The organism is Denitromonas ohlonensis, from assembly GCF_007625205.1.
Classification (GTDB): domain Bacteria; phylum Pseudomonadota; class Gammaproteobacteria; order Burkholderiales; family Rhodocyclaceae; genus Nitrogeniibacter; species Nitrogeniibacter ohlonensis.
On sequence record NZ_VMNI01000001.1, the window covers coordinates 1 to 112264 of the forward strand.

The 112264-nt window shown below is 65.7% G+C and carries 110 protein-coding genes, 1 pseudogene and 1 riboswitch (1 of these 112 cut by a window edge); of the genes and pseudogenes, 72 read left to right on the forward strand and 39 right to left on the reverse strand.

Annotated features, from left to right (window positions below; all coding sequences use genetic code 11):
* The 4 genes from ilvC to FHP89_RS00020 form a co-directional block, all read left to right on the forward strand.
* On the forward strand, window positions 1-700 hold a 700-nt coding region (gene ilvC, locus FHP89_RS00005), incomplete at its 5' end, for a ketol-acid reductoisomerase (RefSeq protein ID WP_144176415.1).
* 74 nt (window positions 701-774) lie between these two features.
* Window positions 775-1422 carry a phosphatidylserine decarboxylase gene (locus FHP89_RS00010; protein ID WP_144176416.1) on the forward strand — a complete coding sequence of 216 codons (648 nt, stop codon included), beginning with the start codon at window positions 775-777 and terminating at the stop codon, window positions 1420-1422.
* A gap of 90 nt (window positions 1423-1512) precedes the next feature.
* Complete coding sequence (pssA, locus tag FHP89_RS00015) at window positions 1513-2286, forward strand: CDP-diacylglycerol--serine O-phosphatidyltransferase (RefSeq protein ID WP_144176417.1); 774 nt, start codon at window positions 1513-1515, stop codon at window positions 2284-2286.
* A 235-nt stretch (window positions 2287-2521) separates the two neighbouring features.
* Window positions 2522-4057, forward strand: a complete 1536-nt coding sequence (locus FHP89_RS00020; protein WP_144176418.1) for a 2-isopropylmalate synthase — start codon at window positions 2522-2524, stop codon at window positions 4055-4057.
* A 37-nt stretch (window positions 4058-4094) separates the two neighbouring features.
* On the opposite strand, the gene FHP89_RS00025 is transcribed toward FHP89_RS00020, so the two are convergent.
* Both FHP89_RS00025 and wrbA read right to left on the reverse strand, forming a co-directional pair.
* On the reverse strand, window positions 4095-4451 hold the full coding sequence (locus FHP89_RS00025; RefSeq protein ID WP_144176419.1) for a DUF2069 domain-containing protein: 357 nt from the start codon (window positions 4449-4451) through the stop codon (window positions 4095-4097).
* Window positions 4448-5047 (reverse strand): NAD(P)H:quinone oxidoreductase, encoded by a 600-nt coding sequence (gene wrbA / locus FHP89_RS00030; RefSeq protein WP_144176420.1) that lies wholly within the window; start codon window positions 5045-5047, stop codon window positions 4448-4450. The genes FHP89_RS00025 and wrbA overlap by 4 nt, the downstream gene beginning before the upstream one ends.
* A gap of 122 nt (window positions 5048-5169) precedes the next feature.
* Here wrbA and FHP89_RS00035 point away from each other — a divergent pair, with 122 nt between their 5' ends.
* Window positions 5170-6393, forward strand: coding sequence for a YihY family inner membrane protein (locus FHP89_RS00035; protein WP_260851425.1), 1224 nt, complete (start codon window positions 5170-5172; stop codon window positions 6391-6393).
* Here the strand turns inward: FHP89_RS00035 and FHP89_RS00040 are convergent.
* Window positions 6381-7892 carry a hypothetical protein gene (locus FHP89_RS00040; protein WP_144176421.1) on the reverse strand — a complete coding sequence of 504 codons (1512 nt, stop codon included), beginning with the start codon at window positions 7890-7892 and terminating at the stop codon, window positions 6381-6383. The genes FHP89_RS00035 and FHP89_RS00040 overlap by 13 nt on opposite strands.
* Window positions 7893-8269: 377 nt before the next feature.
* Here FHP89_RS00040 and pyrF point away from each other — a divergent pair, with 377 nt between their 5' ends.
* The 5 genes from pyrF (at window position 8270) to rplS (ending at window position 11111) form a co-directional block, all read left to right on the forward strand.
* Window positions 8270-9007: an orotidine-5'-phosphate decarboxylase gene (gene pyrF, locus FHP89_RS00045; RefSeq protein WP_144176422.1), complete on the forward strand. Its 738-nt coding sequence runs from the start codon at window positions 8270-8272 to the stop codon at window positions 9005-9007.
* Between the two features lie 81 nt (window positions 9008-9088).
* The gene (gene rpsP, locus FHP89_RS00050) at window positions 9089-9337 is read left to right on the forward strand and encodes a 30S ribosomal protein S16 (RefSeq protein ID WP_144176423.1); all 249 of its coding nucleotides are present in this window, start codon (window positions 9089-9091) and stop codon (window positions 9335-9337) included.
* Window positions 9338-9360: 23 nt separating this feature from the next.
* On the forward strand, window positions 9361-9867 hold the full coding sequence (rimM, locus tag FHP89_RS00055; RefSeq protein ID WP_144176424.1) for a ribosome maturation factor RimM: 507 nt from the start codon (window positions 9361-9363) through the stop codon (window positions 9865-9867).
* A gap of 40 nt (window positions 9868-9907) precedes the next feature.
* Window positions 9908-10660: a tRNA (guanosine(37)-N1)-methyltransferase TrmD gene (gene trmD / locus FHP89_RS00060; RefSeq protein WP_391525189.1), complete on the forward strand. Its 753-nt coding sequence runs from the start codon at window positions 9908-9910 to the stop codon at window positions 10658-10660.
* Between the two features lie 79 nt (window positions 10661-10739).
* On the forward strand, window positions 10740-11111 hold the full coding sequence (gene rplS, locus FHP89_RS00065; protein WP_144176426.1) for a 50S ribosomal protein L19: 372 nt from the start codon (window positions 10740-10742) through the stop codon (window positions 11109-11111).
* A gap of 78 nt (window positions 11112-11189) precedes the next feature.
* On the opposite strand, the gene lptG is transcribed toward rplS, so the two are convergent.
* Together lptG and lptF are read right to left on the reverse strand one after the other, a co-directional pair.
* On the reverse strand, window positions 11190-12266 hold the full coding sequence (gene lptG, locus FHP89_RS00070; RefSeq protein WP_144176427.1) for an LPS export ABC transporter permease LptG: 1077 nt from the start codon (window positions 12264-12266) through the stop codon (window positions 11190-11192).
* Window positions 12263-13345, reverse strand: coding sequence for an LPS export ABC transporter permease LptF (lptF, locus tag FHP89_RS00075; protein ID WP_144176428.1), 1083 nt, complete (start codon window positions 13343-13345; stop codon window positions 12263-12265). Before lptF ends, lptG begins: the two co-directional genes overlap by 4 nt.
* A 104-nt stretch (window positions 13346-13449) precedes the next feature.
* Between lptF and FHP89_RS00080 the strand changes: the two genes are divergently transcribed.
* The 5 genes from FHP89_RS00080 to FHP89_RS00100 all read left to right on the forward strand — a co-directional run bounded on the left by FHP89_RS00080 (window position 13450) and on the right by FHP89_RS00100 (window position 19291).
* Window positions 13450-14943 carry a leucyl aminopeptidase gene (locus FHP89_RS00080; RefSeq protein ID WP_144176429.1) on the forward strand — a complete coding sequence of 498 codons (1494 nt, stop codon included), beginning with the start codon at window positions 13450-13452 and terminating at the stop codon, window positions 14941-14943.
* Window positions 14944-14950: 7 nt separating this feature from the next.
* Complete coding sequence (locus tag FHP89_RS00085) at window positions 14951-15379, forward strand: DNA polymerase III subunit chi (protein WP_144176430.1); 429 nt, start codon at window positions 14951-14953, stop codon at window positions 15377-15379.
* Between the two features lies 1 nt (window position 15380).
* A complete protein-coding gene (locus tag FHP89_RS00090) occupies window positions 15381-15800 on the forward strand; it encodes a hypothetical protein (protein WP_144176431.1) in 420 nt (139 codons plus the stop codon).
* 84 nt (window positions 15801-15884) lie between these two features.
* Window positions 15885-18845 (forward strand): valine--tRNA ligase, encoded by a 2961-nt coding sequence (locus FHP89_RS00095; protein ID WP_144176432.1) that lies wholly within the window; start codon window positions 15885-15887, stop codon window positions 18843-18845.
* 86 nt (window positions 18846-18931) lie between these two features.
* Entirely contained in the window at window positions 18932-19291 is a 360-nt protein-coding gene (locus FHP89_RS00100) for a hypothetical protein (protein ID WP_186300267.1), read from the forward strand.
* Window positions 19292-19297: 6 nt separating this feature from the next.
* On the opposite strand, the gene FHP89_RS00105 is transcribed toward FHP89_RS00100, so the two are convergent.
* The gene (locus FHP89_RS00105; RefSeq protein WP_144176433.1) at window positions 19298-19750 is read right to left on the reverse strand and encodes a MaoC family dehydratase; all 453 of its coding nucleotides are present in this window, start codon (window positions 19748-19750) and stop codon (window positions 19298-19300) included.
* Window positions 19751-19792: 42 nt separating this feature from the next.
* On the reverse strand, window positions 19793-20722 hold the full coding sequence (locus FHP89_RS00110) for a bestrophin family protein (protein WP_246116229.1): 930 nt from the start codon (window positions 20720-20722) through the stop codon (window positions 19793-19795).
* Between the two features lie 129 nt (window positions 20723-20851).
* On the opposite strand from FHP89_RS00110, the gene FHP89_RS00115 reads away from it, so the two are divergent.
* The 3 genes from FHP89_RS00115 to FHP89_RS00125 all read left to right on the forward strand — a co-directional run bounded on the left by FHP89_RS00115 (window position 20852) and on the right by FHP89_RS00125 (window position 23764).
* On the forward strand, window positions 20852-21484 hold the full coding sequence (locus tag FHP89_RS00115) for a MarC family protein (RefSeq protein WP_144176434.1): 633 nt from the start codon (window positions 20852-20854) through the stop codon (window positions 21482-21484).
* 101 nt (window positions 21485-21585) lie between these two features.
* Window positions 21586-22920, forward strand: a complete 1335-nt coding sequence (locus FHP89_RS00120) for a hypothetical protein (protein WP_144176435.1) — start codon at window positions 21586-21588, stop codon at window positions 22918-22920.
* Between the two features lie 172 nt (window positions 22921-23092).
* Window positions 23093-23764: an EF-hand domain-containing protein gene (locus FHP89_RS00125; RefSeq protein ID WP_144176436.1), complete on the forward strand. Its 672-nt coding sequence runs from the start codon at window positions 23093-23095 to the stop codon at window positions 23762-23764.
* Window positions 23765-23816: 52 nt separating this feature from the next.
* On the opposite strand, the gene FHP89_RS00130 is transcribed toward FHP89_RS00125, so the two are convergent.
* The 8 genes from FHP89_RS00130 to FHP89_RS00165 all read right to left on the reverse strand — a co-directional run bounded on the left by FHP89_RS00130 (window position 23817) and on the right by FHP89_RS00165 (window position 33923).
* Entirely contained in the window at window positions 23817-24476 is a 660-nt protein-coding gene (locus tag FHP89_RS00130; RefSeq protein WP_144176437.1) for a CDGSH iron-sulfur domain-containing protein, read from the reverse strand.
* Window positions 24477-24539: 63 nt separating this feature from the next.
* The gene (locus tag FHP89_RS00135; protein ID WP_222105280.1) at window positions 24540-25295 is read right to left on the reverse strand and encodes a sulfite exporter TauE/SafE family protein; all 756 of its coding nucleotides are present in this window, start codon (window positions 25293-25295) and stop codon (window positions 24540-24542) included.
* Window positions 25296-25358: 63 nt separating this feature from the next.
* Window positions 25359-26564 carry an ABC transporter permease gene (locus FHP89_RS00140; RefSeq protein ID WP_144176438.1) on the reverse strand — a complete coding sequence of 402 codons (1206 nt, stop codon included), beginning with the start codon at window positions 26562-26564 and terminating at the stop codon, window positions 25359-25361.
* Window positions 26561-27289 carry an ABC transporter ATP-binding protein gene (locus tag FHP89_RS00145; protein WP_144176439.1) on the reverse strand — a complete coding sequence of 243 codons (729 nt, stop codon included), beginning with the start codon at window positions 27287-27289 and terminating at the stop codon, window positions 26561-26563. The genes FHP89_RS00140 and FHP89_RS00145 overlap by 4 nt, the downstream gene beginning before the upstream one ends.
* Window positions 27286-28575, reverse strand: a complete 1290-nt coding sequence (locus FHP89_RS00150; protein ID WP_144176440.1) for an efflux RND transporter periplasmic adaptor subunit — start codon at window positions 28573-28575, stop codon at window positions 27286-27288. The genes FHP89_RS00145 and FHP89_RS00150 overlap by 4 nt, the downstream gene beginning before the upstream one ends.
* A complete protein-coding gene (locus FHP89_RS00155; RefSeq protein WP_144176441.1) occupies window positions 28572-30014 on the reverse strand; it encodes an efflux transporter outer membrane subunit in 1443 nt (480 codons plus the stop codon). Before FHP89_RS00155 ends, FHP89_RS00150 begins: the two co-directional genes overlap by 4 nt.
* A gap of 23 nt (window positions 30015-30037) precedes the next feature.
* Window positions 30038-32242: a PepSY domain-containing protein gene (locus FHP89_RS00160; RefSeq protein WP_186300268.1), complete on the reverse strand. Its 2205-nt coding sequence runs from the start codon at window positions 32240-32242 to the stop codon at window positions 30038-30040.
* 211 nt (window positions 32243-32453) lie between these two features.
* On the reverse strand, window positions 32454-33923 hold the full coding sequence (locus tag FHP89_RS00165) for an alanine/glycine:cation symporter family protein (RefSeq protein ID WP_144176443.1): 1470 nt from the start codon (window positions 33921-33923) through the stop codon (window positions 32454-32456).
* A gap of 237 nt (window positions 33924-34160) precedes the next feature.
* Between FHP89_RS00165 and FHP89_RS00170 the strand changes: the two genes are divergently transcribed.
* Window positions 34161-35792 (forward strand): nitroreductase family protein, encoded by a 1632-nt coding sequence (locus tag FHP89_RS00170; RefSeq protein ID WP_144176444.1) that lies wholly within the window; start codon window positions 34161-34163, stop codon window positions 35790-35792.
* Between the two features lie 25 nt (window positions 35793-35817).
* Here the strand turns inward: FHP89_RS00170 and FHP89_RS00175 are convergent, their stop codons facing one another.
* Window positions 35818-36750 (reverse strand): DUF6515 family protein, encoded by a 933-nt coding sequence (locus FHP89_RS00175; RefSeq protein WP_144176445.1) that lies wholly within the window; start codon window positions 36748-36750, stop codon window positions 35818-35820.
* A 19-nt stretch (window positions 36751-36769) separates the two neighbouring features.
* Window positions 36770-37336, reverse strand: coding sequence for a glycine zipper 2TM domain-containing protein (locus FHP89_RS00180; protein WP_144176446.1), 567 nt, complete (start codon window positions 37334-37336; stop codon window positions 36770-36772).
* Window positions 37337-37477: 141 nt separating this feature from the next.
* On the opposite strand from FHP89_RS00180, the gene FHP89_RS00185 reads away from it, so the two are divergent.
* Window positions 37478-37987, forward strand: coding sequence for a DNA-deoxyinosine glycosylase (locus tag FHP89_RS00185; RefSeq protein WP_144176447.1), 510 nt, complete (start codon window positions 37478-37480; stop codon window positions 37985-37987).
* A gap of 52 nt (window positions 37988-38039) precedes the next feature.
* Here FHP89_RS00185 and FHP89_RS00190 read toward each other — a convergent pair whose 3' ends face one another.
* Window positions 38040-38954 (reverse strand): EamA family transporter, encoded by a 915-nt coding sequence (locus FHP89_RS00190; RefSeq protein ID WP_144176448.1) that lies wholly within the window; start codon window positions 38952-38954, stop codon window positions 38040-38042.
* A gap of 79 nt (window positions 38955-39033) precedes the next feature.
* Here FHP89_RS00190 and FHP89_RS00195 point away from each other — a divergent pair, with 79 nt between their 5' ends.
* Window positions 39034-39546, forward strand: a complete 513-nt coding sequence (locus tag FHP89_RS00195; RefSeq protein ID WP_144176449.1) for a MarR family winged helix-turn-helix transcriptional regulator — start codon at window positions 39034-39036, stop codon at window positions 39544-39546.
* Window position 39547: 1 nt separating this feature from the next.
* Here FHP89_RS00195 and FHP89_RS00200 read toward each other — a convergent pair whose 3' ends face one another.
* From FHP89_RS00200 to FHP89_RS00220, 5 genes are all read right to left on the reverse strand, one after another.
* The gene (locus FHP89_RS00200) at window positions 39548-40168 is read right to left on the reverse strand and encodes a glutathione S-transferase (RefSeq protein WP_144176450.1); all 621 of its coding nucleotides are present in this window, start codon (window positions 40166-40168) and stop codon (window positions 39548-39550) included.
* Entirely contained in the window at window positions 40165-40926 is a 762-nt protein-coding gene (locus FHP89_RS00205; protein WP_144176451.1) for an ABC transporter permease, read from the reverse strand. The genes FHP89_RS00200 and FHP89_RS00205 overlap by 4 nt, the downstream gene beginning before the upstream one ends.
* The gene (locus FHP89_RS00210) at window positions 40923-41834 is read right to left on the reverse strand and encodes an ABC transporter ATP-binding protein (protein WP_260851427.1); all 912 of its coding nucleotides are present in this window, start codon (window positions 41832-41834) and stop codon (window positions 40923-40925) included. The genes FHP89_RS00205 and FHP89_RS00210 overlap by 4 nt, the downstream gene beginning before the upstream one ends.
* A gap of 217 nt (window positions 41835-42051) precedes the next feature.
* Window positions 42052-42912, reverse strand: a complete 861-nt coding sequence (locus FHP89_RS00215; protein WP_144176453.1) for an NAD(P)H-binding protein — start codon at window positions 42910-42912, stop codon at window positions 42052-42054.
* Between the two features lie 23 nt (window positions 42913-42935).
* Window positions 42936-43730: a siderophore-interacting protein gene (locus tag FHP89_RS00220; RefSeq protein ID WP_144176454.1), complete on the reverse strand. Its 795-nt coding sequence runs from the start codon at window positions 43728-43730 to the stop codon at window positions 42936-42938.
* Window positions 43731-43895: 165 nt separating this feature from the next.
* On the opposite strand from FHP89_RS00220, the gene FHP89_RS00225 reads away from it, so the two are divergent.
* Complete coding sequence (locus FHP89_RS00225; RefSeq protein WP_144176455.1) at window positions 43896-44843, forward strand: LysR family transcriptional regulator; 948 nt, start codon at window positions 43896-43898, stop codon at window positions 44841-44843.
* A 71-nt stretch (window positions 44844-44914) separates the two neighbouring features.
* Here FHP89_RS00225 and FHP89_RS00230 read toward each other — a convergent pair whose 3' ends face one another.
* A complete protein-coding gene (locus FHP89_RS00230; RefSeq protein WP_144176456.1) occupies window positions 44915-45808 on the reverse strand; it encodes a LysR family transcriptional regulator in 894 nt (297 codons plus the stop codon).
* Window positions 45809-45935: 127 nt separating this feature from the next.
* Here FHP89_RS00230 and FHP89_RS00235 point away from each other — a divergent pair, with 127 nt between their 5' ends.
* The 15 genes from FHP89_RS00235 to FHP89_RS00305 all read left to right on the forward strand — a co-directional run bounded on the left by FHP89_RS00235 (window position 45936) and on the right by FHP89_RS00305 (window position 63619).
* Entirely contained in the window at window positions 45936-47030 is a 1095-nt protein-coding gene (locus FHP89_RS00235; RefSeq protein WP_144176457.1) for a 4-oxalomesaconate tautomerase, read from the forward strand.
* Between the two features lie 180 nt (window positions 47031-47210).
* Entirely contained in the window at window positions 47211-48314 is a 1104-nt protein-coding gene (locus FHP89_RS00240; protein ID WP_144176458.1) for a Bug family tripartite tricarboxylate transporter substrate binding protein, read from the forward strand.
* A gap of 70 nt (window positions 48315-48384) precedes the next feature.
* On the forward strand, window positions 48385-50397 hold the full coding sequence (locus FHP89_RS00245; RefSeq protein ID WP_144176459.1) for a tripartite tricarboxylate transporter permease: 2013 nt from the start codon (window positions 48385-48387) through the stop codon (window positions 50395-50397).
* A gap of 112 nt (window positions 50398-50509) precedes the next feature.
* On the forward strand, window positions 50510-51355 hold the full coding sequence (locus tag FHP89_RS00250; RefSeq protein ID WP_144176460.1) for an FAS1-like dehydratase domain-containing protein: 846 nt from the start codon (window positions 50510-50512) through the stop codon (window positions 51353-51355).
* Between the two features lie 10 nt (window positions 51356-51365).
* Window positions 51366-52547 carry a CaiB/BaiF CoA transferase family protein gene (locus FHP89_RS00255; protein ID WP_144176461.1) on the forward strand — a complete coding sequence of 394 codons (1182 nt, stop codon included), beginning with the start codon at window positions 51366-51368 and terminating at the stop codon, window positions 52545-52547.
* Between the two features lie 18 nt (window positions 52548-52565).
* Complete coding sequence (locus tag FHP89_RS00260; protein ID WP_144176462.1) at window positions 52566-53387, forward strand: HpcH/HpaI aldolase/citrate lyase family protein; 822 nt, start codon at window positions 52566-52568, stop codon at window positions 53385-53387.
* A gap of 47 nt (window positions 53388-53434) precedes the next feature.
* A complete protein-coding gene (locus tag FHP89_RS00265; protein ID WP_144176463.1) occupies window positions 53435-54790 on the forward strand; it encodes a class-II fumarase/aspartase family protein in 1356 nt (451 codons plus the stop codon).
* A 2-nt stretch (window positions 54791-54792) separates the two neighbouring features.
* Window positions 54793-54978: a hypothetical protein gene (locus FHP89_RS00270; protein WP_144176464.1), complete on the forward strand. Its 186-nt coding sequence runs from the start codon at window positions 54793-54795 to the stop codon at window positions 54976-54978.
* 69 nt (window positions 54979-55047) lie between these two features.
* On the forward strand, window positions 55048-55983 hold the full coding sequence (locus tag FHP89_RS00275; RefSeq protein ID WP_144176465.1) for a LysR family transcriptional regulator: 936 nt from the start codon (window positions 55048-55050) through the stop codon (window positions 55981-55983).
* A gap of 83 nt (window positions 55984-56066) precedes the next feature.
* Window positions 56067-57491, forward strand: coding sequence for an FAD-dependent tricarballylate dehydrogenase TcuA (tcuA, locus tag FHP89_RS00280; protein WP_313792178.1), 1425 nt, complete (start codon window positions 56067-56069; stop codon window positions 57489-57491).
* A complete protein-coding gene (gene tcuB / locus FHP89_RS00285; RefSeq protein ID WP_144176466.1) occupies window positions 57478-58647 on the forward strand; it encodes a tricarballylate utilization 4Fe-4S protein TcuB in 1170 nt (389 codons plus the stop codon). The genes tcuA and tcuB overlap by 14 nt, the downstream gene beginning before the upstream one ends.
* Window positions 58640-59941 (forward strand): MFS transporter, encoded by a 1302-nt coding sequence (locus FHP89_RS00290; protein ID WP_144176467.1) that lies wholly within the window; start codon window positions 58640-58642, stop codon window positions 59939-59941. The genes tcuB and FHP89_RS00290 overlap by 8 nt, the downstream gene beginning before the upstream one ends.
* 27 nt (window positions 59942-59968) lie before the next feature.
* On the forward strand, window positions 59969-60940 hold the full coding sequence (locus tag FHP89_RS00295; RefSeq protein ID WP_144176468.1) for a D-2-hydroxyacid dehydrogenase family protein: 972 nt from the start codon (window positions 59969-59971) through the stop codon (window positions 60938-60940).
* A gap of 99 nt (window positions 60941-61039) precedes the next feature.
* Entirely contained in the window at window positions 61040-62137 is a 1098-nt protein-coding gene (locus FHP89_RS00300) for a 4-oxalomesaconate tautomerase (protein ID WP_144176469.1), read from the forward strand.
* Window positions 62138-62302: 165 nt separating this feature from the next.
* A complete protein-coding gene (locus tag FHP89_RS00305) occupies window positions 62303-63619 on the forward strand; it encodes an OprD family outer membrane porin (RefSeq protein WP_144176470.1) in 1317 nt (438 codons plus the stop codon).
* A gap of 113 nt (window positions 63620-63732) precedes the next feature.
* Here FHP89_RS00305 and FHP89_RS00310 read toward each other — a convergent pair whose 3' ends face one another.
* From FHP89_RS00310 to FHP89_RS00330, 5 genes are all read right to left on the reverse strand, one after another.
* Window positions 63733-64866 (reverse strand): alanine/ornithine racemase family PLP-dependent enzyme, encoded by a 1134-nt coding sequence (locus FHP89_RS00310; protein WP_144176471.1) that lies wholly within the window; start codon window positions 64864-64866, stop codon window positions 63733-63735.
* The gene (locus FHP89_RS00315) at window positions 64863-66059 is read right to left on the reverse strand and encodes a DUF1611 domain-containing protein (protein ID WP_222105281.1); all 1197 of its coding nucleotides are present in this window, start codon (window positions 66057-66059) and stop codon (window positions 64863-64865) included. The genes FHP89_RS00310 and FHP89_RS00315 overlap by 4 nt, the downstream gene beginning before the upstream one ends.
* Before the next feature lie 362 nt (window positions 66060-66421).
* Window positions 66422-67906 (reverse strand): M81 family metallopeptidase, encoded by a 1485-nt coding sequence (locus FHP89_RS00320; protein WP_144176472.1) that lies wholly within the window; start codon window positions 67904-67906, stop codon window positions 66422-66424.
* Window positions 67907-67969: 63 nt separating this feature from the next.
* A complete protein-coding gene (locus FHP89_RS00325; RefSeq protein ID WP_260851428.1) occupies window positions 67970-68872 on the reverse strand; it encodes a fructosamine kinase family protein in 903 nt (300 codons plus the stop codon).
* Window positions 68873-68957: 85 nt separating this feature from the next.
* Window positions 68958-69878 (reverse strand): LysR family transcriptional regulator, encoded by a 921-nt coding sequence (locus FHP89_RS00330; RefSeq protein WP_144176474.1) that lies wholly within the window; start codon window positions 69876-69878, stop codon window positions 68958-68960.
* Between the two features lie 126 nt (window positions 69879-70004).
* Between FHP89_RS00330 and rnk the strand changes: the two genes are divergently transcribed.
* Together rnk and FHP89_RS00340 are read left to right on the forward strand one after the other, a co-directional pair.
* On the forward strand, window positions 70005-70364 hold the full coding sequence (gene rnk / locus FHP89_RS00335; protein ID WP_144176475.1) for a nucleoside diphosphate kinase regulator: 360 nt from the start codon (window positions 70005-70007) through the stop codon (window positions 70362-70364).
* A 145-nt stretch (window positions 70365-70509) separates the two neighbouring features.
* Entirely contained in the window at window positions 70510-71244 is a 735-nt protein-coding gene (locus FHP89_RS00340) for an SDR family oxidoreductase (protein ID WP_144176476.1), read from the forward strand.
* Here the strand turns inward: FHP89_RS00340 and petA are convergent.
* Both petA and FHP89_RS00350 read right to left on the reverse strand, forming a co-directional pair.
* Window positions 71241-71828, reverse strand: coding sequence for a ubiquinol-cytochrome c reductase iron-sulfur subunit (gene petA, locus FHP89_RS00345; protein WP_144176477.1), 588 nt, complete (start codon window positions 71826-71828; stop codon window positions 71241-71243). The two genes, FHP89_RS00340 and petA, sit on opposite strands and share 4 nt — an antisense overlap.
* Before the next feature lie 283 nt (window positions 71829-72111).
* Window positions 72112-73467, reverse strand: a complete 1356-nt coding sequence (locus tag FHP89_RS00350) for a sigma-54 interaction domain-containing protein (protein ID WP_144176478.1) — start codon at window positions 73465-73467, stop codon at window positions 72112-72114.
* 70 nt (window positions 73468-73537) lie between these two features.
* On the opposite strand from FHP89_RS00350, the gene cydP reads away from it, so the two are divergent.
* The 12 genes and pseudogenes from cydP (at window position 73538) to FHP89_RS00410 (ending at window position 83079) form a co-directional block, all read left to right on the forward strand.
* Window positions 73538-73828, forward strand: coding sequence for a cytochrome oxidase putative small subunit CydP (cydP, locus tag FHP89_RS00355; RefSeq protein WP_144176479.1), 291 nt, complete (start codon window positions 73538-73540; stop codon window positions 73826-73828).
* Window positions 73818-75374: a cytochrome ubiquinol oxidase subunit I gene (locus FHP89_RS00360; protein ID WP_144176480.1), complete on the forward strand. Its 1557-nt coding sequence runs from the start codon at window positions 73818-73820 to the stop codon at window positions 75372-75374. Before cydP ends, FHP89_RS00360 begins: the two co-directional genes overlap by 11 nt.
* Before the next feature lie 13 nt (window positions 75375-75387).
* Window positions 75388-76527: a cytochrome d ubiquinol oxidase subunit II gene (gene cydB, locus FHP89_RS00365; protein ID WP_144176481.1), complete on the forward strand. Its 1140-nt coding sequence runs from the start codon at window positions 75388-75390 to the stop codon at window positions 76525-76527.
* Window positions 76528-76543: 16 nt separating this feature from the next.
* Entirely contained in the window at window positions 76544-76672 is a 129-nt protein-coding gene (cydX, locus tag FHP89_RS00370; protein ID WP_144176482.1) for a cytochrome bd-I oxidase subunit CydX, read from the forward strand.
* Complete coding sequence (locus FHP89_RS00375) at window positions 76665-76937, forward strand: cyd operon YbgE family protein (protein WP_144176483.1); 273 nt, start codon at window positions 76665-76667, stop codon at window positions 76935-76937. The genes cydX and FHP89_RS00375 overlap by 8 nt, the downstream gene beginning before the upstream one ends.
* A 59-nt stretch (window positions 76938-76996) precedes the next feature.
* A pseudogene (locus FHP89_RS00380) lies at window positions 76997-77428 on the forward strand (globin domain-containing protein); the annotation flags it as partial.
* Between the two features lie 175 nt (window positions 77429-77603).
* The gene (locus FHP89_RS00385; protein WP_144176485.1) at window positions 77604-78272 is read left to right on the forward strand and encodes an MBL fold metallo-hydrolase; all 669 of its coding nucleotides are present in this window, start codon (window positions 77604-77606) and stop codon (window positions 78270-78272) included.
* A 70-nt stretch (window positions 78273-78342) separates the two neighbouring features.
* On the forward strand, window positions 78343-79929 hold the full coding sequence (locus FHP89_RS00390; protein WP_144176486.1) for a tetrathionate reductase family octaheme c-type cytochrome: 1587 nt from the start codon (window positions 78343-78345) through the stop codon (window positions 79927-79929).
* Between the two features lie 3 nt (window positions 79930-79932).
* Entirely contained in the window at window positions 79933-80580 is a 648-nt protein-coding gene (locus FHP89_RS00395) for a cytochrome b/b6 domain-containing protein (protein WP_260851429.1), read from the forward strand.
* 26 nt (window positions 80581-80606) lie between these two features.
* The gene (locus FHP89_RS00400; RefSeq protein ID WP_222105283.1) at window positions 80607-81212 is read left to right on the forward strand and encodes a rhodanese-like domain-containing protein; all 606 of its coding nucleotides are present in this window, start codon (window positions 80607-80609) and stop codon (window positions 81210-81212) included.
* Between the two features lie 112 nt (window positions 81213-81324).
* Window positions 81325-81972 carry a peroxiredoxin gene (locus FHP89_RS00405; protein ID WP_144176487.1) on the forward strand — a complete coding sequence of 216 codons (648 nt, stop codon included), beginning with the start codon at window positions 81325-81327 and terminating at the stop codon, window positions 81970-81972.
* A gap of 111 nt (window positions 81973-82083) precedes the next feature.
* Window positions 82084-83079, forward strand: coding sequence for an SLAC1 anion channel family protein (locus FHP89_RS00410; RefSeq protein ID WP_144176488.1), 996 nt, complete (start codon window positions 82084-82086; stop codon window positions 83077-83079).
* 14 nt (window positions 83080-83093) lie between these two features.
* On the opposite strand, the gene FHP89_RS00415 is transcribed toward FHP89_RS00410, so the two are convergent.
* The 5 genes from FHP89_RS00415 to FHP89_RS00435 form a co-directional block, all read right to left on the reverse strand.
* Complete coding sequence (locus FHP89_RS00415; RefSeq protein ID WP_144176489.1) at window positions 83094-86654, reverse strand: bifunctional diguanylate cyclase/phosphodiesterase; 3561 nt, start codon at window positions 86652-86654, stop codon at window positions 83094-83096.
* Window positions 86655-86914: 260 nt separating this feature from the next.
* Window positions 86915-87331 carry a Fur family transcriptional regulator gene (locus FHP89_RS00420; RefSeq protein ID WP_144176490.1) on the reverse strand — a complete coding sequence of 139 codons (417 nt, stop codon included), beginning with the start codon at window positions 87329-87331 and terminating at the stop codon, window positions 86915-86917.
* Between the two features lie 102 nt (window positions 87332-87433).
* Window positions 87434-88429: a cytochrome-c peroxidase gene (locus FHP89_RS00425; protein WP_144176491.1), complete on the reverse strand. Its 996-nt coding sequence runs from the start codon at window positions 88427-88429 to the stop codon at window positions 87434-87436.
* 249 nt (window positions 88430-88678) lie between these two features.
* Complete coding sequence (locus FHP89_RS00430) at window positions 88679-88909, reverse strand: sulfurtransferase TusA family protein (RefSeq protein WP_144176492.1); 231 nt, start codon at window positions 88907-88909, stop codon at window positions 88679-88681.
* Between the two features lie 56 nt (window positions 88910-88965).
* Window positions 88966-90402: a M48 family metalloprotease gene (locus tag FHP89_RS00435; RefSeq protein ID WP_313791151.1), complete on the reverse strand. Its 1437-nt coding sequence runs from the start codon at window positions 90400-90402 to the stop codon at window positions 88966-88968.
* Window positions 90403-90461: 59 nt separating this feature from the next.
* Here FHP89_RS00435 and moaC point away from each other — a divergent pair, with 59 nt between their 5' ends.
* The 8 genes from moaC (at window position 90462) to FHP89_RS00475 (ending at window position 97744) form a co-directional block, all read left to right on the forward strand.
* Window positions 90462-90947: a cyclic pyranopterin monophosphate synthase MoaC gene (moaC, locus tag FHP89_RS00440; protein ID WP_144176494.1), complete on the forward strand. Its 486-nt coding sequence runs from the start codon at window positions 90462-90464 to the stop codon at window positions 90945-90947.
* A 10-nt stretch (window positions 90948-90957) separates the two neighbouring features.
* The gene (locus FHP89_RS00445; protein WP_144176495.1) at window positions 90958-92097 is read left to right on the forward strand and encodes an efflux RND transporter periplasmic adaptor subunit; all 1140 of its coding nucleotides are present in this window, start codon (window positions 90958-90960) and stop codon (window positions 92095-92097) included.
* Window positions 92097-92825: an ABC transporter ATP-binding protein gene (locus tag FHP89_RS00450; protein ID WP_144176496.1), complete on the forward strand. Its 729-nt coding sequence runs from the start codon at window positions 92097-92099 to the stop codon at window positions 92823-92825. The genes FHP89_RS00445 and FHP89_RS00450 overlap by 1 nt, the downstream gene beginning before the upstream one ends.
* Window positions 92826-92846: 21 nt before the next feature.
* Window positions 92847-94358, forward strand: a complete 1512-nt coding sequence (locus FHP89_RS00455) for a CYTH and CHAD domain-containing protein (RefSeq protein WP_144176497.1) — start codon at window positions 92847-92849, stop codon at window positions 94356-94358.
* Between the two features lie 19 nt (window positions 94359-94377).
* A complete protein-coding gene (locus FHP89_RS00460) occupies window positions 94378-94830 on the forward strand; it encodes a SixA phosphatase family protein (RefSeq protein ID WP_144176498.1) in 453 nt (150 codons plus the stop codon).
* A 10-nt stretch (window positions 94831-94840) separates the two neighbouring features.
* Window positions 94841-96058, forward strand: coding sequence for an ABC transporter permease (locus FHP89_RS00465; RefSeq protein WP_144176499.1), 1218 nt, complete (start codon window positions 94841-94843; stop codon window positions 96056-96058).
* Window positions 96059-96176: 118 nt separating this feature from the next.
* Window positions 96177-96710, forward strand: coding sequence for a DUF2062 domain-containing protein (locus FHP89_RS00470; RefSeq protein WP_144176500.1), 534 nt, complete (start codon window positions 96177-96179; stop codon window positions 96708-96710).
* A 104-nt stretch (window positions 96711-96814) separates the two neighbouring features.
* The gene (locus FHP89_RS00475; protein WP_144176501.1) at window positions 96815-97744 is read left to right on the forward strand and encodes a hypothetical protein; all 930 of its coding nucleotides are present in this window, start codon (window positions 96815-96817) and stop codon (window positions 97742-97744) included.
* An 83-nt stretch (window positions 97745-97827) separates the two neighbouring features.
* Here FHP89_RS00475 and mnmA read toward each other — a convergent pair whose 3' ends face one another.
* From mnmA to FHP89_RS00490, 3 genes are read right to left on the reverse strand one after another with little or no spacing between them, the layout of a single operon-like run.
* Window positions 97828-98925, reverse strand: coding sequence for a tRNA 2-thiouridine(34) synthase MnmA (gene mnmA / locus FHP89_RS00480; protein WP_144176553.1), 1098 nt, complete (start codon window positions 98923-98925; stop codon window positions 97828-97830).
* Window positions 98926-98941: 16 nt separating this feature from the next.
* Complete coding sequence (locus FHP89_RS00485) at window positions 98942-99595, reverse strand: hypothetical protein (RefSeq protein WP_144176554.1); 654 nt, start codon at window positions 99593-99595, stop codon at window positions 98942-98944.
* Window positions 99596-99621: 26 nt separating this feature from the next.
* Window positions 99622-100095 (reverse strand): NUDIX hydrolase, encoded by a 474-nt coding sequence (locus tag FHP89_RS00490; RefSeq protein ID WP_391525185.1) that lies wholly within the window; start codon window positions 100093-100095, stop codon window positions 99622-99624.
* 116 nt (window positions 100096-100211) lie between these two features.
* Between FHP89_RS00490 and FHP89_RS00495 the strand changes: the two genes are divergently transcribed.
* From FHP89_RS00495 to cobI, 13 genes are all read left to right on the forward strand, one after another.
* Window positions 100212-101132, forward strand: a complete 921-nt coding sequence (locus FHP89_RS00495) for a branched-chain amino acid transaminase (RefSeq protein ID WP_144176502.1) — start codon at window positions 100212-100214, stop codon at window positions 101130-101132.
* An 18-nt stretch (window positions 101133-101150) separates the two neighbouring features.
* Window positions 101151-101351 carry a zinc-finger domain-containing protein gene (locus FHP89_RS00500; RefSeq protein ID WP_144176503.1) on the forward strand — a complete coding sequence of 67 codons (201 nt, stop codon included), beginning with the start codon at window positions 101151-101153 and terminating at the stop codon, window positions 101349-101351.
* Window positions 101352-101418: 67 nt separating this feature from the next.
* Window positions 101419-101847 (forward strand): YybH family protein, encoded by a 429-nt coding sequence (locus tag FHP89_RS00505; RefSeq protein WP_144176504.1) that lies wholly within the window; start codon window positions 101419-101421, stop codon window positions 101845-101847.
* Between the two features lie 35 nt (window positions 101848-101882).
* On the forward strand, window positions 101883-102854 hold the full coding sequence (locus FHP89_RS00510; RefSeq protein WP_144176505.1) for a YheT family hydrolase: 972 nt from the start codon (window positions 101883-101885) through the stop codon (window positions 102852-102854).
* Window positions 102855-102935: 81 nt separating this feature from the next.
* Window positions 102936-104309, forward strand: a complete 1374-nt coding sequence (locus tag FHP89_RS00515; RefSeq protein ID WP_144176506.1) for a phosphomannomutase/phosphoglucomutase — start codon at window positions 102936-102938, stop codon at window positions 104307-104309.
* A 242-nt stretch (window positions 104310-104551) separates the two neighbouring features.
* Window positions 104552-104774, forward strand: a riboswitch (cobalamin riboswitch).
* A 115-nt stretch (window positions 104775-104889) separates the two neighbouring features.
* Window positions 104890-106209, forward strand: a complete 1320-nt coding sequence (locus tag FHP89_RS00520; protein WP_144176507.1) for a cobyrinate a,c-diamide synthase — start codon at window positions 104890-104892, stop codon at window positions 106207-106209.
* 17 nt (window positions 106210-106226) lie between these two features.
* Complete coding sequence (locus FHP89_RS00525; RefSeq protein ID WP_144176508.1) at window positions 106227-106856, forward strand: energy-coupling factor ABC transporter permease; 630 nt, start codon at window positions 106227-106229, stop codon at window positions 106854-106856.
* Window positions 106853-107647: a precorrin-4 C(11)-methyltransferase gene (gene cobM / locus FHP89_RS00530; RefSeq protein WP_144176509.1), complete on the forward strand. Its 795-nt coding sequence runs from the start codon at window positions 106853-106855 to the stop codon at window positions 107645-107647. The genes FHP89_RS00525 and cobM overlap by 4 nt, the downstream gene beginning before the upstream one ends.
* Window positions 107644-108522 (forward strand): sirohydrochlorin chelatase, encoded by an 879-nt coding sequence (locus tag FHP89_RS00535; RefSeq protein ID WP_144176510.1) that lies wholly within the window; start codon window positions 107644-107646, stop codon window positions 108520-108522. Before cobM ends, FHP89_RS00535 begins: the two co-directional genes overlap by 4 nt.
* A gap of 4 nt (window positions 108523-108526) precedes the next feature.
* Window positions 108527-109201 carry a precorrin-8X methylmutase gene (locus FHP89_RS00540; protein WP_144176511.1) on the forward strand — a complete coding sequence of 225 codons (675 nt, stop codon included), beginning with the start codon at window positions 108527-108529 and terminating at the stop codon, window positions 109199-109201.
* A 7-nt stretch (window positions 109202-109208) separates the two neighbouring features.
* Entirely contained in the window at window positions 109209-110357 is a 1149-nt protein-coding gene (locus FHP89_RS00545) for a cobalt-precorrin-5B (C(1))-methyltransferase (RefSeq protein WP_144176512.1), read from the forward strand.
* The gene (gene cbiE / locus FHP89_RS00550; protein WP_144176513.1) at window positions 110350-111627 is read left to right on the forward strand and encodes a precorrin-6y C5,15-methyltransferase (decarboxylating) subunit CbiE; all 1278 of its coding nucleotides are present in this window, start codon (window positions 110350-110352) and stop codon (window positions 111625-111627) included. Before FHP89_RS00545 ends, cbiE begins: the two co-directional genes overlap by 8 nt.
* A protein-coding gene (gene cobI, locus FHP89_RS00555; protein WP_260851430.1) for a precorrin-2 C(20)-methyltransferase crosses the window boundary here: on the forward strand, window positions 111624-112264 show its 5' portion. Its footprint extends 223 nt past the window's final position; only the first 641 of its 864 coding nucleotides appear in the window; the start codon lies at window positions 111624-111626; its stop codon lies off the right edge, out of view. Before cbiE ends, cobI begins: the two co-directional genes overlap by 4 nt.

Sequence of the window (112264 nt, forward strand, 5' to 3'; positions counted from 1 at the left end):
CCACGGCTTCAACGTGCATTACAACCAGGTCGTGCCGCGCGCCGATCTGGACGTGATCATGGTCGCCCCGAAAGGCCCCGGCCACACCGTGCGCTCCGAGTACCTCAAAGGCGGCGGCGTGCCCTCGCTGATCGCGGTGCACCAGGACGTTTCCGGCAAAGCCCGTGACATCGCCCTGTCCTACGCGGCTGCCAACGGCGGCACCAAGGGCGGCGTGATCGAGACCAACTTCCGCGAAGAGACCGAAACCGACCTGTTCGGCGAGCAAGCCGTGCTGTGCGGCGGCGCGGTCGAACTGGTGAAGATGGGCTTCGAGACCCTGACCGAAGCCGGCTACGCGCCGGAAATGGCCTACTTCGAGTGCTTGCACGAACTCAAGCTGATCGTCGACCTGATGTACGAAGGCGGCATCGCCAACATGAACTACTCCATCTCCAACAACGCGGAGTTTGGCGAGTACGTGACCGGCCACGAAGTGATCAACGAAGAGTCCCGTTACGCCATGCGCGAAGCACTCAAGCGCATCCAGAGCGGTGAATACGCCAAGATGTTCATCCTCGAAGGCAAGACCAACTACCCGTCCATGACGGCACGTCGTCGCCTCAACGCAGCCCACCCGATCGAGCAGGTCGGCGGCCAGCTGCGCGAAATGATGCCGTGGATCATGAAAAACAAGCTGGTCGACCAGTCCAAGAACTAAACCTGTTCGCCGCTTGACCGGGCCGGAATCCTCCACACGGCGGATTCCGGCCCGTTTTCATTGGAGCGCTGCTCATGTCCAATCCGTATCCGCACCCCGTCATCGCGCGCGAAGGCTGGCCCTTCATCGGCATCGCCCTCGCCCTGGCCTTGCTCGTCAACAGCGCGACCGGCTGGTTTCTGGCACTGCCCTTCTGGATTCTGTTCCTGATCGTGCTGCAGTTCTTCCGCGATCCACCGCGTGCCATTCCGGCTGGCGCCCGCCAGGTGCTGTCGCCGGCCGACGGGCGCATCGTCGCCATCGAACGCGCACGCGACCCCTATCTCGACCGCGACAGCCTGAAGATCAGCATTTACATGAACATCTTCAACGCCCATTCCAACCGCAGTCCGGTCAGCGGCGAGGTCAAGCAACTGTGGTATCACCCGGGGCGCTTCTTCAGCGCCGCGCTGGACAAAGCATCAGGCGAAAACGAGCGCAGCGCGATGTGGCTGCACACCGCCGACGGTGACGACATCACCTGCGTGCAGATCGCCGGGCTCGCCGCACGCCGCATTCTTTGCTACACCCGTGAGGGCGACACCCTGCAACGCGGCGAGCGCTATGGCTTCATCCGTTTTGGTTCGCGCGTCGACCTCTATCTGCCGATCGGCAGCAAGGCCAGCGTCACCATTGGCGACAAGGTGCTCGCCTCGGCCAGCATCGTCGCCAAACTGCCCTGACTCCGCACCTCGCGACCCCGCACGGGGTGGCGAGGTGGGGTAGAATCGGGCTCATTGCCCCACTCGGCGGGCGTTTTCAAAGGTTTCACCATGGCCGACGTGCCTCCGCGCAAACCCCTCTTCGACCCCGAAAAGCGTCGCCGCGGCATCTACATTCTTCCCAACCTGTTCACCACCGCGGCCCTGTTCGCGGGTTTCTACGCCATCGTCCAGGCCATGAACGATCGCTTCGAGCACGCCGCCGTAGCGATCTTCATCGCCATGATCCTCGACGGCCTCGATGGCCGCATCGCCCGCCTCACCCATACGCAAAGTGCCTTCGGCGCCGAGTACGACTCGCTGTCCGATATGGTCTCCTTCGGTGCCGCCCCGGCGCTGGTAGCCTACGAATGGGCGCTGCGCGGCATGGGCAAGCTGGGCTGGATCGCCGCCTTCATCTACTGCGCCGGTGCCGCGTTGCGGCTCGCCCGTTTCAATACCAATATCGACGTGGTGGACAAACGCTACTTTCAGGGCCTGCCCAGCCCGGCCGCCGCCGCACTCATCGCCGGCCTCGTGTGGGTCGGCATCGACAACGGCTTTAGCGGGCCGGACCTGCGCTGGGTGGTGTGTTTCTTCACCATCTTTGGCGGCCTGACCATGGTCAGCAACGTGCTGTATTTCAGCGGCAAAGAGTTCAACCTGCGCCGCCGGGTGCCGTTTTTTGCGGTGCTGGCGATCATGCTCGGCTTTGCGCTGATCTCGCTCGATCCCGCCTCGGTGCTGTTTCTGCTGTTCCTGATCTACGCCGCGTCAGGCTATGTATTGTTTGTGATGCACCGCTTCGGGAAGAAAATTCCCGGCCACGAGCCACCCGCCTCATAAGCCGGTTGTCAGATCACGCGCAACTGGCCTATATTCAAGGACATGCCCGCCTTCGAGCCGCCCTTCAGCCCCCCTCTGCGCGACGCCTTCCCGCTCGCGCCGTGGCCGCTCGGCCCGCTGCTGCGCCCCGCGCGCTGATCATTACAAACACCTCCCGCCAACACGCTTTTCGCCTCGCCCTCACCGGCGGGCGACACCCTGAATCCCGAACTTCGGAACCCGACAGGAGCCGACCATGACTGACCAACTGATCATTTTCGACACCACCTTGCGCGACGGTGAGCAAAGCCCCGGCGCCTCAATGACGCGCGACGAGAAGCTGCGCATCGCCCGTCAGCTCGAGCGCATGAAGGTCAACGTGATCGAGGCCGGCTTTGCCGCCGCGTCCAACGGCGACTTCGAATCGGTGCGTGCCATCGCCGAAGTCGTCAAGGACTCCACCATCTGTTCGCTGGCCCGCGCCAACGAGAACGACATCCGTCGCTCCGGCGAGGCCATCAAGCCCGCCGCCAGCGGTCGCATCCACACCTTCATCGCCACCAGCCCGATCCACATGGAGAAGAAGCTGCGCATGAGCCCCGACCAGGTGCTCGAGCAAGCCGTCAAGGCGATCAGTTGGGCGCGCGAATACACCGATGACATCGAGTTCTCGGCCGAAGATGCCGGTCGCTCGGAAATCGACTACCTGTGCCGTATCTTCGAAGCCGTCATCAAGGCCGGCGCCACCACCATCAACGTGCCCGACACCGTCGGCTACAACGTGCCCGAGCAGTACGCCGACACGATCCGCACCCTGATCGAGCGCGTGCCGAATTCCGACAAGGTGGTGTGGTCGGTCCATTGCCACAACGACCTCGGCCTCGCCGTCGCCAACTCGCTGGCCGCGGTGCGCGCCGGTGCCCGTCAGGTCGAATGCACCATCAACGGCCTCGGCGAACGCGCGGGCAACGCCTCGCTCGAAGAAGTGGTCATGGCCGTGCGCACGCGGCGCGATGTCTACGCCTGTGACACGCGCATCGACACCACCCAGATCGTGCCGGTGTCCAAACTGGTGTCGGGCATCACCGGCTTCCCGGTGCAGCCAAACAAGGCCATCGTCGGCGCCAACGCCTTCTCGCACGAGTCCGGCATTCACCAGGACGGCGTGCTCAAGCACCGCGAAACCTACGAGATCATGCGCGCCGAAGATGTGGGCTGGGGCGCCAACAAACTGGTGCTGGGCAAGCACAGCGGCCGCAACGCCTTCCGTAGCCGTCTGATCGAACTCGGCGCAGCGATTGAATCCGAAGAGCACCTCAACCACGCCTTCGCCCGCTTCAAGGAGCTGGCCGACAAGAAGCACGAGATCTTCGACGAAGATCTGCAGGCGCTGATCTCCGACGAGGCCGTCACGCCCGAGCTGGAACACTACCGCCTGGTCGCCTCGCGCTTCCACTCAGAAACCGGCGAAACCCCGGCAGCCAGCCTGACGCTGAACGTCGGCGAGAAGGAAATCAAGGCCGAAGCCGAGGGCTCCGGGCCGGTCGACGCGGCCTTCAAGGCGATTGAAACCGTGGCCAAGAGCGGCACGGAGCTGCTGCTGTATTCGGTCAATGCCATCACCACTGGCACCGACGCCCAAGGTGAAGTGACCGTGCGCCTGTCGCGCGACGGCAAGGTGGTGAACGGCCAGGGCGCCGATACCGACATCATCGTCGCCTCGGCCAAGGCTTACCTCAACGCACTGAACAAGCTGCACGGCAAGTTCGAAAAGCTCAACCCGCAGATCTGAGGCGGGTTCAACCGCCGCCCCGGCGCCGGGGCGGCGCTTACTGCGCCTTGGGCTGGCGCGATGGTGCAGTCATCCGCGCGTACCACACCATCACAAAAAAGGCCGCGAGCGTCAGCGCAATCTCGATGCGCGCCAACAAGGCCACGCCGCCGGGGTCGTTCATCCGCACCACGCCTTCCATGAAGTAGATCAGCACGAACATGCAGCCCCACTGATAGGTGTAGCGGCGCCCGTGCAGCACGCCAAACAGCGGCACCAGCAGCGGCACCGCCTTCACCATCATCCATGAGCCACCCGGCCGCAAAGGCGCCAGCCAGGCCTCCCAGGCGACGCATAACACGATAAGCGCAATCCACAGGGCAGAGGCGATCCACGCCACGGTCCGGGCCTTCATCGTGCCGCCTCCAGCGCCAATGCAGCACGCGCCAGGCGCTCGCCCTGCGCCATCGCCAGCTTGCGCTCTTCGTCGCTCAGCAGCGGGTTGCCATCCGAGCCGGCAACATGCGAGGCGCCATACGGCGTGCCGCCAGTGCGGGTGGAGGACAGCAAATGCTCGGTATAGGGCAGGCCCATCATCAACATGCCGTGGTGCATCAGCGGCAGCATCATGCTCAGCAAGGTGCTCTCCTGACCGCCGTGCTGGCTGCCGGTTGAGGTAAATACGCAGGCGGGTTTGCCGACCAGCGAACCGTTGACCCACGGCGCGATCGTGCCATCCAGAAAATACTTCATCGCCGCCGCCATATTGCCGAAGCGGGTCGGGCTGCCCAGCGCCAGGCCAATGCACTCGTCCAGGTCAGCGGTTTCGACATACGCCGGCCCCGAGGTCGGAATGGCGTCTTCGGCGGCCTCGCACACCGTGCTCACCGCCGGCACCGTGCGAACGCGTGCGCCGACACCCGGCACCCGCTCAATGCCTTCGGCAATCGCCTCGGCCAAGGCACGCACCGAACCCTTGCGGCTGTAATACAGGACAAGCACTTCTTTCATGTTCAACTCATTGGTAAGGCACGGCGGCCATTCGCTCGGGGGGTCGCTTTGTCCCCAAATGATTGGCAACAGACCCTACAATGGCGCGATTATAGCCAAAGCCGCTCCCGGCCCCGAACGCATTGCCCAAGCTCTTCATCCATCTTCGGGATTTTGCCCGCCTGCTCGTTCAGCGCTTTGTCGATACGCGCTGCCCGGAAGTGGCCGGCAGCCTGACGTTCACCACGCTGCTGGCGCTGGTGCCCTTGCTCACGGTCACCATCGCGGTGTTCAGCAACTTCCCCGGCTTTTCGCACCTGGGCGAGACCCTGAGCGATTTTCTGCTGCAAAACCTGTTGCCCGAAAAAGCCGGCCAGATCGTCGCGACCTACGCGCTGCAGTTCTCACAAAAAGCCGCCAACCTGACCCTGATTGGCACCGCCTTCCTGATTGTCACCGCGCTGATGCTGATGCTCACCATCGACGGGGTCCTCAACACCATCTGGGGCGTGCGCAAATCCCGCCCGCTGATGGCGCGCATTTCCATTTACTGGGTGGTACTGACGCTCGGCCCGCTGTTTCTGGGTGCCAGCCTGGCCGCAACGAGTTATCTGATCAGCACCTCGCTCGGTCTGGTCAACGATCCGCAGTGGCTACGCATCATCGTGTTCCGCACGCTGCCCGTCTTGCTGCTTGGCCTGCTGTTCGCCTTTCTCTACTTCAGCATTCCAAACACCCGGGTCAATGCCTGGCACGCGCTCATCGGCGGCATGTCGGCGGCACTGGCCTTTGTGTTGATGCAACGCGCGCTAGGCCTGTATTTCGCGCGCTTTCCGAGCTACACGCTGATCTACGGCACCTTCGCCACACTGCCGATCTTCCTGCTCTGGCTATACGCATCCTGGGTGGTGATCCTGCTCGGCGCTATTCTCGCCGCGACATTCCCGGCCTACGCGTCGAGCGTACGCACGCTGCCTGACTTTCCGGGCGCGCCCGCTTACAGCGCCTTGATGATGCTCGAGCAGCTCACCCACGCCCAGCATCGCGGTGAGACCGTCAGCGCCGACGACTTGTACCGCGCCGCGCGCCAACCCACCGCCGTCGGCGAGAACCTGCTTGAACTGATGCGGGAGTTTGGCTGGGTTGCCCGGTCCGACGACGAAGCCTGGCTACTGGCCAAGCGCGCCGAAGACATTTCCCTGTCGGACGTTGTTCGCCACCTCGCGCTGTGCCCCGGCATTGCCCATCCGCAAGCCGACAGCGAGCTGGCAAAACGCATCGACAGCCGCATCACCCATCTGCTCGCGACGGGCGACGTACCGATTACCGCCGTGTTTTCAGACGGAACACCCGCTCAGAGCGGATAAGGGTCGTATTCGAACTGGAACAGCTCGACGCTGGAGGTCTGCATGTCGAGACTCAGCAAGCGGCCTTGTGCCACATAGATGCGCTCTGACTCATGGACCAGCAGGAAGCGGCGCGAACGATAGGCGCCGGCTGGCGCCAGAATGGCCTGATGACGCCGCACGGCGGCGACGGGCGGCAACACCAGCGCCGGCACCATCTCGCCCGGCCCCTCTCCGCCCCGGAAACCAATCCGCACCGGTGTGGCGGCCGAACTGATGGTTTGCAGGCCCAGTTCGACCTGAGTGGGCGAGTCAGAACGCACCCAACGCACCACGCAAATCGACCAGGCGCTATCCGTGGCCCGGCGTACCGCCATCGCCATGCCAGCTGACAGCGAGCCGGTGTTAGCCTCGACGCTCATGATTGCGTAGCCACCCGGGCTCTCGTTCAACACGCGCCAGCTGACGATGTCCGCCGCGGACTCGCCCGCATGCTTAAGCTTCCAGATCGACCGCAGTCCCACGCAGACTTCAACGTCGTACTGGCAACGCCGCCGCAATTGCTCACGACGCGGCGGCATCGCCCAGCGCTCGCGCAGACAGCGCAACAGCTTGGAAATCTCGCCCGGCGGCAAGCCAGCCGGCAATTCGGGCAGGTCGGCGCCGGGCACCACCTCGCCGCCGCCATCGAGCGCGGCTTCCAGGCGTTCCAGATGCCCCGTGGCGCCCCGCGCCAGTTCGGCCGCCGAAAAATACAGCATGCCATCGACGGGCGGCGGCGCGCGTCGCACCATGGCAATCGGGCCAACATCTTGCGCCGGATCGATCCAGTAATCCCAGGTTTCAATATCGGTGCGCGGATTCGGCGAAAGTTCGGAACGCCAGGCGCACTGCTCAAGGTAGCGCACGGTCCAGTCCAGCTCGCGCGCGGTGAGTGCTTCAGGCTGTGCCGCGGCCAATGCCAGCAAACGCTTGTACGCCGTTTGCACCTGACCGCGCGGAATCTCGGCCGGCAAGGCCGCCGAGCCGGCCGCAATCGCGGCATTGCCAAAAATGCGGTGCGCCTCACTCCACAAACCCGCCCGTGGCGTCGCGCCTTTCATGCCGGCCAGCCACAACACGTCGCCCAGCAAGGTCAAGGCCTGCGTGGCCAGCACCTCAGGGCGGCGACGCTGCGTCACCACACCGGAGCCCAGATCCGCCATCACCCGCTCATAGCCTTTGGCCAGCACCAGGCAAATGGACTCAAGCCGACTCACGGCGTTGAATATTTTGGAGGGCAGCGGCAGCGCGCGCTCGACCAGCCGAGGCACCAGCACCTCGCGCACATCGCGCACACGCATGAAGAACAGCTCGACACCCCGGTGCAGCTGAACGGGGGTCAGCTCGGCGCGCATCAACTCATCGAGCTTGTCCGACAGCTCCTGCAAGCCCTCGACCGGGTCGTCAGCGGGCTCGCCGGCCAACCAGGCGAGGACTGACGCTGCGGGTCCGGCATCCTGCATGAGAGGTTCTGACATGAGTCGCGGGCTCGTCATTGATCCGATTCGTTTGCCATTCTAATGAAGAAACAGCCTGTTCTGGCACAATGCCAGTCTCCCGCCTCGACCGGATTACCAAAGAAACGGGATAATCCTAGAAACCGTAGTTGGACGCGCCTGAGTGTGCGCCGGGCGGGCTGTCTGGCAAGGGACGCACAGCCTGCACGCTGCAAGGAGGAGCAACGCAGCAAGGCGGCCCGCCCGGCGCGCAATCGGGCGCGTAGCGCTATCACCCACAGGGTGATCAGCCTCGAAGCCGAAAAGGTTCGCACGTTCAATACCTTGCTCATGGGCACAAGCGGTCAACTGCGGTTTCTAGGATAATAGGTGCTACTTTCCCATTGACTGCCATCACAATGCAAACATCCACGCCAGATTACCGCTCATCCAAGGCCATCACCCCCGCCGACCGTCTGATCATGGCGCTCGATGTCGCCGACGCCGCCGCTGCCCGCGATCTGGTCGAACGGCTCGAAGACAGTGTCACCTTTTACAAGATCGGTCTCGAACTGTTCATGACCAGCGGCTATTTCGATCTGCTGGACTGGCTGGTCGCGCGCGACAAGAAAGTCTTTGTCGACCTGAAATTCTTCGATGTGCCTGAAACCGTACGCTCCGCCATCCGCGCCCTGTCCGGCAGTGGCGCCACGCTGGCGACCATCCACGGCAACCAGTCGATCATGGAAGCGGCCGTCAAGGACAAGGGCGATCTCAAAGTCCTCGCGGTCACCGCGCTGACCAGTCTCGACCAGGGCGACCTGAACGATCTGGGCTTCCAATGCAATGTTGACGAACTCGTCCTGTCCCGTGCCCGTCGCGCACTCGAAACCGGCATCGACGGCATTGTCTCCTCCGGACTCGAAGCGCCGATGATCCGCCGCGAGCTGGGCGATCGCCTGCTGGTGGTCACGCCCGGCATCCGCCCGGTGGAGAACCGGCCGGCCGATGACCAGAAGCGCACGGTCGATGTCGCCCAAGCCTTCCGCAACGGCGCCGACTACATCGTGGTCGGTCGCCCCATCCGTCAGGCAGCCGATCCGCTGGCCGCCGCCCGGGCCATTCAGCAAACAATTGCGGAAGTCTTTCCTTCGTAAGTCCCAAAGAGATTGTTTTCCTTGGGGAAATCGCTTAAAATTCCGCCCTTTTCTCGAATCATTAGTCAGGACGAACACAACATGGTGGTTATTCGCCTTGCCCGCAGTGGCGCCAAGAAGCGCCCGTTTTACAACATCGTTGCCGCCGATTCGCGTAATCGCCGCGACGGCCGCTTCATCGAGCGCGTTGGTTTCTACAACCCGATGGCGCCGGAAGCCGTTCAGGGTCTGGTGATCGACACCGAGCGCCTGGCGCACTGGCAGCAACACGGCGCCCAGCTGTCCCCGACGGTTGCCCGTCTGGTCAAGCAGGCCGCCAAAGCCGCCTGAACGGCCACATCGGGAAGCATCCGATGATCATACTGGGGCGCATCGTCGCCCCTTTTGGCGTCCAGGGCTGGGTCAAGATTCATCCCTTCGGGGACGATCCCCTGTCCTGGAAAAAGATGCCGCAGTGGTGGCTCTCGCCAGATGACACGGCCGAGGCGCCGGCATGGAAAGCCTACAAGCTGGCCGGTTGCCGGGCGCACGGAAAAGGCTGGATCGCCGCCTTCGAGGGCGTCGCTGATCGCAATGGCGCGGAAGCGCTGACACGGCAATACATTGCCGCGCCGCGCGAAGCGATGCCGGCGACTGACAGCAACGAGTACTACTGGGGCGATCTGATCGGCCTGCAGGTTGAGAACGAAGCGGGCGAGGCCTTGGGCACCGTCTCTTCCCTGCTCTCGGCCGGCGCGCATGATGTGCTCCAGATTGCCGACGGCGAAGACGAGCATCTCGTTCCCTTCGTCGCCGCCTATGTGCTCGATGTCGATCTTGCTGAAAAGCGGATTCGGGTCGTGTGGCAGAAGGATTGGTAGGCGGGTGCGTCGATACGACGTCATTACCCTGTTTCCGGAGATGTTCTCCGCGCTGACAGGCAGTGGCATCAGCCGGCGCGCCCAGGAACGCAGCCTTTACGGGCTGCAATGCTGGAATCCGCGCGACTTTGCGCACGATGTACACCGCACGGTGGACGACCGGCCTTATGGCGGCGGCCCCGGCATGGTGATGCAGGCGCCGGCGCTGGAAGCGGCCATTGCAGCGGCCGGTACGGCGCAGCAAGAAGCGCTCGGCCAGGCCGGACGCGTGATCTATCTGTCCCCCCAGGGGCGACCGCTCGATCACGCCAAGGTGATGGAATTGGTACAGGCGCCGGCACTGACCTTGTTGTGCGGGCGGTATGAAGGGGTCGATCAACGCTTGATCGATCGCTGTGTGGATGAAGAAATTTCGCTGGGCGACTTTGTGTTGTCCGGTGGCGAACTGCCGGCGATGGTGCTGCTCGATGCCATCATCCGTCAGTTGCCCGGGGCGCTGAACGATGCGGACTCGGCAGTCGAAGACTCGTTTGTTGATGGTCTGCTCGATTGCCCGCACTACACCCGCCCCGAGGTGGATGTCCACGGCCAAGCCGTGCCGCCCGTGCTGCTGTCGGGAAACCACGCCGAAATCCGGCGCTGGCGACTCAAGATGGCGCTGGGGCGCACCTGGCTGCGACGACCGGAATTACTGGCTCAGCGCAAGCTGGGCCGTGACGAGATGAAACTGCTTGAAGCTTTCAAGCAGGATCATGAGGCGACCTCCCCGACGCAGTCGGACGAGGTCGAATGAAAAAACGCATGCATCAGGTGGCGACCTGCTCTGCCTGCAAGGCCACAGGCCATCGCGAACTGACCAAGGAGTCACGCACATGAATCTGATCGAACAACTCGAGCAAGAAGAAATTGCTCGCCTGACCGAAAACAAGACCCTCCCCGATTTCGCCCCGGGCGACACCGTGGTGGTTCAGGTGAAGGTCAAGGAAGGTACGCGTGAGCGTCTTCAGGCTTACGAAGGCGTGGTTATCGCCAAACGCAACCGTGGTCTCAACTCCAACTTCATCGTGCGCAAGATTTCGTCCGGTGAAGGCGTTGAGCGCACGTTCCAGACCTACTCGCCGCTGGTCGCCAGCGTTGAAGTGAAGCGTCGTGGCGATGTGCGCCGCGCCAAGCTTTACTACCTGCGCGGTCGTACCGGCAAGTCGGCACGTATCAAGGAAAAGCTCACCCGCAAGAAGGGCTGATCCGGGTAGTCGCTGGAAAAGAGAACGGGACCTTCGCGGTCCCGTTTTTTTATGTCAGGCCCAACGGCGCTACGCCGATCAGCGCCGATCAACACCATGCAGCATGACCGCCGCCGCGATCAGGAAGAGCGTACTCGGCGCCAGTGCCGCCACCGCCGGCGGCCAGGCGTTGATCACGCCCAGATTCGAGAACAAGCCGTTGAGCAGATGGAAGGCGACGCCGAGCATGATGCCGGCGAACACCTTCACACTGACGCCGCCCATGCGGTCATGGGTATAGGCAAATGGCAGCGCCAGCGCCATCATCACCAGCACGGCAAAGGGATAGACAATCTTCTTCCACAAGGCGATCTCATAACGATCGGTCTTCTGATTGTTGTCGGTCAGATGGCGCAAATAGGCATACAAGGTCGTCACCGACATGCGCTCGGGCGTCACCATCAGCACACTGAGCACTTCGGGCGTGAGCTCGGACGCCCACGACAACTCGTCGAGCGTCGCCACCCGCGTGCGATCGGCCTCGAAAATGGTCTGTGCGATGTCGGTCAGACGCCAGCCGACACCCTCGACAAACAGGCCATGCTTGGCGTCGCTGATGGTCCGCAGCGTGAGTTTGTCGTCAAACTCATAGATGCGGATGCCCTGCAACTCGCGCTGCGGGGTCAGTGACTGCACGTTGATGAACCGATGGCCATCCCGCACCCACAGCCCCGAGCGCAACTCGTTCGACACGGTCGATCCGGTGGCGGTCAGCCGCCATTGCTGTGCGGCCTTTTCGGCGGGCGGCGCAACATATTCGCCAAACACAAAGGTCAGCACGACGAAGAGCACACCAATCAATGACAGCTCGCGCAGCAGGCGGGACGTCGACAGTCCGGAGGCCCGCATGACCGTAATCTCGGAGTGTCGCGCCAAGGTGGTCAGGGCAAACAGACTGCCGATCAGCACGGCAATCGGCATCAGCTCGTACACCCGGCCGGGCAGAATCAGCGCCACGTAGATCAGCGCGTGATGCACCTGATAGCCGTCCTTGCCGATCGAATCGAGTTCATTGATGAAATCGAAGAAGGCGAACAGGCCGAGGAAAGCCAGCAACACCATGAAGGTGGCGCCGATGATTTCCCGTGCGAGATAGCGGCGAAGAATACGCATCAGGCCCGCCGCCTCCGCCAGATCGAGTACACCGCCAGACGGCGATAGAACAAGGCGGCCAGCACCGCCACCATCACCAGATGCGGCGCCATGGCGCCGACCACAAAGCTCACCTTGCCCTGGGCAATCCAGGCCTGACTCACACTGATGGCGTTGCTGTAGATGAGATAGGTCAGAATCGCCACGATCAGATTATTGGTCCGCCCGGCCCGCGGGTTCACAAACGACAGCGGAATCGCCAGCAAGGCCAGAATCAAGGAAGCCACCGGCAGACCCACCCGCGAGGCCAGCTCGCCCAGATTGGCCGGATTGGGATCTTCCAGCAGCGTATTCAAGGGCAGCATCCGGTTGCGCACCGGCAAGTCCTTGACGCCTTGCGCGGCCATCTGCAGCGTGTAGCGGTCGAACCGCATCACCCGATAGTCGGGCGAGCCCGGCGTGCCGTCGTAACGCCGGCCACGTTCAAGCACCACGAAGCGCTCACCGTTTTCGCCGGTGCGCAGATAGCCCTCTTCGGCCACCATGACCCCCAGCTTGCCGTCCTGCACCGAGCTGACGAACACGTTGCGCACGCGCCCGTCTTCGCCGGCACCAACTTCGACAAAAAACACCCGCCGCGCGCCCGCCGACTCACGGAACACGCCCGGCGCAACCCGCGCGGCATCGTCCTGATTGTTCAGCCGTTCCTTGTATTCCACGCTCTTGTACTGCGCCCAGGGCGCCAGCACCAGCGTGACGCCGGCGATGACCACCGCCACCGGCACGGCAAAGCGCAGCACCGGCGAGATCCAGCGGGTCAGCGGCACGCCGGCGGCGAACCACACCACCATCTCGGAGTCGCGATAACTGCGGGACAAGCTCATCAAAACGGCGATGAAGACCGTCAGCGACAGCACGATCGGCAATTGCGCCAGGGCGCCAAAGCCGATCAGCGCCAGCACGGCATCGGAAGGCACACGCCCGCCCGCCGCCTGTCCGAGCAGGCGGATCAGCACCGTGGTCACCAAAATGGCAAACAAGGCGACAAACACCGCCATGGCGGTGTTGGCGAATTCTCGCTGAGCGGCGCGCAGAAAGATCATTGCGCTAATGACGGTTGAATGATGGGGTGCATTTTGACGGCGTATTGCGGAGAGGCCATAATCGTTGCCACCCTGACCGAGACGTCGTCTTAAAGGAATAGCCCGTGGAATTTACCATAAAGACCGGATCCCCTGAAAAACTCAAGCGCGCCTGCATCGTCGTCGGCGCCTACGCTGAGGCGCGCCTGACGCCGTCGGCCGAGGTAGTGGATCAAGCCAGCGGCGGCGCGCTCAGCGCGCTTCTTGCGCGTGGCGACCTCGACGACAAGGCCGGCGCCACGCTGATGCTGCCCTTGCTGCCGGGCGTCGACGCCGAGCGCGTGCTGGTGGTCAGCCTCGGCGCGCAGGATGAACTCAACGATAAAGCCTACCGCGACGCGCTGAACGCCGCCGGCAAGGCCTTGGCCGGCCTGCGTGGCAAGGAAGCCAGCGTGAGCCTGGCCGAAGTCGAGGTGCCTAACCGCGATCTGAGCTGGCGGCTGCGTCAGGCCGCGCGCGTCGTTGCGGCGGCGGCCTATCGCTTCGACGCCCCCAAAAAGGGCGCTGACGAGAGCGCCAAGCGCGGCATCAAGAAAATCCAGTTTCTGATCCCCGGCAAGTCCTCCAAAGCGCTGATCACGGCCGTGGCGCAAGGCCTGGCCATTGCCGAAGGCATGGCGCTGGCCCGCGATCTGGGCAATCTGCCGCCCAATGTGTGCTCGCCCACTTACCTGGCCAACACGGCCAAGAAGCTCGGCAAGGATCACAAGCTCAAAGTCACGGTGCTCGACAAGGCGCAAATGAGCAAGCTGGGCATGGGCGCGCTGCTGGCCGTCGCTCAAGGCGCAGAGCAGCCGCCGAAATTCATCATCATGGAACACCGCGGCGGCAAGGCTGACGATGCGCCGATCGTGCTGGTCGGCAAGGGCGTCACCTTCGACACCGGCGGCATCTCGCTCAAGCCGTCTGCCGAAATGGACGAGATGAAGTACGACATGTGCGGCGCGGCCAGCGTGTTCGGCACGCTGCAAGCCGTCGCCCAGCTTGATCTGCCGATCAACGTCATCGGCGTCGTGCCGGCCACCGAAAACATGCCCGGCAGCAACGCCACCCGGCCGGGCGATGTGGTCACCTCCATGTCGGGCCTGACCATCGAAATCCTCAACACCGATGCCGAAGGCCGCCTCATTCTGTGCGACGCGCTGACCTACGCCGAGCGTTTCAAGCCGGCCTGCGTGATCGACATCGCCACCCTCACCGGCGCCTGCGTGGTGGCCCTGGGCAAGATTCCCAGCGGCTTGCTGAGCCCCGACGACGCCCTCGCCCGCGAGTTGACCGATCACGGCCAAAGCACTGGCGACCGCGTGTGGCAACTGCCGCTGTGGGACGACTACCAGGAACTGCTCAAGAGCAATTTCGCCGACATGGCCAACATCGGCGGGCGCTACGGCGGCACCATCACCGCAGCGGCCTTCCTGTCGCGCTTCACCAAGGCCTACACCTGGGCGCATCTGGACATCGCCGGCACTGCCTGGATTTCGGGCGACGCCAAGGGCGCCACGGGCCGTCCGGTGCCGCTGCTGACAGAGTTCCTCATCGCCCGCGCCGGCCAGCTTTGAGACCGGCGTGACGGACATCCACTTCTATCACAACGCCGAAGACCTTCTCGGCGTCACCTGCCACCTTGCGGTGCGGGCCTTCCGCTCGGGCCGCAAGGTGTCGGTGCTGCTGCCCGACGAGTCCATCGCGCACCAGCTCGATCAGTTGCTGTGGACCCGTCCGCCCACCGACTTCCTGCCGCACACGCATTTCAGCTCGCCACTGGCCGCCGAAACCCCGATCACCCTGGGCGACACCCCGCCGGCGGATGGCTGGCCGCACGACGACGTGCTGATCAACCTCGCCGCCGCGCTGCCGCCCGACTACGCGCGCTTCAAGATGGTGGTCGAAGTGGTCGGCACCGACGAAGCCCTCAAGGTGCCCGCCCGCAATCGCTGGCGCCAGTACGCCAGTGAGGGCCACACGCCCATCGCCCACAACACAGCTGCGAGCTGACATGTTCGAATCCAGGGATCCGTTCATCATCCTGCCCGAAACCGAGGAGGCCGACCGCCTGCTCAACAAGGCCGACGCGCTGCTCCAGCGCCACCGTGCGCCCGGCCCGGACACCGACATTCCGGTACTCACCGAGCAGGTAGAGGACGACGACATTCCGGTGCTCACCGGCGCCGTCCGCGAGGCACCCGCCCCGGCCGCCGGCTTTGTCGAACAGCTGATCGACCTCGACGCCACGCTCAACCGGCGCATCGACGAATGGCTGAGCAACGAGCTGCCGCAAGTCCTGGCCGATGAGCTCGAACAGGCGCGCACCCGCATCCTCAATCAAATCCACGCCCGCGCCCGCGCCACCTTGCTGGCCGACATCTCGCAAGAAATCTCCGAACTGCTCGACGCCAACGATCCACGCAATCGCTGATCTCCCCCGCGCCAGCGCCGGTCAGCGCGGCTGCCATCCGCTATAATCGCGGATTCGCCCCCATTGCCACGCTTACGGAACACCATGGAACTGGCCAAGAGTTTTGAGCCTGCGGACATCGAACGCCGCTGGTACCCCGACTGGGAGTCGCGCGGCTATTTTGACGCCGGCCTCGACACCTCCAACAAGAACGCCTTCTGCATCCTGCTGCCGCCGCCCAACGTCACCGGCACGCTGCACATGGGTCATGGTTTCAACCAGACCCTCATGGACGCGCTCACCCGCTATCACCGCATGCGCGGCGACAACACGCTGTGGCAGCCCGGCACCGACCACGCCGGCATCGCCACCCAGATCGTCGTCGAACGTCAGCTTGATGCGCAGGGCGTCAGCCGCCATGAGCTCGGCCGCGAGAAATTCCTCGAAAAAGTGTGGGAGTGGAAGGAATACTCCGGCGGCTCCATCACCGGCCAGATGCGTCGCCTGGGCACCAGCCCGGATTGGAAGCGCGAGCGCTTCACCATGGACGCCGGCCTGTCCACCACCGTCACCGAAACCTTCGTGCGTCTGTTCAACGAAGGCCTCATCTACCGCGGCAAGCGCCTGGTCAACTGGGACCCGAAGCTCGGCACCGCAGTGTCCGACCTCGAAGTGGTGCAGGAAGAAGAAGACGGCAAGCTGTGGCACATCCGCTACCCCTTCACCGACGGCCCCATCGGCGAGCTGACCGGCCTGACGGTCGCCACCACCCGGCCTGAAACCATGCTCGGCGACGTCGCCGTGATGGTGCACCCCGAAGACGAGCGCTACGCCCACCTCATCGGCAAGACCGTGCGTCTGCCGCTGACCGAGCGCGACATCCCGATCATCGCCGACGACTATGTCGACCGCGAGTTCGGCACCGGCTGCGTCAAGGTCACCCCGGCGCATGACTTCAACGACTACGCCGTCGGCCAGCGTCACGGCCTGGACATGATCGTCATTCTCAACCTGGACGGCACCGTGCCGGCCAGCGCCGAGGTGTTCGATACCAAAGGTCAGGCCAAGAGCACGGTCGCCCTGCCGGCCAACGTCGCCGGGCTAGAGCGCTTTGCTGCCCGTACCGCGGTGATCGCCGATCTCGAAACGGCCGGCGTGCTGGTTGAGACGGAAGCGCACAAGCTCAAGGTGCCGCGCGGCGATCGCACCAACGTGGTCATCGAGCCGATGCTTACCGACCAGTGGTTCGTCGCCATGAGCAAGCCGGGCAATGACGGCAAGAGCATCACCCAGAAGGCGCTCGACTGCGTGGCCTCGGGCGAGATCACCTTCTACCCCGAGAACTGGGTCAACACCTACAACCAGTGGCTCAACAACATCCAGGACTGGTGCATCTCGCGCCAGCTGTGGTGGGGCCACCAGATTCCGGCCTGGTACGACGCGCTCGAAAACGTCTATGTGGCGCGCAGCGAAGCCGATGCACTGGCCCAGCTCGACGCCACCATTGCCGGGTTCGAAGACCGCGCCCGCGGCGCCGAACAGCAGCATCAGGCCGACGAAGCCGCCGAGATCCGCGCCCTCATCGCCAAGCTACGCGACCACGGCCTGCGCCGCGACGAAGACGTGCTCGACACCTGGTACTCCTCCGCCCTGTGGCCGTTCTCCACGCTGGACTGGACGGCTGAGTGGCCGGCCAAATCCAACGACGCGCTCGACCTCTACCTGCCCTCGACGGTGCTGGTGACCGGCTTCGACATCATCTTCTTCTGGGTCGCCCGCATGGTGATGATGACCCAGCAGATCACCGGAAAAATCCCCTTCAAGCATGTGTACGTGCACGGCCTGATCCGCGATGCGGAAGGCCAGAAGATGAGCAAATCGAAGGGCAACGTGCTCGACCCGATCGACCTGATCGACGGCATCTCGCTCGACAAGCTGGTCGAAAAGCGCACCTTCGGCCTGATGAACCCCAAGCAGGCTGCCAGCATCGAGAAGAAGACCCGCAAGGAATTCCCCGAAGGCATCCAGGCCTTCGGCACCGACGCCCTGCGCTTCACCTTCGCCTCGCTCGCCAGCCCGGGCCGCGACATCAAGTTCGACCTCGCCCGCTGCGAGGGCTACCGCAACTTCTGCAACAAGCTGTGGAACGCCACCCGTTTCGTGCTGATGAACACCCAGGACCAGGATTGCGGTCTGGGCACTGACATCGCCTGCGACGCCAGCCAGCTCGACTTCTCCTTCGCCGACCGCTGGATCGTCTCCAAGCTGCAGCGCACCGAAGCCGAGATCGCCCAGCATTTTGCCGACTACCGCTTCGACCTGCTCTCCAAAGCCATCTACGAATTCGTCTGGGACGAGTATTGCGACTGGTATCTTGAGCTCGCCAAGGTGCAGATCCAGACTGGCAACGAGGCTCAGCAGCGCGCCACCCGCCGCACCCTGCTGCGCGTGCTCGAGACCGTGCTGCGCCTGGCCCACCCGGTGATGCCCTTCATCACCGAAGAGCTATGGCAGACCGTGGCACCCATGGCCAAGCGCCGCGACACCGAGTCGCTCATGCTCGCCCGCTACCCGCAGGCCAACCTCAGCCGCATCGACGAAGTCGCCGAAGCGAAAGTGGCCGAGCTCAAGGGCATGATCTACGCCTGCCGCAACCTGCGCGGCGAGATGAACATCTCCCCCGCCCAGCGCATGCCGCTGATCGCCGCCGGCAACACCGACACGCTGAGCACTTACGCGCCGTATCTGGCCGGCCTGGCCAAGCTGTCGGAGGTTCAGGTCGTCACCGACATCAGCGCCGACGAGCTGGCCCCGGTCGCCGTGGCCGGCGACTTCCGCCTGATGCTCAAGGTCGAGATCGACATCGCCGCCGAACGCGAGCGCCTCACCAAGGAGATCACCCGCCTCGAAGGCGAGATCACCAAGGCTGAGGGCAAGCTTGCCAACGAGAGCTTTGTCGCCCGCGCCCCGGCTGCCGTGGTCGATCAGGAACGCGCCCGTCTGGCCGGCTTCCGCGACACCGTCGCCAAGCTCAAGCCGCAGCTCGACAAGCTACCGCCCGCCTGAGTCCCATCCCCCGGTTCTGGCACGCTGCCGGAACCGGGGCGGCGCGGTGTGGTCGTACAGACACATCTCACACCGAGCACAGCCCCATGCCCATCCCCTGGCTCGCCGCCGCCAAAATCATCCCCTGGACGGAAGTCATCGCCGCCGCCCCCGGCATTGCCCGTGGCGCGCGCGATCTATGGAAGCGCACCAAGGCGCGTGACGAGGCCCAGGCCGCGCCGGACACCGTCATCGACGACCCGGTCGCCCGACTGGCGGCTCTGGAACGCTGCATGGCCGACCTCACGCAAGAAGCCGAACAGCGCTCTGAACTCATCGCTCAACTCGCCGAGCAGAACGAACGCCTCGTCGCCACGCTCGACCGCCAGAAACGCAACACCCAGTGGGCGCTCGGGCTGGCCATCGCCGCGCTGCTCGGGCTGGCGGTCGTCCTGATGACCGCCTGATCGGGCTCAGGCCACACGCCGCTTTACGAAGTGATTCACCAGATACGTCAGCACCGTATCGCCGTGCTGGTTCACCGCCATGTATTTCAACTTGAGAATGCCGCGATCAGGCTTTGAGCGCGACGGTGTCACCTCAAGCACTTCCACCTCGGTATGCAGTGTGTCGCCCGGGCGCACCGGCGCCAGCCAGCGCAACTCGTCGATCCCCGGCGAGCCCATGCTGCAAGCCGCCAGCAGGCCACTCTGGATGAACAGCCGGAAAGACAGCGACAGGGTCTGGAAGCCGCTGGCGATCAGCCCGCCGTAGAGCGACTCGGCCGCCGCATTCACGTCCAGATGAAAGGCCTGCGGGTCGTACTGGCTGGCGAAATCGATGATCGCCGCCTCGGTTAGCGTGAAACCGGGCGAGCAGAAACGCTCGCCGACAGAGAAGTCATCCAGATAGCGCGCTTCTGTCATCAGAAAACCTCCGGCAAGGCCCTTCCGTCCGGTGGCGGGCCGCTAAAGCAGAATGTGATCGACCGGCGCCAGCGGTTCCGGCACCGGTTCGTCGAGCGCCTCGGCGATCGAGATGTCGACAGTGCGGCAAATCGCGTCGAGCGACAAGGCATTGGCCGTCTCGCCGAACGGTTGCTCGAGCTCCTCGGCCAAGGCGTCGAGACCAAAGAAGGTGTAGGCCACGATCGCGGTAAACAAGGGCGTAAACCAGCCCATCGACCCCACCAGGCCGAAGGGCAACAGATAGCAATACAGATAGGCGGTGCGATGCACCAGCAAGGTATAGGCATACGGCAGCGGCGTGCGGCAAATCCGCTCAGAGGCAGCCTGCACCTCAGCCAGCCCGGTCAGCCGCTCATCGAGAATCCGCAGCCCCTGGCCATCGATGCAACCGGCCTCAAAGCAGCGACCGAGCGAACGCCCCGCTTCCCGCAAACAATAGTCCGCCGGGTTCTGCGCGGCCAGCGCATTGGCCGCGCGCGCTTCACCCAGCACCGCTGCCACCTCATCACGCACATCGCGCTCACGCAGACCGCCCCTCAGGGCATGCCCGAAGGCCGACAGCCACACCAGCAGTTCGCGCCGCTCGGGATGCGTCGCACCCAACAGCGCCTCGCTCACCCGAACCAGGCTGCGCACTTCATAGACCATCCGGCCCCATTGCTTGCGTGCCTCCCACCACCGATCGTAGGCCGCGTTGTTACGAAAGCCGAGAAAAAGCGACAACGCAATGCCGAGCAGGGTAAAGGGGCTGGTGGTGTATTGCGCGACATTGGCAAAGTGGCTGCTGTGCACCGCGGCGACCATGAGGCCGAACATGCCTGCACACAGCACCTGCGGAAAAATGCGCGGCAACACCGAACCTTGCAGGGCAAACAACAACGCCAACGCGTTCTGGCGCTTTCGTACGATCATGGCAAAAACTTGATCCATGGCAATTGTGCGGAGGAACGGCATACTGTCACAACTAGCGAAAAAAATCCCGCCACGGCGCCTGCCGACAGCAGGATAGGGTAACGGCCGCTTGCCCGCACGCCGGTTCAATGCCAACATCCGCCTCTCATGGAGTCGCTTCTCAAACCCCTCATTACGCTGCTCGCCATCGTCAATCCGATCGGCGTGGTGCCCTTCTTCATCCACTTCACGCGCAGCTTTTCGGAACGCCACCGCACCCAAACAGCGCGGGTCGCTGCGTTTTCGGCTTTTGTGGTGATTTCGCTCAGCGCCCTGCTGGGCCTGCAGATCATCGGCTTCTTCGGCATTTCGCTGGCCTCTTTCCAGGTGGGTGGCGGCCTGCTGCTGCTGATGAGCGCCATCCAGATGCTCGGCGCCGAGCCGGCCGAATCCAAGCCGCAAGACATCGATGAAGGCGCCCACCGCGCCGACGCGGGCTCGAGCATCGCCGTCGTGCCGCTCACCATCCCGCTGCTCACCGGCCCGGCCACCATCTCGACCATGGTGATTTACGCCGAAAAAACCGTGAAATGGTGGGAGCTCGGCGTGCTCGTGCTCTACGGCGTCATCGTCGGCCTGGCCACGCTCGCCGTGTTTTCGGCCGCCGAGCGCATCGGCCGCTTCCTCGGCCAGACCGGCATCAACGTCATGACCCGTCTGATGGGCCTGATCCTCGCGGCGATTGCCGTCGAAGTCATGGCCGACGGCCTGACCACCCTCTTCCCCGGCCTGCTCGGCTAAACACCGCCCGGTCGTCTATCCTCCAAAGAACGCGTCCGTCATGACGCGGCTGTCGCATGGCCGGCGCCAGGGCGCAGCCCGCCAACCGTTGGAGGATTCTGTTGAGGAAGTTTCTGGCCGTCTGCCTGATGGGGATCCCGCTGGCGCTGTTCGCGCTGGTCTTGGCCGTTGATCTCACGCAGAACAAGGTCTTGCTGAGCGCCACCGCCGCGCAACTCGCCAGCGAAGATATCGACCAGCATGACTACCTCGCCATCCATGACGGCACGATCGCCCTGGACGGACCGTATCTGCCTCAGCGTGTCGCGGACACCGACTACGTCCCCGTCTTTGCCGTCGCCGCCAACGGCACCGCCTCTGCCCGCCCCAGCTTCATTGCCATTGTGCCCGCCGGCGCCCTGGCCGGGCTGATCCAGCCACCGGCCAGCGCCGACGCCCTGCGGCGGGTCGACATGCTTGGCATGCGCAACGGCAGTTGCGGCGAACTGGCAAAGACCAGCCTCCCCGCCACCGCGCCCCTGCCCTGCATCACCCACGGCAAGCACCCGCATGACACGGTCGGTGTGCTTATCGGCAGCACCATCATGCTCCTGCCCTTCGCCGGCCTCGGCCTGTGGTTGTGGCGGCGCCGTGGCCCTGTCGCCGTACCGCATCCGCCGCCGGGCTGCCTGATCAAGCTGGGCAAGGCGGTGATGGTGGTGCTGATCTTCGGCGCCATCGCCGTCGCCAAGCTGGGCGACGATGTCTTGCCCCCGCTCGCCAAGACCGCCCGGCACCTGGGCAATACGGCGCCTGCCGCCACCAAGGTGCTGGACTCCCTGCGCACCTATCTGGGCAGTGAAGATTTCGCAGCCGACACGGTGAACTACGGCTACAAGCTGGCCTCGTTAAAGAAGAACCTCGACACGCTCGACATCCAGCCCGGCCACACGCTGGAAGTGCAGCTCATCCAGCTCGACGCGGCCAGCATCTACACCCGCGACGCGATGGGCGCGTTTCGCCGGCGCGCCGCCAATGCGCTGATCGAACACCAGATTCGCCTTAACGGCGAGCTCGTCGGCGGGCAGTTCTTTGCCACCGACACGACCGACCACTGGCACGCACTGGCCATGCGCCAGCGCGAGGTGAACGGTCCGGTCGAACTGATCGCCGAACACACAGTGCATACCGACAAGGGCGAGCGCCGCTTGCGCGTGGCCGGCGAAATCGAATTCCTCGAAGGCGACGCCACCGCCTACCAGCGTGGCGACAAGGTGGTGTTTCGCTACACCGAATCCGCCCTGCAGCAAGTGGCCGAAAAGCGCGAGAAAATTTTCCAGGCAGTCGGCCGCAATCCGCGCCTGACGTTCGCCATGTCAAATGTGTTGTTCACCGCCGAAGGCGATGCCCTCGTCGCCCGCGCCACCGGCCCCAATCGGCGCATGTTCACCCCCTGACCGCCCGCCCGTCAGACAATGTCAATCGGTTGATCCAGCGCAACGAGTGCACCGCCCATCGCGCGAAGATAGACATGAAGCCACTGCCTCGGCGCCAGTCGCCCGCGGTAGTGCAACGCACCCTGTCTCGCCCGGCGTATCGGGCATCAGACGCAATCTGTGGAGGTGAATCATGCGACCACGATATTCCCTGCTCTCGACAACACTGCTCGCCGCGGCGATCAGCCTGTCTTTCGCGCTGCCCGCTCATGCGCAAACCCCACCACCGCGTGGCCCCGCGCCGTTCGCAGCCTATGACCAGAATGGCGACGGCGCCGTCACCGAGGCCGAATTCAACGCCTTCCGTGCCAGCCGGCAGGCGGCTGCGGCCACCGATGGCCGGCCGATGCGTGGCGCCGCCAACGCGCCCGCGTTCAACAGCCTCGACACCAACGGCGATGGCAGCCTGAGTCCCGACGAGTTGGCGGCCGGCCAGGCCATGCAATTCCAGAACCGTCCCGGTGGCGGGATGGGACCGGGTGGCGGTCGCGGACCGGGTGGCGGCATGGGACCGGGTGCAGGCATGGGACCGGGTGCAGGCATGGGACGGGGCGGTGGCATGGGCCAGAACCAGCCCGCATTCGCCGATTTCGATCTGAACGGTGACGGCCGGATACTGGCCGACGAGCTCACCCAGGCGCGCAACCAGCGGGTGGGTGAACGCGCCCAGCAGGGTTACCAGATGCGGGGCTTGGCCAATATGCCGTCCTTTTCAGAGATGGATACCGACGGCGACGGTGCGATCAGCCCGGCGGAATTCGCTGCCCACCAGCAAAGCCGCCGACCTGCTCCGCCCACACAGTGACCCGGCATGCTGAGCACACCACGAATGCCAAGGCATCCGTGGTGGGTTCAGCCTAATCCGACGTGAAGCCCGCCTTGACGTGACTGCCGTCGCAGAAGGGCTTGTTCTTCGACGCGCCGCAGCGGCACAGCGCCACGGTTGCCCCCTGCCACGCCAGACGGCCGCTCGCCGCGTGCATACGCAGATTGCCATTGAACAAGAGCGGGCCATCCTTGAGCGGCGTGATCTGTAGCGCCCCGCCCGAGCTGGCGGCCGAATCACCTCGCTCGCCCACCGCGCCGTAGTCCTTGAAGTCCGCCGCTTCATGGCTGTTGTCGCAAAAGGGTTTGTTTTTGGAGGCCCCGCATCGACACAGCGCGGCCCGAAACTGCAGGCCCGGCTGCGCCGCCGGATCGACGCCGTCGATATGCAGGTCGCCATGCACAAACAGCGGCCCGTTGCAGGCCACAAACACCGTATTCACTTCTGGCGCGACCTCCGCCGCACCGCCGCACGTGTCGCGATAGGCCAACGCGCCGCTCGGGCAGCGCTCGACAATCTGTTTCGCCTCGTCGGTGTCCGACAGATCGGGCTGACACCATGGCTTTCGCCCGCCAACAAACAGCTCACCCGCCGCCTGCCCGCACTCGGCCACATGGATACACAGACGGCTGTCCCAGGTCACATCGAGGGTCTTGCCGGAAAATATCAACGGCTTCGCTTTGCTGTTCATTGCGCACGCTCCGAAGGTTCAGGCCCACTACCGCTATAGACCAGCACGCGCGCCGACGCGAATTCAGACGGCGAAGGCCTGCCAGATCAGGCGCAAGGCCAGCATCGTCAGAACGACATCGAAGATCTTGGCGAAGTGTTTGTCCTGCATGCGCTTGAGCAGATGCAAGCCGATCCAGGTGCCGATCGCACCGCAGGCGATCATGGCGCCGATCAGCGGCAGCAGCGCGCTCAGATCGAAGCCGGCCTCCTGAAAAACGACGGCCTTCATCCCGTGCTGGAATGACATCGCCGCCGAAAAGGTCGCCACGGTGGTGAAGCGATCACGATGAATCTGCTTGATGAACGCGCCCACCAGCGCCCCCGTGGCACCCACAAACAGCGACACAAAGGTGGTCACGCCGCCGGCCACGGCAATGCCCGGTCGGCTCAGCACCAGCCTGGGCAGCCGCGGCCCCCAGCACAGATACAGGATGAAGCCGGCGATGCTCAAATACATGGTTTTCGGCGGCAGATTGACCAGCACCGCCGCGCCAACCAGCGCACCGACCAGCGCGCCCGGCAAAAAGACGCCCAGCGTTCGCCAGTCGATATGCCGCCAGCTCATGATCGCGCGGCCGCCGTTCGAGCCCAGCTGCACCACACCATGCACCGGAATGATCACCGCCGGCGGCAAGACCTGCGCCATGATCGCCAGCAGCATGATGCCGCCACCCGCGCCGAGGCTGGCGGTCAGCGTCGAGGTAACACAGGCGCTGACAAGCAACAGCGCCACCACAGCCATCGGCAAATCGCCAAACACGGACAGAGACAGGCTCACAGCGATGACTCGAGGCGGAAAGCCCGCATTCTACGGGGCGCGCCAGCCCCCGACCAGTCAGGCTCACTCGTGGCGCAAGGCGTCGATCGGATCGAGCCGCGCTGCGCGCCGCGCCGGAAAGAAGCCGAACACCACACCGATCAAGGCCGAGATGCCGAAGGACAACAAATTGATGGCCGGATCAAACAGATACGGGATGCTCATCAGCGACGATAGCCCGATCGACGCGCCGGTGGCCAGCGCCACCCCGATCAGCCCGCCGAGGCTGGACAGCACCACCGCCTCGATCAGGAATTGCAGCAACACCTCGTGCTCCAGCGCGCCAATCGCCAGGCGGATGCCGATCTCGCGGGTGCGCTCGGTGACCGACACCAGCATGATGTTCATGATGCCGATACCGCCCACCAGCAGGCTGACCGCCGCCACCGCGCCGAGCAGCGTGGTCATGATGCGGGTGGTGGACGACAGCGTCTGGGCGATCTGCTTGGTGTCGAGCACGTTGAAGTTGTCGTCCTCGTTGGCGCCGATCTTGCGCCGCTCGCGCAGCAGGGTCTCGACACGCGCCTTGACGGCGTCGGTGGCGTTGCTGTCGTTGGCCGACACCAGCAGCGTGCGCACATCCTGGTCGCCGGTCAGACGGCGCTGCACGGTGCGGATCGGCATCACGATGGTGTCGTCCTGGTCCGAGCCAAAGGCCGACTGCCCCTTGGCGGCCAGCACGCCGATCACCTGACACGAGAAGTCCGCCACCCGCATCGACTCGCCCAGCGGATCGCCGCCGCCAAACAGCTCGCGCTGCAAGGTGGCGCCGATCACGCACACCGCCTTGCCGCCGCGCTCCTCGGCCTCGGTGAAGATCCGGCCGCCGGTCAGCGTCCAGCCCGCCGCGGTGAAGTAATCCCGCGTGCTGCCGGTGGCCACGCTCGACCAGTTGCGCGCGCCCACCACCACCGACACCGCCTTGCGCGTCTCCGGTGCCACGGCCTTGACGCCCGACACCTGCGCCGCGATGGCCTGCACATCGGCCACTTTGAACATCGGCGCCCCGGCGCTGCCGCCCGGGCCGATGCGCTGGCCGGGGCGCACCATCAGCAGGTTGCTGCCCAGGCTGGACACCTGATCGGAGATCGAGCGCGTCGCCCCGTTGCCGAGCGTCACCATGGTGATCACCGCCGCCACGCCGATGACGATGCCGAGAATGGTCAGAAAGGAGCGCAGCAGGTTGCGGCGGATCTCGCGCAGGGCGAGCAGAAAGGTATTCCAGATCATGGGGTCGCCTCCGCCACCGGTGTGCGCGAATCGCGATCGACCCGGCCATCGACGAAATGCACCTGCCGGTGCGCATAGGCCGCCATCTCCGGCTCATGGGTGACCATCAGGATGGTGATGCCACGCTGGCGGTTGAGCTCGGTGAGCAGCTCCATGATCTCGCGGCTGCGCTGGCTGTCGAGGTTGCCGGTCGGCTCGTCAGCCAGCAACACCGCCGGATTGGTGACGATGGCGCGGGCAATGGCCACGCGTTGCTGCTGGCCGCCGGAGAGCTCCGCCGGGGTGTGGTCTTCCCAGCCATCGAGGCCGACCTGGGCCAGCGCAGCGCGCGCCGCGGCATGGCGACGGGCCACCGGCTCGCCGCGATAGAGCAGCGGCAGCTCGACATTCTCCAGCGCCGAGGTGCGCCCCAGCAGGTTGAAGCCCTGAAACACAAAGCCGAGAAAATGCCGCCGCAGCAAGGCCCGCTGGTTGCGGTCCATGGTCTCGACGTGCACGCCCTGAAACTGGTAGCTGCCGGCGGTTGGCGTGTCGAGGCAGCCGAGGATATTCATCACCGTCGACTTGCCCGAACCGCTCGGCCCCATCACCGCCACAAACTCGCCGGCCTGGACGCTCAGGTCCACCCCGCGCAGCGCCTGAAACGCCGCCGGCCCGCTGCCATAGACCTTGGTGATGTCAGCCAGCCGGATCAGCGCCTCGGGCGTGTCGACAATCGCGTTCATCGTGCGCCGCTCACCGCTTCGGTAATCACCGCCGCGCCGGCTGCCAGATCACCCGACACGATCTCGGTCACCCGCCCGTTGGTGGCGCCGGTCTTCACCATCAGTGGCGCCGGCTGCCCATCGCGCAGCACCCACAGCTGGCGCTCGCCGGCGGCCGGATCCTTCAGCTTGACCGTTTTGGCCTGTCGCGGCGGGCGCGGCATCAGGCTGGAGATGAGGCTCTGCTTGCGCTCGCCGCGCGCCACCGACGGCGTATAGCGCAGCGCCGCGTTGGGCACCAGCACCACGTCGGTCTTTTCCAGCGTGGTGATCTCGGCGGTGGCGGTCATGCCGGGGCGCAGGCTGAGGTCTTCGTTCGCCACTTCCAGCGTGGTCAGGTAGGTCACCACGTTGTCGGTGGTGGTCGCGCCGTAGCTGACGCGGGTAATGAGCGCCGGATAGCGCCGGTCGGTGTAGGCATCGACGGTAAAGCTCGCACGCTGCCCCTCCTTCACCTGCCCCACGTCGGCCTCGTCAACCTTCACCTGCAACTCCATTTTCGCCAGGTCTTCGGCCAGGGTGAACAGCGTGGCCACCTGCAAGGAGGCCGCCACGGTCTGGCCCGGCTCCACCGCGCGCGACAACACCACACCGTCAATCGGCGAGCGGATCGAGGCTTTGGAGAGATTGGTCTCGTTGGTGCGCAGCGTGGCCTTGGCCTGCAACACGCCCGCCTGCGCGCTGGCGAGGTTGGCCTTGGCGCGCGCCTGCGTTGCCTCGGCGGTCTCGATCTCGGTCTTCGACGGCACCTTGCCGCCCGAGAGCTTGAACACCGCGTTCAGGCGCGACAGACTGGCACCAGCCTCCTGCACCGTGGCCTCGGCCTGGCGCACACCGGCTTCGGCCACTTTAACGGCGGCGCGGGCATTGGCCACCTGGTCTTCAAGCTTCGACACATCCAGCCGGGCCAGCACCTGCCCTTTGCGCACCCGGCTGTTGTCATCGACAAACACCTGTTCGATGGTGCCGGACAACTCACTGCCCACGTTCACCTGATTGGTCGGTTGCAGCGTGCCGGTGGCCGACACGGTGACCACCAGCGCCCCGCGCTCGACCGGGCTGCTCTGGTAGCGCACGGCGGTGGCCGCGCCATTGCCGGCAAACAGCGCATAGCCACCGGCGCCGAGCAGCAGCACCACAAGCGCGCCCAACCACCAGCGGCCGCGGCGGGGTTTCTGGGTGGTCACATCAAGGATGGCGGATGGCGCGAGGGCGGCCGGCGAGCCGAGTTTTTCGGGCGAATTCATGAGGGGTTTCCCTGCGGGGTGTCTGCGGATTCGGTCAGATCGGCGCGCGACCAGCCGCCACCGAGTGCCTTGTAGAGCTGGATCACCGCGTTCAGGCGCTCGCCTTCGGCGCTGGCCAGACTGTCTTCGGTGCTGAGCAGACTGCGCTCGGTTTCGAGCACGGTACGAAAATCGATCAGGCCACTGCGATACCGGTCGGCGGCCAGCAGATTGGCGTTGCGTGCCGCGGTGCTGGCGGCGGCCAAGGCCTCTCGCCGGCGGGCGGTGTTGTCGAGCGCGGTAAGCGCGTTCTCGACGTCTTCGAGCGCAGCCAGCACGGTGCTGCGATAGCTGTGCAGGCGCTGCTCGCGCACCGCGTCTTGCTGGTCGACCCGCGCCGCCAGTGCGCCGCCGTCAAACAACACGCCGCTGATGCCGGCAGCCAACGAGCGAATCACCGAGGCGCCATTGCCCAGCGCACCCAATGTCGCCGCCTCCAGCCCGATCGAGCCACTCAGGCTGAAGCCCGGATAGCGCGCCGCCTCGGCCACGCCGATGCGCGCCGTCTCCGCCGCCAGTTGCCGCTCGGCGGACTGCACGTCGGGGCGCTGGCGCAACACCTCGGCCGGAATGCCGACGGCAATGGCGGTCGGCAGCGCCGGCAGCGTGCCCTCGGCAAGGCTCGCCTGCAAGCGGCCGGGCGCCTCGCCGGTCAGCACGGCAAGATGGTTGGCGGCCTGCGCAATGCTGGTCTGCAGGCTGGGGATCTGTGCGCGCGTCTGCTCGGCGTTGGTGCGCGCCTGCTCCACATCCACCGAACTGGCCAGCCCGGCCTGGGCACGCCAGTCGGTCAGTTGCAAGGTTTCAAGCTGGGTGGCCAGGTTGCGGCGGGCAATTTCCAGCCGCGCCTGGCTGGTGCGCAGCGTCACATAGTTGAGCGCCACCTCGGCGGCCAGCGAAGCCTGCGTGCTGGCCAGCGTCGCGCTGACCGCCTCGCGATCGGCCTGGGCCGCCTCGACGCCGCGGCGCGTGCCGCCAAACACATCGAGTTCCCAGCTGGCATCGACGCCGGCGCGCCAGCTTTCGCTCACCGCCGCATCGCCGGACCGGCTGGCGCTGGTAGCGCCCGAGGCGCCGACGTTCGGCCCCTGCCCGGCCCGCGCCACACGCTCGAGCGCGCGCGCGGCCCGCAGCGCCGCGCGGGACGATTGCAGATCGGGATTGCGACGCAGCGCCTGCTCGACCAGCGCGCTGAGTTCGGCATCGCCCAGCGCTTGCCACCAACGCGCAATCGACGCGCTGTCGGTGGCGGCCGCCGAGACCGGGTTCGCATGCCAGGCCGTCGGCGCCGGCTGGGCCGGGGCCACATAATCAGGGCCCAGCGTGGCGCAACCGCTCAACAGCACGGCCAACAAGCCGGCGCCGAGGGTGCGTGGATGCGAAGGTCGCGAGGATGTCATGGCAGTCGCCGTCAGAGTTGAGTTCAGCCGAACACGTCGACTTGCAGGGTGCCGTTTTGTTTCCACGCCTGCAGTATCGCGTCTGCCTCGGCGGGTGCGGTCCGGCCATGGGTGCGGATGATATCGAGCAGCGCGGCGTCCACCGAGCGGCCAAGTGTCGCAGAACGGCCGCACATGTACAGCACACCGTTTTCTTCGGCCAGCCAACGGTAAAGTTCGGCGCCGTGGGCGATCAGCCGGCGGTCGATATAGGCGCCGTCGTCGGCATCGCGCGAGAAGGCCGTGTCCAGCCGGGTGAGCGTGCCCGTGTCTTGCCAGCGCGTCAGCGCATCGCGGTAGAAGAAATCGCCGGCACGCTGGCGGTTGCCGAAGAACAACCAGGTCGGGCCGGCCGAAGCATGCGCCGCCCGCTCAGCCAGAAAGCCGGGAAAGGGCGCAATGCCGGCGCCGGCGGCCACCAGAATCAAGGGCCGCGCCACATCCTCCGGCGGGTTGAACTGCGGGTGCGCGCGCAGGCTGGCGCTGATTCGCGCGCCTTCGGGCAGCTCATGGCAGAGATAGCCACTGGCCGCACCGACACGCGTCTGGCCGTCCGAATCGCGCCAGTGATGCAGGCTGACGGTCAGGCGGATCAGCGAATCCCCGACACGCGAGGACGAACCGATCGAATAGCAGCGCGGGGCCGCCTCCGGCGTCGGGGCGATCAGCAGCAGATCACCGGGCCGGAATTCAACCGACCAATCTCCGGCCCAGAAACTCAGTTGCCAGGTTTCGGTCAGCCCGGCCACCGCCGGGTTGTCCAGGCGCTGCCGGTCAACCAGGGTGAGCGACAAAGACAGATCCGACGCCGGCGCGTCGACCGCCTCCAAACTGTGGCCAAGCAGCGTCGCAACGCGGTCCAGCCACTGCCGCCATGCGCCAACAGGCTCGCCATCGGCACGCTCGATCGGCGCCAATTCGCGAGCCCCCTGGCCCAACAAGGCGCCGCGCAACTGCTCGCCACCGCGGCAAAAATTCGCATAGCGCCGGTCGCCCAGCGCCAGCATGCTGAACCGGCTGCCCGCCAAGTCAGTCGTCGCTACCCCTTGCATGAAGCGGCGCGCCGGATCGGGCAGCTCGCCCTCGCCGGTGGTCGACACGATCAGCAAGGTCTGTTCGTAGCCCGCCAGTGCGGCGGGTTGCAGGGCTTCAAGTGAGGCGCAGGCGACCTTCTCGCCGGCCTGGCGCAGCGCTTGCGCGGTGGCCTCGGCCAGGCGCGCGGCCGTGCCGGTCTGGCTGCCAAAGGCCACCAGTGTGCGAGCGCCGGCGTCGGCGCTGCCCGCGGTTTGCTGACGACGGCGACGCCACCAGCCCCACGCGCCGGTCCCGGTGAGCCCGGCCAATGCCAGCGCGCCGACAAAGCTAATGCCAGCCGACCACACGCCGCCCCAGGTGCCTTCATGCAGTTCGTGCACCAGGCCCGGGCCCTCGGTCAATCGGTTGATGCTGCCATCGGGCTGAACCATGCGTACGGCCTGGCCTTCCGCACCGGCGGTGAACACCAGCGCGCTGCCACCGCGGAAGCGTCGGGCCGACAGCACCGTCGCACCGTCGACTTGCTCGGCCACACGGGTGAGCGCCGTCGACAGTGCCACCGGCGGCCCGGCCTGCACCGGCGGCAACTCGGCGCCGCCAATGTGCAAGGCCATCAGCGCGCCGGTCAGCGGCGCCAGCAACACCAGCGGCAAGGCCAGCCAGCCGATGCCCAGATGCCAGCCGGCCAGCGTGTTACGTAGCCGTGGCAACCCGAGCAGCAGACCCATGACGATCAAGACCGTCATGGCATAGGCAGCGATCTCCACCACGATGCTGAGGCCGAGCAGCAGGTTTTTGTGCAGGTCGAGCACGACGGCAAAGACGTCGGGGCCGGGCTGCGAGGCGGTCAATTCACCGGTCGACATCGCGTATTGGCCCGAGGGGCCCACGGGATTCTTGGAGGTCACCCGCAAGGTGCTGGCATCGGGCGACACGATCACCCCGGTGGCTCGCCCGCGCGGATCGATCTTCACCAGCGCCTCGGCGACCGTCTCGGCACTCACCGATACCGATGCCGCGGGCGCGGCGGTCAGCACCGGCTTGAGCGCCAGCACCGCGCCGGACAGAATGACCAGCACGAATACCGGCGTGAGCACGAGCGCGATCCAGCGATGCAATTGGCGGAGGACGGAGCGGAAACGGGCGACTGTCATGATTGACACCAGGAGACAGGTTGCGGTGCCGCGCATTGAGCATTGCTGCGCGGCGTCGTGAGGCCTGAAGTATGTCCCGCCCTCGGGTTAACCCAGGTCAACGCTGTGTAAAGGCAGGTAAAGCCGGGCCTGGCGGCGCGCGCAACATGGCGTACGGTCAAAAAAAATGCCACCCCGGAGGGCGGCATCATCGACAAAACAACAGGCGTGATCAGGCCTTGGACGGATCAACTGCCGACCTGGACGCCTTCAGACGCTTCTGCCAGAAACTGGCGTTCTTGATGCCCAGCGCGTCCGGATCGAAGACCGGCTCCTTGCCCGCCTTCTTCTGTGACTCGTAGTCCTTCAGCGCCAGCAAGGCCGGTTTTTGCAGGATCAGGATGGCCACGATGTTCAGCCACGCCATGATGCCCACGCCCACGTCACCCAGATCCCAGGCCGCACCGGCGGTGCGCACCGAGCCGTAGGTCACGGCCGCCAGCAGGCCGAGCTTAAGCACGAAATACAGCCAGCCGCGATGCACCTTGCGGTTGATGTAGGCGATGTTGGTTTCGGCAATGTAGTAGTAAGCCACGATGGACGTGAAGGCAAAGAAGCTCAGCGCAAGCGCCACAAATGTCGAACCAAAGCCCGGCAGCATCGACTCCACCGCCGCCTGCGTATACGCCGGGCCTGCCTCGACGCCGGGCAGGTTGTTGACGATCGCCACGCCGTCGGCCCCCATCACGTTGTACTTGCCGGTCGACAGCAGCATGAAGGCGGTGGCCGAGCACACGAACAAGGTGTCGATATACACCGAGAAGGCCTGCACAAAGCCCTGTTTGGCCGGGTGCGACACCTCGGCCGCCGCCGCCGCATGCGGGCCCGAGCCCTGACCGGCTTCGTTCGAATACACGCCACGCTTCACGCCCCACTGCACCGCCAGGCCCAGCACCGCACCAAAGCCGGCTTCCAGACCGAAGGCGCTCTTGAAGATCAGCGCGACCATGCCCGGCACTTGCTCGACGTTCAGCAGCACGATGACCAGCGCCACCAGGATGTAGGCCAGCGCCATGAAGGGCACCACGATCTCGGCGAACAGCGCGATGCGCTTGATGCCACCGAAAATGATGAAGCCGAGCAAGACCACCACAAACGCCGCACTCACCGCCGGCTCGACGCCCCAGGCGGTCTGAATGCCCGAGGCAATGCTGTTGGCCTGCACGCCGGGCAGCAACAAACCCATGGCGATGGCCGTGGCTAGCGCAAAGATCCACGCGTACCAGTTCTGGCCCATGGCCTTTTCGATGTAGTAGGCCGGGCCGCCGCGGTACTGGCCCTTGTCGTCCTTTTCCTTGTAGATCTGAGCCAGCGTCGATTCGATGTAGGCCGTCGAGGCGCCCAGGAAGGCCACCGTCCACATCCAGAACACCGCGCCCGGACCACCAAAGGTGATGGCCGTCGCCACGCCAGCGATATTGCCGGTACCGACGCGGCCCGACAACGCGATGGTCAGCGCCTGAAAAGACGACACGCCACTGGCCGAACTGCGCCCTTCAAAGATCAGCCGCAGCATCTCGTTGAAGCCGCGCACCTGCATGAAGCGCGTGCGGACCGAAAAATACAGACCCACGCCCAGGCACAGATACACCAGCGCCGGGCTCCAGATATAGCTATTGAGGATGCTGACAAACTCGTTCACGCGGATTGACTCCTATCGGCCCGGGTCACGGGCACGCGCGCCGGCACGGAGAGGTGGTCCGGGGCGGCGCATCAAACAGAAGGATCTGCAACAGCCAATCGCTGTGGCAGATCCGGGCGAATCGCGGGGCCGTCAGATAGGCAAGCCCAGCGGGGCCGCGATCCTACCCGATTTCGCTGTTCGGCCGACACCCCCGCACATCAAGGCGGCGACACCCGATGTGCGATGATCCCGGCCATGACCGCCACCCACACCGATCCGCTCGACGTCGTGCACCACTACCATCAGCGCACCAAGCACCGCCCCGATCGCTACGCCGCTTCGCTCGGCTACCTCGACTGGGCCAGCCAGCCCGACCCCTTCCGCCGCTTCGATGGCGCGCCAACGCTCGATCTCCCCCGCCTGGCGCTGCGTGCAGCGCCGAGCTACGACAGCCTGTTCGCCACCGCGCCGACGGCCGCGCCGCTCGATGCCGACACCGTCGGCCGATTGCTGCTGCACAGCCTCGCGCTGTCCGCCTGGAAGCAGGTCGGCCCCGGCCAGTCGTGGTCGCTGCGCATCAACCCCTCCAGCGGCGCGCTACACCCCACCGAGGGCTATGTGATCTGCGGCGCCGTGCCCGGCCTGATCGACGCGCCGGGCGTGTTTCACTACGCCCCCTTCAGCCACCAGCTCGAAGGCCGCGCTGCGCTGACCGAGGCGCAATGGACCGCGCTGACGGCCGGCCTGCCGCAACCGGGCCTGTTGATGGGCCTGACCTCCATCCACTGGCGCGAGGCCTGGAAGTACGGCGAGCGCGCCTGGCGCTACTGCCAGCACGACATGGGCCACGCCATCGGCGCCATCGCCTTTGCCGCGCGCACCTTGGGCTGGCAGGCGCAGCTGCTCGACAGCGTGGCCGACACCGACCTCGCCCGCCTGCTCGGCACCGACGCGCAATCCGGCCCCGAGGCCGAACACGCCGACTGCCTGATCCTGCTCAGCCCGGCCGGCAGCTCCGCGCCCACGCTCAGCGCCGAGGCCTGGCAAGCGCGCATCCCCGCCATCGCGCCGCTCGGCACGCCCAACACGCTCAGCCATGACCACCACCCGTGGCCGGTCATCGACGTCATCGCCAAGGCCACGCGCAGCCCCGGCCCCAGCGCCGCCGCACACCACGCAGCGCCACGCACCGACACCTCGCCCGAGCGCGGCCACAGCGCCGAGCAGATCATCCGCCAGCGCCGCAGCGCGGTGGACATGGACGGCCACAGCCCGCTCGACCGCGCCAGCTTCTACCGCCTGCTCGGCCGCACACTGCCCGGCGCCTTTGTGGCCGACGCCCTGCCCTGGGCGCCGCGCATCTCGCTGGCATTGATGGTGCATCGGGTCACCGATCTGACGCCCGGCTTCTACCTGCTGGTGCGCGATCCGGCGCACGAAGCCAGCCTGCGCCAGTCACTGTCTGATGAATTTGTATGGGAAGTCCCCGAGGGCTGCCCGCCCGCGCTGCCGCTGTTCCGGCTGATTGCCGACGACGCCCGCCGCGCGGCACAGACCGTCAGCTGTCAGCAAGCCATCGCCTCGGACGGCGCGTTTGCCGTGGGTCTGCTCGCGCAGTTCGACGCCGCGCTGGCGGCCGGCGGCGCCCGCGCCTATCCGCGACTATTCTGGGAAACCGGCCTGATCGGCCAGGTGATGTATCTGGAGGCCGAAGCCGCCGGCCTGCGCGGCACCGGCATCGGCTGCTTCTTCGACGACATGATGCATGCGCTGATGGGCGTCAGCGACACCGCCTGGCAAAGCCTCTATCACTTCACCGTCGGCGGCCCGATCGAGGACGAGCGCCTGCAAACCCTGCCGCCCTACGCCCACCTGGACAGCCAATAATAGCCAGGCGCTACGCGCGGCGGGATCAACGTACGGTGTAGCCCCGCCCGTCCAGACACGCGCCCATGGCGCGGTAATAGTCGGAACGCGCCGAACCGGACTGCGTGTTCGAGCCATCGTAGACCGGCCGCGTGGGATCAAAACCGGTCTGCTCGCGCGACCAGCGATGACATTCGTAGCGATCATCAGCCTGCTGCGCCTCGGACTGCCCCAGGCGCGGATAGATGAATTGCTGCGGCTCGTCATCCGCCAATTCATCCTCCGGGTACTCGGGTGCGCCCGCCGGACGCTCGACCACCACATAGCCCTGCGGCGCCGGCGCGTAATACACCTCGTTGGCGTAGTAATACCGCGACGGCCCGATGCGCAGCGTCAGATAGCCCAGCGGCAAGACCGGCACAACAATCCCGAAGGGCGGCGCAATGACGACAAAGCGGCTGCCCGAGGGCCGGTACCACACGCCATTGGAAAACATGTAACGACCGCCCCGGTGAGTGACGACGCGGTGCGCCGGCGGCAAAGCGTGAATGACCGCGCCCCGCGACGGGTAGTGCCGACGCTCGACATGCACGCTGCGCCGGTCGTCCCGGCGATCATCCCGTCGATCCACGCGAGCGTCCTGTCGCACCACCGCGCGGGTGTCACGCCCGTCATCACGGCGATCCTGTCGTGTCTCGCGCGGACTCTGCACGGACTCGCGGCGGTCATCGCGTCGCTCATCCCGGCGGTCGTCGTGGCGGTTCTCGGTCCGGGCTTCGGTCCGGGCTTCGGTCCGGTTCTCGGTTCGGGCTTCGGTCCGGGCTTCACTCCGCGCCTCCCGGCGCTCATTCGTGCGCGCGTCGCCCCGTCCGCGATCCCGCTCTCCGGTCGTGTCGGCATGCGCCAGATTGCCCATGCTGGCCAACAGCGACAGCGCGATCAGCATCCCGCGAGAACAAACCAAGGTTTTCGTTTTCATCGTTGTTGACTCCATGGATTCAGCGCACGGTGTAACCGCGGCCTTCAAGGCACGCGGTGGTGGCACGGCGGTAATTGTCGGCACGCTGCTCGCGCGGCAGATCGCGGCGCTCGGCCATGCGCGATTCAATGGCCTGGGCGCGCGCTTCACGCGCGTTATCGGCGGCATTGCCGGCCACGCCACCCACCACGGCGCCAATGGCCGCGCCTTCCAGCGTGCGTCGCGGGTTGGCCACCGCGGCACCCACCACGGCCCCAGCCACCGCCCCCATCGTGGTGCTCGTACCCGAGGGCGGATCGGGCTCGACGCGCGGCGCCGGCGCGCGCGATTGCGCCGACGACCGGGCCGGATCGAAACCGCTTTGCTTGACCGCCCACAGATGGCATTCGTAACGATCGCGGTCAGCCCGTCGCGCTGACTGTCCCTGGGCGGGATAAACCGCCATCTCCCGCGGCGAGGCCTCGACCGGCATCGGCGCCCCGCCGACCTGACCGGAACGCGGCGCAGCGCACCCGGCCAGCGTCACGACCGCGAGCAATGCGACACCGGTACGACGTGTTTGAAACAAGGCAAAACGGCCACGCATGGGCGACTCCCGACAAACTCAACTCACAGGCCTCAGTGTGCGGCCCCGCCGGGTGAAGTGCTTGCCGAGCGTGGTTAAGCTGTGTAAAGAAGGAACACAGAATCGTCTCCAGACGTAAGCCCCCCATCCAGGTCTCCCGCCATGTCCTTTGTTCACAGTTTTGCGCCCCTGGCCGACGCCGGCGCCACCCGCCTGATCCTCGGCAGCATGCCGGGCAAGCGCTCGCTGGCCGAGCAGCAGTACTACGCCCATCCGCACAACGGTTTCTGGCCGATCATGGCCGAACTGTTTGGTTTCGAGGTCACCGCCTCCTACGCCGAGCGCTGCGCCGCACTCACCGCGGCCGGCGTTGCGGTGTGGGATGTGCTCGCCGCCTGCACCCGCGAATCCAGCCTGGATTCGGACATCGTCGAGGCGAGCATCGTGCCCAACGACTTCGCCGGTTTTCTCACGGCGCATCCGGGCATTGAGGCCATCTACTTCAATGGCGCCAAGGCCGAGAGCAGCTTCAACACCCATGTGCTGCCCACCCTGAGCGAGGCGCACGCCGCCATCCGCCGCCACCGCCGCCTGCCCTCGACCAGCCCGGCCCACGCCGGAATGCGCTTCGACGCCAAGCTCGACGCCTGGCAACACGCCATCGCGCCCTGAGCGCTCAGATGTGGTGAAGACATCTTAACGCCGGCAGTTTGTTCACAAGGTCTCAGGCCTTGGCCGGCACCGGGCACACGGCCGGTTCGGCCGCGCGACGCGGTGCCGCCATCGCGCGCTGCACCACCAGCACGCTGGCCAGCACCACCACCAACCCAACCAGCGACAGGCCGCGCATGCTTTCGTCGAGCAGCGCCCAGCCGACCAGCACCGCGGTCAGCGGGCTGAGCAGGCCGAGCGAGGACACCGCCACCGGCGACAGCCGCGCCACGCCGCGAAACCACAGCGCGTAGGACAGCAGCGCACCAAACACCGCCAGATAGGCATAGCCGGCCAGGTTTGCCGCGCTGAGCGTCGGCAGCGGCGGATCGATGACCCAGGCCACCGGCGCCAGCATCACACCGCCGAGCAGCAGTTGCCAGCCGGTGAAGGCCAGCACCGGCAGCTCGGGCCGCCAGCGCCGCGCCAGAAACGTGCCCGCCGCCATGCAGGCCGCACCGGCCAGCGCGGCGGCAATACCCACCGGCGACCACACCGCGTCGGGCGACAACAACAGCGCCGCCATGCCCAGCACGCCGGCCACGCTGGCCCACACCGCCAGTCGCACCGGCCGCTGCTGGTCGACCGCCCAGGCCAGCGCCATCACCAGCAGCGGCTGGATCGCCCCGACCACCGCCGCCAAACCGCCCGGCAGGCGGTAGGCGGCGACGAACAGCAGCGCCTGAAAGACCGCAATGTTCAGCGCCGAGAGCACCAGCAAGCGCCCCCAGAACCCCGCCGCCGGCAGGCGTCGACACCACAGCACCAACAGCACCCCGGCCGGCAGCGCACGTAACAAGGCGGCGGTGAACGGCCGGTCGGGCGGCAGCCATTCAGTGGTAACAATGTAGGTGGTGCCCCAGATGATCGGGGCCAGCGCGGTGAGCAACGCGTCGCGCCACTGGCTTTGGGATTGTGTCGTTTTCATGGCTTTATCTTCACATCAAGATAAAATAAAGCCTGACACAGAATTATCTTGAATTCAAGATAGTTAACGGAGGCAATCGATGAACGGAAGCCCGTCCAAGGACGCGGTCGACACCATCCTGGCGCAGTGGGGCCGCGAACGGCCGGACCTGGATCTGGCGCCGATGGGTGTGATCGGCCGCCTCAAGCGATGCTCGGCGCTCATGCAGCGCGAGCTCGACACGGCATTCAGCGCCTTCGACATGAGCCGGTGGGAATTCGACGTACTGGCCACGTTACGCCGCGCCGGGGCTCCCTACTGCCTCAGCCCCACCGCGCTGTTCGCCTCGCTGATGATCACCTCCGGCACCATGACCCACCGCCTGCAAGGCCTCGAAGCCCGCGGCTGGATCGCCCGCCTGCCCGACCCGAAGGACGCGCGCAGCAAATTGGTCGAACTCACGCCGGATGGCCTGGCGCTGATCGACCGCGCGGTCGAAGCACATCTCGAAAATGAACGCAGAATTCTCGCGCCCCTCGACGCCGAATCCCTCGACGCGCTGGACGCTCAGCTCGCCAGGCTGCTGGCCGTACTGGAGCCATCAACAGACTGATTCAGCGCGGCTCCTGCCAGGTGCGGTGGCGCACCATCACCGCCGCAAACAGGGGCGAGGCCAGCCAGACCTTGAGCCAGCGGCGCAGCGCCGGCAGAGGCGCCTTTTCGAACCACGCGGCATCGACCGCGGCGAACTGGCGCACGAAGGGAAACAGCGCTGCATCGGCCAGCGACGGCGTGTCGCCGAAGAGATAGGCGTGGTCAGTCAGGCGCGCTTCGAGATCGGTCAGATGCGCCGCAATCGCCGCATTCCGCCATGCCACCGCTGATTTTTCGGGGAAGCGTTCGGCGTACTTGTAGCGGTCGAGCAGCGGCTTGAAGTCGATGTCATTGCGGGCGACGAGCACCGCCTGCTCGGCGCTGTCGCCGGTGCGCAGCCAGCCGTCCGGGTCGTTTTGCTGCAGCGCCCAGTGCATGATATCCAGGCTCTCTTCCAGCACCCGTCCATCGGGCAGTCGCATCACCGGCACCGTGCCCTTGGGCGAAAGCTCGAGCAAATGCACCGGTTTGTCGCGCAGCACCACCTCACGCAAGGCAACCACCACGCCCGCCTGCCAAAGCGCCAGCCGCGCGCGGATGGCGTAGGGGCAGCGACGAAACGAGTACAGGATCGGTCTCACGGCTTGAGGCGGTATCCGGTCTTGAAGATCCAGGCCACAAGACCAATACACGCCAACAGGAAAAACACCGTCATCCCCAGGCTCAGCGCCGGACTCACGTCAGCGATGCCATAAAAGCTCCAGCGAAAACCGCTCACCAGATACACCACCGGGTTGAACAGCGTCACCGTCTGCCAGAACGGCGGCAGCATGTTGATGGAGTAGAAGCTGCCACCCAGAAAGGTGAGCGGCGTGACGATCAGCATCGGCACCAGTTGCAGCTTCTCGAAACCGTCGGCCCAGATACCGATGATGAAGCCGAGCAGGCTGAAGGTGATCGCCGTGAGCACAAAGAACAGCACCATCCAGAAGGGGTGCTCGATGCGGATGTCCACAAACAGCCCTGCCGTGGCGAGGATGATCACCCCCAGAATCAGCGACTTGCTCGCCGCCGCGCCCACATAGGCGATGACGATCTCCAGATACGACACCGGCGCCGACAGCACCTCGTAAATCGTGCCGGTAAAGCGCGGAAAATAGATGCCGAAGGACGCGTTGGAAATGCTCTGGGTCAGCAACGAGAGCATGATCAGGCCCGGCACGATGAAGCTGCCGTAGCTCACCCCATCGACCTCCGGAATGCGCGAACCGATGGCGGCGCCGAAGACCACGAAATACAGCGAGGTCGACAGCACCGGCGAGATGATGCTTTGGGTCAGCGTGCGCCAGGCGCGCGCCATCTCGAAACGGTAGATGGCCTTGATTGCGTAGAGATTCATTTTTTCACCAGGCTCACGAAGATGTCTTCGAGCGAGCTTTGCGTCGTGTTCACATCCTTGAAACCGATACCCGCCGCGTTCAGGTCGGCCAGCAGATCGGTGATGCCGGGGTGCTCGCGTTCGGTGTCATAGGTGTAGGTCAGCGCGTGGCCGTCCTCACCGCGCTCCAGCGCATAGGCCGCCAGCGATTCGGGCACGGCGTCGAGCGGCGTTTGCAGATGCACGGTTAGCTGTTTCTTGCCCAGCTGGTGCATCAGCGTCGCCTTGTTCTCCACCAGAATAATCTCGCCCTTGCGGATCACCCCGATGCGGTCGGCCATCTCCTCGGCTTCTTCAATGTAGTGCGTGGTCAGCAAAATCGTTACGCCATCCTCGCGCAGCCCGCGCACCAGATTCCACATGTCGCGGCGCAGTTCCACATCGACACCGGCGGTCGGCTCATCCAGAAACAACATGCGCGGCTCATGCGACAGCGCCTTGGCAATCAGCAGCCGCCGCTTCATGCCGCCCGACAGCGTCATGATCTTGTTGTTGCGCTTGTCCCACAGCGACAGCGAGCGCAACACCTTCTCGATATAGGCTGGGTCCGGCGCCTTGCCAAACAGCCCGCGCGAAAAGCTCACCGCCGAAAACACCGTCTCGAAGGCGTCGGTGGTCAGCTCCTGCGGCACCAGCCCGATCAAGCCGCGCGCCGCCCGGTAGTCGTCCACGATGTCGTGGCCACCCACCGTCACCTTGCCGGCCGAGGCATTCACCAAGCCACAGATGATGCTGATCAGCGTCGTCTTGCCCGCGCCGTTCGGCCCCAGCAGCGCGAAGATTTCACCGCGGCGGATGTCGAGATTGATGTCCTTGAGCGCGGTAAAACCGCCCTCATAGACCTTGGAGAGATTCGAAACGGAAAGCATGCTTGTCATGGGCCGGGACGATACCAGAGCCGGGCCAAACGCGTCCCGGCACAATCGGTGCGAGGTGAGCTGTCAGTTCTGCGGATTGACGGCGATGCGCTGCCGCCTCCGGTGTCGGCAAGCCGCGCGGCACCGGTATGAACAGAAGAAAAGCACATCGCAGTCTCAATGAGCGTTGGCGCCTCCATCCTCTGCTCACCCTCTTGCGAGTACAAGATTACGCCTGTCTCTGTGCCGCTTTCAAAGCAGCAAAGTAGTCCGGCCAGGCTTGGTGCGCGCGCCCGGCGGCGCGTTCAAAATCGCTGGGGGCATCATAGGCGCCGGCGCGAATCCCCTGATAGATGCCCGCAATGACACTGCCCAGGAATTCGCCGAGTTCAGCGATGCGCTCGGCGCGGTAGGCTTCCACGCTCATAGCGCGATAGCGCAAATCCACGTCGAAGGCGTCGCTCAGATAGTGCGCGAGCGCGGTCTGCGTGATGCGTTCGCCGTGCAGATTGTAGGTTTGGCCGGTGTGCTGCGCCTCGGTCAGCAGGCACGTATAAGCGTCAGCCAACTCGGGGCGGGTCGTGTAACCGCACAGGCCATCGCCGGCGCAGTTGGCCACCTCACCCTTGGCTTTGTAGGTGTCGATGTAGTCGACATCGGGCTCGATGTAGATGCCGTTGCGCCCGATCACCCAATCCAGTCCGCTGGCTTTCAGGTCGTCTTCGGTCTGGCGGTTGCTTTGCACGATGGGCGAGAACGCCGAGTCGGTCAGCGGCCCCTGGATGCTGGTGTACACCATCTTTCGAACCCCGGCCGCCTTGGCCGCTTCGATGACGTTGCGGTGTTGATCGATACGCTTCTCCGGCGCATCCATGCCCGACACCAGCAGCACGGTGTCGATGCCTTCAAAGGCGAGTTCCAGCGCGCTGCGATCGTCGTAGCTGCCGGGCCGAACGGCGACACCCAGCCCTTTGGCTTTTTCAGGTGTGCGCGCCACGGCGACCACATGATCGGCGCCGATGCGCTGGACGGTGGCCTTGACGATGGCGGCACCGAGGTGTCCGCTGGCGGCGGTGATGGCAATGTTCATGATGACTCCTTGGTTCGCTGAGCTCATTCGCCCATATCGTGATCGGGATGGTCGCTGGCGCCCGCTTTCCAGTAGCCGCGGGTCACCAGGTGGGCGCGGTCGATGCCGTGTTCGTTCAGCATCACTTGCCTGATGTCGCGCATGGCCGTTGCCTCGCAGGCGACCCAGTACATGGCCCCGTCTGGCAGGCGCTGATTGCGTGCCGCCTGCAGCAGCAAGCTGCCCGGCGCGGCGCCCGAAGCCAATCGCGGCAACCAGCGAATGTCTGTTGTCGGCCGCTCGCTGGGGTTTCGCTGGTCGGCCGTATCGGCCACCTCGGCAAACAGCGTCACCATGCAATGCGGTGGCAGGCTGTCGAGAATGGTGCCGGCGGCCGGCAAGGCCGACTCGTCGGCGAACAGCACCAGATGCCGCAGGTCGTCGGGGAAGACCTGTCCGCCCCCGGGGCCCGCAACAATCAAGACGCTGCCGACCTGCGCTTGCTCCACCCACTCGGACGCCACGCCCTGCCCGTGCCGCACAAAATCCACGACCAACTCCCGGCGCACCGGGTCGAAATACCGGGGCGTATAGGTGCGTGCGGTGGGGCGCGGCTGGCCGGGCATCGGTTGCCAATCGAGCGCGATATCGCCGAAAAACAACTTGATGTGACTGCCCGGTTTGGACGGCCCGAAGCCTTCGAGGCTGTCTCCCAAAAATGTCACGCGCCGCATCCGGGGGCCAAGATCTTCAATGGCGCGCACGCTAACCGGGCGCAGGATCGGCTTGCGTCGTGCCGGGCTTTCCCCGGTCGTGTTGCGGATGGCAGAGGTGTTCAAAGGGCTTCTCCGTAGGGATGGATCAGGTTCGACTCAGCAGCGGCCCGCAAATACACGATGGGGTGAGGTGCTGGGCGTTGTTTTTCGATGGGATGGATTGTTTCAAATCGCCAAGTGTTTGATAAGCTGGCACAGTTCAATTTCTTTAACTCATAAAATCGAACAATGATTGATGACCTGCGCAGCATGGCCGTCTTTGCCACCGTGGTTGCGGAGGGCTCGTTTCGCAAGGCCGCAGCCCGGCTGGGCTTGTCGCCGTCCGTCATCAGCCATCATGTGTCGCGGCTCGAGAAGCGGCTGGACTGCGCCTTGCTGTACCGGTCCACCCGGCGCCTGTCGCTCACTGACGATGGTCGTGTGTTCCACGCGGCCTGCGCCCGGGCCCTGGATGCCGCCGAGGAAGGCCTGAACAGCGTGGCCAATCGCCAGACGGAGCTGGCCGGGCGTTTGCGCATTGGCGCGCCCGCGCTGTTGGCGTCGGGGCCGTTCGTGAGCGATGTGCTGGCGTTTACCGAGGCCCACCCGGCGGTGGCGCTGGAGTTGTGTCTGGATGACGACCGCAAGAATCAGATCGAAGCGGGCTTCGATGTGACGATCCGCATCGGTTGGCTCCAGGATTCGGCGCTTCGCGCACGCCAGCTGTTCAGCGTCAAGCGCCATGTATGCGCCGCGCCTGAGCTGGTCAAACGCATGGGAACGCCGAAACACCCGGCCGACCTGATGAACTGGCCCTGGGTGCTGGAGACCATGCTCCCCCGGTTTGTGGATTTCACAGGCCCCAAAGACACCGTTTACCGCGTGCCGATGAGCGGCCACCTGTCGACCAATCACGGCGCGACGGCCAAGCGTTTCGCACTCGCGGGCGCCGGGGCGTTCGCATCGATTGATCTTCTCGTCGCCGACGCCCTGGCCGACGGCCGCCTGGTCGAGCTGCTGCCCGATTGGCAACTGTCCTCCGCCGGCGTCTACGCGGTCTGGCCGGCCAACGCGTCTCGAAACTCGCTATCGATGCACTTTGTGGATTTCGTGCATGCGCGGGTCAACGCCATGCGCGCCAAGGCAGAAAAAGCGGGCAAACCATCGATCGCCCACCTCACGCTCGACGAACCCTAGCGCCCGGATTGGCCGAAATGCTGGCGGGCATTACCGGCAGTCGACCTTGCAGCACCTGACGTGCCGAGGCCTCAACTCGAACCGGCCTGATTCAACACGAGGTCAAAGAACGCACTGGCCGCCGGCGACAGTGTGCTGTTGCGTTTGCGAAGGATCACGATCTTGCGTTTGATCGTCGGACTGGTCAGCGGAATCCGGCACAGGCCCGGTCGCGCGCCTTCTTCAAGCGTGGAGTTGGGCAAAATGGCGACGCCCACGCCAGCCGCGACCAGCCCGATGGCCGTCGACAAATGGCGGACCTCGTAGGTGCCGGACAGCTTGATGCCGCGCTTCGCCAGTTGATAGTCAAGAAAGATCCGGTTGGCGCTCATGGTGCTGATGCCGATCAACTCGGCTTCGTGCAGATCAGACCACACGATCTGCTTCTTGCGGCTGAGCGGGTGCTCTTCGCGACAGAAAAACATGTAGGGCTCTTCGAGCAAGAGCGTCTCTTCCAGCTCGACATGACTCTCGGTCGGCAGGCCAATACCGAGCTCCGCCTGCCCATGCAGGACCGCGTCCCGCACCTCGAAACCACTGGCATCGATGATGCGGATGCGGTTGCCTGGATGGGTTTCGGCGTAGCGGCGCATGGCCTTCGGCAGCATCTGCGAGGCCATGGTGGGAATGCAGGCCAGCGTAAAGTTGCCGCGGCTGCGGCTAGACACATCCTTGAGCCGGCTGACCGCTCGGGTCACGTCGCCGACAATGGCCTGCGCCTGTGGCAGAAATTCGCGGCCCACCACGGTCAGCTCCACGTAACGCGTTGTACGATCCAGCAGACGCAGGCCAAGATAGGCCTCGAGCTTCTGCAGGCGACGGGTCAGTGCCGTCTGGGTCACATGAAGATGCTCGGCCGCTTTGCTGAAGCCCCCCAACTCGGCGATCACGACAAAGGCCTGGATTCCGTCAAAGTCGATCTTCATCTCAACCCCCTTCAATAAACGGCACTTATGCGAGTATAGAATCAATTCTCGCATTTATTGCATTTCCGTCAGATCTTGTCGCGCTCTACCATGCAATCAAACAAGGCATGTAGATGGAGACAAGCAAATGGAGAAAATACCCTGTGTTCTGATGCGAGGCGGCTCCTCAAAGGGGCTGTTCTTCCTCGCGCAGGACTTGCCCGCTTCAACGGCAGCGCGTGATCGCCTGCTGCTGGCGGCCATGGGGTCTCCTGATCTGCGGCAAGTCGACGGCATGGGTGGCGGCGATAGCCAGAGCAGCAAGGTGGTGATCGTCGGCCCGTCGAGCCGGCCCGATGCCGATCTCGAGCACCTGTTTGCTCAGGTGTCGGTGGCACGCAACTTTGTTGATGTGCGGCCCAACAGCGGCAACATGCTCTCCGGCGTCGCGCCCTTCGCCATTGATGCGGGTTTGATTCCGACAACGTCGCCGACCACCACGGTCCGTGTGCTCAACCTCAATAGCGGCAAGATCGCCGAAGTCATCGTCCAGACCCCAAACGGCAAGCTGACCTACGACGGTCGCTGCCAGGTCGATGGCGTGCCCGGCAGCTTTGCGCCGATCGAACTGCGCTTTCTCGACCCGGCAGGCACCCGCACCGGCGTGTTGCTGCCCACCGGCAAGGCCCGCGAAGAAATCTGCGGCGTTGAAGTCACCTGTATTGATTGCGCGATTCCCCTGGTGCTGGTCAAAGCCGAAGCTCTCGGCAAGACCGGCCATGAATCCAAAGCGGAACTCGACGCCGATACGGAATTTTCGAATCGCCTGAAAACCATTCGCCTGGAGGCCGCCAAACTGATGCGGCTCGAAGACAGCGAGAGCGTCGCCCTGCCCAAGATCGCCATTGTCGCGTCACCGCGCCACGGCGGCAGCATCGCCGCGCGGTATTTCTCGCCGAAATGGTGCCATGCCACCTTTGGTATTTCGGGTGCGCTGGCGCTGGCTGCGGCCTGCCATGTGACCGGCTCGATCGCCGAAGACCTGGTCGAGCTCGATGCCCGGAAGCTCGGCCATATCATCATCGAACACCCGAGCGGCACGATGGCCTTCGACATCGACATTTCCGAGCACGACGATCAGGGCATCCCCGTATTCAAACAGGCCCGCCTGATCACCACCGCCAGACCATTGCTCAGCGGCGTCGTGATGGTACCGGAACGCCTCGACCCCCAAGCCGCATGACGGCACCATCACCGCGCCGCATGCCCACAAAAACAATGGCGTGCGAGGAGACAAACGCATGAGCACGACAACACGATTTTTACTCACAGCCCGAAGATCCACAGAGGTCTGGCACGCCAAGCCCAACGGCTTTCATCACATAGCAATAACGACTTGAACGACACATCAGGAGGAGCACTCATGACCAAAAACATCACCCCTCGACGCAATTTCCTGGGCATCTCCGTGGCGCTCGCAACCGCCGCCTTCATCTCGCCCATGCCGGCCATGGCCGACGCGGTCGACTTCAGCGACAAGACCATCGAATTCGTCATCCCGTTTGGCGTGGGCGGCGGTTCCGACACCTGGGCACGCTTCAACGCCCCCTTCCTGTCCAAGCACCTGCCCGGCCAGCCGACCGTGGTCGTCAAGAACCAGCCCGGCGGCGGCTCGATTACCGGTGCCAGCCAGTTCGCCTCCCGCGCCAAGCCGGACGGTCTGTCCATCCTGGGCACCTCGGGCTCGACGCAGTTCCCCTACCTGCTCAATGATCCGCGCGTGAAGTACGACTACAAAGACTGGAAAGTCGTGCTCGCCGCACCGACCGGCGGTGTGGCCTACATCAGCAGCAGCTTTGGCGTGAAATCGCTGGCCGACCTGGGCAAGCTCAAGGGCGAGCGTCTGGTCTACGGCAGTCAGGGCGCCACCTCGCTCGACCTCGTTCCGCTGCTCGGTTTCCGTCTGCTTGGCCTCGAGGTGCAGCATGTGTTCGGCATGAAGAGTCGCGGTGAAGGCCGTCTGGCTTTCGAGCGCGGCGAAGCCAACATCGACTACCAGACCACCTCGGCCTACCTGAAGAGCTCGCTGCCCATCGTGCAAGAAGGTAAAGCCGTTCCGCTGTTCAGCTGGGGCGCCACCGACGACGACGGCAAGCTCATCCGCGACCCGAACTTTCCGGAACTGCCGCACATCGGCGAAGCCATCGAGATGGTCACCGGCAAGAAGCCGTCCGGCACCGAGTGGGAAGCTTTCAAATCCTTCCTGATCGCCGGCTTCCCGGCACAGAAACTGTTGGTGCTGCCCAAGGGCACGCCTGACGACATCGTCGAGGCTTACCGCGCCGCCGTGCGCAAGATGAAGCTTGATCCGGAATACCAGGCCGCGAAAGTCGAGGCACTGGGCGGCTACGAGCAACTGACCGACAAGGCCGGCGAATCGCTCTTCAAGGAAGGCACGACGATTGATCCGAAGGCCCGTGACTGGGTCCGTGCGCTGCTCGAGAAAGAGTACAACGCGCGCTTCTAATGCTGACCGCCGTCAGGGTGGCCACCATCGGCCGCCCTGACGCACCAGCCACTCAACACTGGAGTTTCCAATGCTAGAAGCCATGCAGAGTGCCTTTGTCGGCCTCCTCTCGTTTCAGCACTTCGCCTATATGCTGCTCGGCATTGTGGTCGGCCTCGGCGTGGGCATTCTGCCCGGCCTGGGCGGCATCGCAGGCATGTCGCTGCTGATGCCCTTCATTTACGGCATGGACCAGGTTTCCGCGCTGGCCATGCTGGTGGGCATGGTTGCCGTGATCCCCACCGGCGACACCTTCACCTCGGTACTCATGGGTATCCCCGGCTCAAGCGCCAGTCAGGCCACGGTGCTGGACGGATTCCCACTCGCCAAAAAAGGCCAGGCCGCCCGTGCCCTGAGCGCCGCCTTTTCGGCCTCCTTGCTGGGCGGCGTGTTTGGCGCGCTGCTGCTGACCGGCTTTGTGGTGGTCGCCAAGCCGCTGATCCTGTCCTTCACCACCGCTGAACTGTTCATGTTCGCCCTGCTCGGGCTGTCGGTAGTCGGTGTGCTGGCCGGCGAAAGCATCATGCGCGGTGTCATCGCCTGCGGTCTGGGCCTGATGGTCGGCGCGATTGGCGCAGCCCCCGCCACCGGCGAGAGCCGCTTCGATCTGGGCATCGACTATCTGGTCGACGGCGTGCCGCTGGTGATCATCGGCCTGGGCCTGTTTGCGATCCCCGAGATCGCCGACCTGATCCGCCGCTCCCGCCCGATCGCGGCCGAGTCCGGCCTCGGCGCTGGCTGGCTGCAAGGCGTGCGCGACACCTTCAAGAACTGGTTCCTGGTGCTGCGTTGCTCGGCGCTGGGCACCTTCATTGGCGCCATTCCGGGCCTCGGCGGCGGCGTGGTGGACTGGATCGCTTACGGCCATGCCGCGCAGACCAGCAAGGATGCATCCAACTTCGGCAAGGGTGAAATCAAGGGCGTGATCGCCCCCGAATCGGCCAACAACGCACTGCAAGGTGGCGCGCTGATGCCGACCCTGCTGTTCGGCATTCCCGGCTCGGGCAGCATGGCGGTGTTCCTCGGCGGCATGGTCCTGCTTGGATTGCAGCCCGGCCCGTCGATGGTCACCACCGACCTCGAGCTGACCTACACCATCGCCTGGACGCTGGCCTTCTCGAGCATCGTTGGCGCCGCCATCTGCTTCTTCCTGGCCGTGCCCATCGCCCGACTGACCTTCGTGCCCTTCAACCTGATCGCGCCGTTCATGATCATGATCATCTGCTTCGCGGCCTTCCAGGCGCGACGCGATCTGACCGATCTGCTGGTGCTGTTCGCGGTGGGTATCGTCGGCATCTTCCTGCGACGCTTCGGCTGGCCACGGCCCGCCTTCCTGATCGGCTTCGTGCTCTCGAGTCAGGCAGAGAACTACCTGTATCAGGCGCTGCAGTTCTACGGCTGGGAATTCGTTCAACGCCCGGGCGTGCTGATCATCGGCGCGCTGACCATCGCCTCCACGCTGATGGCCCTGCGCAGCCGGGTGTCTGAAGAAGGCGCGGTCACCAAAGAGGCCCGCGGCGAAGAGACCGACCGCCCGGTGCACGGCGGTGCCACCAAGGCCGAGCGTCGTCCGCAGATCGTGTTTGCCGTGTTGCTGCTGGCCACCTTCTTGTACGGCGTAATGAGCAGCGCACCGCTGAGCTTCCTGGGGTCGGTGTTCCCGTTCTACACCTCGGCGCTGATGGTCGCCTTCACCGGCTACATGGTGATGATGCTGGTCGTGGCCAAGCCGGGGCATAGCGCGCACTTCGACCAGGAGCTGGCGGCCAAGGCCAAGGGCGCGGACGACGGCACCACCGTCTGGCCGTCCGTGGGCTGGTTCGTGTTCCTGTTCGGCATGACCTCGGTGCTCGGTTTCATCATCTCGATCGCGATCTTCATCACGACCTTCCTGATGGTGCGCACCCAGCTCGGCGTGGCCCGCAGCCTGCTCTACACCGGTCTGTGCATCGCCTTCATGAGCACGCTGGGCCACTACCTGACGCTCGACTTCCCGGCTGGCCTGCTGCAGCACTACGTCGAGATGCCCTGGCCGCTCAAATAAGCCCGATGGGTCATTTGATTTCAACCCGCTTTTTTCTGATCCGCACCTGTCTGCCCGCACTGGCGGGCGACAGGCAGGTGCCCCGCCTGTACCTGACGGAGGACGCAACACCATGAATCTCAAGGACTGGATCGGCCGCTCGGAGGCTGTCTCCGACATCGCCACCGCCACCCCCTACGCCGCCTTGTCGGCCACTTTTGACCGCCCGTCCGAGCGCCCCGCCGCCGGCACGCCGCTGCCCGGTCTGTGGCACTGGCTGTACTTTCTGCCGCTGCACCGCCAGTCGGAAATCGGCCCGGACGGCCACGCCAAGCGCGGCGGTTTTCTCCCGCCCGTGCCGCTGCCGCGCCGCATGTGGGCCGGTAGCCAATTCACCTTTCACAAGCCGCTGCGCATCGGCGACGCCATGACGCGCACCTCGACCATCCACGACGTGACCGAAAAGAGCGGCCGCACCGGCCCGCTGGTCTTCGTCAAGGTGCGCCACGAGATCTGCCGCGACGGCGAAACCGACATCGCGCTGACCGAGTTTCACGACATCGTGTATCGCGAAGCAGCCAGGCCCGACGACGTCGCCCCGCCGCCCAAGGCCGCGCCGGCCACGTCCCCCTGGGAAAAGCAGTGGGTGCCCGACGACGTGCTGCTGTTCCGTTATTCGGCGCTGACTTTCAACGGCCACCGCATCCACTACGACCGCAAGTACGTCACCGAAGTGGAAGGCTATCCCGGCCTGATCGTGCACGGCCCGATGGTCGCCACCATGGTGCTCGACCTGCTGCGTCACCAGTTGCCCGATGCCGAGCTGGCCAGCTACGAATTCCGCGCCGTGCGCCCGGTGTTCGACATCAACCACTTCTTCGTCTGCGGTGAGCCGCAAGCCGACGGCAAGACCTTCCGCCTGTGGGCGAAGGATCACGAAGGCTGGCTGACCATGGAAGCCACCGCGGTGATCAAGTGAGGAATGAACAATGAGACCCCTTGAAGGCATTACCGTCGTTACCCTCGAACACGCCATCGCGGCGCCCTTTGCCACCCGTCAGCTCGCCGATCTGGGCGCGCGGGTGATCAAGGTCGAGCGCCCCGGCGTGGGCGACTTCGCCCGCGGCTACGACGAACGCGTGCGCGGCATCGCCTCGCATTTCGTGTGGATCAACCGCTCCAAAGAATCGCTGACGCTGGATGTGAAGCATCCCGAAGCACAGAAAGCGCTGCTCAAGCTGATCACCGAGGAAGCCGACGTGGTGGTGCAGAACCTCGCCCCCGGCGCCGCCGCCCGGCTCGGCCTGTCCTACGAAGCGCTGTCCGCAATCAAACCCGAGATCATCGTCTGCGACATTTCCGGCTACGGCGCCGATGGCCCCTACCGCGACAAGAAAGCCTACGACCTGCTGATCCAGAGCGAATCGGGCTTCCTGTCCGTCACCGGCACCGAAGACGAGCCCTGCAAGACCGGCCCGTCGATTGCCGACATCTCGGCTGGCATGTACGCCTACACCAATATCCTCGCCGCGCTGATGCAGCGTCAGAAGACCGGTCGCGGCCAGCACCTCGACATCTCCATGCTCGAGAGCCTGGTCGAGTGGACCACCTACCCGCTCTACTACGCCATCGACGGCGCCGCCCCGCCGCCGCGCACCGGCGCCAGCCACGCCACCATCTACCCCTACGGCCCCTTCCCGGCCGGCGATGGCAAGACCGTGATGTTCGGCCTGCAAAACGAGCGCGAGTGGACCGGCTTCTGCGCCAAGGTCTTGCTGCAGCCCGAGCTGGCCCGCGAGGAGCGTTTCTCGACCAACTCCCGCCGCAGCGCCGCCCGCGTCGAACTGCGCCAGATCATCGTCGACGCCTTTGCCGATCTGAGCGCCGAGCAGGTCGTCGAACGCCTCGACGCGGCGAGCATCGCCAACGCCCAGGTCAACGACATGCACGCCGTGTGGGACCACCCGCAGCTCAAGGCGCGCAAGCGCTGGCGCAACATCGAAACCTCGGTCGGCACCGTGCCGGCCCTGCTGCCGCCGGGCTCGTGGGAAGAAGGTGACCCGCGCATGGACCCGGTGCCCGCGCTGGGCGCGCACTCCGCCGCCATCCTCGCCGAACTCGGCTACGCCGCCGATCAGGTCGCCGAGCTCAAGTCGGCTGGCGTGATCTGAGCACCGAGGAGACGCGCCATGCCCCAGCCCATCAGCTACCTCTTTGTGCCCGGCAACCGCCCGGAGCGCTTCGACAAAGCCTTCGCCACCGATGCCGGCGTGATCATTCTTGATCTCGAAGACGCGGTCGTGCCGGCCGACAAGGCCGGCGCCCGCGACGCCATCGCCAACTGGGTGGCATCGCACGCCGAGGCCGCCGAGCGCATCGCCGTGCGCATCAACGACACACAGTCGGCATGGTTTGCCGACGATCTGGCGATGATCCGCGACACCGGCATCAGCCTGGTGATGCTGCCCAAGAGCGAATGGCGCGAGCAGATCGACCTCGTCCGCGCCACCGCCACGCAGGCGCAGGTGCTGGCGCTGGTCGAAACCGCCCGCGGCATCCACAACGTCGACCAGATCGCCACCACCGAGGGCGTCGCACGGCTGGCCTTTGGCACGCTGGACTACGCGGTCGACCTCGACCTGTCGGGCGATGAAGCCGGGCTGGCCTACGCCTCATCGCGCATCGCCATCGCCGCGCGCTGCGCCGAATTGCCTTCACCGGTGGCCGGGGTCACGCCCTCGGTCACCGACGAAGCGCGCGTGCTCGCCGATTTCGCCTTCGCCCGGGCCTTCGGCTTCGGCGCAAAGATGTGCATTCACCCCAAGCAGGTGGGCTGGATTCACGCCGCCTGCCGACCCAGCGCCGAAGACCAGGCCTGGGCGCACCGCGTGCTGGCCGCCGCTGAAGCCTCCGAAGGCGCGGTTCAGCTCGACGGAAAAATGATCGACCGGCCGGTGGTGCTCAAGGCACAGGCCATCCTCGCCCGCAGCCACGCGAGCGAACCTAACTGACATCTATTCAAACAACACCGAATCCCCCCCATTCAAGGAGCAACACCATGGCCGCGAGCATCATTGACTCAAGCATCTTCGGCAACATCTTCAGCACCGACGCCATGCGCGAGGTGTGGTCCGACCGCAACCGCACCAAGCATTACGTCGCCATCGAACGCGCCCTGGCCGTCGTGCAGGGCCGGCTCGGCATCATTCCGCAAGAAGCCGCGGACGAGATCATCGGCAACTGCCATATCGACAAGATCGACATGGACCGCCTGCGTGAGCAGACCGAGCGCATCGGTTACCCGGTGCTCGGCGTGGTCACCCAGATCAACCAGCTGTGCCGCGACAAGCTCGGCGAGTTCGTGCATTGGGGCGCCACCACCCAGGACATCACCGACACCGCAACGGTGATGCAGATCCGCGAAGGCCTGGAAATCATCGACGGCGAACTGGCCGCCATCTCCGCCGCGCTGGTGTCGCTGTCCAAGCGCTACCGCGACACCCCGGTGATCGGCCGCAGCAACCTGCAGCAGGCAATTCCGGTCACCTTCGGCTTCAAGACCGCCTCCATCCTGGCCGGCATCGAGCGTCACCGCGAGCGTCTGGCGCAGCTGCGCCCGCGCGTGCTAATGGGTGAATTCGGCGGCGCCTGCGGCACCCTGGCCTCGATCGAGACCGGCGCCATGGAAACCCAGGCCGGTCTGATGGAAGAGCTGGGTCTGGCCCAGCCGGACATCGCCTGGCACACCGTGCGCGACACCATCGCCGAAGTCGGCGCCTTCCTCGGACTGGTCGGCGGCTCGCTGGGCAAGATCGCGATGGACGTCAAACTGATGATGCAGCACGAAGTGGCCGAGGTGTATGAGCCCTTCGCGCCGGGCCGCGGCTCGAGCAGCACCATGCCGCAAAAGCGCAACCCGATCTCCAGCTGCTACATCCACGCCGCGGTGTCGGTGGTGCGTCAGCACTCCGCCGCGCTGATGGACGCGATGATCGCCGACCACGAGCGCTCGACCGGTCCGTGGGAAATCGAATGGATCGCCCTGCCCGAGTCCTTCTGCCTGCTCGCCGGCGCACTCAAGCAGACCCGCTTCGTGCTCGAAGGGCTGGAAGTCGACGAAGGCAACATGCGCGCCAACATCGATCTGACCAAGGGCCTGGTGATGTCCGAGGCGGTGATGATGGGTCTCGGTACCTACATCGGTCGCGAGTATGCGCACGATCTGGTGTATGACCTGTGCCGCCAGGCGATCAAGACCGATCGCCCGCTGCTCGACATCCTGGCCGAACACCCGGAAATCAATGTGCACCTCGACCGCGCCGCATTGGCCAAACTGTGCGACCCGGCCAATTACCTCGGTCAGGCCGGCGTGATGGTCGACAAAGTGCTGGCCCGGGCGGCTGCGGTGAAATGACAATGCAGCACACACACATCACCGAGCTGGCCGCGCAGCAGCTCGACTGCCCGGTGCTGTTCGGCTCGATCAGCGACACGGGTGGCCGGGCACCGCGCCCCGCCGGCGAACGCGCCGACCGCGCAAATCGCGATGCGTACCCGCCACTGAGCGAACTGGCCATGGTGGCCATACTGAGCGAGAACTGACTCGCGCTTGAGGCGGGCTGGCCGCGAGGCCATGCCCGCTTCATCCATTTTTTACAGGCGTCGGAAGCGATGGAACTGAGACAACTGCGTTATTTCGTCCGCACCGTCGAACTGGGCAGCATCAGCCAGGCCGCGCTCGATCTGGGCGTCGCCCAGTCAGCCGTCAGCCTGCAGATCCAGAAGCTCGAAAGCGAGCTGTCCACCCGCCTGCTCCAGCGCAACCCCGGCGGCATCGAGCCGACCGAAGCCGGGCTGGCCTTCATGGCCCACGCGCAACTGAGCCTGCGCCATGCCGACGAAGCCGCCTCCGCCGCGCAGCACTCGCGCCTGTCAGGTGTGGTCAGTGTCGGCCTCGCGCCGACCACCGCCGGGCTGCTCGGCCTGCCGCTGATGCAGGCCATGCGCACGCAGTATCCCGACATCCGTATTCGTCTGGTCGAGGCCATGTCCGGCCATCTCGGCCAGATGCTCAACGGCCGCGAGCTCGACATCGCAGTGCTGTTCGACGGCCACCAGGCGCGCCGCTGGTCTATCGAGCCGATGCTCGACGAGCGGCTGTTCGTCATCGCCCGCGCCGATGCCTCGCCTACGCCACTGCCCACCCGACTCGGCGCACTGGCCGACCTGCCGCTGGTGCTGCCCACCCCGCGCCATGGCCTGCGCCGCGTCATCGACACCGCGCTCAACGCCCTCGGCGTGGCGCCCAATGTGGTCGCCGAAGTCGACTCGCTGTATGTGCTGATGGACATGGTCAATCACGGCATTGGCGCCAGCGTGCAGCCGTGGGCGGCCCTCGCCCGCCAGCCGGACGCCGCCGCGCGCCTGCGCTGGAGCGAGCTTGAAGACGAAGGCACCGCCCGCCGCAATCTGCTGTGCAGCCTGTCCGAAGACGAGCTCTCGCCCGCCGCCCTCGCCACCCGCACCACCCTGCGCCACACGGTGAGCCAGCTGGTCAGCAACGGGCACTGGCGCGGGGTCACCCCCCTGCATCTCGAATCGAGATAGCCCGATCTTGGGTCGGCTTTGGGTGGCCGGCGCCAAAACAACGATAGTCGATGGCGACCGAGCAACACACAGGAGTTCGACCCATGAAAGAGATGCATCCCGGCACCGTCGACGTGCTGATCATTGGCGGCGGCAACGCCGCGCTGTGCGCCGCGCTGATGGCGCGCGAAGCCGGCGCCTCGGTGCTGTTGCTCGAAGCCGCCCCGCGCGAATGGCGCGGCGGCAACTCCAGTCACACCCGCAACCTGCGCTGCATGCACGACGCCCCGCAGGACGTGCTGACCGAGAGCTACCCCGAAGAAGAATTCTGGCAAGACCTGCTCAAGGTCACCGGCGGCGTCACCAACGAAAAGCTCGCCCGCCTGGCGATCCGCGAGTCCTCGCACTGCCGCGACTGGATGCGCAAGCACGGCGTCAACTTTCAGCCCTCGCTGTCAGGCACCCTGCATCTGTCGCGCACCAACGCCTTCTTCATGGGCGGCGGCAAGGCGCTGGTGAATGCCTACTACCGCAGCGCCGAAGCGCTGGGCGTGCGCATCCGCTACGAGGCGCCGGTCGATCGGATCGAACTGGAAAACGGCGTGTTCCGCGCCGCCTGGGTTGGCGATGAACGCATCGCCGCGCGCGCCTGTGTGATGGCCGCCGGCGGCTTCGAGTCCAACCGCGAATGGCTGCGCGAGGCCTGGGGACAAAATGAAAATGGCGAGTGGCCGGCCGACAACTTCGCCATCCGCGGCACCCGCTTCAACCGCGGCGTGCTGCTCAAGGCCATGATCGACGCCGGCGCCGACATGATCGGCGACCCCTCGCAGTCTCACTGCGTGGCCATCGACGCCCGCGCCCCGCTCTACGACGGCGGCATCTGCACCCGCATCGACTGTGTGTCGCTGGGCATCGTGGTCAACAAACACGCCGCGCGTTTCTACGACGAAGGCGAAGACTTCTGGCCCAAGCGCTACGCGATCTGGGGCCGTCTGGTGGCGCAGCAGCCCGGCCAGATCGGCTTCTCGATCATCGACGCCAAGGCCAACGGCCGCTTCATGCCGCCGGTGTTTCCCGGCGCCACGGCGGACACGCTCGAAGAGCTCGCCCGCCAGCTCGGCATCGATGAGGCGGCTTTTGTGCGTACCGTGGGCGAGTACAACGCCGCCTGCCACGTCGGCACCTTCGACCACACCGTGCAGGACGACTGCCACACCGAAGGCCTGTCGCCGGCCAAGACCCACTGGGCGCTGCCGATCGACACCCCGCCCTTCCGCGGCTATGCGCTCAAGCCCGGCATCACCTTCACCTACCTGGGGCTGAAAGTGAATGAACAGGCCGCCGTCCATTTTTCGGATGTGCCGAGCCCCAACCTGTTCGTGGCTGGCGAAATGATGGCCGGCAACGTGCTCGGCAAGGGCTACACCGCCGGTGTCGGCATGACCATCGGCACCACCTTCGGCCGCATCGCCGGCGCTCACGCCGCGGCTGCCGCGCGCCAAGGAGAATCCCATGCAATCGCTTGAAGCCCTGGCCCGCGAAGCCACTGATCTGGCCGCCGGACGCAATCTGCCGGCGCTCAACGCCGACGAGGCCGAAGTCGGCCGCATCCTGCAAATCTGCAACGCCTGTCGCTACTGCGAAGGCTTTTGCGCGGTGTTTCCGGCCATGACCCGGCGCCTCGCCTTCGATAAGGCCGATGTGCACTATCTGGCCAATCTGTGCCACAACTGCGGCGCCTGCCTGCACGCCTGCCAGTACGCCCCACCGCATGAATTTGCGGTCAATGTGCCGCAAGCCATGGCCACCGTGCGCGCCCGCACCTACTCGGATTTCGCCTGGCCGACCGGCTTCGGCAAGCTGTATCGCAACAATGGCGTGACCGTCGCGCTGGCCGTGGCGGGCGGCCTGGCGCTGTTCCTGGTGCTCGCGCTGATGGTTCAGGGCACGCTGTTTCATACGCCGCTGGCCGGCGATTTCTACGCCATTTTTCCGCACAATCTGCTGGTCTCGATGTTCGCGCCGGTCTTCCTGTTTGCGGCGCTGGCGCTGGGCATCGGCGTCGCGCGCTTCTGGCGCGAAGCCGCCCCCGGCGCCGCCAGCGGCGCGGCGATTGCCGAGACCACGCATGATGTACTGCGCCTGACCTACCTCGACGGCGGCCACGGCCAGGGCTGCAACAACGCCGACGACGCCTTCACCCTGGCGCGGCGGCGGTACCACCACCTGACCTTCTACGGCTTCATGCTGTGCTTTGCCGCCACCAGTGTGGCTACGCTGTATCACTACGTGTTTGGCTGGGAAGCGCCCTACGCCTTCACCAGCCTGCCGGTAGTGCTCGGCACCGTGGGCGGCATCGGCCTGCTGATCGGCCCGGCCGGTCTGTTCTGGCTGAACCTGAAGCGTCACCCCGAGCATGGCGACGCGGCACAAAAACCGATGGATCGCGGCTTCATCGCCCTGCTGTTCTTCACCAGCCTGACCGGCCTGGCCTTGCTCGCCGGACGCGATACCTCCGCCATGGGCTTGCTGCTGGCGGTGCATCTGGGCGTGGTGATGGGCCTCTTTCTGACCATGCCCTACGGCAAGTTTGCCCACGGCTTTTACCGCAGCGCGGCACTGCTCAAGTGGGCGATCGAAAAGCGGCGCCCCAATCCGGTCGGCGTCGGGAGCGATGGCTAAGCCCTCACACGACGCTGAACGTCCGGGGCCGGCGAAGCCGGCGCGTGGCCAGGCTTGGCGCGCGCTGGCCTCGCCGGCCTACCGGCGTTATTTCTTCGGCCAGTTGCTGTCGCTGGTCGGCACCTGGATTCAACAGGTCGCGCTCGGCTGGCTGGTCTATCGACTCACCGACTCAACCGTGCTGCTGGGCGCCGTGGCCTTTCTGAGCAACGCCCCGCAACTGCTGGTGGCGCCCTTCGCCGGCATCGTCATCGACCGCAGCGACCGCAAACGCCTGATGCTGCAGATCCAGACGCTGATGCTGGCGCAGGCGATCTTTCTGGCGGTGTTCACCTACTTCGGCTGGCTCGAACCCTGGCTGATTCTGGTCGCGGCGGGCGTGCTGGGCGTGCTCAACAGCTTCGACGCACCGCTACGGCATTCGCTCGCCGGGCAGCTCGTCGCCCGGCGCGACGACATTCCGAACGCCATCGCACTCAACACGCTGACCTTCAATGTGGCCCGCTTCGTCGGCCCGCCGACCGCCGGGCTCTTGCTCGCCGCCACCTCGGCGGCGGTGTGTTTCGCGGTCAATGGCCTGTCCTTCCTGGCTTTGATTCTGGCGCTTCGACGCATCGACAGCCCATCGTCGCGCCCCTCGCCAGCGTCATTTCGTTCTGCCCTGCGCGAAGGTCTCGCCTATGTCCGCGGCAGCGTGCCCGTACGGATGTTGTTGATCCAGGTTGCCTTGGTAAATTTTTTCGCCGCCAGCTATCTGCCGATGATGCCGGCCTTCGCCCGCGATGTGTTTCAGGGCGGGCCCAACACCCTCGGCGTACTGCTCGGCAGCGCCGGCGCGGGCGCACTGGTGGCCTCGGTGTATCTGATGTCACGCCCCTCCGTGCGCGGCCTCACTGGCAGCATCCTCCACGCCAGCGTGCTCGCCGGCACGGCGCTCATCGGCTTTGCGCTCACCGCCGAGCTATGGCTTGCCCTGGTCCAACTGTTCCTGCTCGGCTTCAGCATGATCGTGTGCAACGCCTCGAGCAACACCATCCTCCAAACGATTCTGCCCGAGGGGCTGCGCGGACGCGTGCTGGCGCTCTACACCGCGGCCAATCTCGGCGCCGCCGCGGTCGGTGGCCTGGCGGTGGGTTGGGTCGCCGACGCGATGGGCCCCGATGCCGCCTTGCTGTCGGCCGGGCTGTTGCTGGTGGCGGTGGGCGTCCGCTTTTCGCTGCGGCTCGAATTCATGCGAGTGCACCTGCGACCGCTGTATGCCGCTCAGGGCGTTGCGCCACGCACGATAGACTGATTTCGCGATAGTTCCGGAGACCGACACATGAACCGAATCACCGTACTGGACGACTATCAGGGCGTCGTGTCGCGACTCGACGCCGCACGCCTGCTCGACGGCATCGATGCCCGCCTGCAGGTGCTGCACGAGCCCATCGACACCGAGGCCGCACTCATCGCGGCACTACGCGGCACCCGTTGCCTGGTGCTGATCCGCGAGCGCACCACCATCACCGCCGCGGTGATCGCCTCCTTGCCCGAGCTTGAACTGATCGTCCAGACCGGACGCCTGGCCGGTTGCATCGACCTCGACGCCTGCGCACGGCATGGGGTTGAAGTGCGCGATGGCAGCGGCAACCCGATCGCCCCGGCCGAGCTGACCTGGGCGCTGATATTGGCCGCCTCGCGCCGCCTGGTGCCCTACGTCCGCCAGCTCGACGCCGGGCGTTGGCAGCGCAGCGCGGAGCGGCGCGAAGACGAAGCCCTGGGCACCGTGCTCCATGGCCGCACGCTCGGCATCTGGGGCTACGGACGCATCGGCGCACGGGTGGCGAGCTTCGGCCGCGCCTTCGGCATGCGGGTGATCGCGCATGGGCGCGAGGGCTCACGCGGCGCCGCCGAGCAGGCCGGCGACCACTTTGTGGCCGACCGCCAACGCTTTTTCTCGCAGGCCGATGTGCTCAGCCTGCATTTGCGGATGACACCCGACACACGGCACATCGTCACCGCCGAGCACCTGGCCGCCATGCCACCGCACGCCCTGCTGGTCAACACCAGCCGCGCCGAGCTCGTCGCGCCCGGTGCCGTACTCAACGCACTGGCAGCCGGTAGGCCAGGTTTTGCCGCGCTCGACGTGTTCGAAAACGAGCCGACCGGCGTGCAGGCCTATCTGAGCCATCCTCGCATTCTGTGCACGCCCCACCTCGGCTTTGTCGAGCACGACACCTACGAGGCCTATTTCGAGAACGCATTCGCGCATGTGAAAACATTCCTGCACGAAAACCCTCACGCCAATTAATGCGCCGAACGCAACAAAACGACAAGACATTGCATTTCTAACATTTATCGCATCACGCCAGAATGGGTTGCTCACAGTCGCTCGGACAACGAGGAACCCATGTTCAAAGACATCCCCTGCACCTTGATGCGCGGCGGCACCTCAAAGGGGCCGTACTTTCAGGCCCATGATTTGCCGAGCGACCCGGCCGAGCGGGACCGGATTCTGCTCGCGGCCATGGGCTCGCCCCATATCCGCCAGGTAGACGGCATCGGCGGTGGCGACACCCTCTCCAGCAAGGCGGTGATCGTCAGCCCTTCGACACAAACCGGCATAGACATCGAATACCTGTTTGCCCAGGTGTCGGTCGATCAGTCGAGCGTGGACACCATGCCCAACTGCGGCAACATGCTGGCCGGCGTCGGCCCGTTTGCGATCGAGAACGGCCTGGTCAAGGCCCAGCACCCGGTCACGACACTGCGCATTCTCAACCGGAACACCGGCAAGATCGTCGAGTCCATCGTGCAAACGCCGGACGGAAAAGTGACCTACGACGGCGGCACCCGGATTGACGGCGTACCCGGCACCGGCGCGCCCATCGTGCTGAACTTCCTCGACGCGGCCGGTGCCAAGACCGGCAAGCTGTTTCCAACCGGGCAGCGGATTGACCGCGTCGGCGACATCGACGTGACCTGCATCGACTTCGCCTCGCCGCTGGTCTTCGTAGCGGCCGAATCGCTCGGGCGAACCGGGCATGAAACCCGGCAGGAACTCGACGCCGACAGCGACCTGAAAGCCCGGCTCGAAGCCATTCGCCTTGAGATTGCGCTGCGTGCCGGCATGGGGGATGTCCGCCAGTCCGTGCTGCCAAAAATCGCGCTCGTCGCCTCACCAGCGCAGGGCGGCACCATCACGTCGCGCTATTTCACCCCCTGGACCTGCCACTCCGCCTTTGCCGTGACCGGCGCGCTGTGCCTGGCGGCGGCCTCAAGCATTGAAGCCACGGTGCCCTCGCGCTACGCCCGGCGCTCGGCGACCGACCCCGATCTGATCCGCATTGAACACCCCGCCGGCGGCCTCGACATCCGCATGGGCCTCGACCCGCGCTCAACCCCGGAGGCGCCACATTTCGCCGTGGCCGGTCTGGTCCGCACCGCGCGTCCGCTGTTCATCGGCGTCGTCCACGTGCCGCTCGACAAAGCCAAGACCGCCGCCTGAAAACCCGCGCCTCTTATCGATGCGAACATCGCATAAATAGGCACTGACAATGCATTTCAAAGCATCAATGAAGCTCGCCATACTTTGGCCAAGCTAGCGGGATCAGACACAGCTTGCCCCAGCCCTAGCCCTGACGACATACCCAAAACAAACCGAGGAGACACCATGAAGCAGCAGCGCATTCCCCTACTGATCCAGATCCTGGTCGGAAGCCTGGCCCTGGCCGGCACCGCATCGGCTGCCGACACCAAAGGCCATTCGCTGGAACTCAAAGCCCGTGGCATTTACTTTGACCGCGACTACGAAAACGACGCCAACGATCGCAGCCAGTCGGCCCTGGGTCTGCAGCTGAACTACGAATCGCCCTACTACTGGGACTTCGTCGGTATCGGCCTGTCCGGCTACAGCGTGACCGAACTGGGTGCCAGTGGCCGCCTGACCTCGGACATCCTGTCGGTCGACAAGGACGGCGATGTGCATGACTCCTTCGGCAAGCTCGGCCAGGCCTTCATCAAGCTCAAGTACCAGGACGTGGTCAACGCCAAGCTGGGTCGCCAGGTGCACAAGAGCATGCTGCTGAGCAGCTCCGGCAGCCGCGCCATCCCCAACTCCTTCTCTGGCGGCACCGTGAATGTCACGCCGATGAAGGGCCTGAAATTCTATGGCGCGATGTACAACGAGTGGTCGCCGCGCTCTGACGCGCACTTCTACGAGTTCAAGACCGACCGTTCCGCCGAGGGCGACATCGACTACATCGGCCTGGTTGGCGTGAGCTACGACTCCGGCCCGTTCAGCATCGACTTCGAATACCTCAAGGCCGACAACTTCCTGAGCAAGACCGGTCTGGTGGCGTCCTACACCTTCGCCCTGGCCAACAAGTCCAAGCTGAAAGTCACCGGCGGTGTGCACGCCTCGCGTGACGATGGCGACCTGTTTGTGACCGGTTCGGAAAGCAGCGAGCTCGACGACGAAGACGTCGCAGGTTCGGTCGCCGGCACCACCGCCAGCGACAACGACGGCCTCGGCGTGTATGTGGCGGCCGACTGGACCTTCGGCAACGTACTGCTCGGCGGCGCCCTGTCCAAGTTTGATGGCGCATGGATCGAAGACAACTTCGCCGGCGACCACGGCACCAACGCCTTCCCCACCGGCGGCGTGCTGGCCGACTTCTCCAACCGCGACGAACTGGTGTGGATGCTCAAGGCCGGTTACGACTGGAAGGACTACATCAAGGGCCTGAAGACGACCCTCAGCTACAAGAAAGGCACCGGCGCCCGCAACAGCCATGTGCCGTCGCTGGGCGAAGCCGACGAGAGCGAATGGGCCCTCGACGTGCGCTACGCGATCCCGGTTGTCAAAGGCATGGCGCTTCGCTACACCTACCTCGACTACCAGTCGGACAAGACCGGTCGTCTCGATGGCGTGAAAGAGAACGAACGCGATCACCGTCTGTACCTCGACTACACGTATCGCTTCTTCTGATACGGGCACGTAGAACGGGAAGCCCCCGTCGGGCACAAGGCCGGCGGGGGTTTTTGTTTATCGACGGGCGCGCCATGTCGCCCGTTTTCAATCTGTCCTCTGATCTCGTCAATTCACACGACCCGCCCTGAATTTCTCATTCCACTCACCCTCGCCATTTGGCACAACCGCGCCATTTCAGGCGCCCGCGTTGTGAGGCGTTTGACGACAAAGGGCGATGTCATTGCGCGCAGCAATGCCGCGTAGTTAGGCTGGAAGCGGATTTCGTCGCCGACGGCGACCGTGATTTTTTCCGCACGGACAATCAAGTGATCACTGGACGCGCCGAGCAGTTCGATGCCGGCCGGCGGCACCAGCCCGCCGGGATCGGTGTCCTGATGGCCGACTGCGAGCAGTAGGCGAGTCATCGGACCGTGATCCTGCTCCCGGGGCTTGCCGCCAAACGCGGTTTGCGCGATGTCACCCCAGGGTTCGGAGGGCTTGAGCTTGGCCTCAATGACTTCGGCGACGAGCACCGCGGCGTCGCTGTGCAAGCCCTTGATGGGCTGCCGATGGAGCGGCTCACGGCCGAGAAGGATGGCTTCGCCGAGGCGCAGATCGTTGATCCGGCCGGTATCGGCGCCGCTCAGGGCCCAGTCGAGGCTGGCCGAGTTGCCGCCGGAGATGGTTTGCAGCAGCAGGCCGAAACTTGCGTCGATCGTGTCGGCCAGTGCAGAGAGTTCTGCCATGTTGCGGGCGTCGGGCACCACGCCGCTGGCACAGGCGAGATTACCGCCGATGCCTTTAAGCAGGATGTTGGGGAGGCGTAGGACCTGACGCACCATGTGCGCGAGATCGCCCGGCAGAATCCCCTCGCGCAGGTCGCCCAACTCGACCATCAACACGACGCCGTGGACCACGCCCGCCTTGCCGGCAGCCGATGACAAGGCGTCGATCACATCGATTTCGGTATTGAAGCTGACATTGGCGCCGGCCACCACGCGCTTCACCTGAGACAGCATCGGCGTGCGGATCAGCGTCATCGGCCCGCGCACATGCGCCGCACGCATCACCTCGATGTTTTCGATCCGCGAATCGCCCAGCCCGCTGGCGCCACCGTCGAGCATGGCCCCTGCCACTTCGGGGGAGCCGAGCACAGCCTTGGTCACGCCAGTGACGGAGATACCGTGGCGCGCGAGCCGCTGCACCAGCGTGAGGGCGTTATGACGGATCTTGTCGAGATCGATCTCAAGCCGCGGGGCGGTCATTGCAACAGGGCGACCTGCCTCCTGTGCAATTCGGGAAACGCGGCAAGCACCATATCGACGAGTCGCGCCGGGGCGTGGGTCAGTGCGTCGGCGACCGGGATGCCCAACTCGCGTGAGTAGTGCGTAGCCGCCGTGTCGACCTCGGCCGCTTCCATGTTCTCGTGGTTCAGGGTGAGGCCGATGACCCGGGTGTCGGAGAAGGTCTGGATCAGATTGATCTCGCTGGCCGGGGTGGGCATCGGCATGGCCGGAAAGTCACAACGGTGTGCGCGCCCCGGTGCGTGCTGCAGGATCACCGCATGGGGATGGCTGCCGCGCAGGATCAGGCTGGAGGTTGAAAACGCCGGGTGGCTGAGCGCGCCCTGCCCTTCGATGACGATCACGTCCGGGTGCTCGCCTTCAAAGGCTTCGACCACCACCGCTTCCATTTCGCCGGAGCAAAACTGCGAGGGAACCGCGTCAAGCGCGACGCCGTAGCGGGCGCCCTGCATCAGGCCTGTCTGGCCGGTGCCGACGAGCACGGCCTTGATGCCGACCGCGTTGAGCGCGCGGGTCAGAATCGTTGCGGTGGTGCGCTTGCCAATGGCGCAGTCGGTGCCCAGCACGGCAATGCGCGGGCAGTTGACCTGATTGATTCGGCCGGAGAAGAGGCGCAAATCCTTCTTCTCACGCGGCCTGCGCACATCGATGAGCGTGACCTTGCTTGCCGCGGCGGCGGCGACGAACTCGGCGTCTTCGCAGAGAAACTCGTGCAATCCATTGACCACGTTCATGCCCTGGCCAATGGCCTCGAGCACGATATCGCGTTCGCCTGACGACAACATGCCGCTGGCCGGCGCCATGCCGAAGATGAAGTAGTCCGGCATGTCACCGGCGAGCGCCAGCGCAGCCGCCAGGTCGGCACAGACGGGAATGGCATTGGGAGTACCGTCGAGCACGTCGCCTGCGTCACGCCCGGCTTTTTCACTATCGATGACCGACAGGATCTTGTACTTCTCTGAGTGCCGGACGAGACCATTGGCGGTCTTGCCGTCGATGGCGCCAAAATTAGCCTCGCAATAGACGATTGCGGTGGCCCGCCGCTCGGCACCGGGCACCGGTACGGCGGCAATGGGGGCCGCTGTCGCGCTTGCGAGCGACGGCATGGGACGGGGGATGGTCGCGCTCGGCGAACGGAGGAACTGACTGGACATTTGGATCTCCTTTGGTGGGCTCAAAGGAAACGACCGATTGGGCCGACAGCGTATCGCTGAAGGTCAGCCAATAGTCCCCAGAAAGTCGGGTGTATCGCTCACCATAGCACACCGCAACGCAGCACATTTGACGCAACAACTGACCCGCGACCGGTTGATCGGCGCCCAGCCGCAGCAAGCGCACGGGATTGAGCTGAAAAGCGCGACAACTTGAAATTAAAAGTAAATTGATGCCTTTTATCAGCTTGATCACGGCAATTTACCAAGCCGCGGACCGCCAAAACGCCCGCGCCAAACGCATTGTGCCGTGCAACAACCCACCCAAACCAAACGTCCCCCGAGGACTGCCCCCCCCTCCCGGCTCAATCGTCGAAATCGTCCAGCGGAAAGATCGGTCGGCGCACCCTGCGGTAGGGCAGCGCGCGGTAGTCCGGGGTGCACAGGGCGCCGCTGTCACAGACGATGATCCGGCCGGCGATCGACTCGAAGGCCGCACGAAAATGCTGCATCGACTTGAGCGCCACGACGCGTTTCTGTGCCGGGTCGATCCCAAAGGCCTTGAACTGCTGCACATCGAGAATCTGCCGGGCCAGCGTCACCACTAGAATCTCGACACCCTTGACGCGGATGACGGCAGAGCGGCCAAAGCTGGCGCTCAGGCCGCCCAGAATCGGGCCGTCGCCGACGAATTTGCCATCCCAGACGGACACCAAAGTGCCTTCCAACTGGAGCGGTCCGCCGCCGAACCTCGGGTTCGTCTTGCCGCCCAGGGCAAGCCTGACGGGCTGGCCGACGCTCGCCGCGCACAGCAGCTTGACCGCCTCGCTATCGACCATCGGGCCAAACGCGGCATCGTCAACGTCGGCGTCCAGGAGCGCCGCCAGCAAGGCGGTCGAATCGCCATAGGCGCCCGCGCCGGGGTTGTCGGCATAGTCGGCAATCACCAAGAGGCCCTCGCCCGCCGGAAATTCGCGGGCCAGTTTCGCCGCGTCCTTGACGCTCAAATAGGTGTTCAGGGACTCATGACGCCTCACCCACATGTCATTCGCCAGCCCCTGAGCGAACGCCATATGCGCGTCGACCTCGCCTTGGCCGGTCACCAGCACGGTGGGCCCGACCTCGGCAATATCGGCACTCGCAAAGCCGGCGTTGATGCTGACGGCGAATACGTCGTCGCGCGTTTCATAAGCGCGTGCGCGGGCCAGACGCGCGATCATCGGGCCAACGTCGGTGCGCCCGCCGTTGACCTCCTCAAGCATCGGCACCCGGGCCATGATCGTGCGCGGCCGGATCTCGCCGGACATCGTCCGGTGCAGGATAGTCGCCGCGTGCCGCCCGGTGTCGCGCATGTCGACATGCGGATAGGTCTTGAAGGAAACGATGATGTCGGCGAGCGCGCACATCTGACGGGTGACATTCGCATGAGGGTCCAGCGTGATCGCCACCGGCACCGTCATGCCGATGGCAGCGCGCAACTGGCGCAACAACTCGCCTTCGCCGTCCTCGCAAAAATCGGTAACCATCGCCCCATGCAGGCACAGGATCACCCCGTCGAACGGCGCCTCGGCGGCGCGCTGCATGATTGGCGCGGCAAAACTGTCGAAGGCTGCGCGCTTCACCAAGCCGCTCGGGCCGGCGGCGACGCTCAGTACATGCCGAACCGTCCAGTCGTGCGCGCGGCCGACATCAAGCACGCCGGCCAACTCGGTATTCGCATGCGCCCGCTCGACGAGCGCGGTTTCGCCCAGCAAAAAGAAACGATCTCTGAAGGCATCCGCGTCGGTCTGGCGCACGCTGAAGGTGTTGGTCTCGTGTGACACTTCAGCAGTAAGCACTTTGAACGCCATCGGACCACTATGCCACTGCGGCGAAAAGCCTGCCCGCAAGTTCGCCCGACCTTGGCGCCGAACTTACCGCCGCAGCTCCTGATACAAGCCCCGAACCATCCGCTCCGCCTGCCCCAGATAGCCCCGGCCGAACAGGTTGAGGTGGTTGAGCACGTGGTACAGGTTGTACAGCGTCTTGCGTTGTTCGTAGCCCTCGGCCATTGGCCAGGCGCGGCGGTAGGCGACATAGAAGCTGTGGGGAAAGCCGCCGAAGAGTTCGCTCATGGCGAGGTCGGCGTCGCGGTCGCCGCGGTAGACGGCGGGGTCGAAGATGGCGGGTCGGCCGGTGTCGTCGATGGCGGCGTTGCCGTTCCACAGGTCGCCGTGCAGCAGACTGGGCGGGGGGCGGTAGTCGACGAACAGGCCGGGCACGCGTTCGAGTAAGGCGTCGGCGTCTCGGCCGAGGGCGCCGGCATAGCCTTTGGCGCGGGCACGTTCGAGTTGCGGAGTGAGGCGATGCAGGATGAAGAAGCGGGCCCAGCCATCGCTCTCGGTGTTGATTTGCGGCGTGCGCCCGATGAAGTTGTCGCGCGGCCAGCCGTAGTGCGCGCCGGTGTCGTGGTGCAGTTGCGCCAGCGCCTCGGCAAAGCGCAGGCCGTCTTCGTCGCTGGCGAGCGGGCGCAAATCCAGGTGTTCGAGCAGCAGAAAGGCGTCGTCGTCCGTCGCGCCGCAGCCAAGCACACGCGGGATGCGGAAGGCGCCGATGGCCGCCAGCGCGGCGAGGCCGTCGGCTTCGGCCTCGAACATCGGCAGCGCGTCGGCGCGGTTGCGCTTGAGGAAAAAGGACTGATCGCCGACGCCGACGCGATACGCCATGTTGATGCTGCCACCGCTCACCGGATCAAAGGTGGCGCGAGCCACATCGACGCCGCTGGCGTGCAAAATGGCCTGCGCCAGCGCGGCGCTGAATTTGAAGGGCGGTTCCACCGCGATACTCCCCGAGTCATTTGACAAACCTGCGCAGCGCAGGCGGTGATGCATTGTCCAGCATCATGCGACCGGCCACCAACGGTCAGGGCTGGCCGTCGTTTCGGTCGAAGCGATCCCAGTGGGGCTGCGGGCCGAAGCGCTCGAGCAGGAAGTCGATGAACACTCGCACTTTGGGTGCGAGGTGGCGCGTCGGCAGATAGACGGCGTAGGCGAAGCGTTCGACCGGCACGTATTCGGAGAGCACGGCTTCGAGCCGGCCGGCCTGCAGATCGGCGCCAACGATGAAGGTCGGCAGCAGGGCCACGCCCAGCCCGCCGAGCACCGCCTGCGACAAGGCCTCGTCGTCGTTGATGTGCAGCCGTCCCGACACCGGCACCACGATCTGCCCCTGCGGCCCGGAAAAATGCCACGCATCGCGGTCGTGGGTGTAGTGCAGGCAGTTGTGATTGACCAGATCTTCCGGCGTGCGCGGAACACCGTAGCGCCGGAAATACTCGGGCGTGGCGCACACCTTGCGGCGGATCGGCGCCAGCCGCCGCGCCACCAGCGCGGGCGCCGGTTCGGTGACGATCCGCACCGCCACGTCGTAGGCTTCGTCGGCCAGGTCGACGATACGGTCATTGATCGTCATGTCGGCGCTGAGTTCGGGGTAGCGCGCGAGGAAGTCAGGCAGCGCCGGGGCGATATGCAAGGTGCCGAAAGCCACCGAGGCGCTGATCCTGAGCACGCCGCGCGGCTCGGCCTGCAGGTGGCCGATGGTCTGTTCGGCGTCTTCGAGCTCCTGCGCAATGCGCGCGCAATGGGCGTAGTAGGCCGCACCGACTTCCGTCAGGCTCAGCCGGCGCGTGCTGCGGTTGAGCAGGCGCACGCCGAGCGAGGCCTCAAGCGCAGCCACCGCCTTGCTCAGCTTGGAGCGCGTGGCGTTCATGCGCCGAGCCGCTTCGGAAAAGCTCTTCGCCTCGACCACCCGCGCGAACACCAGCATGCCATCGACCTTGCTCATGACCTGTCCTTTGTCGCCAATTTGGCACCAATGCTGTGCCCTTTCGCGATCTTATCAATTTGGTCGGCCTCACCTACCATGGGTTCGGGATGCAGCGAAGCATCCGCACACATCTATGGAGAGGAAATGCGCAGCGACTACATCATCCTGGGCGACGCCGACTTTGTCCGGCTCATGGCACTCAACCCGGAGCCTCAATTGCGCGCCGAGCTCGAAGGCGCGGTGGTGATGCCGACCCGCGCCGTGCCGCGCGACGTGGTGATGCTGAACTCCCGTGTCCGCTACATCGATGACGCCACCGGGGTGTCCCGCGACATCGAAATCGTCTATCCCACCGACGCGGACGCCGCCGCCGGCAAGGTGTCCGTTCTTGCGCCGGTCGGTTCGGCGCTCATCGGTCTGTCGGTGGGCGAACAGATCGACTGGACCTTTCCGGACGGCCGCCGCATTCGCCTGCGGGTGGAAGATGTCCTGACCGACGCCTGAGCGCAGTCGGCCCGTCCTTCGCACCCGACCAACCGACGACGCCCGACCAGCAGCAGCTGCCGCCAGTCGGGCGTCGTCACGTCTGGCCCAATCGACCTACACTATCGGGTGAACGCCCTCCCCGATACTGCCAAGGACTTCACCAATGAAAGCCATTGTCACCGGCACCAGCCGCGGCCTGGGCGCCGCGCTTGCCACGACGCTGCTCGAACGCGGCATCCCCGTGCTCGGCCTGGCCCGCCAGCACAACCCGGCGCTGACACATGTCGGGCCGGGCTTGACACAGACCGCGCTGGACCTGTCGGACACCGACGCGCTGATGCACTGGCTGGCGAGCGACGAGATGGCCCACTTTCTGGCCGACGACGACGCCGTGCTGCTGATCAACAATGCCGGCACCGTCGAACCGGTCGGGCCGCTCGGCACGCAGGGCGGCGGCGCCATTGCACAAGCGGTGAGCCTGAACGTGACCGCGCCGCTACTGCTGGCCGATGCATTCGTGACCGCCACACCGGCCGCGCGCGACCGGCGCATCGTGCATGTGTCGAGCGGCGCGGCACGCAAGGCGTATGCGGGCTGGAATGTGTATGGCGCCACCAAGGCGGCGCTGGACCACCACGCCCGCGCGGTGGTCGAGGACGGTGTACCGGGGCTGCGCATTTGCAGTCTGGCGCCGGGGCTGGTCGACACCGATATGCAGCTGCAGGTGCGCAGCAGCGACGGCGCCCGCTTTCCGGCCCGTGAGCGCTTCGAGTCGCTCAAACGCGACGGCGCATTGATAGCGCCGGCGGTGTGCTCGGCGCAGTTGGTTCGCTATCTGTTGTCGGACGGTTTTGGCGCGGACGCGACCGCTGACTTGCGCGAACTGGCGTCCGCTTAGGCGGCGTCGTCGTCGGCGCCGATGATCAACCGGGTGTCGCTGAGGTATTTGTGCGGCGGCACTTCGAGGTTGTCGGGCGCGGGCTTGTGCAGATACACCCGGCCGGCCAGATCGAAGGTGGAGCCGTGGCAAGGGCACAGGAAGCCGCCCGGCCACTCCGCGCCCAGGCCGCTGGCTGCGCCGGTGCCGAACTTCTCGCTCGGCGAGCAGCCCAGGTGGGTGCAGATGCCTACCGCGACGAGGTAGCGCGGGTTGATCGACCGGTGGCGGTTTTGCGCATACGCCGGCTGCATGGGGTGAGCCGACGCGGGGTCAACGAGGTCGGCCTCGTTGCCCTCAAGACTGGCGAGCATGGTGTCGGTGCGATGCAGGATCCACACCGGTTTGCCGCGCCACTCGACTGTCATCATGTCGCCCGGGGCGAGTTTGCCGATGTCCACTTCCACTGGCGCACCAGCGGCACGTGCGCGCTCTGAGGGTGTGAGGCTGGCCACCAGCGGTACCGCCACGCCAGCGGTGGCGGCAGCGCCCACGGCAGAAGTCGCGATCAGCAAGCGACGGCGGTCGGCAAGTGTGTCAGTCATGAGTTCAGCACCTCGTTGTTCAGGTGGCGAACCCCGGCACCTGAACCCACACCTTGGGGGTTGGGGAGATCCATTTGGCGACTCGTGAAGAGCCAAATTGACGCGGGTGTGCGCCGGGGCTTGCCTGTACTTCCTTACTCAAGTCCCGTGCCAGAACCACAAAACAAGGATAAACCATTGATTAACAATGACTTATCCTCTTTCTCTTCGATGCCGAGATACGCCAAAACTGCCATTCAAGACACTAATTGGCAGTCAGGTGCTGTCACTTCCGACACATCGGTCAGTCGCCGGCATCCGATGCGGTGCGCCCCGCGAGTCCATGCGCTTTCAGCTTCCGGTACAGCGTGCGTTCGGACACGCCGAGTCGGGTAGCCAGCTGCCGGCGGCTACCGGGATGCTCGGCCAGGGCAGCTTGCAAGGCACGACGCTCCAGGCCAGCCAGGCCCTCGGTGCCGCGGCTGTCGTCGCTGGCGAGTGTGCGTGTTGGCGCGGTCAGCGGCGCGTCACAGAGTCCGGGCGGGAGGTGTTCGAGGCCAATTTCTTCGCCGTCGCACATCAGGCTGGCGCGCTCAAGAATATTGCGCAGCTCCCGCACATTGCCCGGAAAGCGATAGGCGCTCAGGCAGCGCAGCACGGCGGGTGACAGACGCAGGGTCCGCGACGGCGCCACACGCGTGAGCATGCTGGTCGCCAGTAGCGGAACGTCCTCGGCGCGATCGCGCAAGGCCGGGACCTCGATCGGGAAGGTGTTGAGGCGGTAGTAGAGGTCTTGGCGGAAACGGCCTTCGTCCACCATCTCGCGCAGCGATCGGTGCGTGGCCGACACCACACGGATATCGGCCGTGCGCAGTTCGGTGGCACCCACACGGCGGTAGGTGCCGGTCTCGAGCAGGCGCAGCAGCTTGACCTGCATGCCCAGGGGAATATCGCCGACCTCGTCGATGAACAAGGTGCCCCCGCTGGCCACTTCGACCAGACCCGGCTTGCGCGCCGTGGCGCCGGTGAAAGCGCCGCGCTCGTGACCAAACAGCTCGCTCTCGAACAAGGTTTCGGGCAGCCCGGAGCAATCGACGGCGATGAAGGGGCGATCGGCGCGGTGGCTGGCTTCATGCAGGGCGTTGGCGACCAACTCCTTGCCGGTACCGGACTCGCCCTGCAGCAACACCGTGGCCTCCGACGGCGCCACACGCGCCAGCAACCCGAGCATGGCCTGGAAGCGCGGTGCGCGTCCGACCAGGCCGGCCCGGTCAGACAGGCCACGTGCCACCTTGAGCGGCTCCATTTTCTCGACGAAAAACGCCACCTCTCCGCCCGCCTCGCGCACCGGCGACAGCTCGATGTTCACATACGCCTCGCCCTTGGGGGTGTGATGCAGGTGCAGCACCCGCTCGCGCTGGCCGGACGCGAGGCTGCGCGCCAGCGGGCAGCTCTCGCCGGCCTGATCGCAGGGCACCGAATAGTGATGCGAGACCTCGTAGCAGGTCCGCCCGATGACGCTGTGGGTCACGTCGTTGGCCTGCCGGTAGGCCGAATTGGCGGCCAGGATGCGGTAGTCCCGATCAAACAGGATGTGTGGCTCGGGCAGCGTCTCGAGAAAGGATTTCAGTTCGATCAGCGGGCGGGGGTCATGGGCCATGGTGCGCTGCCAGAGTTGTCAGTCGTACTGCCAATAATCTGCCGCTGCCAGTCACGCGTCAAGCGTTGAGATGACGATCAACGTACGCAATGCCTTGTTTTACATCAAGAATCGCATCAGCACAGCGCCTGGCACGCGTCTTGTAAGACGTGTAGCGACAGATAAGGAACACCAAGGCATGAAAGACCGACAACTTGCCCGTGAGCTGATCCTCATCGTGATCGTCAAGGTGATCGCGATTGCCGCCCTGTGGTGGGCCGTGGTGCGCGATACGAACACGACCGTGACCCCGCAGGCCATGGAAACGCGGATCAACCAGGGCGCGCAACCCACTTCGCAAGGACATCCTCATGATCAGTGAACAACTCGTCGACCTGTCGCGGCTGCAGTTCGCCGCGACCGCGATGTACCACTTCCTGTTCGTTCCGCTCACGATCGGGATGACGTGGATTCTGGTCATCATGGAGTCGGTCTATGTGATGACCGGCCTACCCATCTACAAGGACATGACCCGCTTCTGGGGCAAGCTGTTCGGCATCAACTTTGCCCTCGGCGTCACGACCGGCATCACGCTGGAGTTTCAGTTCGGCACCAACTGGGCTTACTACTCGCACTACGTCGGCGACATCTTCGGTGCGCCGCTGGCGATCGAGGGCCTGATGGCCTTCTTCCTGGAATCGACCTTCATCGGTCTGTTCTTCTTCGGCTGGGACCGCCTGTCGCGCAAACAGCATCTGCTGGTCACGCTGATGATGGCGATCGGCACCAACCTGTCGGCGCTGTGGATCCTTATCGCCAACAGCTGGATGCAGAATCCGGTCGGCGCCGAGTTCTCGGCCACCACCATGCGCATGGAGATGGTGGATTTCTGGGCCGTGGTGTTCAACCCGGATGCCCAGGCCAAGTTCGTGCATACGGTGTCGGCCGGTTACGTGACCGGCGCCATGTTCGTGCTCTCGATCAGTGCCTGGTATCTGCTGCGCGGGCGTGACGTGGCCTTCGCCAAGCGATCGTTCCGCATCGCCGCCGCCTTCGGGCTGGCTTCGGCGCTATCGGTCGTCGTGCTCGGCGACGAGTCCGGCTACACCGTCGGCGAAGCCCAGCAGACCAAGCTGGCGGCGATGGAGGCAATGTGGGAGACCGAGCCGGCGCCGGCCGGGCTCAAGCTCATCGCCGGCATCAACGAGGCGGAGATGAAGAACGACTGGGAGATCGAGATCCCCTGGGTGCTGGGCCTGATCGGCACCCGCTCGACCGACACCGTGCTCCCCGGCCTCAAGGAGATCCTGGTCCAGAACCGGGCGCGCATCGTCTACGGCATCGACGCAGTCAAGGCCCTCGAGGCGGTCCGCCGCAACCCCGACGATAGTGCCGCGCGGACACGGCTTCATGCTCACCAAGCGGATCTGGGCTTCGGGCTGCTGCTCAAGAAATATGTGACCGACATGGACCAGGTCACCCCCGAGCTGATCGACCGGGCGGCCGCCGACACCATCCCGCGCGTCACCCCGCTGTTCTGGACCTTCCGGCTGATGGTGGCGCTGGGCTTTGCGCTCATTGCGCTGTTTGGACTGGCGACCTGGTACGCGGTCAAGGGCAATTTTGCCGAGCAGCGCTGGCTACTGCGCTGGGCGCTGTGGTTCCTGCCGATGCCGTGGATCGCCTGCGAAATGGGCTGGTTCGTGGCCGAGTACGGCCGCCAGCCCTGGACCATCTACGGCGTGCTGCCCACCCATCTGTCGGTCTCGACCCTGTCGGTGGAGTCGCTCTACGGATCGCTGGCGGGCTTCGTCGGCTTCTATACCGTCCTGCTCATCGTCGAGATGTACCTGATGGTGAAGTTCGCCCGGCAAGGCCCCGGCAGCCTGGGCACCGGCCGCTATCTGAACGAAACCGCATCCGCCTGAAGGAGTTGAAGACATGATCATCGATTACCCGACCCTCAAGGTCATCTGGTGGCTGCTGGTAGGCGTTCTGCTGGTGGGTTTTGCCATCATGGACGGCCACGACATGGGGGTAGGCTCCCTGCTCCCCTTCGTCGGCCACAACGACGTCGAACGGCGCGTCATCATCAACACCGTCGGCCCGCACTGGGACGGCAACCAGGTGTGGTTCATCACCGGCGGCGGCGCCATCTTTGCCGCCTGGCCGCTGGTCTATGCCACCGCCTTCTCCGGTTTCTACTGGGCCATGCTGGCGGTGCTGTGGGCGCTGTTCTTCCGCCCGGTGGGGTTTGACTATCGCAGCAAGATCCACCACCCGGCGTGGCGCAGCACCTGGGACTGGGGCCTGTTCGTGGGCGGCGCGGTGCCACCGCTGATCTTCGGCGTGGCCTTCGGCAATCTGCTGCAGGGGGTGCCCTTCCATTTCGACAACACCCTGGCGTCCTACTACACCGGCAGCTTCTGGGGACTGCTCAATCCCTTTGCCTTGCTGTGTGGCGTGGTCAGCACCGCGATGATCACCTTCCATGGCGCCATCTACCTGATGCACCGCACCGAGGGCGATATTTATCAGCGCAGCCGAACCGCGGTTCTGCTGTTCGGCGGGTTGTTGCTGGTCGGCTTCAGTCTCGCCGGCGTGTGGCTGCAATGGATTCCGGGCTATGCCATCACCTCGGTGATCGACCCCGCCGCCCTGCCCGACCCGCTCGCCAAAGAGGTAGTCCGAGCCGCCGGCGCCTGGATGCACAACTACCAGAGCCATCCCGCCACCATCGCAGTGCCGGCGCTCGCCTACCTGGGCATCATCGCCGCCCTGCTGCTGGCCGCAAAGGGGCGCACGCTGGCCGCCTTTGTCGCCTCGTCGATCGGCACGGCCGGCGTCATCGGCACGGCCGGTGTGTCGATGTTCCCGTTCATCCTGCCGTCCTCGACCACCCCCAACGCCAGCCTCACGGTGTGGGACAGCGTCTCGAGCCATCTGACGCTCACCATCATGTTCTTCGCCACCCTGATCTTCATGCCAATCATCGTTGCCTACACCAGTTGGGCCTACAAAGTGATGTCCGGCAAGGTCACCGCCGCCTATGTGCGCGAAAACAGCCACTCCGCCTACTGACTTCGAGGAGACCCGCATGTGGTACTTCACCTGGATTCTTGGCATCGGCTTCGCCGTGCTCCTGGCCATTCTCAACGCCCTGTGGGGCGAGCATGAAGACGCTCGCCAGTCGTCCCTCGCCCCCGACGGCCGTCCCGATGACTGACGCACCCGCTGCGTCCGCGCGCATCGCCTGGCTGCCGCTGCTCGCCGCCATCGCCATCGCGCTGGGCATCACCGCCAACCCCCGCTGGCTGACCGACAGCGCCGGCCATGCCGACCACGGGGCCGCGCTGGCGCTGTTCTGGGCCATGAGCGCCGGCTTCGTACGCGGCGTCGGGTTCGTGCCGCGTTTGCCGCCCCTGCGCTGGCTGCTGTCCGGCACGGCCTGCAGCGTCGGCGTGTTGCTGGCGCTGTGGCGGCTCGGGTGACACCCCCGCCATCCCTTCCGACAACTGGAGATTTTCATGACTGAACCGAACTCGTCGATCGCCTCTATGTGCACATGGCCGAACGCCCCGACGCCCGCCCGGTGTGGCGGATGCATCACAGCGATCTGGCCGAGACCAAAGCCCGTCTGCGCGCCTTTCTCTCCGGCTGGCTGGGCGGCCCCGATCGCTTCACCGCCCGCTATGGCATGCCGCGCATGCGACGTCGCCATCTGCCGTTCTCGATCGGCTGCAGCGAGCGCGACCAATGGCTGCAATGCCTGCGCATGGCGCTCGACGACACCGTGCCGGACACCGCCTTGCGGGCGGCGCTGGATGCCGCATTCACGGCCATGGCGGACCACCTGCGCAATCGCACCGAGCCAGACGCCGATCGCCACCCCCTGACCGGCGCATGCCTCGCATCGCCCGGTCGCACACCCGCGCCCGACGACGCCGCATGGCGGCCATGCCAGCCCGACTGCCATCAATGACAGCAGACGCTGCCAACAGCCTCGCACTGCCACTGCCATCCACCTCCACCGACCGCCGGCCGTGCGTCTAACCCGCTGTTTTACTGCGGGTATTTCATGATGCAGTCCGTGGCACGGAACTTGATACAAGCGACTCAAGACGTCCTCGCTTGCGCGACCGCTCAAGGATTGCGGCATGTACTTTCGCCAGATTTTCCATTCGCCCAGCCACTCGATCGGCTACCTGCTGGCCGACATGAGCGCCTGCGACGCGGTGCTGATCGACCCGCTGCCCGAGCAGTCCGAATTGCTGCTCGCGCTGCTGCAGGAACGCGACCTGCGCCTGCTCTACGTCCTGCGCACCCACATGCACTCGCCCGAACAGGGCCACTGCGGCGAGCTGTGCCGCTTCACCGGCGCCGAACTGGTGGTGGGGATCGACTCGCCCTACGACGGCCCGACGCAGCGCAAGGGGCATGGCGAGACGGTGGTTTTCGGCAATGAGGTGCTGCGGGTGCTGACCACGCCGGGGCACACCCCCGATTCGGTGTGCTTCCTGTGGCGCGACCGCCTGTTCTGCGGCGACACGCTGGAGATCGGCGGCTGCCGCCTGGATGCCGCGCAGAGCGACCCCGGGCAGTTGTACGACAGCGTCACCCAGCGGCTCTTCCTGCTGCCGGGCGAAACGCTGATGTTCCCCGGTCATGACTTCAACGGCCGCACCGTGAGCACCATCGCCGAGGAGCGCCACCGCAATGCCGCCTTCTCGGCCGGCAGCCGCGAGCGCTTCCTGACCGCCAATGCCCCACGGCCCGGACATGCCGTTCTGCCCGGCCTGAGTCCCCCATCCCCCCACAGCCCCTAGGGCGCCACGCATCATCCACACCACTGCAGAGCGCCCGGCCAGAGGCGTCTTACGAGGAGACAAAAACATCATGCGACACCGAGCGATACACGCCCTCTTCGCGCTCGCCGTGCTGATGGCCGGCACGGCCGGCGCCAGCGGCAAGGCATCGACCGCCGACCACAGCAAGTTCGAGGCACTGGCCGGCCCCTTCGACAGCGGCCCGGCGGTCACCCGCGCTTGCCTCAAATGCCACACCGAGGCCAGCCACCAGATCATGCAGACCCGCCACTGGACCTGGGACTACGCCAACCCGGCCACCGGCCAGCGCCTGGGCAAGAAGACCATGGTCAACGCCTTCTGCATCGGCGACCAATCCAACGAACCCTTCTGCCAGTCCTGTCACATCGGCTATGGCTGGAAGGACAAGCACTTCGACTTCAGCGACGCCAACAAGGTCGATTGCCTGGCCTGTCACAACACCGGCGAGTACACCAAACCTTTCGGCTTTGCCGGCAACCCGGTCACGGTGCGCAGCGAGTATCCGCCGGGCTCGGGCAAGTTCGTCGAACCGATCGACCTGGCCAAGATCGCCCAGGCCGTCGGCCCCACCCGCCGCGACAACTGCGGCGCCTGCCACTACAACGGCGGTGGCGGCGACGGCGTCAAGCATGGCGACCTGGACTCCTCGCTCAACACCGCGACGCACGAGCTCGATGTGCACATGGACAAGGACGGGCTGAACTTCAGCTGCAGCGACTGCCATGTGAGCGACCAGCACGCCGTGGCCGGCAGCCGCATCGCGATGACCGCCGCCGACCCGCACCCGGCCCTGCTGCGCGGCGAAAAGTCCGAGCGCAATCCGGCCGCCTGCCAGGCCTGCCATGGCGACAAGCCGCACAAGGAAAACCTGCTCGCCGCCGAACGCCTCAACGCGCACACCGACACCCTCGCCTGCCAGACCTGCCACATCCCGGCCTTCGCGCGCGGCGGCGTGTCCACCAAGATGGCCTGGGACTGGTCGCAAGCCGGCCAGCTCAGCGCCGAGGGCAAGCCCTTCCAGAAAAAGGACGAGCACGGCCATGTGATCTACGACAGCAAGAAGGGCGCCTTCGTCCATGGCCAGAACGTGACGCCGGCCTACCAGTGGTTCGACGGCCGGGTCACCTACACCTTGCAGGACGACACCATCGACCCGACGACCCGGGTGCCGATCAACGTCTTCCATGGCGCGCCGGGCGCGCCGGACGCCCGCATCTGGCCGGTCAAGGTCTTCCACGGCCGCCAGCCCTACGACACCGAGCGCAAGACGCTGCTGGTGCCCAATGTGGCGGTGCCGGGCGATACGTCGTTTTGGTACAACTTCGACTGGCCCAAGGCCCTGGCCGCCGGCGCCGACGCCACCGGCGCCCCCTTCAGCGGCAAGTACGACTTCGTCGACACCCAGATGCTGTGGCCGATCACCCACATGGTCGCGCCCAAGGAAAAGGCCGTCGCGTGCCACGAATGCCATGCCGACGGCGGCCGCCTGGCCGGCATCGAGGGCGTCTATATCCCCGGCCGCGACCGCAGCCCCTGGCTCGACCGCCTCGGCTGGCTCGCCGCCCTGGCCGCCCTGCTCGGCGTCAGCCTGCACGCCATCGCACGCATCCTGACCCATCTGCGCAAGGAGGACTGAGCCATGTCGCACACCACCCCGATGACGCGCATCTACGTCTTCAAACGCTACGAGCGCTTCTGGCACTGGTCCCAGGCCGTGCTGGTGATCCTGATGCTGGTCACCGGTTTCGAGATCCACGGCAGCTACCACAACCTCGGCTTCGAGCGCGCGGTGCGCCTGCACACGCTGTCGGCCTGGACGCTGCTGGCGCTGTGGGCCTTCACCATCTTCTGGCAATTCACCACCGGCGAATGGCGCCAGTACATCCCCACCGCCAGCAAGCTGGTGGCCATGGCGCGCTACTACATGTTCGGCATTTTTGTCGGTGCCCCTCACCCCTATCACAAGACCGCGCTCAAGAAGCACAACCCGCTGCAGCGCCTCGCCTATCTGGTGCTGCTGGCGCTGGTCTCACCGATCATCTGGGGCTCCGGGTTGCTCTACCTGTTCTATGCCTACTGGGGCGGCCTCGGGCTGGACCGCTGGCTCAGCCTGGAACAGGTGGCCACGGTGCACACCGCCGGCGCCTTCATGATGCTGGTGTTCGTCATCGCCCATGTCTATCTCACCACCACCGGCCACACGGTGTTCGCCCACATCAAGGCGATGATCACCGGTTGGGACGAGGTGGAGGAAGACCTGCGCGCCACCCCCGAAAAAACACACTGACATTTTCATTGAAAAAGGAGATTCCCATGCCCCGCCACTTTCCCACTGCGGTCGGTATCGTCCTCACCCTGGGCCTTGCCGCCCAGTGCCTCGCCGCCGATGCCCCGACCGACCCGAAACAGCAGACATCGTGGGGCCTCTATGTCGACTCACGCGAGGCCTACGAGATGAAGACCGGCCCCGGCGGCGACGCCGTGTTGCTGGTGGATGTGCGCGACCCGGTCGAGATCATGTTCACCGGCTTCACCGACGTGGTGGATGTGAACATCCCCTTCATGACGGCCGACCGCAGCCGCTGGAACGACAAGAAGAACGTCTTCCTGATGCAGCGCAACGAAGACTTCGCCCCAGCCGTCGCCCGTGCGCTCGCCGCGCGCAAGCTCGGCAAGGACACGGCCATCGTCCTCATGTGCCGCTCCGGCGGCACGCGCGGCGCGCCCAGTGCCAAGGCCCTGGAGGGGCAGGGCTACGAGCGGGTCTATGTGGTGGTAGACGGCTTCGAAGGCCGCACTATCAAGGACGGCGAACGCAAGCACTGGCGGCTCGTCGACGGCTGGAAGAACGCCGGCCTGCCGTGGAGCTACACCCTCAACAAGGCCAAGATGGCCGCGCAAGACGGCGCTCCCCGGTAAGCCCACCCCGATGGTCGTGGCCTATGCCACCCATAGGCAGAATCGACTTCACTGTAAATTAGCATTTACTTATATTTAGTTCATCATCAATCACCGCAACAAGGAGTCAATGATGGAACCGCAAGCCCCCTGCCCCGCCTTCCCCAGAATCAACGAACCCGCACCCGCCTTCAAGGCCGAGACCACCTTCGGGCCACGCAGCCTTGAAGACTATCGTGGCAAATGGTTGATCCTGTTCTCGCATCCGGCCGATTTCACGCCGGTGTGCACCACCGAGTTCATGGGTTTCGCCCGCGCCGCCGACACCTTCCGCAGCATGAACTGCGAGCTGCTCGGCCTGTCGATCGACAGCCTGTTCTCGCATCTGGCCTGGACGCGCAGCATCAAGCAGAACTTCGGCGTCGACATCACCTTCCCGATCATCGAAGACCTGAAGATGGAGGTCGCCAAGGCCTACGGCATGATTCACCCGGGCGCCGGTGATACCTCGGCGGTGCGTGCCACCTTCTTCATCGACCCCGAGGGCAAGCTGCGCGCGATGGTCTACTACCCGATGAGCAACGGCCGCTCGATCGATGAGTTCGTCCGCCTCCTGCAGGCGCTGCAGACCAGCGACGCCCACGGGGTCGCCACACCGGAGAACTGGAAGCCGGGCGAGGCGGTCATCGTGCCGCCCCCCAAGACCGCCGAAGCCGCCGAAAAGCGGGCCTCGGAGGGCTATGACTACGTGGACTGGTATTTCTCCAGGAAATCGCTGTAACCCGGCCAGAGCGCGGCGGCGTCGCATCAAGCCAGCGTTGCCGTGCTGCCTCGGTCCATCCGCCGAGGCCACTGGCCCGACCTTGCCACTTCACTTACGCCGGATCCCGACATGAGCACAGCAAACCCCACCGACACACCTGCCGCCCCCGCCATCGAGAGCGCCCGACTGGCGCACTTTCCGGTCGCCCTGTTCTCCACCGTCATGGGCTCGGCCGGCCTGGCCATTGCCTGGCAGAAGGCGGGGCATCTGCTCGGCTGGCCGGCAGTCGTCGGCCAGGCGCTGACCGTGCTGGCCACGGGCCTGTTCGTGCTGATCGCGCTGCTCTACACGCTCAAGCTCTTGCGCTACCCGGAGGCCGTCGCCGCCGAGCGCCGCCATCCGGTCAGGATGAACTTCTTCCCCACCTTTTCCATCGGCATCCTGCTGCTGGCCATCGCCTGGTATGGTGCCGCGCCCGAGGCGGCCCGCTGGCTGTGGGCAATCGGTGCGGTGCTGCACCTGGGCTTCACACTGATGGCCATGAACAGCTGGATCCACCACACCCACTATGAGGTGACGCACCTCAACCCGGCATGGTTCATTCCGGTGGTGGGCAACATCATCGTGCCGGTGATCGGCGTGCATGTCGCGCCGCCCGAGGTGTCGTGGTTCTTCTTCAGTATCGGGCTGGTGTTCTGGATGGTGCTGATGGCGATCGTGATGTACCGCCTGTTCTTCCATGCGCCACTGGCCTTGCGTCTGACGCCCACCCTGTTCATCCTGTTGGCGCCGCCATCGGTGGGCTTCATCGCCTACCTGAACCTGACCGGCGAACTCGACGCCTTCGCCCGCGTGCTCTACTACACGGCGCTGTTCCTGGGCATGTTGCTCGCGTCCAACGCGCTGCGCTTCTTCCGTGTGCCCTTCTTCGTCTCGGCCTGGGCCTATTCCTTTCCGCTGGCCGCGCTGTCCATCGCCACGCTTCGCATGGCCGAGGCCACCGGTCTGGACGGCCTGCGCTGGCTGGGCGCGGCGCTGGTGGTGCTGACTACGGCAGTGATCGCCTTCCTCATGCTGCGCACACTGCGCGCCATCACCGCGGGCGCGATCTGCCAGCCGGAATAACCCAGCCCGCCAGCCTACACGGTGGCGGGCACCGCCTCCGCCGTGGGTGCGGCCGGCGGCACACCATCGCCCAGCACCGCCAACAAGGCGTTGAGGCGTTCAAGGAACGCTTTGCGGGCACGGAGCATGTCGGCACACAGCGCATCCCGATCCCGCCCCGAGGCCACGCCGTAAGTCTGAGCGAGCGCATCGGCAAGGCGGTACAGCCGGCGATGCGCCGGCCCGATGGCGGCAAACTCGGGCAGGTGTCCATAGCGTATCTGCCCCTCGCCGGCATACCACTGGGCAAAACGGTGCAAGGCCGGATCATCCTTGAGCGGCGGGGTCGTCTCGGTGTCGGGCGCCAGGCTGGCCACAAGCTGATCGAGCCACTGGCGGTGATGAAACTCCGCCGCGTACAGCGGCAGGTCGTCCCGCAGCCAGGGCATGTCGCTGACCTGCTGCCAGGCGACCGGCTGCCGGTAGCTGCGAATCCACTCCGGTAGCGCCTCCGCCGGCATCGGCCGCGCAATGCCGTAGCCCTGGCCCAGGTGGCAGCCGACTCGCAACAACAGCTTGCCGTGGTCCTCAGACTCAACGCCTTCGGCGATCACCTGACGCCGGAACGCGCGGCTGAGCCCGACGATGCCCTCAACGATGGTGAGATCGTCCGCATCGCTGAGCATGTCGCGCACGAAGGAGCGGTCGATTTTCAGCGTGTCGGCGGGCAGCTGCTTGAGATAGGTCAGCGAGGAGTAGCCGGTGCCGAAGTCATCGAGCGACACCGACACGCCCAACGCGCGGCACTGGGTAATGATCTCGGACACTTTCGAGACATCGTCGAGGGCGGTGGTTTCGAGCAGTTCAAGCTCGATCAGCGAGGCCGGCACCTCGGGATGGTTGCGCAGATGTTGCTCCAGATGCGCAGCGAAATCCTGCTGCTGCAGGTGCGCACCGGAAATATTGATGCTGACCTTGATCTGCAAGCCCTGGCGCAGCCATTCGGATAGCTGGCGCATGGCATCGCCGATCACCCACTCGCCCAGCGGAATCGCCAGGTCGCCGTCATCGACCGCCGGCAGGAAGGCCGCCGGCGGCAACAGGCCACGCTTGGGATGCGCCCAGCGGATCAAAGCCTCGGCCCCCACCACACGCCCCTCGCGCATGTCGACCTTGGGCTGATAGTGGAGCACGAACTCGCCAGCCGAGATCGCCCGGCTGATGCGGCTGACCGTCTGGCGATGGGCCTGCATCTGGCGGTTCTGCTCGGCATCGAACAGGTGATAGCGGCCGCGCCCCTGCTCCTTGGCAAAGTACATCGCGTGGTCGGCGTGGCGCAGCAGGGTGTCGGCATCGACATCGTCCATCGGGTACAAGGTCACGCCAATGCTGGCTGACACGGCCGCCGTGTCGCTACCCGACACGGTGTAGGTGTCCTTCAGGCCCTCGCTCAGGCGCTCGAGCGCATGTTCGCAGGCCAGCGCGTCGTCAATGCCGTTGAGCAGTACCACGAACTCGTCGCCGCCCAGGCGCGCCACGCTGTCGCTGTCGCGCAGCAGGCTCTTGAGGCGATCGGCCACCTGGATCAGCAACTGGTCGCCCGCAGCATGGCCGAAACGATCGTTCACCGGCTTGAAGCCGTCCAGGTCGAGATAGCACACCGCCAGCCGCGTGTCGGTTCGCCGGGCCAGCGCCATGGCCTGGGCCAGGCGGTCGGCCAGCAGGCTGCGGTTGGGCAGCCCGGTCAGCGCATCGTAATGGGCCATGCGTTCGAGCTTTTCCTGCTGCTCGACCATCTTGGTGATGTCGCTGAACACCGCAATGTAGCGGCGCGTTCCGCCGTCGCCATCCGGCACCGCCGAGATCGTCTCCATCTGTGCATACAAGGCGCCATTCTTGCGCCGGTTCCAGATCTCGCCGCGCCAGAAGCCCGTGCGCTTGAGCTCGGCCCACATGGCGGCGTAAAAGGCCGCATCGTGCCGGCCCGATTGCAGCAGGGCCGGCGTCTTGCCGAGGACCTCGTCGCGGCGGTATCCGGTGACCACGGTAAACGCCGGATTGACGTCGATGATCCGCTGGTGTTCGTCGGTAATGATGATGCCTTCGTAAGCATGATCGAAGACACTCGCCGCCAGCGCGATCTTGGCATTGGCTTCATGCTGATCAGTGATGTCGCGGTTGACCCCCACCATGCGCAGCGGGCGACCGGCCGGATCGACCTGGGCGGAGCCATGCGCCTCGACATGGCGGACCCGCCCATCCGGCAGACAGATGCGGAACACCGAATCGAAGACCCCACCCCGGGTGATCGCTGCCTGGATCGCCGCCTGCACACGGGTGACATCGTCCGGATGCACGCAGCGCTGCCAGTCGGTCAGCCGGCCGAAGAACTGTGTCTCGTCCATCCCGTACAGCTGAAGCATGCGCGCATCCCAGATCACCCGCCCCTGGGTCAGGTCGATTTCCCAGGTGCCGATCCCGGCAGAGTCCTGCGCCAGTTCGAGTCGCTCGGTGGCTTCGCGAATATCGGCGGTCATGGCCATCGCCCTCGCCTCCACCCGTCGGCGCTCGGTGCCGAGTGACCAGATCACCATGAACAGCAGCACATCGACCAGCAGGCCGCCGACGGCGATCATTTCGGGCTGGCGGCTCGACATGGCCGCTTCGAAACGGGGGGTGCTGTAGAAGGTCGCACTCCAATCCCGCCCTGGCAAGGACAAGGTAGCCGTCTGACGGCGAACCGCAGCATCGAGCGCAACCGCCGTATCGCTGGCGTAGAGCAGGGTCTCGGCATTCTGGCTGTCGCCATCGTGCAACACGAAGCCGACGTCCGGGGTGTCGCCACCGAGAATGCCGCGCATCAGGTCGGCCATGCGGAACGGGCTGTACACATACCCGATCAATGCGGCGCGGCGCGCCTCGACCGTCTCGTCCGGGGCGCCCGCCCGATACACCGGCAAATAGACGAGAAAGCCGGCCTGCACATCTTTCGCCGTCTCCTGCATCAGCGTCACCCGACCCGACACCGCCGGCAGCCCGGTGTCGCGGGCATGGTCCATCGCCGCTCGACGCATCGGATTCGAATACATGTCGTAGCCGAAGGCACGGCGATTGCGCCAGTCGAATGGCTCGAGATAGACGATCGCGCTATAGACGTCCCGCGCGCCCACGGGCGTGACGGCATAGTCGTCAAACCCCTCCGCCCGCACACTGTCAATATGGGCCGCCAATTGCTCCGGCGGCAACATCACCGCATAGCCGACGCCCTGAATACCGGGAAAATGACGCTGGATTTCGAGGCCACTGACAAAGGTGTGCCACTCCGTACGGGTGGCCGGACGCCCGAGCGACGCGACCATCGCCACCCCGCCTCGCAGGACCTGCTCGTACTCAAGCATCCGCCCGAGAATGCGCTGACGGGCATCTTCGACCTCGTAGGCAAACCGGTCGGCCGCACGGCGTTCGACATAGGTCTGCGAGATATACCAACCGATCGCGGTGATCACCAGTGACACGGCAAGCACGACCCAGGCGGTCACTTCGTTGTGGAAGCGGCTAGCGATGGTGGGGGGAGATTCGGCGTTTGTCTGGCGCATGCAGTGTCGGGGGCTCGGGCGTTGTTGTCTGGCGGGACCGCAGCACGCCACGGCCAGTGCCCTCAACCGGGGCGTGGCTAATCAACGACCGCCGAACAAGCATTCTTGAATGCCCACGCCGCGCCCAGAAAAGCCGCCCCGCATCGACGAATCCGCCGTGGGGTGGGGTTTGCGGCCGATCACACCCAGCACGGCCACGCCGCGCGTCAGTCTGCGCCACAAGCTTTTACACTTGCGCGGCGGCGCCCCCTGCCGCAGCGTCAGCTGGCGGCGGTGCGCACCCGAATGATGACGTCAACCTCTTCGAGCGTGAGGCCGGACGGCAACTCCGGCATACCGACCACCTGCAGTTCGTCGGCCGCCACATCGGTGAGTTGCCCGCTGTCCTCGTTGTACAGATGGTAGTGAGGCGCCGTATTGGAGTCGTAGACGACGCGCTCCCGATCGACGATGAGCTCTCTGACCAATTTCTTTTCCCTGAACAGTTTGAGCGTGTTGTAAACAGTCGCCCGCGAGGTCTCGGGAACATGCTCGCGCACCGCGCTGAAGACCTGGTCGGCAGACATGTGGGCCGGTTTCGACAACATGACGTGCGCAATCTCCACGCGCTGCAAGGTGACCGGGATGCCGGCCTCTCGCAGCCGATCGGCCATCTGTCGGTGGATTGAAGTGTCCATCAAATGTCTCCGTCGGGAACGCGGCCATCTGCGTGTGGCCTGTCCGGCGATGCCGGCGCTGCCTAAGTGTAGGCGGCCGCGGCCCGACGGTCCAGACGGGTCTCAGAACGGCTTCGGCCGCGGCGTGCTGTCGCTCGACGGCGCCAGGATCGGCAGCGTGAAGCTGGGCTGGTCGCCGGTCAGCGTCTTGAGGAAAGCCACGATGCTGGCGTTTTCCTCGGCATTGAAGGTGCGTCCAAGCTGCAGGCGCCCCATGATGTCGACCGCCTCGGTGAGCGTATTGGCCGCGCCATCATGGAAGTACGGGTAGGTCATTTCCACATTGCGCAGCGTCGGCACCTTGAAGCTGAACCGGTCGATATCCTGCCCGGTGACCGCCGAGCGCCCCTCCGCCGGGCTGGTCGCCTTGTACGGCTCGACCACGCCCATCTTCTGGAAGGAATTTCCGCCAACCGCCGCGCCGTTGTGGCAGGCCACACAGCCGCTGCTTTTAAAGAGCTGATAGCCCACCTGCTCCTGCGCCGTCAGCGCATCGGCCTTGCCGAGTAGCCATTGGTCGAAGCGCGAATTGGGCGTGACCAGGGTCTTTTCGAACTCGGCGATGGCCGAGGTCACCTGTTCAATGTCGATCTTGCCCGAACCGAACACTTGGGCAAACTCGCGCACATAGCCCGGGATCGACTCCAGCACGTTGACGGCCAGGGTATGGGTGAAGCCCATCTCACCCGGATTGGCGATCGGACCACCGGCCTGTGCCTTCAGGTCAGCGGCGCGGCCGTCCCAGAATTGCGCCACGTTCAGGCTGGAGTTGAGCACCGTGGGCGCGTTGATCGGTCCCTGCTGCCATTTGTCGCCGATCGAGGTCGGGATGTTGTCGGTGCCCCCCATCGACAGGTTGTGGCAGGAGTTGCAGGAGATGAAACCGGACTTGGACAGGCGCGGGTCAAAGTAGAGCTTCTTGCCCAATTCGACCATACCGAGGTTGATGTTCTGTGGCGGCCGGATGACCTCGATCGGTTCATCCGCGGCGGGCGCCGCCGCAAACAGGGGCGCGCTCAGCGCGCAGGCGATGGCAAGGGCAATTTGCGAGCGTTTCATGATGGACATCCTCCAGCACAAGAAAATGACGGCGAATCGGGCAATCGGCTCTGAAGGGTGATGTCATTTTTTAGACTTGTTCTAAATGCTGGAGTGATTTAACGCCCGGCGGCCACCCCCAATATTGATCTGCATCAGAAACGCAAAAATATCGACGCTGTCGCCGCAGCGCGGCCCGGCCAGTCGCTTCGCACAAAAAAACGCCCCGGCGTCGGGGCGTTGTCGGACGAAGCGTATGGCGGGCACGCGCTATTTGCGCCGCAGGAAGAACTCAAAGGTGCTCTCGCCCACGGCCTCGCTCTTGAGCAACTCGTTGCCGGTCTGGCGGGCAAAGGCTTCGAAGTCTTTCACCGAGCCGGGGTCGGTCGCCTGCACGCGCAGCACCTGCCCGGCCGCCATCTCCGAAAGCGCTTTCTTGGCCCGCAGGATCGGAAGCGGGCAGCTCAACCCGCTCGCGTCTACTTCTTTGTCGACATTCATGTCAGCTCATTCCTTGTGGCGTTAGCGCAGCATTCTAGAGCGATGCGGCGCGCGCGTCACCGGCCGTCGCGACCGCGCCAGGCGCGTTCGTCATCATAGCGGGCGCGAAACTCTCTTAAGCGGGCATCCATCGCAGACTGCGTATAAAAATCGGCCTTACCTTCGCGTAGCGCAATTTCGAGCTGCCCGGCGGCCGAAGACCACGCGCCCTGCAAGGCGTAAACCTCGGCCTGGGCGCGATGCGACTCGCTCACGTTGCCGCTGGCCTGATAGGCCTTGGCCAGACGCGTCCAGCTATGGAAATCGTCCGGGCGTGTCGTGGTGGCCTCTCGCAGTTCGGCAATCGCGGTCTTCAGATCGCCCGCAGCGATACGGGCGTCAGCAAGCAAATAGCCCAGATAGCGGGCCTGCGGATAGGTGGTGACGGCGGGTTTCAGGCGCGAGATGGCGGCCGCAAAGTCACGCCGCGCCATCGCCAGTTCGGCGCCCAGCGCGACGATCATGGCGCTTTGCTGCGCCTTCGGAAAATCACGCCAGGCCGCCTCGGCGCGATCCAGCTCATTCGCCCGCAGCGCGGCATGCACATAGGCGTAGCGCTGCGCGGCGGTCGGCTGCGTGGCTTTTTCCCAGGCCCGCGTTTCACGACGGAACACGTCTGGCGCGGCCCCTTCGAGCGTAGAGAGCCGGGCCTGAACCAAGGTGAAATCATTCGAACTGGTCACCTGCCGATAGCGCCCGCCTTCAACCCGGTTGCCCATGTCCGCGATCCGCTCGGTGGTCAGCGGGTGGGTGCGCAGATAAGCCGGGGCGTTGTTTTCGTACAGGCGGGTTTCCTGCTGCAGGCGCTCAAAAAAACTGGCCATCTGGCGGGTATCGAAACCCGCCGCGTCCAGCGTCTGCAGACCAATCCGGTCGGCCTCGCGTTCGAACTCGCGGGTGTAACCGAGCTGATTCTGGATGCCGGCGGCGGTGCCGCCCGCCACCGCCGCCTGAGCGATCTGGTCGCTGCTGCGTGCGGCGAGCACCGCCACCAGCAAAGAGGCCAGCATGATGATGCTCGACTGGCTTTGCTTGCCCACCAGGCGGGCGATGTGGCGCTGCTCGACGTGGGCAATTTCGTGCGCCACCACCGAGGCCAACTCCGACTCGCTGCGTGCCGACAGAATCAGGCCAGTGTGCAGGCCGATGTAACCGCCGGGCATCGCAAAGGCGTTGAGCGTCGGGTCGCGCAAGGCAAAAAACTGATAGCTGCCGCCGCTTTTGGTGGCCGCCACCAGGCGACCGCCCAGGTCGGTGAGATAGGACTCGACCTGCGGATCATCCAGATAGGAGGGCTCGCGCCAGCGTATTTCGCGGATGATCTGCTCGCCGATACGGCGTTCAGCCGCTTCCGACAGATCGGCCGCAGACGACTCACCCAGATCCGGCAAACCGGCCGCCACGCTCTGCACCGAGAGCACCGCACTGAGCCCGAAGGCTAGGATTCGTTTCATCATGGTGGTGCTATGATACCCGCGCCCTTAAACAGTTCCGCACCCGCGGCAGACGCATCATGACGCAAGGCTTTACTCATTTCGACGCCGACGGCCAAGCGCACATGGTGGACGTCGGTGCCAAGGCCGAAACCCGCCGCATCGGCATCGCCGAAGGGCGCATCACGATGGCCCCGGAGACCTTTGCCATGGTGCAGTCCGGCAGCGCCAAAAAAGGCGACGTGATCGGCATCGCGCGCATCGCCGCCATCCAGGGCGCCAAACGCACGGCCGACCTGATTCCGCTGTGCCACCCGATTCCGCTGACCCGCGTCACCGTCGACTTTGCGCTCGACGCCGCCGCCCACACCATCACCTGCACCGCCACCGCCGAAACCGTCGGCCGCACCGGGGTGGAGATGGAAGCGCTCACCGCCGTGCAGGTCGGCCTGCTCACCATTTACGACATGTGCAAGGCGGTCGATCGCGGCATGACCATGGACAGCATCCGCCTGCTCGAAAAGCAGGGCGGCAAGTCAGGACACTGGCGCGCCGACGCCACCTGACCGGCGCCGGATGAAACGCCTCCTCTGGCTCGCACTCATCGCCGCCCTCGCCTACGGCGGCTTCTACTTCTGGCAGACGCAAACGCAAGCGCCGACCGGCCCGCAGTGGCGCACCGCCACCGTTGACCGCGGCCCACTGGTGCGCAGCATCAATGCCAGCGGCCCGGTGCGACCGGTGGTGCTGGTCAAGGTGGGCACGCGCATTTCGGGCAATATCGCCAAGCTCAACGCCGACTTCAATCAAGCCGTGAAGCAAGGCGAGATTCTGGCCGAATTGGACACCGCACTGATCCGCGCCGCGCTGGCACAGATCGAGGCCGAGATCGCCGCCGCGCATGCCGAGCGCGCGCTGGCAAAAACACAGCACGCACGCAACGTTCGCCTGGTCGATCAGGGCTTCATCGCCGCCAGCGTGCTCGACGAGTCCGCCGCCGCGCTGGCCGCGCGCAGCGCGCAAGTCGACCAGCTTGAGGCCCGCAAACGTCAGGAGCTGACCAACCTCGACCACGCCATCATCCGCGCGCCCATCGACGGCGTGGTGGTGGCGCGCGATGTCGACCTCGGCCAGACCGTGGCCGCCAGTTTCCAGACACCGACGCTGTTCCAGATTGCCGGCGACCTCACCCACATGCAGATCGAAACCCGCGTGGCCGAAGCCGATGTGGGCGAACTGAAAGTTGGCCAGCCGGCCAGCTTCACGGTCGACGCCCATCCGAGCCTGCATCGCAGCGCGCAGGTGCGGCAGATCCGCCTCAACCCGACCATCGAACAGAACGTAGTGACCTACAACGTGGTGCTCGACACCGACAACGCCGACGGCCTGCTGCTGCCGGGCATGACGGCGCAAGTAAACATCGAACTGGCCCGTCGCGACGACGTATTGCGCGTGCCCAACGCCGCCCTGCGCTTTCGCCCGCCCGCCGACAAAACGGCCGAAGCCCCCGACGCCAAGCCGCACAGCAAGGGCCCGACGGTGTATCGCGCCAAGGGCCAGGCGCTCGAAGCGGTCAGCGTGCAGCTCGGCGCGACCAACGACACCCACACCGAGCTGCTCGACAGCCCGCTGGCCGCAGGCGACGCCATCGTGATTGGCGAGCGTAGCGGCGGCAATGCCGAGGGGCGCGGCAACTTCCGCCTGCGCCTGCACTGATGGCAACCCACGCCGACGCGGCGCTGGTGATGCAGGGCATCGGCAAGTGCTACCAGTCGCCGGGGCAAGCGCCCGTCGATGTGCTGCATGCGCTGGATCTGAGCCTCGCCCCCGGTGACTTCGTGGCCTTGATGGGCCCGTCCGGCTCCGGCAAATCCACGCTCATGAACCTGCTCGGCTGCCTCGACACGCCGTCTGCCGGTAGCTATCGCATCGGCGACACGGCGGTCGAAGGTCTGTCCGGCGACGCCCTCGCCGCCTTGCGCAACCGCTTCTTCGGCTTCGTGTTCCAGGGCTTTAACCTGCTGCCGCGCGCCAACCTGATCGACAACGTCGCCCTGCCGCTGATGTACGCCGGCCTCTCGCACCGCGAACGCCAGAAGCGCGCCATTGCCATGCTCGATCGGGTCGGCCTCGGCGGCTTGGGCGAGCGGACCCCAGCGCGCCTGTCCGGCGGCCAGCAACAGCGCGTGGCCATCGCCCGCGCACTGGCCAATGAACCGGCCTGGGTGCTGGCCGACGAGCCCACCGGCAACCTCGACTCGACCACCTCGGCACACATCATGGCACTGTTCGATACGCTCAACAGTCAGGGTGTGTCGATCATCATGGTCACCCACGAAGAAGACGTGGCCGCCCATGCGCGACGTGTCATCCGCCTGCAAGACGGGCGCATCCAGTCCGACGTCTCGGCCGGCGCCGCCGGCAATCATCAATCTGTCACATAAACACAAGACAATGGTGGCCTCATGAGTACCGAAACCGAACTCAAACTCGCCCTCGCCCCCGATGCGATCCGCGCCCTGCGTCGCCATCCGCTGGTCACCGGCGCCGAAAAACTCGGCAACGCACAAACCCTGATCAACACCTATTTCGACACCGCCGAGCTGACCCTGCACAAGGCGCGCATCGCCGTGCGCACCCGCAAGCAAGGCAACACCTGGCTGCAGACCATCAAGTGCGCGGCAAACTCGGCCGGCGGTCTCTCGTCGCGCCCCGAGTGGGAACAGCCCTACAGCGCCGAGTTCGATTTCTCGCAGATAGACGCCCCACCCGTGCGCAAGCGGCTCGAGGCCCTCGCCGGCGAGATCCAGCCGGTGTTCACCACCACTTTCAAGCGCGAAACCCGACGGCTGACGCCCTCGCCCGAGGTTGAAGTGCTGATGATGATCGACCAGGGCCAGATCGACGCCGGCGAGCGGAAAGCACCGATCAGCGAAGTCGAGCTGGAGCTGGTCCGCGGCAACGCGCAAGACCTCTTCGCCATCGCCGGCACACTGGCCGAGCGCGTGGCCCTGATGCCCACCGACCGCAGCAAGGCCGAGCGCGGCTACCGCCTGTTTCTCGATACACCCGACGCTCCGCGGCAAGCGGCCAAGTCGGCGATTCACGCCAAACAGTCGCCCCTCGACGCTTTCCGCACCCTGGCCTTCGACGGCCTGCAGCAGTGGCAGGAAAACACCCTCGGCGCCCTGGTGCATGACGACCCGGAATATGTCCACCAGCTGCGCGTGGCGCTGCGCCGGCTGCGCTCACTGATCCGCCTGTTCGGCCCCGTCCTGCCCGACGCCTTCGCCGAGCGCTGGACCGAAGTCTTGCGCGACACGGCCGCCGACCTCGGCGACACCCGCAATATCGACGTACTGCTGTCCGACATTCTCGACCCCGCCGAGCCCGAACCGCTGATGGGCGCCACGCTGACCGATCCGCTGCGCGCCCATGCACTCGCCCTGCGCGACGCCGCCCGCGCCGACGCACAGACCCGGCTGACCCACGCCGACCACGGCCAGCGCATTCTCGGTTTTGCCGCCGACATCCATCAGCTCAACGGCGACGCCCTCAACGCCGCCGCCGACCTCACCGCCTTTGCCCGGCTGCAACTGGCCACCCTGCGCAAACGCGCCCGCAAGCGCTTCACCACGGCCGACATTCTCGACCCCGATCAACTGCACGATCTGCGGGTCAGCCTCAAGCAACTGCGCTACGGCATCGAGTTCTTCCGGCCGCTGTTCGGCGGCAAGGACGTCAAACAATACCTGGCCGGCGTGCGTCAGGCACAGGCCGACCTGGGCTACCTGAACGACGCGGCCATCGCCCGCAGCCTGATGCTCGACTGGGCCGATCGCGAACCGGCGCTCATCGGCCCCGCCCACTTCACCATTGGCTGGCACGCCCCGCTGTACGCCCGCACACGGCGGCGCGTCCTGCTCGAAATCGAAGCCCTGCTGACGGGCAAAACCCCGTGGCGCGCCAGTCGCTGACGCCACCACCGAGGACACCATGGACTTGTTGTTGTGGCGCCACGCCGAAGCCGTTGACGGCACCCCCGACCTGACCCGCGAGCTCACCGAGCGCGGCCACAAACAGGCCAAGAAAATCGCGCAGTGGCTCAGCGAAAACCGCCCCAAACACCTGCGCACGCTGGTCAGCCCGTCGCTGCGTACGCGGCAGACGGTGGCTGCCTTTTCGGACAAATTCGAGATCGTGCCGGCGCTCGCGCCCGACATGGGCGTGCCGGACATCCTCGCCGCCACCGGCTGGCCCGAAGGCCGGGGTGCCGCACTGCTGGTTGGCCACCAACCCTCACTCGGCCGTCTGGCCGCCTTGCTGCTATCGGGCAGCGAAGCCGACTGGACGATCAAGAAAGGCGCCCTGTGGTGGTTCAGCAACCGCGTGCGCAACGGCGAAACCCAGACCGTGCTGCGCGCCGTGATCTCGCCCGACCTGCTGTAAAGTTTGGGGCGTGAACCCCGCGCTCATCCCCGAAGCCGTCCGCGCCCTTGGCGCCCACCCGCTGCGCACCCTGCTGGCCATGCTCGGCATGATCATCGGCGTGGGCGCGGTGGTGCTGATGCTGGCCATCGGCGACGGCGCGCGCGCCAAGGTGCAGGAGACCATCGACGCGCTGGGCAGCGACCTGTTTGTGGTCGTCTCCGGCGCGCCCACCCTCGGTGGCCTGCGCTACGCCGCCGGCAGCGTGCCCACCCTCGACACCGACGACGCCGACGCCATTGCCCGCCTCGGCAGTGTGCTCGACACCGCCCCCACCCACTGGGGCAGCGCGCAATTGCAGTTTCGCGGCACCAACTGGCCGACCTCGGTGTATGGCAGCACGGCGGCCTTCCCGCTGGTGCGCAATTGGGATCTGGCCGCGGGGGAGTCCATCGACGACGCCGATGTGCGCGCCGCCCGCCGCAAGGTGGTGCTCGGTGCCACCGTGGCCACAGAATTGTTCGGCGCCAATTCACCCATCGGCGAGACGGTGCGCATCAACGGCCAACCCTTCGAGGTGCAGGGCGTGTTCCGCGCCAAAGGCCAGAGCCTGTCGGGCCGCGATCAGGATGATCTTGTATTCATTCCACTCACCACCGCGCAGCGCCAGCTCTTCGGCAGCCCCTTTCCCGGCGCAGTGCGCTTCATCTCCGCCAAGGCCCAGCCGGGCCGCCTGACCGAGGCGATGAAAGACGTCGGCGCACTGCTGCGCCAGCGCCACCGCCTCAGCGGCGAGATGGAAGACGACTTCTCGGTGCGCGACCTCACCGCGCGCAATGAAGCGGCCGCCGAATCAGCCCGCGCCATGCGTCTGCTGCTCGGCGCGATTGCGTCGGTGTCCTTGCTGGTGGGGGGCATCGGCATCATGAACATCATGCTGGTGTCGGTCACCGAGCGCACCCGCGAGATCGGCATCCGCATGGCGGTTGGCGCACGGCGGCGCGACATTCTCGGCCAATTCCTGCTCGAAACCCTGCTCATCTGCCTGATCGGCGGCGCGCTGGGTGCAGCCGCGGGCATCGGCGGTGCCTGGCTGGCCGCCACGCTATTTGACATGACCGTGGTTGTCAGCGCCACGGCGGTGATCGTGGCCTTTGTGTTCGCCGCCAGCATCGGCGTGTTCTTCGGCTACTACCCCGCCCGCAAGGCCGCCGCCTTGCCGCCGGCCGAGGCGCTGCGCGCGGTCTGATTCGCCCCGATGTGCGCCGCCGGGCAGGCGCCGGACGGGCTTGATATTGCCGCCTGCACGCTTCATATTGCTATGCTCGCCATTTTGGCCGCGACCGATCTCGCCCCTGGACTTCTTGATGATCAAGCGCTTCCTCCCCTCCCATGAAAGCATCAAAGGCCACCGCCTGTTGCGCTGGGTCGGGCCGCGACTGCACGATCCGTCGCTGTGGCGGATCAATCGCCACACGGTGGCCAAAGCGGTGGCCATCGGCGCATTTTTCGGGCTGATGATTCCGGTGGCACAGATCCCCGCTGCGGTCATCGTCTCGCTGTCACTGCGCGCCAATCTCTGGATCGCCGCGGTCAGCACCCTGATCAGCAACCCGCTGACCTACGCGCCGCTGTACTACTTTGCCTACCACCTGGGCGCCGGTCTGCTGGGCATTGCTCCCAAGCCCGAAGAGGCCGCACCACCGGTGTATGAAAGCTTCGGCGCATGGTTTGAGCACGCCTGGACCTGGCTGTCGGGTATTGGTCAGCCCTTGCTGCTAGGCATGTTATTGATGGCGATTGTCGGTGCCATCTGCGGGTATGTGCTCACCCAAGCGGCTTGGCGCTGGCGCGTTCTGCGCAAACGGCGCATCAGCCTGCGCGCCAGAATGGTGATCTAAACGACCGTTTGTCCCTTCTGCAGTGCACAAATTACAACCTTTGTACTAGACTGGAACGCTCAACACGATTTGGAACGGCGCATCGCCGTTGCACGGTGGCGTATATGGACGAGAACCCCGCAGAGGGTACCCGACGGGTCATTAACAACCGATTACGGGTGTATTACGGCGGTTACTGGATCAAGGTCTACGACCCGCCCGAAGACACACTGGCCACCAAAAAGAAACTCATTGGTGCGCTGACCCGACGGTTGTTCAACCACGTCGAGCACGGTATCAATATCCCCGGCTTTCGCCTGGAGGCTGCACGCGCAGCCTATGAGGCCGAAACCAACGAGGCCATGCGCCGCGTCAAAGGCGGCATGCTGGCCGGCGCCCTGTTCAACCGAGCGGCCGATATCTTTACCAAGCTGGTCGAACTGCAGGCCCTGGGTGTCGACATCGGTCAGGAAAACCCGCTCATGCGCCAGTGTGGCGCCTGTCTGCAAAAAGCCCTGGAGCTGGGCCGCCTGGTCAATCACATCAGCGGCGAAGAGGGCATCGACGAACTATGGGGCGAACCCTTCCGGGCGTTCTCCATTCCGGTCGAAGACTTTTACGAGAGTCGCTACATCAAGATCGCGCAGGCCATGCGCGATATCGACAAAATCGCCACGGCGATGATCCATGCCTTTACCTGCAACGGCATCTTCGCCGGCGTTGAACCCCTGGTTCACGCCTATGCCGAAGCCGCCCGCGAGAAGTGCGAGACCCTGCGCACCGACCCGGCCATTTTCGACATCTGGCCGGCCTTTGTGGTCGCAGGCGAGCAAATGAATCGTTTTCCGCCCAAACTGCCAGCACGACCGATCCGCAGCCAGATTCGCAACGCCGACACCGGCGTGGAGTTGATGCGTGCCGGCACCGACCTGCTGATCTACATCACCCGGGCGCGCGTCCCGATGCCCAAGAGCACCCGCGAGTTTGTCGAAAAGTGCAACGCCTTTGCCGACCGCTGGGCAGAGCCGGCCTGTCCGCCGGCTCGGGTGGCCTGAGCCGCCCGAATCACGACAGCCCGTTTAGCGCGCGCCGGTAGCCGCAAAGGTCACCGGCGCGCCGCGCCTTGAGTCGCCGTCGTTCAGACGATGACACCGCCGCCCAGACACACCTTGGATTCATACACCACCACACTCTGTCCGGGCGTGAGCGCCCACTGCGGTTCAGCAAACGCAATTTCGACTTCGCCATTGCCGACGCGGTCGATCTCGCAGGGCTGGTCAGGCGTGCGGTAGCGCGGCTTGGCCGTGTACACCCAGTGGGTGTGCGGATCGCGGCCGGCGATCCAGTTCAGCTCGGTGGCCACCAAGCGCTCGCGCAGCAGCGCCGGGTGCTCGTGCCCCTGCACCACGTACAACACGTTGGCCGCCATGTCCTTTTTGGCCGCATACCAGGCGTCGTGTTCGCCACCCGCGTCCTCCATGCCCTTGATGCCGCCAATCATCAGTCCCTTGCGCTGACCGATGGTGTGGTACATCAGGCCCTGGTGCTCGCCGAGCACGCGGCCATCATCCAGCGAGCGGATTTCGCCCGGCTGGGTCGGCAGATAGCGGCTCAGAAACTCGCGGAACGGGCGCTCGCCGATAAAGCAGATGCCGGTCGAGTCCTTCTTGGCATGCACATGCAGCCCCGCCGCCTCGGCCATGCGCCGCACCTCGCGCTTGTAGATGTCGCCGAGCGGAAACAGCGTGCGCGATAGCTGCTGCTGATTGAGCCGGTACAGAAAGTAGCTCTGATCCTTGGTGCCGTCCTCGGCCTTGAGCAGCTGAAACTCGCTGCGCCCATCGCTGTGCCATTCGCGAACGCGGGCGTAATGGCCGGTAGCGATCTTGTCGGCGCCCAGCTGCATGGCATGATCGAGAAAACAGCGGAACTTGATCTCGGAGTTGCACAGAATGTCCGGGTTCGGCGTGCGGCCGGCCTGGTATTCCTTGAGGAAGTCGGCGAACACGCGGTCCTTGTACTCGGCCGAGAAGTTCACCACTTCGAGGTCGATACCGATCACATCGCACACCGAGGCCACGTCGACCAGGTCCTGGCGCGTCGAGCAGTACTCGTCGTCGTCATCGTCTTCCCAGTTCTTCATGAACAGGCCGACCACGTCGTAGCCCTGCTGCTTGAGCAACAGCGCCGCCACCGACGAATCCACCCCGCCGGACATGCCGACCACTACCTTCATCCCGTTCGGGTCTTGCTTACTGGACATTCGGTCCTTCTCCATCGAGCCATTCGGCCAGCGGCAAGATCACCGCGGGCGTGCCATGGTCGTAAAACCAGGTATCCACTGCAAACTGGGCACCTGGGGATCCCGTCGCCGCCACCGGCGGCACGGGCACATCGTTCAATACCTCGGCGCAGTCACACAAAGCGAGCAAGGTCGGCACGTGATCGGGAATCAAGGCCGGCGCCACCGGTTGCGGCGGAGGGGCAATTTCTTCAAGCACCGCGCCAAAATGCTGGAACAGCACCCCCGTCGTCCGCCGCACCGGCGACATCAGCTTGTGAAACCGCAAAGCGCCGCGCTTCTCGAGGATGTCGAGCAGACGCGTCGTTGAATTGGCGTGGTCGATGCAGTCCATGCGGCCATAGACCCCGTCATCAGCATAGTTGCCGCCGCGATCAGCAAAAATGGGCGACTGTTTGCCCGCTTCGCGGTACATCCCGCCAACCACCTCGGACAGAATGCTGCGCTCCTCGGCCGCGCTGCGCGCCGCAGCGAGTTGACGCTGCCACGACACCAGCGCCGCGTCCGAATAGCGCACCGCCGTCTCGGTGACACAGCCATAGTTGTAGCAGATCGGCACCTCCACCGAGGCGTGCGATGGCGCGCTCACCCACAGGGCCAGCATCGTCAAGGCAGGAGCACACCAGCGCGTCATGATTCCGAATAGTGCCGCAATAAATCCAGCGACGCCCGCTGGCCGGCCAGATAATCATCCACGCAGCGCAACAGCAGCGGGCTGCGATGCCGCCCAGCGGTGGCCACCATCTCGTCGCGGGTCATCCACACGGCGCGCACAATGCCGGCGTCGAGCTGCTGCCCGGCAATCGCCTCGCCCACGCTACCGCCAAAGGCAAAGCGCAGATAGGTGACCTCGCCATCCGGCCGCGGCCATTGATAGATGCCGACCAGAAACTCGGGGGTAAATGGATGCGCGGTTTCTTCCAGCGCCTCGCGCGCGGCCGCCTCAACCAGCGACTCGCCCGCCTCCAGATGCCCCGCCGGCTGGTTAAAACGCAGCCCGTCCGAGGTTTCTTCTTCGACCAGCAAGAAGCGGCCATCGCGCTCGACAACCGCTGCCACCGTCACATTCGGTTTCCAGACCCGCTCCATGCGCAGCCCCGACATTAAAGATGCGCATTTTAGCGCGGCCACAGCCAGCCACAAGTTGCGATAGAATTGCGCGATTCGTGTGCCCCATCCGAGGGCGCCGCTCAACACAACATTTCGCTGGAGACTTCAACATGTCCATGGCCGATCGCGACGGTTCTATTTGGTATGACGGCAAGATGGTGCCGTGGCGTGATGCCACCACCCACGTGCTGTCTCACTCGCTGCACTACGGTCTGGCGGTCTTTGAAGGCGTGCGCGCCTACGCCACTGCCCGCGGCCCGGCGATCTTTCGCCTGCGCGAGCACACACAGCGCCTGATCAACTCCGGCAAGATCTACCACATGAACCTGCCCTACTCGCTCGACGAGTTGATGCAGGCGCAGATCGATGTGGTCAAGGCCAACAAGCTCGAGTCCTGCTACATGCGTCCGATCGCCTTCTACGGCTCGGAGAAAATGGGCATCTCCACCCGCGGCGCCACGGTGCACGTGGCCGTTGCCGCCTGGCCGTGGGGCGCCTATCTGGGCGAAGAAGGCCTGGAGAAAGGCATCCGGGTCAAGACCTCGTCCTACCAGCGCCACCATGTGAACGTCACCATGCCGCGCGCCAAGGTCTCCAGCACCTATGCCAACTCCATCCTGGCCAACCTCGAAGCCACGCAAGACGGTTACGACGAAGCGCTGCTGCTCGACGTGCAAGGCTTTGTGGCCGAAGGCGCGGGCGAGAACCTCTTCGTCATCAAGGACGGCAAGATTTATGAGCCCGAAATTGCCTCGGCGCTGACCGGCATCACCCGCGACTCGGTGATCCGCGTGGCCCGCGAGTTCGGCCTCGAAGTCCAGTCCCGCCGCTTGACCCGCGACGACATCTACATCGCCGACGAAGCCTTCTTCACCGGCACCGCCGCCGAAGTCACCCCGATCCGCGAGCTCGACAACCGCGTCATCGGCGCCGGCAAGCGCGGCCCGATCACCGAAAAGATTCAGGCCCGCTTCTTCGAGATCGTCAATGGCCGCGCGCCCGAATACGACGACTGGCTCACTTACGTTTGATTTCACGAGAGACTCATCATGGCTGACAACAAGGACGCCTTCCGCCGCATCGACGTCACCGCCAAGGACTTGCCGCTGCACTGCCCGCAACCGGGCGCGCCGCTGTGGGCCCGCCACCCGCGCGTGTTTCTCGACGTACTGACCGAAGGCGAGGTGTGCTGCCCCTACTGCAGCGCCACCTACGTCTTTACCGGCGAACGCCCCAAAGGTCACCACTGACCGGTTGCCAGTCAGGCGGCGCACCGCCGTCTGACTGGCACTTTCGAACGCCCGAAGGAATTCCCACGTGTCCGACACCGCGTTCACCTCACCGCAAGAGGTTGAGGTCGCTTTCTATGCTGCGCTCGCGCGCGCCGATCTGGATGCCATGATGGCCGTCTGGTGCGACGACGAAGAAGTCGTCTGCGTGCACCCCGGCGCGCCCCGCGTCGTCGGCCTGGCCGCCGTACGCAACACCTGGCAGCAGTTGTTCTCCGACGGCCCGCGCCTGAAGATCGAAGTCACTCAGCAGGTGGTCTCGGCCGGCACCGTCATGGCCATGCACAACGTGCTGCAGCATGTGCAGATCGATGGTGACGACGAACTGCATCCGCCCATCGTCGCCACCAACATCTTCATTCGTGGAGCCAAGGGCTGGCGCCTGCTGGCGCATCACGCCTCGCCCACGCCCGACCTGCACGCCGGCGACCCCGATGCGCCGATGCTGGTGCATTAAGACCAGCGCCGCGCCAGGATGACCCACCGGCTCGCATGAATCCCGGCACCTACCACGCGCCCGCCTGGCTCCCCGGCGGCCACCTGCAAACCATCTGGCCGCTGGCGCGCATGCCGCGCACGCCCAATTACACCCGCGTGCGCTGGGAAACCCCCGACGGCGACTTCATTCACGCCGACTGGCTGCCGCTGCAAGAGCGCGCCCCGCTGGTGGTGCTCTTCCACGGGCTGGAAGGCTGTAGCCGGTCACACTACGCACGCGCGCTCATGCAGGCGCTCGCCGCCAACGGCTGGAACGGCGTGGTGCCGCACTTTCGCGGCTGCTCCGGCCGACCCAACCGCCTGCTGCGCGCCTACCACTCCGGCGACAGCGCCGAGATCGGCTGGATTCTCGCCCGCATCGCGTCGCGCTATCACCACGGGCCCATCTTCGCCGTCGGCGTCTCGCTGGGCGGCAATGCGCTGCTCAAATGGCTGGGTGAGCAAGGCGACGCGGCCAGCCATCACATCGCCGGCGCCGCCGCCATCTGCCCACCGCTCGATCTCACCGTCTCCGGCATGGCGCTCGGCCAGGGCTTCAACCGCATTTACACCCAGCGCTTCTTGCGCACGCTCAAAGCCAAGGCGCTCGACAAGATCACCATCCACAAGGCCGCGCTCGACGTCGAACGCATCCGCAAGGCGCGCACCCTGTACGAATTCGATGACGCCTTTACCGCCCCGGTGCATGGCTTCGACGGCGTACTCGACTACTGGTCGCGCGCCTCCAGCCGCCCCTGGCTCAAGCACATCACCACCCCCACGCTGCTGCTCAACGCCCGCAACGACCCCTTCGTACCGCCCGCCGCCTTGCCGCTGCCGGGCGACTGTTCCCGCGCCGTCAAGCAGGAATTGCCCGAAGGCGGCGGCCATGTCGGCTTCCTGAGCGGCCGCTTCCCCGGCTCGCTCGGCTGGCTCCCCGAACGGCTGATCAGCGGTTTCGAGCGCCTCGCTCGCCGCGCGACGTGACCCATTCGTCACACGAAAGCCGCACAAATCCGGGATAATCGCGCCAACCCTTTCCATTCATTCAGCATCTCCGGACATCTCATGCAACTTGCTCCCGAAATCTTCAAGGCCTACGACATCCGCGGCATCATCGACAAATCGCTGACCCCGGAGGTTGCCCGCGCCATCGGCCACGCGCTGGGCTCCGAAGCCCGCGCCCGCAATCTCAAGAGCATCGCCGTCGGTCGCGACGGCCGTCTCTCCGGCCCCGCACTGGCCGGCGCCCTGGCCGAAGGCATCTGCGCCGCCGGCGTGGATGTGATCGACATCGGCTGCGTGCCCACCCCGCTCACCTATTTCGCCGCCTACCACCTCAATGCCGACGGCTGCGTCAGCGTCACCGGCAGCCACAATCCGCCCGACTACAACGGCTTCAAGATGGTCCTCGGCGGCCAGACCCTGTTCGGCGAGCTGATCCAGGACCTGCGCAAACGCATCGAAACCGGCGACCTCGTGCACGGCACCGGCACGGTGCGCCAGGCCGAGGTGATCGACGCCTATCTCGACCGCGTGCTCGGCGACGTCCGCCTCGCCCGCCCGATGAAGATCGTCATCGACTGCGGCAACGGCGTGGCCGGCGCGGTCGCACCCCAGCTCTTCCGCCGCCTCGGCTGCGAGGTCACCGAGCTGTTCTGCGAGGTCGACGGCAACTTCCCCAACCACCATCCCGATCCGTCCAAGCCCGAAAACCTGCAAGACGTGATCCGCGCGCTGCGCGAGACCGATGCCGAGCTCGGCCTGGCTTTCGACGGCGACGGCGACCGCCTCGGCGTGGTCACCAAGGACGGGCAGATCATCTACCCCGACCGCCAGCTCATGCTCTTCGCCGCCGACGTGCTCTCGCGGGTGCCGGGCGGGCAGATCATTTACGACGTCAAATGCACCCGCAACCTGGCCGGCTGGATTCGCCAACACGGCGGCGAGCCGCTGATGTGGAACACCGGCCATGCGCTGGTCAAAGCCAAACTCAAGGAAACCGGCGCCCCGCTGGCCGGCGAGATGAGCGGCCATGTGTTCTTCAAGGAGCGCTGGTACGGCTTCGACGACGGCCTCTACACCGGCGCCCGCCTGCTTGAAATCCTCTCCGCCCGGCCGGACGCCAACGCCGCCCTCACCGAGCTGCCCGACGCGCTCAGCACGCCAGAACTGAATCTGAAAATGGCCGAAGGTGAGCCCTTCGAGCTGGTGCGTCGCCTGCGTGAACAGGCCGCATTCGACGGCGCCGACGACGTCATCACCATCGACGGCGTGCGCGTCGAGTATCCCGACGGCTTCGGCTTGGCCCGCCCGTCCAACACCACGCCAGTGGTCGTGTTGCGTTTCGAGGCCGATTCACAAGCGGCCATCGAGCGCATCCAGACGGCCTTCCGCAGCGCGATCGATGCCGTCTGGCCGGGGCTGGCGCTGCCGTTCTGAGCAGCGCCTATCGCTAACAGCGAACGCAATCGAAGAGCTGACCGAGCGCGAGGAATGCGCCCGGTCAGCGCATCGCCGTAACGGCTTGCCGCCGGTCGATCGCCCGTTTCACGCCTTCTCATCCGCGTCCCCCCCCCTGAACGCGACACGCCCACGCTTCTCGATCTGGCGTCAAACGGCACCCGTTTCCACCAAGAACAAATTTTCGCGGCCCCTCGCATCCGTCATGAATGTGTGGCATGATCCGCCGCATGTGATCAGGTGTCCCCGCGCTTCGGCAAGGGGATTAAACGGGAAGTCGGTGAGTTTTCAGGCCTTTGGCCGGAGCGATCCCGACACTGCCCCCGCAACGGTAATCGAGTCAAACATCGCGACATGCCACTGTGCCAACGCACGGGAAGGCGCGATGTCGGCGCAACAACGCCACTCGAGAGTCCGGAGACCGGCCCGACGCAAACGAGCGGCATCGCGGCGGGCGATCCAGCGGGCAACCGGCACATCCGTGCGGCTTCTGCCAACTGACTTCCTCTGCATGTCGTAACGATCCACTTTGCACGCGGGTGAGCGTGCGGAGAGACACATGACGCCTGCAGATTCATCGGCCGCGGTCCACCCCTGCCCGGCCCTCCTCATCGCCGCCCCGGCCTCCGGCCAGGGCAAAACCACCGCCACCGCCGCGCTGGCCCGCTGGCATACCCGCCAGGGGCGCCGGGTGCGCGTATTCAAGGCCGGTCCCGATTTTCTCGACCCCATGATCCTGGCCCAGGCCTGCGGCCAGCCGGTGTATCAGCTCGACCTGTGGATGGGCGGTGAAGATCATTGCCGCGCCCTGCTGCACCAAGCCGCCGCCGAGGCCGACCTGATCCTGGTCGAAGGCGTGATGGGCCTGCACGACGGCATCGCCTCCAGCGCGTCGCTGGCCGACACCCTCGGCCTGCCGGTGCTGGCCGTGATCGACGGCTCGGCCATGGCCCAGACCTTCGGCGCCATCGCGCTCGGGCTGGCGCGCTACCGGCCGTCGCTCAACTTCTACGGCGTGCTCGCCAACCGCGTCGGCAGTCCCGGCCATGCCGAGATGCTGCGCGAGTCTCTGCCTGCCGACATGGCCTGGCTCGGTGCCCTACCGCGCAACGCTGACGCCGCCCTACCCTCGCGCCACCTCGGCCTGGTCCAGGCCGACGAGATCGCCGACCTGACGCAGCGCATCGACCGCGCCGCCGACGCGCTCGACGCCGCCAACCCGCCGCTACCTGCCCCGGTCGCGTTCAACGCGTCGCCGCACGCACCGACCCCGCGCCTGCTCGACGGCATCACCATCGCCGTCGCCCGCGACGCCGCCTTCGCCTTCCTCTACCCCGCCAACCTCGACACCTTGCGAGCGCTGGGCGCCGAACTATGCTTTTTCTCGCCACTGAGTGACGCCGGACTACCCCGCGCCGACGCGCTCTACCTGCCTGGTGGCTATCCCGAACTGCACCTGAACGCCCTCGCCGCCAATCGCAGCCTCGTCCTCGCGGTACACGCGCACCATCGGAGCGGCAAACCCATCGTCGCCGAATGCGGCGGCATGCTGGCCTTGCTTGATGCGCTCACCGACCACCAAGGCCATCGCACCAGCCTGATCGGCCTGCTCCCCGGCGAGGCCAGCATGGCCAAGCGCCTGGTCAACCTGGGCATGCACAGCGTGCTGCTGCCGGAGGGCGAAGTACGCGGCCACACCTTTCACCACGCCCAGGCGAACTGCCTGCGCGCGCCGCACGACCACAGCATCGCCCAGCGCCACAACGGCACACCCGAACCCATTTACCGCGATGGCCGGCTGTTTGCCTCTTTCGTCCATCTGTACTTCCCTTCCAACCCGGCCGCCATCGCGGCTTTGTTCACCCCGCAACTTTCCTAAGCCCGACAGGAGTCACCATGCATATCGAACCCGGCATGCTCGCGCAAGCCAAGATCCTCTTCGCCTCCGTATCGGCCAGCGGCGTTCTCGCCGCCCATGCCATCGTACTTTTCAGACAGCCCGCACTGATCCTGCGCACCGTGCTGGCGGCCGTGTTCTTCTCGCTCTTCATGCAGAGCTTCCACCTGCCGGTCGGCCCGTCCGAGCTGCACTTCGTCGGCGCCATGCCGATCTACCTGACCCTCGGCTTCGTGCCAACCCTGCTCGGGTTCGGCCTCGGCCTGCTGGTACAGGGCCTGCTGTTTGAACCCACCGACCTGCTGCACCTGGGCGTCAACACCCTGTCGCTGGCCGTGCCGCTGATGGTGCTGCATCACACCGTCGGCAAGCGCATCCAGACACTGAGCATCGCCAACATCCTCAAACTCGACGCCCTCTACTACACCGGCGTCACCGTCATGGTCGGCTTCTGGCTCATGCTGGGCGAAGTGGCCACGCCGCTGGCCGCCTGGGCCACGTTTGCCTCGTCCTACCTGGCCATCGTTGCCATCGAACCGCTGCTCACGCTGGCCACCGTGCGCCTGCTGAAACGCCACGCCGACCGTCCGGCGATGCGCCTGTGCTTCGATCTGGCGGGTCGCACATGAGTGGAACGGTATGGTTCGTCGGCGCCGGTCCGGGTGACCCGGACCTGATCACCGTCAAGGGCCGCAGCCTGCTCGAACAGGCCGGCGCGGTGCTTTACGCCGGCTCACTGGTCGACCGCGCGGCCACCCGCTTCACGCCCGCCGGCTGCGAGATCCGCGACTCCAAGGGCATGACGCTGGAGCAGATCTGCGCCTGGCTGATCGACGCCGCCGCACGCCATCCCGTGGTGGTGCGCCTGCAGACCGGCGACCCCGGCCTGTACGGCGCGCTCACCGAAATGACCCGCCCGCTCGACGCCGCTGCCGTGCCCTGGGCGGTGGTGCCGGGCGTGTCCTCGGCCATGGCCTCGGCCGCGGCCGCCGGCGAGACGCTGACCCTGCCGGAAGTGACGCAGACGGTGATCCTCACCCGCGTGGCCGGGCGCACACCCATGCCCGCGGGCGAAGACCTCGCCGCGCTGGCCGCGCACCGCAGCACGCTGTGCATTTTCCTGTCGATCACCTTGCTCGACACCGTGCAGGCCGAGCTACGCGCCGCCGGCTGGCCGGAGGACGCGCCCATCGTGGTGGTGCAGAAGGCCAGCTGGCCGGGCGCCGAGCAGATCGTGCGCGGTACGCTGTCCGACATCGCCACCCGCTGCGCCGAGGCCGGCATCACCAGCCAGGCCATGATCATCGCCAGCCCCGCGCTGGGCGCCCGCCACTGGCCCGACATCGCCCGCAGCAAGCTCTACGACCCCAGCTTCAGCCACCGCTTCCGCCGCGCCAGCGCGGCCGAGGACACCCCATGAACGACACCACCGTCCTGCTCGTCGGCCACGGCTCGCGCAACCCGGCCGGCAATACCGAAATCGAACGCTTCGCCGCGCAGTGGCGCGCCCGCCGGCCCGACTGGCGCATTGAGGTGTGCTTCATCGAGTACGCCGAGGTGCTACTCGATGCCGGTCTCGACCGCGCCGCGCACAATGCCCGCCGCGTCATCACCCTGCCCTTCATCCTCAACGCCGCCGGCCATGTGAAGATGGAGCTGCCCGCCGCCATCGAACGCGCCCGGCAGCGCCACCGGGGCGTGCATTTCGCCTGCGCGCGCCACCTCGGCATGGGCCGCGAGATCCTCGGCGTGCTGCAAGCCCAGCTCGACCGCCTGATGGCCGAACTGCACCACCCCGATCCGCGCACCACCGGCGTCATTCTGCTCGGCCGCGGCTCATCCGACGCCGGCGCCAACGGCGAGCTGGCCAAGCTGGCGCGCTGGCTGTTCGAGGACAGCGACCACGACCTGGTCGACCTGGCCTTCACCAGCATCACCTGGCCCCGGCTGGAATCCGTGGTGCAACGCCAGGTGCGCCTGGGCATGTCGCAGATCGCCATCGTGCCGGTGTACCTGTTCAGCGGCGTGCTGATGGACCGCATCGGCGCGCAGCTCGTCCGCCTGCGCCAGCAATACCCCGACGTCGCCTTCGCGCTCGGCGGCGCCTTCGGCTTCGACGCCGGCGTGTTCGACCTGGTCGACGCCCGCGCCCTCGGCGCCGGGGCCACCGAAGGCGGCCTGCTCGAATGCGACGGCTGCAAATACCGCCTCGCCGCCGAAGCCGAGCATCTGCACGACCACAGCCATACCCACACCGGCCACGGTCACGACCATCACCACCACGCACACGCCTGAGCCCATGACCGCCAACACCGTTACCGAACAGCTCACCGCCGCCGGCCGCGCCATCGAGCACGACTCGTTCTCGATCATCGACGCCGAGGTCGGCCCGCACGCCTACCGCGCCGACCAGTGGCCGGTGGTGCGCCGCATGATCCACGCCAATGCCGATTTCGACTTCAACGGGCTGACCGACTTCCACCCCCAGGCCACCGACGCCGCGCTGGCCGCCATGCTCGGCGGCGCCAGCCGCATCGTCGCCGACGTGGAGATGATCTGCGTCGGCCTGTCGGCCAGCCGGCTGGCGCACTTCGGCCTTGGCACCCACCAGTTCATCTCCGACGACGACGTCATCGCCCGCGCCCGCGCGGAAGACACCACCCGCGCCGTGCAGGCCATGCGCAAGGCGCACCGGCTCGGCCTGCTCGACGGCGCCATCGTCGGCATCGGCAACGCACCCACCGCGCTGATCGAGGTCGTGCGCCTGATCCGCGACGAAGGCGCCCGGCCGGCGCTGGTGGTCGGCATGCCGGTCGGCTTCGTCTCGGCGGCCGAATCCAAGGACTTGATGGCCGAACTGACCGAGGTGCCGTGGATCGTTATCCGCGGCCGCAAGGGCGGCTCGACCCTGGTGGTGGCGGCGATTCACGCCCTGCTCGGTCTGGCTGAAGCGCGCCAGCGCGAGGCGGCCTGATCCGCCGATGAGTGGCCACACGCTCCCCGACAAGGTCCGCAAGGGCGACGCCAGGCGCGACCGCGGCAACCGCACGGGCTTTTCCACCGGCGCCAATTCAGCCGCCGCGGCGGTGGCGGCCACGCTCGGCCTGGTGCGCGGCGCCGTGCCGGCGGAAGTCGAGACCGTGCTGCCCAACACCCGGCACGTGGTGTTCAAGATCACCGACGGGCGCACCGACGGACGCACCGCCCACGCGGTCAGCATCAAGGACGCCGGCGACGACCCCGACGCCACCCATGGCGCGCACCTGACCGCCGACGTGCGCCGCATCCCAGGCGGCGGTGGCGAAATCATCCTCAAGGGCGGCCCCGGCGTGGGCGTGGTGACCATGCCCGGCCTCGGGCTCGACGTGGGTGGCCCGGCCATCAACCCGGTGCCCCGGCGCAACATCGTCGAAAACGTGATGGCCGCCGGCGCCCCCATCCTCGCCGCCGGCGACGCGCTGGAAGTCACCCTCTCCGTGCCCGGCGGCGAGGAGATGGCCAAGAAGACGCTCAACGCGCGGCTCGGCATCCTCGGCGGCATCTCGATTCTGGGCACCACCGGCATCGTGCGCCCCTACTCCACCGCCGCCTTCCGCGCCAGCGTGATCCAGGCGGTGGACGTGGCCGCCAACCAGGGCCAGACCACCGTAGTGTTCACCACCGGCGGGCGCACCGAAAAATGCGCCATGCGCGAATTCCCCGACCTCGCCGAAGCCTGTTTCGTGCAGATGGGCGACTTCGTCAAGGCCGCCTTCACCACTGCGGTCAAGCAAGGCATGCAGCACATCATCGTCGGCGCCATGGTCGGCAAGCTCACCAAGATCGGCCAGGGCCTGTCGGTGACCCACGCCTGGCGCGAGGAGATCGACCGCGAGCTGATCGCCAGCGCCGCCATCGAAGTCGGCGCGCCGGCCGATCTGGTCGAAGAGATCCGCGCCGCCGAAACCGCCCGCTTCGCCGCCGAACGCCTCGCCGAGCTGGGCCTGGCGGTGGCCTTCCACCGTGCGCTGGCGGCGCGCGCCATCCGCAGCCTGCGCGAACGCTACCCCGGCCCGCACCAGCTCACCGTGCTGGCCTGCAATTTCGAGGGCAAACCCATCGTCACCGTGAAGGAAGAAGACATTGTCTGAACACTGCACCCTCATCGGCATCCTCGACGACGGCTGGGCCGGCCTGTCCGACACCGCCCGCCAACGCCTCGCCACGGCTGGCCTCGTCATCGGCGCCGGCCGCACGCTGGCCCTGCTCGAGCGCCACCTGTCCGGCACCGCCAGCGTACGCCCCATGGACGGTGCGCTGGGCAAGGTGCCCGAGTGGATCGCGCAGGCCCACGCCGACGGCCTGAGCACCGTCGTACTCGCCACCGGCGACCCGCTGTGCCACGGCATGGCGAGTTTTCTGGTGCGCAAGCTCGGCGCCGCGGCGGTGGCCGTGCTGCCCGCGCCGTCCACCTTGCAACTACTCTTCGCCCGGCTCAAGAAACCGTGGCAAGACGTGGTCATCGGCTCGGTGCACAGCAAGGACGCGGGCGAGTGGATGGCAGGCGCCACGCCAGATCACGGCCTCTACCGCCTGGTGCGGCAAGTCGCCGAGCACCCGCGCGTGGCCGCCTTCACCGGGCCGGAGAACAGCCCCGACCGCATCGCCCGCGCCCTACTCGCCGCCGGTTTTGAAGACGCGCGTATCAGCGTGGCCAGCCGGCTGTGCCTGCCGGACGAAGCCGTCTTCGCCGATCTGGCACTGGCCGAGGCGGCGGCCATGCGCTTTGACGATCCCAACGTGGTGCTGATCGAACGCGACTCGAATGCCGGGCGCTCCGTGTTCGGTTTCGACGACCTCGACTATGTGCAACGCAGCCCAGAAAAAGGGCTGATCACCAAGCTCGAAGCACGCGCCGTGTCGCTGGCCAGGCTCGGCCTGCGCGCCGACAGCATGGTGTGGGACATCGGCGCCGGCTCCGGCTCGGTCGGCCTGGAAGCGAGCCGCGTGGCCCGCCACGGCCATGTGTGGGCCATCGAGAAAAACGAGGCCGACGCCGCCAACGCGCGCGAGAACGCGCGCCGCTTCGGCGCCAGCAACTACACGCTGGTGCAGGCGAAGGCACCGGAGCAACTCGCCACCTGGCCCGACCCCGACGCCGTGTTCATCGGCGGCTCGGGCGGCGAGCTGGCCGCGCTGATCGCGCTGATCCTCACCCGCCTCAAGCCCGGCGGCCGCCTGGTAATGAACTTCGTGACCATCGAAAATCTCGCCACCGCCACCGCCGCGCTGACCGCCGCCGGTGCGCGCTGGGACGTCACTCAGCTCTCCGCCGCCCGCAGCCAGCCGATCCTCGAAATGCACCGGCTGGCCGCCCAGAACCCGGTGTGGATCGTCACCGCGCACAAGGAGTCCGCATGAACCCCGCCCAGCCCACCCATCACCCCATCACGCCTCACCCATCACCGCGCCCCATGGGGCGCCTCATCGGCGTCTCCCTCGGCCCCGGCGACCCGGAGCTGATCACCCGGCGCGGCTGGGCCGCGCTGCAGTCGGGCGCGCGCTGGGCCTACCCGGTCAAGCGCGCCGAGGAACGCTCCTACGCGCTCGACATCGCCGTGCGCGGCGGCCTCGCCGTGCCGGATGACGCCGTCGAACTGGTGTTCCCGATGACCCGCGACGCCGTCGCACTGGCCAAGGCCTGGGCGCGCGCCGCGGCGCGTACCGTCGAGTTGCTGGCCGAAGGGCGCGACGTGGCCTTCCTGGTCGAGGGCGACGCCTCCACCTACGCCACCTTCCGCCATCTGGCCCGCGCCGTGCGCGAGCTGGCGCCCGAAGTGGCGGTGGACACCATCGCCGGGGTCAGCTCCTTTGCCGCGGCCGCCGCCTGCGCCGACGTGGCGCTGGCCGAGGAAGACGAAACCGTCGCCATCATCCCCGCCGCCTACGGCGTGGGCCTCATCGACCATTTGATCGACGAGTTCGACACCCTGGTGCTGATGAAGGTGAAGCCGCTGGTGGACGAGATTCTCGACCTGCTCGAACGGCGCGGCCTGCT

What these genes read in the sequence shown, in the direction of transcription:
- FHP89_RS00020 (WP_144176418.1), top strand. Translation starts at nt 2,522, where the DNA reads ATGACTGACCAACTGATCATTTTCGACACCACCTTGCGCGACGGTGAG.
- mnmA (WP_144176553.1), bottom strand. Translation starts at nt 98,925, where the DNA reads ATGAAGGTAGTGGTCGGCATGTCCGGCGGGGTGGATTCGTCGGTGGCG.
- FHP89_RS00235 (WP_144176457.1), top strand. Translation starts at nt 45,936, where the DNA reads ATGGAGAAAATACCCTGTGTTCTGATGCGAGGCGGCTCCTCAAAGGGG.
- FHP89_RS00100 (WP_186300267.1), top strand. Translation starts at nt 18,932, where the DNA reads ATGCCCATCCCCTGGCTCGCCGCCGCCAAAATCATCCCCTGGACGGAA.
- FHP89_RS00140 (WP_144176438.1), bottom strand. Translation starts at nt 26,564, where the DNA reads ATGATCTGGAATACCTTTCTGCTCGCCCTGCGCGAGATCCGCCGCAAC.
- FHP89_RS00395 (WP_260851429.1), top strand. Translation starts at nt 79,933, where the DNA reads ATGTCGCACACCACCCCGATGACGCGCATCTACGTCTTCAAACGCTAC.
- FHP89_RS00375 (WP_144176483.1), top strand. Translation starts at nt 76,665, where the DNA reads ATGACTGACGCACCCGCTGCGTCCGCGCGCATCGCCTGGCTGCCGCTG.
- FHP89_RS00185 (WP_144176447.1), top strand. Translation starts at nt 37,478, where the DNA reads ATGTCCTTTGTTCACAGTTTTGCGCCCCTGGCCGACGCCGGCGCCACC.
- FHP89_RS00130 (WP_144176437.1), bottom strand. Translation starts at nt 24,476, where the DNA reads ATGAACAGCAAAGCGAAGCCGTTGATATTTTCCGGCAAGACCCTCGAT.
- FHP89_RS00025 (WP_144176419.1), bottom strand. Translation starts at nt 4,451, where the DNA reads ATGAAGGCCCGGACCGTGGCGTGGATCGCCTCTGCCCTGTGGATTGCG.
- FHP89_RS00205 (WP_144176451.1), bottom strand. Translation starts at nt 40,926, where the DNA reads ATGAATCTCTACGCAATCAAGGCCATCTACCGTTTCGAGATGGCGCGC.
- FHP89_RS00455 (WP_144176497.1), top strand. Translation starts at nt 92,847, where the DNA reads ATGAGTACCGAAACCGAACTCAAACTCGCCCTCGCCCCCGATGCGATC.
- pyrF (WP_144176422.1), top strand. Translation starts at nt 8,270, where the DNA reads ATGCAAACATCCACGCCAGATTACCGCTCATCCAAGGCCATCACCCCC.
- FHP89_RS00340 (WP_144176476.1), top strand. Translation starts at nt 70,510, where the DNA reads ATGAAAGCCATTGTCACCGGCACCAGCCGCGGCCTGGGCGCCGCGCTT.
- FHP89_RS00430 (WP_144176492.1), bottom strand. Translation starts at nt 88,909, where the DNA reads ATGAATGTCGACAAAGAAGTAGACGCGAGCGGGTTGAGCTGCCCGCTT.
- FHP89_RS00400 (WP_222105283.1), top strand. Translation starts at nt 80,607, where the DNA reads ATGCCCCGCCACTTTCCCACTGCGGTCGGTATCGTCCTCACCCTGGGC.
- FHP89_RS00090 (WP_144176431.1), top strand. Translation starts at nt 15,381, where the DNA reads ATGTTCGAATCCAGGGATCCGTTCATCATCCTGCCCGAAACCGAGGAG.
- FHP89_RS00225 (WP_144176455.1), top strand. Translation starts at nt 43,896, where the DNA reads ATGATTGATGACCTGCGCAGCATGGCCGTCTTTGCCACCGTGGTTGCG.
- tcuB (WP_144176466.1), top strand. Translation starts at nt 57,478, where the DNA reads ATGCAATCGCTTGAAGCCCTGGCCCGCGAAGCCACTGATCTGGCCGCC.
- lptF (WP_144176428.1), bottom strand. Translation starts at nt 13,345, where the DNA reads ATGATCTTTCTGCGCGCCGCTCAGCGAGAATTCGCCAACACCGCCATG.
- FHP89_RS00170 (WP_144176444.1), top strand. Translation starts at nt 34,161, where the DNA reads ATGACCGCCACCCACACCGATCCGCTCGACGTCGTGCACCACTACCAT.
- rpsP (WP_144176423.1), top strand. Translation starts at nt 9,089, where the DNA reads ATGGTGGTTATTCGCCTTGCCCGCAGTGGCGCCAAGAAGCGCCCGTTT.
- FHP89_RS00155 (WP_144176441.1), bottom strand. Translation starts at nt 30,014, where the DNA reads ATGACATCCTCGCGACCTTCGCATCCACGCACCCTCGGCGCCGGCTTG.
- cydP (WP_144176479.1), top strand. Translation starts at nt 73,538, where the DNA reads ATGACGATCAACGTACGCAATGCCTTGTTTTACATCAAGAATCGCATC.
- FHP89_RS00330 (WP_144176474.1), bottom strand. Translation starts at nt 69,878, where the DNA reads ATGAGCAAGGTCGATGGCATGCTGGTGTTCGCGCGGGTGGTCGAGGCG.
- FHP89_RS00410 (WP_144176488.1), top strand. Translation starts at nt 82,084, where the DNA reads ATGAGCACAGCAAACCCCACCGACACACCTGCCGCCCCCGCCATCGAG.
- FHP89_RS00495 (WP_144176502.1), top strand. Translation starts at nt 100,212, where the DNA reads ATGTCCATGGCCGATCGCGACGGTTCTATTTGGTATGACGGCAAGATG.
- FHP89_RS00490 (WP_391525185.1), bottom strand. Translation starts at nt 100,095, where the DNA reads ATGTCGGGGCTGCGCATGGAGCGGGTCTGGAAACCGAATGTGACGGTG.
- FHP89_RS00460 (WP_144176498.1), top strand. Translation starts at nt 94,378, where the DNA reads ATGGACTTGTTGTTGTGGCGCCACGCCGAAGCCGTTGACGGCACCCCC.
- FHP89_RS00510 (WP_144176505.1), top strand. Translation starts at nt 101,883, where the DNA reads ATGAATCCCGGCACCTACCACGCGCCCGCCTGGCTCCCCGGCGGCCAC.
- cydX (WP_144176482.1), top strand. Translation starts at nt 76,544, where the DNA reads ATGTGGTACTTCACCTGGATTCTTGGCATCGGCTTCGCCGTGCTCCTG.
- FHP89_RS00360 (WP_144176480.1), top strand. Translation starts at nt 73,818, where the DNA reads ATGATCAGTGAACAACTCGTCGACCTGTCGCGGCTGCAGTTCGCCGCG.
- FHP89_RS00390 (WP_144176486.1), top strand. Translation starts at nt 78,343, where the DNA reads ATGCGACACCGAGCGATACACGCCCTCTTCGCGCTCGCCGTGCTGATG.
- moaC (WP_144176494.1), top strand. Translation starts at nt 90,462, where the DNA reads ATGACGCAAGGCTTTACTCATTTCGACGCCGACGGCCAAGCGCACATG.
- rnk (WP_144176475.1), top strand. Translation starts at nt 70,005, where the DNA reads ATGCGCAGCGACTACATCATCCTGGGCGACGCCGACTTTGTCCGGCTC.
- pssA (WP_144176417.1), top strand. Translation starts at nt 1,513, where the DNA reads ATGGCCGACGTGCCTCCGCGCAAACCCCTCTTCGACCCCGAAAAGCGT.
- FHP89_RS00010 (WP_144176416.1), top strand. Translation starts at nt 775, where the DNA reads ATGTCCAATCCGTATCCGCACCCCGTCATCGCGCGCGAAGGCTGGCCC.
- rimM (WP_144176424.1), top strand. Translation starts at nt 9,361, where the DNA reads ATGATCATACTGGGGCGCATCGTCGCCCCTTTTGGCGTCCAGGGCTGG.
- FHP89_RS00320 (WP_144176472.1), bottom strand. Translation starts at nt 67,906, where the DNA reads ATGGCGTTCAAAGTGCTTACTGCTGAAGTGTCACACGAGACCAACACC.
- FHP89_RS00255 (WP_144176461.1), top strand. Translation starts at nt 51,366, where the DNA reads ATGAGACCCCTTGAAGGCATTACCGTCGTTACCCTCGAACACGCCATC.
- FHP89_RS00310 (WP_144176471.1), bottom strand. Translation starts at nt 64,866, where the DNA reads ATGACCGCCCCGCGGCTTGAGATCGATCTCGACAAGATCCGTCATAAC.
- FHP89_RS00240 (WP_144176458.1), top strand. Translation starts at nt 47,211, where the DNA reads ATGACCAAAAACATCACCCCTCGACGCAATTTCCTGGGCATCTCCGTG.
- FHP89_RS00260 (WP_144176462.1), top strand. Translation starts at nt 52,566, where the DNA reads ATGCCCCAGCCCATCAGCTACCTCTTTGTGCCCGGCAACCGCCCGGAG.
- FHP89_RS00300 (WP_144176469.1), top strand. Translation starts at nt 61,040, where the DNA reads ATGTTCAAAGACATCCCCTGCACCTTGATGCGCGGCGGCACCTCAAAG.
- FHP89_RS00405 (WP_144176487.1), top strand. Translation starts at nt 81,325, where the DNA reads ATGGAACCGCAAGCCCCCTGCCCCGCCTTCCCCAGAATCAACGAACCC.
- FHP89_RS00385 (WP_144176485.1), top strand. Translation starts at nt 77,604, where the DNA reads ATGTACTTTCGCCAGATTTTCCATTCGCCCAGCCACTCGATCGGCTAC.
- FHP89_RS00515 (WP_144176506.1), top strand. Translation starts at nt 102,936, where the DNA reads ATGCAACTTGCTCCCGAAATCTTCAAGGCCTACGACATCCGCGGCATC.
- FHP89_RS00270 (WP_144176464.1), top strand. Translation starts at nt 54,793, where the DNA reads ATGCAGCACACACACATCACCGAGCTGGCCGCGCAGCAGCTCGACTGC.
- FHP89_RS00520 (WP_144176507.1), top strand. Translation starts at nt 104,890, where the DNA reads ATGACGCCTGCAGATTCATCGGCCGCGGTCCACCCCTGCCCGGCCCTC.
- petA (WP_144176477.1), bottom strand. Translation starts at nt 71,828, where the DNA reads ATGACTGACACACTTGCCGACCGCCGTCGCTTGCTGATCGCGACTTCT.
- FHP89_RS00435 (WP_313791151.1), bottom strand. Translation starts at nt 90,402, where the DNA reads ATGAAACGAATCCTAGCCTTCGGGCTCAGTGCGGTGCTCTCGGTGCAG.
- FHP89_RS00145 (WP_144176439.1), bottom strand. Translation starts at nt 27,289, where the DNA reads ATGAACGCGATTGTCGACACGCCCGAGGCGCTGATCCGGCTGGCTGAC.
- FHP89_RS00210 (WP_260851427.1), bottom strand. Translation starts at nt 41,834, where the DNA reads ATGCTTTCCGTTTCGAATCTCTCCAAGGTCTATGAGGGCGGTTTTACC.
- FHP89_RS00485 (WP_144176554.1), bottom strand. Translation starts at nt 99,595, where the DNA reads ATGCTGGCCCTGTGGGTGAGCGCGCCATCGCACGCCTCGGTGGAGGTG.
- FHP89_RS00290 (WP_144176467.1), top strand. Translation starts at nt 58,640, where the DNA reads ATGGCTAAGCCCTCACACGACGCTGAACGTCCGGGGCCGGCGAAGCCG.
- FHP89_RS00095 (WP_144176432.1), top strand. Translation starts at nt 15,885, where the DNA reads ATGGAACTGGCCAAGAGTTTTGAGCCTGCGGACATCGAACGCCGCTGG.
- FHP89_RS00295 (WP_144176468.1), top strand. Translation starts at nt 59,969, where the DNA reads ATGAACCGAATCACCGTACTGGACGACTATCAGGGCGTCGTGTCGCGA.
- FHP89_RS00545 (WP_144176512.1), top strand. Translation starts at nt 109,209, where the DNA reads ATGAGTGGCCACACGCTCCCCGACAAGGTCCGCAAGGGCGACGCCAGG.
- FHP89_RS00305 (WP_144176470.1), top strand. Translation starts at nt 62,303, where the DNA reads ATGAAGCAGCAGCGCATTCCCCTACTGATCCAGATCCTGGTCGGAAGC.
- FHP89_RS00275 (WP_144176465.1), top strand. Translation starts at nt 55,048, where the DNA reads ATGGAACTGAGACAACTGCGTTATTTCGTCCGCACCGTCGAACTGGGC.
- FHP89_RS00190 (WP_144176448.1), bottom strand. Translation starts at nt 38,954, where the DNA reads ATGAAAACGACACAATCCCAAAGCCAGTGGCGCGACGCGTTGCTCACC.
- FHP89_RS00500 (WP_144176503.1), top strand. Translation starts at nt 101,151, where the DNA reads ATGGCTGACAACAAGGACGCCTTCCGCCGCATCGACGTCACCGCCAAG.
- cobM (WP_144176509.1), top strand. Translation starts at nt 106,853, where the DNA reads ATGAGTGGAACGGTATGGTTCGTCGGCGCCGGTCCGGGTGACCCGGAC.
- FHP89_RS00160 (WP_186300268.1), bottom strand. Translation starts at nt 32,242, where the DNA reads ATGACAGTCGCCCGTTTCCGCTCCGTCCTCCGCCAATTGCATCGCTGG.
- FHP89_RS00535 (WP_144176510.1), top strand. Translation starts at nt 107,644, where the DNA reads ATGAACGACACCACCGTCCTGCTCGTCGGCCACGGCTCGCGCAACCCG.
- trmD (WP_391525189.1), top strand. Translation starts at nt 9,908, where the DNA reads ATGTTCTCCGCGCTGACAGGCAGTGGCATCAGCCGGCGCGCCCAGGAA.
- FHP89_RS00125 (WP_144176436.1), top strand. Translation starts at nt 23,093, where the DNA reads ATGCGACCACGATATTCCCTGCTCTCGACAACACTGCTCGCCGCGGCG.
- FHP89_RS00420 (WP_144176490.1), bottom strand. Translation starts at nt 87,331, where the DNA reads ATGGACACTTCAATCCACCGACAGATGGCCGATCGGCTGCGAGAGGCC.
- FHP89_RS00180 (WP_144176446.1), bottom strand. Translation starts at nt 37,336, where the DNA reads ATGCGTGGCCGTTTTGCCTTGTTTCAAACACGTCGTACCGGTGTCGCA.
- FHP89_RS00105 (WP_144176433.1), bottom strand. Translation starts at nt 19,750, where the DNA reads ATGACAGAAGCGCGCTATCTGGATGACTTCTCTGTCGGCGAGCGTTTC.
- FHP89_RS00110 (WP_246116229.1), bottom strand. Translation starts at nt 20,722, where the DNA reads ATGGATCAAGTTTTTGCCATGATCGTACGAAAGCGCCAGAACGCGTTG.
- tcuA (WP_313792178.1), top strand. Translation starts at nt 56,067, where the DNA reads ATGAAAGAGATGCATCCCGGCACCGTCGACGTGCTGATCATTGGCGGC.
- FHP89_RS00245 (WP_144176459.1), top strand. Translation starts at nt 48,385, where the DNA reads ATGCTAGAAGCCATGCAGAGTGCCTTTGTCGGCCTCCTCTCGTTTCAG.
- FHP89_RS00195 (WP_144176449.1), top strand. Translation starts at nt 39,034, where the DNA reads ATGAACGGAAGCCCGTCCAAGGACGCGGTCGACACCATCCTGGCGCAG.
- FHP89_RS00415 (WP_144176489.1), bottom strand. Translation starts at nt 86,654, where the DNA reads ATGCGCCAGACAAACGCCGAATCTCCCCCCACCATCGCTAGCCGCTTC.
- FHP89_RS00540 (WP_144176511.1), top strand. Translation starts at nt 108,527, where the DNA reads ATGACCGCCAACACCGTTACCGAACAGCTCACCGCCGCCGGCCGCGCC.
- FHP89_RS00525 (WP_144176508.1), top strand. Translation starts at nt 106,227, where the DNA reads ATGCATATCGAACCCGGCATGCTCGCGCAAGCCAAGATCCTCTTCGCC.
- FHP89_RS00470 (WP_144176500.1), top strand. Translation starts at nt 96,177, where the DNA reads ATGATCAAGCGCTTCCTCCCCTCCCATGAAAGCATCAAAGGCCACCGC.
- FHP89_RS00230 (WP_144176456.1), bottom strand. Translation starts at nt 45,808, where the DNA reads ATGAAGATCGACTTTGACGGAATCCAGGCCTTTGTCGTGATCGCCGAG.
- FHP89_RS00350 (WP_144176478.1), bottom strand. Translation starts at nt 73,467, where the DNA reads ATGGCCCATGACCCCCGCCCGCTGATCGAACTGAAATCCTTTCTCGAG.
- wrbA (WP_144176420.1), bottom strand. Translation starts at nt 5,047, where the DNA reads ATGAAAGAAGTGCTTGTCCTGTATTACAGCCGCAAGGGTTCGGTGCGT.
- FHP89_RS00115 (WP_144176434.1), top strand. Translation starts at nt 20,852, where the DNA reads ATGGAGTCGCTTCTCAAACCCCTCATTACGCTGCTCGCCATCGTCAAT.
- FHP89_RS00315 (WP_222105281.1), bottom strand. Translation starts at nt 66,059, where the DNA reads ATGTCCAGTCAGTTCCTCCGTTCGCCGAGCGCGACCATCCCCCGTCCC.
- FHP89_RS00265 (WP_144176463.1), top strand. Translation starts at nt 53,435, where the DNA reads ATGGCCGCGAGCATCATTGACTCAAGCATCTTCGGCAACATCTTCAGC.
- cydB (WP_144176481.1), top strand. Translation starts at nt 75,388, where the DNA reads ATGATCATCGATTACCCGACCCTCAAGGTCATCTGGTGGCTGCTGGTA.
- FHP89_RS00250 (WP_144176460.1), top strand. Translation starts at nt 50,510, where the DNA reads ATGAATCTCAAGGACTGGATCGGCCGCTCGGAGGCTGTCTCCGACATC.
- rplS (WP_144176426.1), top strand. Translation starts at nt 10,740, where the DNA reads ATGAATCTGATCGAACAACTCGAGCAAGAAGAAATTGCTCGCCTGACC.
- FHP89_RS00040 (WP_144176421.1), bottom strand. Translation starts at nt 7,892, where the DNA reads ATGTCAGAACCTCTCATGCAGGATGCCGGACCCGCAGCGTCAGTCCTC.
- FHP89_RS00450 (WP_144176496.1), top strand. Translation starts at nt 92,097, where the DNA reads ATGGCAACCCACGCCGACGCGGCGCTGGTGATGCAGGGCATCGGCAAG.
- FHP89_RS00150 (WP_144176440.1), bottom strand. Translation starts at nt 28,575, where the DNA reads ATGAATTCGCCCGAAAAACTCGGCTCGCCGGCCGCCCTCGCGCCATCC.
- FHP89_RS00175 (WP_144176445.1), bottom strand. Translation starts at nt 36,750, where the DNA reads ATGAAAACGAAAACCTTGGTTTGTTCTCGCGGGATGCTGATCGCGCTG.
- FHP89_RS00445 (WP_144176495.1), top strand. Translation starts at nt 90,958, where the DNA reads ATGAAACGCCTCCTCTGGCTCGCACTCATCGCCGCCCTCGCCTACGGC.
- FHP89_RS00215 (WP_144176453.1), bottom strand. Translation starts at nt 42,912, where the DNA reads ATGAACATTGCCATCACCGCCGCCAGCGGACACCTCGGTGCCGCCATC.
- FHP89_RS00425 (WP_144176491.1), bottom strand. Translation starts at nt 88,429, where the DNA reads ATGAAACGCTCGCAAATTGCCCTTGCCATCGCCTGCGCGCTGAGCGCG.
- FHP89_RS00475 (WP_144176501.1), top strand. Translation starts at nt 96,815, where the DNA reads ATGGACGAGAACCCCGCAGAGGGTACCCGACGGGTCATTAACAACCGA.